Consider the following 106,360-nt stretch of genomic DNA (forward strand, 5'->3'; position numbering starts at 1 on the left):
GTATTTGTCCGGTGATGAAGTTGGCGCGCCCGGCCGTGCAGCTTGCCTCCGCGTAATAATCCGTGAAGCGCATACCCTCGGAGGCAATCCTGTCCAGGTTCGGCGTCTTGCCGGCCATGATGCCCTGGTGATAGGCGCCGACGTTGAACCACCCGACATCGTCACCCATGATGAACAGAATGTTCGGCTTTTGCCCCGCCGCTTGCTGTGCCTGAGCCGTTTGAATTGTTGCAGCGGCACGTAGTGCCGAAGCAGCCGCGACAGCGGTGCCGCCAAGCAGCAAGTTGCGGCGATCGAACAAATTTCCTGATCCGGAACGAATATCCTTGTCGTCGGCGCTGGACATTTGCGACTACCCTCCCTGCAGGAGACATCGTGAAAGCCACTCCGGACGACTACCGGGACAGAATGCCGCAAACGAAGCTTGATCTAGGTCAAGGTCCCATGCGCTTCTTGTTACTGCAAACTTGCTGCGGCGTGACAGCCGCTGTTCTTTCTTGTTGGACTCCGGCAGCCTATTGACCATTTGAGGAGGGTTTCATGAGAGCCCTCAGTCCGTTGGTGCTGTTAGCACTTCTCCTTACGCAATCCGCCTCGACAGAGGCTGCGGATTTGAACGGAGCTTGGACCGATGACACCTCTGCCTGCAGTCAGATCTTTACCAAAGAGAACGACAAGTTCGCGTTCAAGCAAGATGCTGATCTCCACGCCGGCGGTTTAATTGTCCACGGAAACCAAATAACCGGCACATTTCAAAAATGCACTGTCAAATCGTTGCACGTTGACGGGCCGAACGTGCAGGTGATTGCGCCGTGCTCAGACGGTGTCGCGGTTTCAAACGTAGCGTACGACGTGAAAATCTCCGGAGAGAATAGCATCACGCTCAGCTCCAAGAAGCCGGTGCCAGTGGAAATGTCGTATGTTCGCTGCCCGATGTGACGTCCGCGGGGAAGATTTGAAGAATACGTGGATGAATGATCCGGTTGTCGGAGCCTAGGAGCGTAGCGTCCACTGGCGTCATAGGTTTGACTTCCGCTTGGGGGCAATCGCACCGTTTAGCGGTCGGCCTGTCATTTCCGGTCTGCCCCCAGCTTCAGACGGATTGCTGCAGCAAGCCAAGCGACGTGAATGGCCAACAGGGACACGCCGGCCATCGCTCCTTTGCTGCCGCCGACGTCGATGCTCTCGGTCGTCTCGCCGCTCGCTATGAGCACTCAAGCAACCGCGGGCACGAGACAGGCCGCGGCCGCCCCACGACCGTTCGTTGCCAGACTTCGGTGGCGCCGCTGGCGATCACCAGCGATAGCCATTCCCGCGATAGTACCTAGGGCCGTAAGCGTATGCGGGGCGAATAACGCGCCGGTACACTGGACGAGCGTAGTACGACCGGTATCCGCCGTAGTATGCGGGGGCGTAGCCATAGTTGTAGTATGCCGGTGCATAGCCGCCGTAATACGCTGGGGCGTAACCCCCGTAATAGCCATAACCCGGTCCGCCGTAGTAGCCGTAACCTGGGCCATAGGCGTAGGCGCTGGAGGCTATGCCACCAATCACCGCCGCTCCGATTAATCCGGCCGCGAGTCCAGCGCCCCAGCCACCACCACGCCACGCTTGGGCTGGCGATGGGGCCACCAAGGCAGAGACACCGATGGTGGCAGCGGTCACTAACGCCAATGCTGCTTTCTTCATTTCCGAAGCCTCCGTTGTTCCCGGAACTTCAACCGACAATCCAGCAATAGTTTCCTTCGATCGCCGTTGGCGGAACGGTTTCCGCGAAATTTAATACTGATGAACGGCTTGGGAAAGCAAAACCACGGCGTGCCAATGCCGTGTCGGGTCAAACGGTGAAGCAATCAACGTGAGCACAATGCGTGCGCTTTTCGGTCCATAGCGCCAATCGCCGTCGGTCAGCGCCTCGTTGATCCTGACTGCCGAGCCGTGGTTCCAGCGCCTGACCGAAGGGGCCGAATCATCCACCACGAACTCTCCGACGACCAATGGAATGCCGTCGAGCCGATGCTGCCCAAGCGCGTTAGTGAGTCCACGTCCTGGTCGAATCAAAGCAGAATGAGATTGGGCCGCGGTCGGAAATAGTGCGCGTTCCCTCTCTCGCCCGCGACGCGTAGGGAAGGGGGCGTATGTGCAATTTCGGAATATTAGAATAATATCCCTGAGTTGCCCGACGTGTCAAGTCGCCTGGTCGAACGCCGGCAGCCGCCGGCTACTGTGCATGGGGTTGTTTTCGATATTTTGGCGACGCCGCCTGCGGGGGCCCCGTAACTCATCCCGCTTTAGTGCCGCACTACCAGCACCGAGCACTTGGCGTAGCGCACCACGTGCCCGGCGTTGGAGCCGAGGAAGTAGGTGCGCATCGCCGGGCGGTGCGAGGTCATCACGATCAGGTCGGCCTTCATGGACGCGGCCTCCTCGAGGATCTCGTGATAGATGCCGCCCTGGCGGACCACGCCCGAGATGCGTCCCGGCGCGATGCCGGATTCGCGCGCGACGATGGCGAGCGCTTCCTCCGATGTTTCACGCTGCTGGCTGTCGAAATCCGCCGGAACATACTCGGCGAGCATCACCGGCGTCATCGGCAATACGTTGAGCAGACGCACCGCCCCGTTCCAGGTTTGCGACAGCGTCGCAGCGGTTGCGATCGCAGGCTTCGCCAGATCGGTATCGGCGAGGTCGATCGGCACGAGAATGGACTTGTACATCTGCGCCTCCTGTCCGCGATTGGTCTGGAGCCGTTTGGTCCCTGTGCCGGGACGCGCGCCTTCTTTTTCTTCGGTAGCTTGTCGTGTCGCCGCGAACCGGTCCCCCTGTCGCGTCGACATCAATATAGCATGGCAGAGCGGCGCTGTCCGCTTGTGTCAGCCGCGTGAGGCCTGCTTCAACAGTTTAGGGCTAACGAACAGGACGAGCTTGCCGCGCCGGAAGGAGACGTCGTTCCAATCGTTGGTCGCGAAGTCGAAGACGGCGAGCCCGGAGGTCGGCAGGTTGTCGCCGAGCGCGCGCTTGGCGGCCTCGTCGCCGCTGCCGGTCAGCGTCAGCGCGAGCTCGTGCATGCCGGGATTATGGCCGATCAGCATCAGCCGCTTCGGGTCGGTGACGGAGGCCATCCGGATCGCGGCGAGCAATTGCGCCGGATCGGCGCCGTAGAGTTCGGGCACGAATTCGACTTTCGGCGCAGGTCCGGCACCCTTCAGCGCCTCGCGCACGATCTCCCAGGTCTGCGTGGTGCGGACCGCCGGTGACACCAGCGCCAGATCGGGCAGGGGCGGATGGCGGCCGATCCAGCCGCCGATCTCCGCCGCATCGCGGTGGCCGCGCTCGTCGAGACGACGGTCCTGGTCCTGCCCCGAAGGTGCGTCGGTTTTGGTCTTGGCGTGACGCAGCAGCAGCAAACGGCGCATGGACTTCCATCTCGATTCGGTCTGGTCGAATTAATTCTACAGGCGCATGCCCTGGACAAGGTGACAAGCGCCGCAGCGGTTCGTAAGAAACGACATGAGCGAGACTTCCACAAGTGCGGCAGACGGCCCCGACGAGGCGGCCTCGCCGTTCCGCGACCGCCTGGCATTCGACCTCGACGTCGACATTTGCGTGGTCGGGGCGGGACTGGCCGGCCTGACCGTGGCACGCGAGGCGGCGCGGCTTGGTGCCAGCGTCGCGGTACTCGAGGGCCGCCAGGTCGGCTGGAACGCCTCCGGCCATCATCTCGGCACCGTGATGCCAGGTTTCGGCCTGCCGATATCGGATGTGATCGAGCGCGTCGGCCTCGATGATGCCCGCGAATTGTGGGCGCTGTCGAAGGAGGGCGCCGATTATGTCCGCGCCACCGCCACCGAGGATCTGATTCCGGGCATCAGGGCGAGCGACGGCGCGCTGGAGGTCTCCAATGTCGATGTCGGCGAAGCGCTGATCAGCCGCCTGCAGACGCTGGGTGAGGAGTTCGCCACCGAAGTCGAAGGCTGGCAGGTCGATCGCGTGCGCAGCGTGCTGCGGACCGGGCGCTATTTCCACGGCATCTATTATCCGAAGGCGTTCCAGATCGATGGCCGCAAATATGTGCACGGTCTCGCCGCGCTGGCGATGCGGGCGGGTGTGCGGATCTTCGAGGAGACGCCGGTCGTCAGCATCGATTTTTCGGGGATCCGCAAGCGCATCGTGACGCCGACGGCGCGGTTGCGTGCCAACCATATTGTCCTCGCCGGCAACATCCATCTCGGTGCGCCGCTGAAGCGCCTGTCCGATACGCTGCTGCCGGTGTGGCGCTACGCGGCGTTGAGCGAACCGCTCGGGGAACGGCTGGCGGAGGCGATCGCCTTCTCCGGCTCGGTCGTCGACAGCGACGGCATCGACCATTTCCGCGTCGTCGACGGCGATCGCCTGTTGTGGGCCAGTCCCGAAACCACCTGGGACGCGCGGCCGAAGCGGCTCGGTGCGGCGGTGCAGCGCCGCATCGCCACGGTGTTTCCTCAGCTCGGCAAGGTTCCGATCGCCGACACGTTCGGTGGCGCGGTCGGCGTCACCGTGCATGGCATGCCGCAGATCGGGCAGTTGCGCAGGGGCCTGTGGGTGGCGAGCGGCTTCGGCCGGCAGGGGCTCAACACCTCGGCGCTCGCGGGGCAGCTGATCGCGCGCAGCATCCTGTGGGGCGACGACCGCTGGCGGCTGTTTTCGCCGTTCGAGCTGGTCTGGGCCGGCGGCACCACCGGCCGGGTCGCCGGTCATTTCATCGGCCTGTGGGCGAGGGGCGCCGCGTCCGCGGCGGGCGCGCTGGCGCGTTACCGCGAGGGTGCACGTGCGAAGGAGCGCCGCCGCGAGGCACGGCTGGCCGAGGCCAATCTCAAGGCGGGAACCCGTGGGCCGGCGCCCCGCCGCCCGCCGCCGTCCGCCGTGCGGCCGGTGCCGCCGCCCGCGCCGCGGCAGGCTGAGGACGGCGAGCAGCCATATGCCCATCCCTCGCAAGAAAGTGAGCGGATCTCCGACGGGCGGATGTAACGTCTGGCGGCGGGGTTCGTATTTGGTGACGAGCCAGTTTGCCAATCCTGTTCGCCAGCTTTGGCCGTCCGCATCGGAGATGATTGATGATCGATCGCCGCATCCTGCTTGCTTCCGTCGCCGGCCTGTTCGGCTTCGCTGCCTTCCGCTGGCTGCGCGCCTCGCCGGCGCAGGCCGCCGAGAAATTCGAGATCGAGAAGACCGACGCCGAATGGCGCGCGCAGCTGACGCCGCAGCAATACGAGATCTTGCGCCAGGAGGGCACCGAGCGGCCGGGATCGAGCCCGCTGCTCAAGGAGCACCGCAAGGGTACCTTCGCCTGCGCCGGCTGCGACCTGCCGCTGTTCTCGTCCGAGACCAAGTATGAGAGCGGCACCGGCTGGCCGAGCTTCTGGAAGCCGCTGGACAATGCGATCGGCACCACGTCGGACCGCACCTTCGGCATGCTGCGCACCGAGGTGCATTGCCGCCGCTGCGGCGGCCATCTCGGCCATGTCTTCGACGACGGCCCGAAACCGACCGGGCTGCGCTACTGCATGGACGGTTTTGCGCTGGTGTTTCACCCGGCCGCACCCTCGGCGACCTGACGCGCGTAAGCGCGTCAGAACAGAAGGGAAGGAGCACGGCCGGAACTGCGCCCGTCCCGGCAATTGTTGCCTGCCCGGCAATTGTGCCCCGGTTAAACGGCCGGGGCTTTTTTTTCAAGCGCATGATTTTGTTACGTTTCGTTTCGTGGCACGACCTTTGCGACATGCTCCGCCGATGCGGCCATTCCTGTGATTGCCAGCCGCCGGGAATCGAATTGGAGAACATGTCATGGGTATCTTCGGCGCTCTTACGACGGCGGTCGGTGGCTTGCGCGCAGGGTCGTACGCGCTCGAGAACATCTCCGGTAACATCGCCAACTCGCAGACCACCGCCTTCAAGCGCATCGATACCTCCTTTCTCGACCTCGTCCCGCAGACCGCGCTGACCGCCCAACTCGCCGGCGGCGTCACGGCGCAGTCGCGCTCGACCAACTCGGTGCAGGGCGACGTGCAGTCGGCCTCGGTCGCGACCTTCATGGCGATCAACGGCAACGGCTTCTTCGCGGTGCAAAAGCCGGGCAGCTTCACCGACGGCTCGCCGGTGTTCGACGGCGTCGACCGCTACACCCGCCGCGGCGATTTCCAGCTCAACAAGGACGGCTATCTGGTCAACGGCGCCGGCTATTATCTCGAGGGCGTGCCGATCGACCCGACCACCGGCAACCCGTCGGGCTCCTCGCCGCAGGTGCTGCGATTCAAGAACGACTTCCTGCCGGCGCAGCAGACCACCAAGATCGACTATCGCGCCAACCTCGCGTCCTATCCCTTGACCACCGCGCACGACACCTCGGTTCCGGGCTCGGAGCTGATCCGGCCGGGCGCGTTCAGCGCCGGACATAACCCGCTGGTGCTGGGCACGCCGGCTGCGCCGTACACCGATTCATCGGTCACCGGCACCGCGCAGAACAACAAGGCGACGCCGTCGGTCGCCAACACCGCCGCGACCCTACTTTCGGGCGCGGCCGGCAGCGATTCGATCAATGCCAGCTTCAGCGCCGGCTCCGCCGGCCCCCCGGCCGTGCCGGCCGATACGATCACGGTCAACGGCACCGTCATCACCTTCGTGGCTTCGGGCGCAACCGGCAACCAGCTGAACGTCACCGACAGCATCGGAACGCTGCTCGCCAAGATCGATTCGATCACCGGTACCGCGACGCCATCGACGATCAGCGGCGGCAAGATCACCCTGCATTCCGGCACGGCGGCCGATCTCAACGTGACGAGCTCGAACTCGACCGCGCTTGCGGCGCTCGGCTTCACCGGCTCGGCGGTTGCGACCCGCGGCGGCGGCGGCACGGTCGGCACCGGCCAGGTCGTCGGCAACGACAACTCGACCTTCCTGAACGAATCCGTCTCGGGCGGCGCCGTCACAGCCTACGACGTGTCGGGTGCGCCGGTGAACCTGCAATTCCGCTGGGCCAAGACCGACAGCTCCTCGCTCGGCTCCGGACATACCGATAGCTGGAACCTGTTCTATCAGGTCAATCCCAACGCAACCGGCACGCAGGTCTCCTGGCAGAACGCCAACATCAACTTCACCTTCGCGTCGAACGGCCAGATGTCGCCGGCGATCTCCTCGGTCGCGCTCAACAATGCCGTCGTCAACGGCGTGTCGCTCGGCAGCCCCGTGATCAATTTCGGCTCCGGTGGCGTGACCCAGTTCGCGGACGCCAACGGCAACGTCCAGGTCAACCAGATCCAGCAGGACGGCTTCCCGGCAGGCCAGCTGCAGTCGGTCAGCGTCTCGACCAACGGCCGCATCGTCGGCAACTACACCAACGGCCGCAACATCGACCTCGCGGAAATTTCGGTGGCGACCTTCAACGGCACCAACTTCCTGAAGCGCATCGACGGCGGTGCGTTCGAGGCGACCGACGAGTCCGGCGCGGCGTTGTTCGGCAAGTCCGGCACCATCGTCGGTTCGTCGCTCGAGAGCTCGAACACCGATATTGCCGACGAGTTCACCAAGCTGATCGTGACCCAGCAGGCCTATTCGGCCAACACCAAGGTGATCACGACAACCAACTCGATGGTGCAGGACCTCCTGAACGTCGTGCGCTGATCGCATCGATGATGCGCGTGTGAAGAAGTAAAGGCGAGTACACATCATGGGTTTGAGCCAAGCCCTTTCCACCGCGATGTCGGGCCTGCGCGCCACGCAGGCCTCGCTCTCGCTCGTGTCGTCGAACGTCGCCAACGCGGAGACGCCCGGCTACGTCAGGAAGACGCTCAACCAGGATACCGGCACCACCGGCCAGTTCGGGTCGAGCGTTCTCATCACCGGCGTCAACCGCCAGCTCGACGAATTCCTGCAGACCCAGCTTCGTACCGAGACGTCGGGCGCGTCGTACGCTGACGTGCGCTCGAGCTTCCTTGCCAATCTGCAGGGCGTCTACGGCAATCCCGATTCCACCGGCACGATCGAGGACGCCTACAACAAGTTCCTGACCGCAGTGCAGGGGCTGTCGACCAGCCCGGACTCGCAGTCGGCCCGCATCGGCGTCGTCAATGCCGCGCAATCCATGGCGCAGCAGCTCAACGCGACCTCGCAGGGAATCCAGACGCTGCGCGCCAACGCCGAAGCCGGCATCAGCGACTCCGTCAGCACCGCCAACAATGCGTTGCAGCAGATCGCGCGCCTCAATGTCCAGCTGCAGGCCAGTGGCGGCACCGCCGATGCGTCGACCGCGGCACTGCTCGATCAGCGCGATCGCTACGTCACCCAGCTTTCGCAGCTGATGGACATCCGTACCGTCACCAACAGCCAGAACCAGGTGACCGTGTTCACCAATTCCGGCGTGCAGCTGGTTGGCACGGAAGCTGCGACGCTCAGCTTCAATGCCCAGGGTACGATGACGCCCAACACGCAGTACAATACCGACCCAACCAAGAGCACCGTCGGCACCATCACCATCAATTTCCCGCATGGCGGCACCTATGACATGGTGTCGACCAACTCGATCCGGTCAGGCAAGATCGCCGCCTATCTCGAGCTGCGCGACAACACGCTGGCCCAGGCCCAGACGCAGATCGACCAGTTCGCCGCCGCGATGTCGAGCGCGCTATCGGACAAGACGACGGCAGGCACCGCGGCGACGGCGGGGGCGCAGTCCGGCTTCGACCTCGACCTCTCGGGGCTGCAGAGCGGCAACACCATCCACGTCTCCTACAAGGACAACACCACCGGCATCACGCACAATCTGTCGCTCGTCCGCGTCGACGATCCGAGCGTGCTGCCGCTCAGCAATACCGCAACCGTCGATCCGAACGACGAGGTACTGGGTGTCGATTTCTCCGGCGGCATGAGCTCGGTGCTGTCGCAGCTCAACGGCGCACTCGGCGGAACCGGCTTGCAATTCTCCAATCCCTCCGGGTCGACGCTGCGCGTGCTCGACGACGGCGCAGCCAACAAGGCCGATGTGACCGCGGCATCGGTCACGTCAACCGTTTCGTCGCTGACGTTGGGCGATCCGCAGCTCCCACTGTTTACCGACAATGGCGGGCTCTACACCGGCGCGATCACGGCGAACGGCTCGCAGTCGACCGGCCTTGCCGCCCGCATCAGCGTCAACACCGCCCTGGTCGGCGACCCCTCGCGCATGGTCGTGTACGCGACCAATCCGCAGACGCCGGCCGGCGACACCACCCGCGCGAACCTCATTCTGAACCAGCTGTCGAACGCATCGTACAGTTATTCGCCGAAGACCGGCCTCGGCACGTCTGGTGCGCCGTTCACCGGCACGCTGTTGAACTTCGCCAAGCAGTTCATCAGCCAGCAGGGCGAATCGGCGACGGCCGCCAAGCAATTGGCCGACGGCCAGGACGTCGTGCTGAATACGCTGCAGACCAAGATGGACTCGACCTCCGGCGTGAACATGGACGAGGAGATGGCGCATCTGCTGTCGCTGCAGAACGCCTACTCCGCCAATGCGCGCGTGATGTCGTCGATCAAGCAGATGTACGACGCGCTGCTGCAGCTCACGTGAGGGTAACATGTCGATCGACGGCGTAAGCGGCAGAACTTCCTACATCGGCACCACGATCCTCAATCTGCGCAGTCAGCTCAATGACCTGACGACGCAGCTCGCGACCGGCAAGGTATCGACGACCTATGCAGGGCAGGGGCTCGATCGCGGCTTTGCGCTCAGCCTTCGCGCCCAGATCAGCGGCATCAACGCGTTCTCGGACACGGCCACCAACCTCAACACGCGCCTCGGTGTCGCCAACCTCACTTTGCAGGGGCTGTCCGACGTCGGGAGCCAGGTGAAGAACGCTGCGACGACCGCGACGCTGACGCTCAACAACAGCGGGCAGACGTCGGGTCAGATCACGGCGCAGGCCGCGTTCTCCAATGCGGTCGCGATGCTGAACAGCCAGTCGGGCGACCGCTATCTGTTCTCCGGTCGTGCGATGGACACGCCGGCCACGGTGTCCGCCGACACCATGTTGAAGGGCACGGCAACCCAGGCCGGCCTCACCCAGCTCATCAATGAGCGTAAGCAGGCCGATCAGGGCACCAACCTGATGGGACGCCTGAGCGTCTCATCGCCGCCGGCGACCACGACGGTGACAAGCGTCGCCGAGGACGGCTCGCCCTTCGGCCTCAAGCTCCTGTCGGTGCAGTCGTCGTTGACCGGCGCTACCGTGACGCAGCCGGCCGGCACGCCGAAGTCCACTTCGGTCGATCTCGGCGCCGTCAATCCGAAGGACGGCGACAAGATCAAGTTCAACTTCACGCTGCCCGACGGCACCACCGATGCGATCGAGCTCACGGCGTCGACCACGAATCCGCCGCCGGCCGGCTCGTTCCTGATCGGTACCGACACCACCGCGACGACGGCCAACCTTCAATCGACGCTGACCTCGTCCATCAAGACGCTGAGCGACACGTCGCTGGTCGCGGCCTCGGCGGTCGCGGCGTCCAACAACTTCTTCAATCCGGTCGCGACCGTCTCGGGCGCCGCCGTCAACAACCAGAACACGCCGCCGGCGCCGATCAGCGGCGCCACCGCCCTCTCGGGTGCGGCGGGCACCAACTCGCTGTCGACGAGCTTCGCGGCCGGCGACACCATCACGGTCAACGGCACTCCGATCACCTTCGTTGCCTCGGGCGCCACCGGCAACCAGCTCAACATCACCGACAGCGTGCAGACGCTGATGGCGAAGATCGACCAGATCAGCGGCACCAAGAACCCGTCGACCATCAGCAATGGTGTGATCACGCTCCATGGCGCCGACGGCCAGAACCTTTCGATATCGAGCTCCAACACGGCCGCACTCGGCGCGCTCGGCATCGCCAACAACACGACCGCGACCCCGGCGCCGCTCAGGGTCGGGGGACCACCGTTCGACACGGCAACCAATCTGGTCGCGGGCACGCCCGACAACACCGTGTACTGGTACACCGGCGAGAACGGCCCGGGATCGGCGCGCGGCACCGCCGTCGCGCAGGTCGATCAGTCCATCACCGTGCAGTATGGCGCACGCGCCAACGAACAGGCGTTCCGCTATTTGCTGCAGAATGTCGCGGTGTACGCGGCGGTGACCACCAACGCCAGCAATCCGAATGCAAGCGCGCAGGTGACGGCGCTCGCGCAGCGCGTCAGCGCGAACCTCGCACCGCAGAACGGCCAGCAACAGATCCAGGACGTGCAGGCCGAGTTCGCCGGCGCGCAGACGGCGACCAAGGCGGCCACCGATCGTCAGACCCAGCTCAAGAGCATGGCGGAGACGATGCTCGACTCGGTCGAGGGCGTCAATCAGGACGAGGTCGCGACCAAGATCCTGGCGCTGCAGACCAGCCTGCAGGCGTCGTATCAGACCACGTCGATGCTGTATCAGACCACGCTGTTGAAATATCTGCCGGTCGGCTGATCGTTCGGCGCGCAGCTTCGGACAGCAAAAAGGCCTCCTCCCGGAGGCCTTTTTGTTCAGGGGGCTGGAGCGTTTTCAAGCGAGGTGGATGCCGGTTCGCGTGAAGAAAACGCGCCAGAACAAAAGCTCTACGCGCTCTTGCGGGTGTCGTCCTGATTGCCGTTTTGCCGGCCGCGTGCGGTTTCCAGCAGCTTCTCCTCATGCGCGATCAGCTTCTTGGTTTCCTTCAAGGCGTGATAGAGATCGCCGTTGAGGATGAGGTTGTTGACGCTTTCGATGAACGGCCAGGCGCTGGGCATCGCCGTGATGATGTCGCGCACCAGGCTGAAATAGGTCGGGTGGTGCGCCATCGGGTCCGGCGACAGATACATCAGCTGCACGGCGAGATAGATCAGCTTCGCCGGCGTGTCCGCGGTCTCCGGCGTCAGGATATCCTTCTCGCGCAGGATCGGGATGCGGTCGCCGTCGATCAAGAGGCGGGCGCGTTGATCGGTGTTGGTGATCACGCAATTGCCGACGATGATGCGCTCGTTCGGTTTGAGTTCGACCTTCAGGGCCATGACCGTTCTCCTTTGCCGGGCAGTCGCGCGATATCGGTGCAGCGGAACGAAGTTGAGTACGGCACTGCTTAGCAGCCGCCGTTGCGGCCCGGGGCCGATGCGACAGTGATCCTTTCCCATGATGGTTAACGCTTGGTGAACGGCGGGCCGCGCGAGTGGCGGCACTCCGCCGAAATCGGCAGTCGTCTCAGTAGTTTTCGCGGCGAACTTCGCCTAGTGGCGACAATTTTATTCTTCGGCATTTGTCTCAAATGCCGTGCTGGAGATTTCTTTTTCCTTCGAGGCTTGACCGGCAGGATCGGCTATCCGCCCGATCAGAAAGGATTGGCGCGGTTTTTTCCTCAGTTTCACACCAGAAAGGTATGAAAATGTCCGGTATCATTCTCTCCTCCTCCGTTCGTCAAAACCTCCTCTCCCTCCAGTCCACCGCCGATCTGCTCTCCACCACGCAGAACCGTCTTGCCACCGGCAAGAAGGTCAACACGGCGCTCGACAACCCCACCAACTTCTTCACCGCACAGTCGCTCGACAACCGCGCCAGCGACATCAACAACCTGCTCGACGGCATCGGCAACGGTGTGCAGGTGCTGCAGGCTGCCAACACCGGCATCACCTCGTTGCAGAAGCTGGTCGACACCGCCAAGTCGATTGCCAACCAGGTGCTGCAGAGCCCGACCGGCTACACCACGCGGTCAACGGTCAGCTCGGCGGCGGCGCTCGGCGGCACCGCGGCGAACCTCGTCGACGGCACCACCATCAAGAGCGGTGACACCCTGGCGATTGCGGCCTCTGCCGGCCAGCCCGCCTTCACCTTCACCTTCGGCGCCAACACGTCGCTGGCGCAGCTGAACACGTCGCTGGCGGCCAGCAACCTGACGGCGAGCCTCGACAGCTCTAACAAGCTTGTCGTCACCACGACCAATGACGCTGCGTCGACGACGATCGGTGCGGTGACCTACACCGGCACCGGCACCGCGACTTTCGGCGCCGCGACTGCTCCGGTTGCCGATCCGGCCTCGCAGTCGGCGCGCGCCGCCTTGGTGACGCAGTACAACAACACCATCGCGCAGATCACGACGACGGCGCAGGACGCCTCGTTCAACGGTATCAACCTGTTGAACGGCGACAACCTGAAGCTGACCTTCAACGAGACCGGCAAGTCCACGCTCGCCATCAGCGGCGTCACCTTCAATGCCACCGGCCTCGGCCTGAACACGCTGACCGCGGGCACCGACTTCCTCGACAACAACTCGGCGAACAAGGTGCTGACGGCGCTGGGCTCGGCGAGCTCCTCGTTGCGCAGCGAAGCCTCGACGCTGGGTTCGAACCTGTCGATCGTGCAGATCCGTCAGGACTTCTCGAAGAACCTGATCAACGTGCTGCAGACCGGCTCGTCCAACCTGACGCTGGCCGACACCAACGAGGAAGCGGCCAATAGCCAGGCGCTGTCGACCCGCCAGTCGATCGCGGTCTCCGCATTGGCGCTCGCCAACCAGAGCCAGCAGAGCGTGCTGCAGCTGCTCCGCTAAACGAGTCGACAAGCACTTCGAAAACGGCGGGGGAAACCCCGCCGTTTTTCTTTGTCTCCGGGATATTACGGTATCTTTCGATGCCCTCAGAACGGCGCATTTCGTAACGCCTGCTAACCATATTTAAAGGCGCCGGATGCATAAATATCGAGCGCTAGAATTGCGTCTCCGCGGCCCGAGAAATCCGCATCCCATCGAGGTCATTAATGTCGAATGCAGCCCAGGCCTACGCCCGTACGTCAACGACGACGGCCTCCCCACGTGAAATCGAAGCGCAGGCGCTGTTGAAGGCCGCGCGGCAGCTGCAGGAAGTCCAGGCGAACTGGAATGGCCTCGACAAGGCGCTCGATCACGCATTGCTGTTCAATCGCCGCTTGTGGTCGATCTTCCTCAGCGCGGCAGAGGGTGCCGACAATCCGCAGCCGCTCGAGGTGCGCCAGAACATCGCGAACATCAGCGTGTTCGTGATGAAGCAGACCATCGACATCCAGATGAATCCGGACCCGGCGAAGCTGAAGTCGCTGATCGACATCAACTGCAACATCGCCGCCGGCCTCTCGGGCCGCGGCTGATCGACCGGTTCACGACGGAGCCCTCGGCATGGCCGACGTGTTGAGCATCCTGTCCGCCAACTACAAGGCCGCCGGCCTGACGGTTCCGTCGAAGACGCCGTATGTGGCCGTCGATCCGAAGCTCTATGAGGGCAGCTGGAGCGGCAAGTACGCCAACAACAAGTCGTTCAACATCTCGGTGTCGAACGTCGATGGCTTCCGCGCCAAGGTCCACTATCAGAGTGACGGCACCAGCAAGTATCAGGACGTCCTGATCAAGGACGGCTCGTTCCGGGTCGGCGATACCAAGTTTTCGCTGGTGCAGCAGGGCACGGCATTGATCGCCAATGTCGTCACCGATCCGGCCACCGGATCGACCTATCTCGACAAGGCCTACGCCACACAGAAGTGAGGGGTCCGCTCGCTTGCGTTACGCGCGGCGGTCGGTTGCGCGCGCCCGCGTCGGCGCGTCCTTGCTGAGATCGAGCGCGTGGAAATAGGCGCGGCGGCGCAATACGGCTTCTTCCGGAAACTGCCTCACTACAAGGTTGGTGCGATTGTCGACCACCTGGTAGACCACGGCGCGCGCATCGCGGTCGATGATGACCTGGTCGGTGACCGACGGCGCCTGATTTGAAATCGATGCGTTGACAGCGTTGGGATCGATCGTGACGCGCACGCTCGGCTCCGGAGCGGTGACGCTCTGGCTCGCGGGCAATTCGGTCTTCACCGCCTTCTGCGCCGTATCGCTCACAGGCGTGATCATCGGCGCTGCGACCGGTGCCCCCACCGGCTTGATGTTGAAATCTGTACTCATGGCAGCCTCGTAGTGCATAGGCACTAGTTTGCTTGAGTCAAATCCCAACCCCTCACGATCCGCAACTCTACGGGGAACCTCTCAACAGGCTGTTAGGGAACACGCTGAATGGCGCGCTGCCGGGGCCGCGTCGAATTGAGCTAAATTGTCGGCGTGCGTGTCGTCAGAGCGTGCGGCTGACGGCGATCGGCGTCATGTTGCGCGGGCCCGGCGTGGCGCGTTGTCCGTTCGCGGTATAGGTGTTCGGGATGTTGCGGCGCTGCACCTCGGCATTGACACCGCGCACGATGCCTTCGGAGACCGCGTGTGCGGTCGCAAGCACCGTCAGGTTGACCTGCAGCATCGCGCGGAACGTCTCGTGATGACGCCGCAGCGTGGCGAGCAGTTCGGGTTCGGTCTGCGACAGCATCTTCTGCATCGATTTGAGATGCTCCACCGCGAGCATGTAGCGCCGCGACAGCTCCGACTTCTGCGCCTCGAGCCGCATGCCCTCGCGGATCTTGCCGGTGCGGACGAACTCGGTCTCCTGCTCGACGACGGTGAGCAGCGCGCTCATCACTTCGGTCAGCTCGTTGGCGAGACGTGCGACGTCGGGGGGCGTCGACGTCGCGGGCCGCGCCCCGGCGGCGGCTGGCCGATGCTGCTGTGGACGCTGATTCATCGCGCTGCTCCTTGAAAACCGAATTAGCTCTTGTTCGCCTGTTGCAGGATCAGCGAGCGGAATACTTCGTTGGAAATGCCGACGCCGCCGGCCTTGGCGAAGTCCTTCGAATATTCGTCGGTCAGCATCGAGCGCCATGCGCCGGTGCCGACCGTGTCGCCGTAGGGGCCTTCACCCTTCAGGCCGGTGGTCATCTGCGAGAACATCGTATTGAGGAACATCGATTCGAAGTCGGTCGCGGTCGCCTTCGCCTTGGTGATTTGCTGCGGCGAGACTTTCTTCATCGCATCCTGCAGCACCGGATCGGGGCGGCCATTGAACATCGGCATCAACGCCTTGTTCGGCATGCTGCCGGTGGTGCTGTTGATCAGGCTTCCCATCACATCACCTCGATGTCGGCTTCGATCGCGCCGGCGGCCTTGATCGCCTGCAGGATACTGATGAGATCGCGCGGCCCGATGCCGAGGCCGTTGAGGCCGTCGACGAGCTGCTGCAGCGAGACGCCGTCCTTGACCACGGCGAACTTCTTGCCGTCCTCGCTGACGCCGACGCTGGTGCGCGGTGTCACGACCGTTCGGCCGCGCGACAGCGGATTGGGCTGGCTGACCTGCGGGCTCTCGGAGATCGAGACGGTGAGATTGCCCTGCGCGACGGCGACGGTCGCGACACGCACGTCGCGTCCCATCACGATGACGCCGGAGCGTTCGTCGATCACGATCTTCGCCACCAGATCGGGATCGACCTGCAACTGCTCGATTTCGGTCAGGAAGGCCACGACGTTGCCCTTGAACTCCGGCGGGATCGCAAGCTGCACCGTGGAAGGATCGATCGGCTCGGCGGTCTTGACGCCGAGATAGTCGTTGACCGCGGCGGCGATGCGCTTGGCGGTGGTGAAGTCGGCGTTGCGCAGCGCGAGCCGCACGTTAGGCAGGCGATTGAGCGCGAACTCGATCTCGCGCTCGATGATGGCGCCGTTGGCGATCCGGCCGACGGTCGGCACGCCGCGCACGACGCTGGCGGCGGCGCCTTCGGCCGCGAAGCCGGCGACCGCGACCGAGCCCTGTGCCACCGCATAGACATTGCCGTCGGCGCCGAGCAGGGGGGTGACGAGCAGGGTGCCGCCCTGCAGGTTCTTGGCGTCGCCGAGCGCGGAGACGGTGACGTCCATGCGGGTGCCCTGGGTGCCGAAGGCCGGCAGATTGCCGGTGACCATCACGGCGGCGACGTTGCCGGTGCGGATGGTGGCGCCGCGGATGTTGACGCCCATGCGCTCGAGCATTGCCTGCAGCGACTGCTTGGTGAAGGGGATGTTGTTCAGCGTGTCGCCGGTGCCGTTGAGGCCGACGACGAGGCCGTAGCCGATCAACTGGTTCTGGCGCACGCCCTCGATGTTGGCGAGGTCCTTGATCCGCGACGTCGCGGCCGCCGGCATGACGGAGACCGCCAGCGCCAGCAGCGCGGCGCAGGCCAACCCGAATATGCTTACGATGCGGATGCCGGGCATCCAGTGCTCCCCTCGAACTTCAACGCGCGGACCGCGCGACACTCCCATGACGGCGATCCGCCATTAACCATGCGAGCCGCGTGCCACTTCGTTTCGTTGAGGCAATGTATTGATATATTTATCGAAATTTCCGGACCGCCATTCGGCTCCGGTTCGCCGGGGAGCGCGAAACTGCCGTGCGGCGGCAGAAATTGCCGGGTCGTTTACGCACCGTTAACCATAAAACGGCGATGCTCGCGGCATTCAGGCCTGCGGGATCATGACGATGCGCATCTACGGACCGAATGGCACCACGCTTGGCACGTCGACCAGCTCGACGCGGCGCACCTCGTCGGGCGGCTTCTCGCTGCCGGATGCGACGACTGCGCAGGAGGAGGTCCGCTCCACCGCCGCGCCGAAGGCCGCCACGAGTCTCGATGCGCTGCTCGCGCTGCAGGGCGTCGAAGACCCGACCGAACGCCGCAAGCGCTCGGTGGCGCGCGGCAAGGGCGCGCTCGACGTGCTCGACGCGCTCAAGCTCGGACTGCTGTCCGGCAATTTCGATTCCTCGACCGTGAACCGGCTGCGTGATGCCGCGGCGAGCCTGAAGGAATCCTCCGGTGACCCCGGCCTCGATGCCGTGCTGGGCGAGATCGAGCTGCGCGTCGAAGTCGAGCTCGCCAAGGCCGGGCAGTATTAGGCCCCTCCCGATCACCTGACCTGTTTCATGCCGCCACTGCCTCAGGCCGGCAGTGCCTCAGGCCGCCACTGCTCAGGCCGCCAGTGCCTTGCGCTGCGCGTCGTAGCGGCGTTGTGCGGCCAGCACTTCCTTCAGATTCTGCTCGGCCCAATCGCGCAGCGGATCGACCGCCTCGGCGAGCGTCGATCCGAGCGGCGTGATCGAATACTCCACGGTGACCGGAACGGTTGCGATCGCACGGCGGCGCAACAGCCCGTCGCGCTCCAGGCTCTTCAACACCTGGGACAGCATCTTCTGCGAGATGCCTTCGATGGCGCGGCGAAGCTGGTTGAAGCGCATCGGCTCGCTGCGAAGCAGCAGCAGGATCAGCACCGCCCATTTGTCGCCGACCCGGTCGAGGATCTGGCGCGTCGGGCAATTGGCGGCATAGGCGTCCGGTTTCAGGCTGGCGGCTTTCATCGGGTTACTCCGGCGTAATCAGGTGAGACAAGAGTGCCTTCTTCACACCTACATTCATTTCGCTATCTAGTCACCATTGGAAACTATCAATCGGAGACTTTGATGAAGATCGCCATCGCCGGCGCGTCCGGCCAGGCCGGCTCGCGCCTCACCGCGGAACTCGCCCGTCGCGGCCATGCCGTCACCGCCATCGCCCGCAACCCGGAGAAGATCGCAGCCCTGCCGAACGTTACTGCCGTGAAGGGGGATGTGAACGACCAGGCCGCCCTGACCGCGCTGTGGGCCGGCCACGATGCCGCGATCAGTTCCGTCCATTTCACCGTCAGCGACCCGGTCAAGCTGATCGGGGCCGCCAAGGCGTCCGGGGTCGGCCGTTATCTCGTGGTCGGCGGCGCCGGCAGCCTCGAGGTCGCCCCGGGCGTCCGCCTGGTGACCACGCCGAACTTCCCGGCCCAGTACAAGGCCGAGGCCTCCAAGGGGGCCGAATTCCTCGACCTGCTGCGCCAGGAAAAGGACCTGAACTGGACCTTTTTGTCGCCCTCGGCGCTGTTCGTGGCGGGCGAGCGGACCGGCAAGTTCCGGCTCGGGACCGACCAGCTTCTGACCGCCGAGGACGGGAAGAGCTCGATCTCGTTCGAGGACTTCGCAGTTGCACTCGCCGACGAAATCGAGCGCCAGGCCCATATCCGCCAGCGTTTCACGGTCGGCTACTGAGGGGTGAGGAGAGGGGCAAGGGCTGGCTCCAGGTAGGGCGGATAAGTTTGCCTGTGCAAGGCCTTGGGGGCAGCCCGCCTTTCGCGGTGGCAGATATTGTCTGTCACATGACGTGGCTATATAAGGCGCCGCGCGGAGGGGTTTTGTTCCCTCCGCCAGACAGGGACATGGCTGCCTTTGGAAAAGCTGAAGAACTACCGGCCGACTGAAAAAGAGCCTTTCATGAATGAGCGGCAGCGTGATTATTTCCGCGCCAAGCTGCTGGCCTGGAAGGATGAGATCCTCCGCGAATCGAAGGTCACGCTGCAGACGTTGCAGGAAGAGAACGTCAATCACCCCGACCTCGCGGACCGAGCTTCCTCGGAAACCGACCGCGCGATCGAACTTCGTGCCCGCGATCGTCAGCGCAAGCTGATCTCCAAGATCGACGCGGCGCTCCAGCGCATCGAAGACAACACCTACGGCTATTGCGAAGAGACCGGTGACCCGATCTCGCTGAAGCGGCTCGAAGCCCGCCCGATCGCGACGCTGTCGGTGGAGGCGCAGGAACGCCACGAGAAGCGCGAGAAGGTCTATCGCGACGAATAGTGGCGGCGGACCGCTACAGATTGCTTCCGGCGCGCACCGGTTGTAGGTTCGCGCCGCCATGTTGACACGTACTCTCAACGTCGCATCGGTCTTCTTCCTGGGCTGATGGCGCCACCGCGGAGCGCCGGGCTCGTGATCGCTTGAGCGACAATCGTCTCCCATCGAGACGATATTCAGGCCAGTCGGGCTCCGAGCGTCGTTCCGCTTGCCTCCGCGTGACGGCGAGGGCCGTGGAGCTTCGACCACGCCAGTAATTCGCGGAAGGCCGGCGCGAGGCCCCAGGCTGAATCCGTCAGCTCGTATTCGACCTGCAACGGCTTCTCGGCGAGCACCTTGCGCGACACCAGCCCGTCGTGCTCGAGCTCGCGCAATTGCGCGGTCAGCATGTGCTGGGTGATCGGCACCAGCGCGCGGCGCAGCGCGCCGAACCGCACGCCGCCGTTCATCAGCGTGAACAGGATCTCGAGCTTCCATTTGCCGCCGAGCGCGTGGATCGCGTGCTTGAACTCGATCAGCAGATTAGGGTCGGTCGGGCAGCTCTCGCATTCACCGCCGTCACACAGTTCGCTGGTATTGTTTTCCATACCGGTCTCGAATTTCATTCTACTTGTCCAACGTCAGATAGTGACCAGATGCGGCCTGCGCAGGGTGGGCGGTGCGATGTGTGCCCGATCTGACGAACCATGAAGAGGCTAGGGACATGAGCACGGTTTTGGTCACGGGCGGATCCGGTTTCATCGGCGTGCATACAATTCTGCAGCTGCTTGCCGACGGGCATACGGTGCGAACCACGCTGCGCAATCGGGATCGCAGCAAGGACGTGATCGCGATGCTGCGCGAGGGTGGCGCGCTTGCGGCCGACCAGGTCGGCTTCGTCACCGCCGACCTGCTGCGCGATGCCGGCTGGCGCGAGGCGGCCGCGGGCTGTGACTACGTGCTGCATGTCGCATCACCGCTCGGCGCGCATGTGCCGGAGGACGAGAACGAGCTGATCGTTCCGGCGCGCGAAGGCACGCTGCGGGTGTTGCGCGCGGCGCGCGACGCCGGGGTCAAGCGCGTCGTCGTGACCTCGTCGTTTGCGGCGATCGGCTATGGCCATCCGCCGCAAGCCAACCCGTTCGATGAGACCACCTGGTCCAATCTCGACGGCCTCGATGTGCAGGCCTATCCGAAATCCAAGACCTTGGCCGAACGCGCTGCCTGGGATTTCGTCGCGCGCGAAGGCAATGGCCTCGAGCTTGCCGTGGTCAATCCGACCGCGGTGTTCGGTCCGGCGCTCGGGCCTGATTTCTCGGAGTCGATCGGCATCATCAAGGCGTTGCTCGACGGCGCCATGCCGGCGGTGCCTCGGATCCATTTCGGCCTCGTCGACGTGCGCGACGTCGCCGACCTGCATCTGCGCGCCATGACCTCGCCCAAGGCCAAGGGGGAGCGGTTCCTCGCGGTCGCCGGCGAGACCATGTCGGTCCTGCAGATGGCCCAGCTGCTGCGCAGGAAACTCGGCAGCAAGGCGCGGCGTGTGCCCCGGTTCCAGGCGCCGGACTGGATGATCCGGCTCGCCGCGCGGCGCAACCCATTGGCCCGCGCCACCCTGCCGCTGCTCGGCAAGGTGCGCCGCTCGACCAGCGCCAAGGCGCAGAACCTGCTCGGCTGGCGCCCGCGCGGCAATGAGGAGATGATCGTCGCGACCGCCGAGAGCCTGATCAGGCTCGGCCTGGTCAAAGCCTGACGGCCTCTCCCGTCCGGCGTGCTTGCCAGACGCGTCGGCGAGTGCTGAATTGCCGTGAGCAGACGGCGGCGCCACCGCGCCGCCGAGAACATCAGGGAGGCTGCGCAGATGGATCGGGTCCTCGCGGCCGCAAAGGCGATCGCCAGCGCGCGCCGCAGCCGCGCGCCGCTCAAGGCGCTCGCCAAAGACGTCGTGCCGCTTGACGAGGCCGAAGGCTATCGCGTGCAGTATGCGCTGCACGATTTGCTGCAGCCACAGGTCGGCAGCCTTGTCGGCTACAAGATCGGCTGCACCAGCGCGGTGATGCAGGAGTACATCAACATCCCGCACCCCTGCGGCGGAGGCGTGTTCGAGAAGGTCGTGCATGACAGCGGCGTGCAGCTGCCGGCGGCCGACTTCGTCCATGTCGGCGTCGAATGCGAGATCGCGGTGCGGCTGGCACGCAGTCTTGCTCCCAGCGAAGCGCCGTTCACCGCCGAATGGGTCGCGGAGGCGATCGAGGCCTACCATCCGGCGATCGAGATCGTCGACGACCGCTACGTCAAATGGGAGACGCTCGGCGCTCCGACGCTGATCGCCGACGACTTCTTCGCCGCCGGCTGCGTGCTCGGCGAGGCCGTGCCGCGCATCACCGTGCCCGATCTGCGCAAGGTCACCGGACGCGCGCTCGTCAACGGCAAGGAGGAGGGGTGCGGCACCGGCGCCGACGTGCTCGGCCATCCTCACAACGCGCTCGCCTGGCTTGCCAATCATCTCGCCGCCGAAGGCCGCGGCCTGCATGCCGGCCAGATCGTGCTGACCGGCAGCCTGGTCAAGACGATATGGCTGAAGGCGGGCGACACGGTCGTGATGGAGCTCGATGGGCTCGGCAAGGTGGAAGCGACCTTCACCTGACTTTCACATCGCCGGCCGTTTGCCATCCGCGACAAGTTCGACCTTGCCGTCGGTCAGCCGATAGACCGCGCCGACGATCCTGAGCTTGCCCTGATCGACCGCGGCGCTGAGGATCGGCGTCGCCGTCTTGAGCTTCGCGACGTTGTCGATGACGTTTTGCCTGATAGCGTTGGCGAGCCGGTCGCCCGGCTTGCCCTCGGTCGCCTTCACCGCTGGCGCGATCGCGGTGACCAGCGAGGGCAGATGGCCGGGCAGGGTGGTGTTGTCCTTCAGCGACTTGATCGCAGCGTCGACCGCCCCGCACCTGTCGTGGCCGAGCACCATGAACAGCGGCACGCCGAGCACCGACGAGGCATATTCGAGGCTTGCGATCATCTCGTCGCTGGCGAAATTGCCGGCGACGCGGCAGACGAACAGATCGCCGCGCGCGGTATCGAAGGCGTATTCCGGTCCGATGCGGGAGTCCGCACAGCTCAGGATGCCGGCGAACGGGTTCTGTCCGCCGGCCAGCGCCTCGCGCTCGTGCTTGAAATCATGCCGCCGCGAGACGCCTTCGACGTAGCGGAGATTGCCCTTCACCAGCCGGTCGAGCGCCGCGTCCGGCGGCAGCACGTTCTGCGGCTTCGGCGGCTTTTTTTTCTCCTTGGCCGTCACAGCCGGCGCAAGCGCAAGGCTGGCCGCGGTGCACGCCGCGCCAGCGAGGAAGACGCGCCGGGAGGTTCGGCTGGGAGCCGCGATTTCGCAGAGCTGGCACATCAAGGTTCTCCGTGAACAAGGACCGCATCCGCGCGATATGTGTAGGTCATGCGCAATGCCTTCGCAATTATTGCACTCGTGCGCTCGCGTCGGCTGTATCCAAGACTGTCGTCCCGGCGAAGGCCGGGACCCATACGCCGCAGCAATTGTAGTGAACGGGACTCGTCGTTCCAGCGACGCTCAACAATATCCTCTTGTGGTTATGGATCCCGGCCTTCGCCGGGACGACCGTGAGTGTGTGGGACGGTCTGTGAGTCGAACATCCGCGTTCTCGCGACACTTATTGCGCGAGTCTTGCATCTCGTTTCTCCGCTCTGAAAACAGAGGGCGCAGGGAAAGCCGGGTGCCGGTCGCACCCATGAGGCCCGTGGCAAAGCAGAGACTTGAATATAACCAGATAGCTATGAGTAAGTCGGCGGGTTGATTTGCGTCAACCCAGCCCAAATGAGGCAGTCCGGCTGTCGATAGGCCTTCCTCAGCTTCCCGCTTGACCAATCCATAGCCCATCAGTTATACGTTAATCAATCCATAGCCAACGGGTTATTGATCGCAAAATGCCGGACGCTCACGACGTGCTGTTTCGAACCCTCGCAGACCCGACCCGCCGGGCGATCTTCGAGCGCCTGTGCCGCGAGGGTGAGCAGACCGTCGGTGCGCTGACGGCGCGGGCAAAGATCTCGCAGCCGGCGGTGTCGAAACATCTCGGCGTGCTGAAGCAGGCCGGGCTGGTGCGCGATCGCCATGAAGGAAGGCAGACGCATTACAGCGCGCAACTCGGCGCGCTGGCGCCGCTGATCGACTGGACCAGCCAGATGGCGGGCTTCTGGCAGAACCGGTTCGACCACCTCGAAGATCTTCTCAAAAGGATGGACCAATGAACAAGACCACCCGTGAGACGCGCTCCGCAATCGTAGAGCGCGAATTTCCCCATCCGCCGGAAAAGCTCTGGCGCGCGCTGACGCAACCGCATCTGATGGAGGAGTGGCTGATGAAGAACGACTTCAAGCCCGAGGTCGGGCACAGCTTCAATCTGCGCGGCGAGTGGGGCGGCGTGCTGGACTGCAAGGTGCTCACCGTGGAGCCGCACAAGACGCTGTCCTACACCTGGAATTTCGCGCATGCGGATGCCGCCTACAATCTCGAGAGCGTGGTGGTCTTCACGCTGACGCCGACGGCGAAGGGCACCCATCTGCGCGTCGAGCAGTCCGGCTTCCAGCCGCATCAGAAGCAGGCTTATGGCGGCGCCCATGCCGGGTGGAAGCAGTTCCTTGAGAATCTCGATCAGCTGCTGGTGCGCGAGGACTGATCGTCTCTCCTTCTCTCTCGCGTCATTGCGAGCGAAGCGAAGCAATCCATCGTGCCGCATTGGATAGATGGATTGCTTCGTCGCTTTCAGCGCAAAATTGCTTCCAATTTTGTCGCGAGCTCCTCGCAATGACGATCTATTCAACACCTATCCAACAGGAGGTCACATGAACTGGAATAACTGGATCAGGCAATTTCACCGCTGGCTCTCGATCGCTTTTACGGTTGCCGTCATCATCAACATCGTCGCGATGGTTCTGCAGCAGCAAGCCGTCTGGATCGGCCTGCTGGCGCTGTTCCCGCTGATCTTCATGCTGCTGAGCGGCCTGTATCTGTTCGCGTTACCCTATCTGGCGCCGCGGCGGATACAGGGGGGATCGACCTCCGCCTCACAAGTGTGATTGCATGAGACAGGCAGGGACCACGAGGCAGCAATGACGGCATCGGAACGTATCGACCAGATGATCGAGGATCTCACCGACTGGCGCGGCAAGACGCTGGCCAGCCTGCGCAAGAGCATCCTCGCCGCCGACTCCGGGATCATCGAGGAATGGAAGTGGATGGGCAGCCCGGTGTGGTCGCGCGACGGCATCATCGCGGTCGGCAACGCCCACAAGGGCAAGGTGAAGCTGACCTTCATGTATGGCGCGCAACTTCCGGACCCCGACAAGCTGTTCAACACCGGCTTCGAAGGCAATGTGCGACGCGCGATCGATCTGTTCGAGGGCGACAAGATCAACGACCGCGCGCTGAAGGCCCTGATTCGTGCTGCGATCGAGCTCAACCAGGCCAAATCCAGCAAAACTGCGAAGAAGCCGGCGAAGAAGGCGGCCGCGGGCGCTCGCGCAACCGCGAAGAAGAAGGCATGAGCTGCGCCGGCATCCGGCCTGCTGACCCGATCGAACCGCGATGATCGAGACCAGGCTCGCCACATCGTCGGATGCGGAAGCGATCTCCGCGCTGCTGACGGCCAACGCCGGCGACCGCGGCGGCATGCTGCTGGGGCAATGGCCGCGCGAGGCGATTGAGACGCGCATTGCACGTGGGCAATCGATCGTCATCGCGACCGGCGATGAGGGCAGGCTGCTCGGCGCGCTCCTGACGTCGGAGAAAGGGTTTGGCGAGGCCCCGCCGGTGCAGGCCATGCTGAAGGCCTGGCCGGGCGGCCCCGATGCGTATGTGTATGGCCCCGTGTGCGTCGCCCCGAACGCGCGCGGCCTCGGCGTCCTCGACGCGCTCTACGCCATGCTTCAAGCAACGTTTCCCGGCCGCGAAGCGATCCTGTTCATCAGGGAAGACAATCCGCGCTCACTCAACGCGCATCTGCGGCTCGGTATGCGCGAGGTCGCGCGATACGACTTCGATGGCAAGGTTTTCGTGGTCCTGAGTAACAGGCCCGACCCCAAATAGCCCGGACCACGACGGGAACCGGAGTTCTGCGCACGGGAACTCCAGTCGCCAGAAATATCAGGAAACCAATCATTCACCATTGGATACAAATGACCGGCGACCTGCCGCAGGTTGTATCGGCGTACCAACGCAATTGATCGTGTGGCTGCTAAACCTGTGGCTGTGGAATGAGCGGGTCTCGTGTCGAGGCGCCCGCTGGAATGGCAGTCGCAATGCTCAGTCAGTTGGTCGGTCCGTCACGGATCGCGTCGTCGGCCGACACCGATGTCGCACAGCAGGCCCCCCCGAGATCGGTAGCTACGACAGATCAGCTTCGAGGCCTGCAGCCTCGCAGCGCCATGGATCAGTCTGGCTGGCCGGCAAGACGACAGCCGGCCAAGGTTCGATCGAACGGAACCGATGCCGCGCAGATTGCGGCCACTCTGCAGCTGTTGCGGCTGAACTGGATCTTCATCGCGATCATCCTTGCGGCCTTCATAAGCGCAGTTCTTCTGACGGACTTTCGGGTGCGGATCAGCAGCTATCTCATCCTGCTCGGGATCGCCGGTCTCTACGGGTCGTTCGGGTATCTCAACATCAGGTCAGCGTCCAGGAACCCTCGGATCTTCTCGATCCTGTTCGTCCTTCCGCAGATCATCCTGACAGTCGCTCTCATCACTTCGCTCGGGTACATCGCGGCATCCGCAAGGTTTCCGATGCAGGATGCGACGCTACTCGCCTTCGACCGGTCCCTGGGCCTGGATTTTCGTGCCTGTCTGGATCTTGTTAATAGTCGGCCATGGCTGATCATGGTGCTCGTAAATTGCTACGGCTCCATCTGGGCTCAACTCTGTGCGCTGCTGATTTTGCTGAGCCTGGCCGGTCAGTCGCGACGTGCTGCCGAGCTGGTGCTCGCCGTCGGCATGAGTCTGGCCGCGACAGCCGTCATTTCTACGCTCGTTCCGGCTATCGGTGTGTACGGCGCCATTGGGCTGGCGCCCGAGGATTATTCGAACATCGAACCGACGGTCTACTATCATACATTGAAGCAGCTTCCGCTGGTCCGCGACGGCACGACGAGACTGCTCGATGCGTTCGAACTGGGACCGGTCATGACGTTTCCAAGCTTTCATGCGATCAGTGCGGGGTTGTATGCGTGGGCGTTCTGGCCCTTCCGTTGGCTCAGAGGTATCGGCTTGATTTGGAACGCTCTGATGCTGGCGGCGACGCCGATCTGGGGCGGTCACTACTTCGCCGATGTCATCGCCGGGCTGGTGGTGGCGGTGGCATCGATATATGCGGTGAACCGCATTGGTACCTATCTCACACGATCCGAATATCCGCGTCAGGGAGCGCGCCACAGCAGCTTTCGCCCGCCGCAACATGAATGGTGTGCCGTCCGGCGCGCCAGCGATTTCAAAGAGATCGCGATGATGCGGCCCGCGCCAGACGGGCCGCAGGAAAGTTCTGCCGGGTGAACCTTGCCGGGGAAGCGGCCGTCACGCCTTGGTGTGTACGATCACTGGGCACGCCACCCGGTTGCGGCCCTATGCCTTCGTATGCACGATCACTGGACCCGCCACCGCGGTGGCCGGTCCGATCAGCAATGGGCCGAGATTGTCATCGATCCAGGCTAATGCGCGGCGGTTGGCTTCCTCGGCGCCGGCATGGTTGTTGAAGACGCTGATCGCGGTGACCGTGTCGTCGCCAGCATAGACCACGTAATAGGCCATGAAGCCTTCGACGTCGCTGATGATCGGAATTGCGCCTTCCTTGATCCGGCGCGCGAGTTCTTCGGCGCTACCAGTCTTCGCCTTGGCGTGACGGATGGCGGCATACATGCGTTCCTCCTTCCGGCTGCATCGATCGGGCTGCGCTTCGCGCATGCGCGATGGTACGCCTGAAGGGGCGGAGATGCCATCGGGATTGCGGACCGATCAGCTGAAACGCCTGGTCACGACCGTCGTGCGGCGGTCGGGGAGCTTCGGCAGCCGCGTCACATCCGCGTGCGTTGCCGTGGTCTTTGGGCCGGGGGCGGGCGCCTGCTCCGGTTGCTGCAGAAACAGCGTGGCCTCGAACAGCACGCCGGGGGCCTGCTTGGCGGTTCCCATGCACACCGCGCGATTGCCGCTGAACGTCCCGGTCAGCTGCGCCTCGACCTCGTCGCATCCGAACACCGTGGTGAACGGGCCGTCGGCATATCTGCGCGTCGTCAGGACCGCGGTGAAGCGGTCCTCATCAAGCTGATAGGAGCCGCCATAGGTGAACATGGCGTCGCCGCCTGTGATCCTGCCGTTTGCGAGCTGGACTATTCCGGTGCCTTCGCCGCGCGGCGTGCGAAACCACGCCGCATATCGACCGTCTCTTTGCATGACCGTCACGAACTGCAAACCCTGCGTTGTCGTCTAGCTACGTTGCAAGCGGCGGGACGGCTACTTAACCTTCTCCCGACGGTTAACGAACCGAGAAGGCGAGCGCGCGACTTGCACGAAGTGGTATCGGACTGATGCGCGACGATCGCGCGAGAGCCCTTTTCCGTTCCGATGGAATCGGAACGGGCTCTCGATTCCTGTCTTGAGGCGTTTTCTTCACGCGAACCGGTGTCCACTTCGCTCGAAAACGCTCCAGTGTCCCGAATCCGAAGTTCGTATCATTCGCCGCACCTTCGGAGCGAACTTCGGACTCGATAAGGACACTCGCAAACTTATGATTCTAGTGTGCTTTATGAATGCGAAGTTCGTGAAAGCGGCTGCCGCGAAATCGCACGAACTTCGCATTCAGCACACGAGTGCATTCGACCGGTCACAAGAATGCCACGGCCCCCGCCAGGGGAGCTAGCGAGGGCCGTGTTGGTACACCGCGCCGCGCCTAGGTTCGCGACGAGATGTGGGAGCTCGTAAAAGACTTACTCAGACATGTCGCTAGAAGGGCAAGAGCACGTCGAGAACCTGCTGGCCGTAGCGCGGCTGTTGAACGTCGGTGATCTGGCCGCGGCCGCCATAGGCGATGCGGGCCTGGGCGATCTTCGAGGAGTCGATGGTGTTGTCGCTCTGGATATCCTCCGGACGCACGATGCCGGCCACGATCAGCTCGCGGATCTCGTAGTTGACGCGGATCTCCTGCTTGCCTTCGACGACAAGGTTTCCGTTCGGGAGAATCTGGGTGACGACGGCGGCGACGCTGGTCTGCAGCGCTTCCTGGCGATTGACCGAGCCCTTGCCGTCGCTCGATGCCGTCGAGTCGGCGGTCAGGATCTTGCCGGGCAGGATCTTGTTCGCCTGCGTGATGGTCTGCGATCCCAGGAAGTTGGTCACCCCGGAATCTTCGGAATTGGTGCGGCTGCGCTGGGTTTCGTTGGCGATCGCGGCCTTGTCGGTGAAGTTCACCGTGACCGTCAGGATGTCGCCGACGCGCGCGGCGCGCTGGTCCTTGAAGAAAGCGCGCGAGCCGCTGCGCCACAGCGAGTTGGGGCTGTAGGAGGCGACCTCGGGCTTCGGCATCGGCATCTGCACCGGCTTGTAGCCGGGCTGCGTCGTCGGGTTCTCGATCTCCGTCAGCTTCGGCTTTTCACCGATCTGGGAGAGACGGTCGATCGACGAGCAACCGCTGGCGATCGTTCCGAGTGCGAGCAGCGCACCGGTCAGGATGAGGCGGTTGATGCGGTACTGGGACATGAACTTTACTCGGCGTTTGGTGCGACTGAACTCAGCTTGACGGGAGCGGAATTTGAAGAGGCGGCGTCGGCGGCCGGCGCTGCGTGCGGGGACGCGACGGAGATCGAAACCTCACCGCGGCCGGTGACGACGCCGGTGACGGCGCGCTTGGACTGCAAATTCATGACGTTGACGACGTCGCCCTCGGCGCCGCCGTCCATCGCCTTGCCGCGGATCGTGAGGTAGAGACCGGAGGTGCGGTAGACCAGCGTGACGTTCTGGTCGCGGGTGACGAGATCGGGTTTTGCCATGTCGGCTGTGCGCAGCGCCTGGCCGGCGCGGATCTGACGGCGCATCTGCATGCCGACGGCGCCGTCGCGCACCGCCGCGTCGTTGCCGATTTCGGCTTTCGGACGGCGCTCGACCACCACGTCGGAGGCTTTCAGCACGTCGCCGCGTTCGACATTGCGCGTCAGCACGGCGGCATCGATGGTCTCGATCGCGGTCCCGGTGAGGCGCAGCTTGTACGGAGCCGTACCGGCTTCGTTGCTGACCTCGAAGGTGACGTCGAAACGCGTCGAGCGCGGGTCGTAACGCACCGCGACGGGCTGCATCGCGCCGGTGTTGGTCGCCTCGAGGCGGAGGTCGCCGGGATCGCGGTCGAAGGTCAGCGCGATGTTGCCGGCCCTGCCGAGCCCGTGGCGGCCCTCCAGCGCGCGCGACAGCTGCTGCTCGATCTCCCTGCTGTCGATGGTGCGCGCGAGCCGCGTGACGGTGATCTCCTTCAATTCGCGGGTGTCGACGCCGATCACCTGGTGGCTGCGCAGCACGTTCAGCACCTGCGCGACCGGCAGCGTGCCCGTGGTGCCGAGATCGGGCGCGCGGTAGATCGCAATGCTGCCGGCGCTGCCGGCGTTGTCGACGAGGTCGCCGACCCGCACGATGTCGTCCGCGACCGTGACGCTGGCGCGCAGCGTCGGCACCGCGATGGTCTCGCCGCGGACTTGCGCGGCGGCTGGTAGCGCGGTCACCGCGAGGAGTGCGGCTGCGATCAGGAATGAGCGGGCGATCATCGACATCATCCTCAGCGGAACAGGTTGGAGGTCGATTGCATCATCTGGTCGGCCGCGGAGACCACCTTCGAGTTCATCTCATAGGCGCGCTGCGCGGCGATCAGGTCGGAGATTTCCGAAACCACCTCGACGTTGGCCTGTTCGAGGTTGCTCTGCTGCATGTCGCCATAGCCGTCGGTGTTGGCGATGCCGTCCTGCGGCTGGCCGGAGGCCGGCGTTTCCTGGAACAGATTGTCGCCGATCGGCATCAGGCCGGCCTTGTTGATGAAGCGGGTCAGGCCGATCTGGCCGATCGTGGTCGACGCGGTCTGGCCCGGCAGCGTCACCGAGACCTGGCCCTGCGCATTGATGGTGAGGCCGGAGGCGTTCTGCGGGATCGTGATCGTCGGCTGCACCAAATTGCCCTGCGCGTTGACGATGCGGCCCTGATTGTCCATCTGGAACGAGCCGTCGCGGGTGTAGGTGAAGGTGCCGTCCGGCATCAGGATCTTGAAGAAGCCTTCGCCGCGGATCGCGATGTCGAGATCGTTGCCGGTCGGCGACAGCGTGCCCTGGGTCATCATCCGCGGCGTGCCGACGGTCTTGACGCCGCCGCCGAGGTCGATGCCCATCGGCATGATGGTGTTCTGGTCGGAGGCCTGCGCACCGACCCTGCGCACATGGTCGTAGATCAGGTCCTGGAACGCGGCGCGCTGCTTCTTGTAGCCGGTGGTACGCAGGTTCGCGATGTTGTTGGAGATCACCTGAACGCTGAGTTCCTGTGCCGCCATTCCGGTCGCCGCGGTATAAAGTGCGCGCATTGGTCAATCCCCCGGATCAGTTCGGCACGTCGGCGAGCTTCTCGATCGCCGATTTGTGCAGGTCGCTCTGCTGCTGCAGCAGCGAGGCGATTTGGGTGTAGGTCCGCGTGATCTCGATCATGCGGCTCATCTCGACGACGGAATTGACGTTCGACTTCTCGATGAAGCCCTGGCGGATCTGCGCCTTGGTGTCCGGCAACGGCGTCGCGCCTTCGCCCGGCACATAGAGGTTGGAGCCATCCTTCAGCAGGCGCTGGGCCTGCGCGAACGAGACCAGCCGCAGCTTGCCGCGGATCGAGTCGAGCCGGGACGTGCCCTCGAGCACGCTGACGTTGCCGTCGGGGGCGATGTTGACGTCGTGATCGGTCTGCTGGAACGTGATCGGGCCGGCGGTGCCGAGCACCTGGTAGCCCGAAGCGGTGACGAGCTGGCCGCGATTGTTGATCGCCAGGTTGCCGTCGCGGGTGTAGCGCTCGCCGCCCGGGGTCTGCACCACCAGGAACGCGTTGCCGTCGATCGCGACATCGAGCGGGTTCTTGGTCTCTTCGGTCGGGCCCTGCGAGAAGTCGTGGAAGGTCGCGCGGTCCTGCACGAAGGAGACGCGGCGGTCGGAGGACGCGAAATTGTCCTCATGCGCGTTCGAGGACAGATATTCCTGGAACAGCGACCGGTCGGCCTTGTAGCCGTTGGTGTTCATGTTCGCGATGTTGTTGGAAACGACATCCAACTGCCGTTCCAGCACCATCTGCTTCGATAGTCCGACCAGAAGCGTATTCTGCATCGGTGGTTCTCCCCTGTGAGGTGATCCGATGCGAAAGGTTCTCCCAAACCTTCACGCCGGACCGTCGGTAACCATTGGGTTCTCCCAAACCCGCCAGTTACGTCGTCCTCTCAGCGAAACCTGTGCCAACTTGAAATAATCAGATATTTGAATGGTTTAGGTGTTTTGCAGGGCGCCGTGCCGGGCGGCAGAAAGGTCTTGTTGACCATGTTTGCCCGGCAGTTTTTTCCTAGTGGATGGTAAATCCTAATCTTCCGTTAACCATTATGACCCCAGTGTTGCCGGCATTGGGGCGCGTGTGCGCCGGCGGCCTTTGTATCGCGTCTTCAAGCCAAAGCTGGGGCAAATCGCGTTCGCATCCTTCAGGTTGAAGCGAGCGGACGATGGCGGACGAGGAAAAGACGGAAGGCGGCGAGGGCGCGGCCGCTCCGAAGAAGGGCAAGCTCAAGCTGATCATTGCCGTCGTCGGCTTCCTCGTCGTGCTCGGCGCGGGCGCGGGCGGATGGTTCTTCTTCATGCGCGGTCATGGTGAGGAGCAGCACGCCGAAGCGCCGCCGCCGAAGCCGCCGAGCTTCGTCGACGTGCCCGATATGCTGGTCAACCTGGTCGGCGCGCCCGGCGAGCGCGTGCAATATCTCAAGCTGAAGCTCGTGCTCGAGATCAAGGAAGAGAAGCAGGTCGAGGCGATCAAGCCGGCGCTGCCGCGCGTCACCGACCTGTTCCAGACCTACATGCGCGAGCTGCGCCCGAGCGATCTCAACGGCTCGGCCGGCCTGTTCCGTCTCAAGGAAGAGCTGACCAAGCGCGTCAACCTCGCGCTGGCGCCCAACCAGGTGAACGCGGTGCTCTTCAAGGAAGTCGTGATCCAGTGACGGGGCGGATGTAAAGCCATGGCCGGCAACGACCAGATGGACCAGGACGCCATTGCGGCCCAATGGGAAGCCTCGCTCGATTCCGAGGATCCCGCGGCGGCCGCGGCGGAAGCTGCCAAGAACGAGCTCACCGAGAACATGGCGCTGCAATGGGCCGCCATGGTCGAGGACGGCAGCCGCGACTTCGGCGGCAAGAACACCAATGGCGAGCGCGTGCTGTCGCAGGAGGAGATCGACAATCTCCTGGGCTTCACGGTCGGCGACGTCAGCCTCGACGATCATTCCGGCATTCGCGCCATCATCGATTCCGCGATGGTGTCCTACGAGCGTCTGCCGATGCTCGAAATCGTGTTCGACCGCCTGGTGCGGTTGATGACGACCAGCTTGCGCAATTTCACCTCCGACAACGTCGAAGTCTCGCTCGACCGCATCACCTCGGTGCGCTTCGGCGACTACATGAACTCGATCCCGCTGCCGGCGGTGCTCTCGGTGTTCAAGGCGGAGGAGTGGGAGAATTTCGGCCTCGCCATGGTCGACTCCAACCTGATCTATTCGATGATCGACGTGCTGCTCGGCGGTCGCCGCGGCCAGACCCAGCTCAAGATCGAGGGCCGGCCCTACACCACGATCGAGACCAACCTCGTGAAGCGGCTGGTCGAGGTGGTGCTGTCGGATGCCGAGCAGGCGTTCCGGCCGCTGTCGCCGGTAACCTTCACGATCGACCGGCTCGAGACCAATCCGCGCTTTGCCGCGATCAGCCGGCCGGCCAACGCCGCGATCCTGGTGCGCCTGCGCATCGACATGGAAGACCGCGGCGGCAATGTCGAATTGCTGCTGCCCTACGCCACCATCGAACCGATCCGCAACGTGCTGTTGCAGATGTTCATGGGCGAAAAGTTCGGCCGCGATCCGATCTGGGAGGGCCATTTCGCCACCGAGGTGGCGCAGGCCGAGATTGCGGTCGATGCGGTGCTGTACGAGGCCGATATCCCGCTCAAGGAGCTGATGAAGCTCAAGGTCGGCGACACGCTGCCGCTGGATATCCGCTCCGACGCGCTGGTCTCGGTCCGTTGCGGCAACGTCACCCTGACGGAGGGCCGCATGGGCCGGGTCGGCGACCGCGTTGCGATCCGCGTCACCAAGAATTTGCGCAAACCCCAAACCACCTTCGCGATGTTCGAGAAGGCGGACGAGCGGACCAAAATGATGGAGGCACCATGAGTCATGTGCTTGGACTAGCAATCGAGAGTCTGGTGGCCGTGCTGCTGATGCTGACGATCGGCTATTGCTGGCTGCTCAACAAGCGGCTGCAGCGGCTGAAGGCGGATGAGCATTCGCTGAAGGCGACGATCGCCGAATTGATCACCGCGACCGAGATCGCCGAGCGGGCGATCGGCGGGTTGAAGCACGCGGTGCGCGACGTCAACGAGAACCTCGGCAACCAGCTCGACGCGGCGACGCTGATGTCGGCGCAGCTGAAGAACCAGCTGGCGGAAGGCGATGGCGTGGTGCGCCGCCTGTCCAAGATCGCGCTGGCCGCGCGGCCGCCGGAGCCCGCGCATGCGCCGGTGCCAGCAGCTGCGCCCGCCGCGCCAGTGGCGCAGGCGCCCAGGGTTTCGGCCGCGCGTGCGGTTGCCGCGGCGGCTGAAGCCTTCACCGAGCGCAGGAGGGCCGGCGGCCTCGCTGCATGAAGTTGCTTCGTGACATCAGAGTGATGCCCGTGGTGCTGGTCGCGATCTTCGGCCTGATGGTCCTGAAGGTCGCGGGCCTCGTGCTCGATGGCGGTTACGTGTTTGCCGAGGACGCGCCGCCGGCCGGCCCGGCCGGTCCATCTTGGGCGCAGCAGAATTTCAACTTCCCCGGCGCTCCCAAGACGGTGGCCGACAGCAAGATCAAGGCCGATCCCGGCGACATCACGGGATCGGTCGAGGGCAAGGACGCGAAAAAGGACGAGGCACCGAAACCGGCCGCACCGGCCGCGGAGGCGCCCAAGCCCGACGGCGTGGTGGTCAATCTGGATGCGCCGCCGCCGGTGTCGGCCTCCGAACGCGCGATCCTGGAACGGCTGCAGTCGCGCCGCCAGGAACTCGAGACGCGCGCCCGCGAGGTCGAGATCCGCGAAAGCCTCCTGAAGGCCGCCGAGAAGCGCATCGAGGCCAAGGTCGAGGAGGCCAAGGCCAATGACGCCAAGGCGAATGCCGATACGGCGGCAAAGGCAGAAGCCGACGCCGCCCGCTTCAAGGGCATCGTCACCATGTACGAGAACATGAAGCCGAAGGACGCCGCAAAAGTGTTCGATCGTCTGGAAATGACCGTGCTCTACCAGATCGCCTCGCAGATCCAGCCGCGCAAGATGTCGGACATCCTCGGCCTGATGCAGCCCGAGGCCGCCGAACGGCTCACGGTCGAACTCGCCCGCCGCGCCGGCGGCGACAAGTCGGCCTCGACCGACGAGCTTCCCAAAATCGAAGGCAAGATGCTCGCCCCGAAGGCGAATTGAGGGATAGCGCCGGCCTATGCTGCCAAAGCCTTCTTGGCGGCTTGAGCGAGAAAGCCGGAGCGGGTGAAGCCTTCCTGTTCGGCGCGTCGATCAATCTCGCTGAGAATGTCGGATGGAAGAGTGATGTTCACCCGAACGCTTCTCACGTCTTCCGCCGGCGCTGGAATGAGAACGGCAACGCCGCTCCGGTTTTCCGGATTGGCCATGATCTCCTCAAGAGAGGAGGGCTCAGGTACGGCTTCGCCGTCTGCAGCCATACCTTCCAAATGGAGGGCCAAGGCTTCAGCGGCCATCGTCCGGGCATCGTCGAGATCGGTACCCGCGGTGATCACACCGGGAAGATCAGGAAACGAAACTCCGTAATCGCTGTCGGGATCCTTGTGGATCAACGCGATGTAGTGCCGCATTCGTGTCTCCGATTTGCGAACCCCCTTTGGGCTTCGTCTTGGTCATTTCAGCTTCAGGCCGGACTGCTTCTCAATGCTCTTGAAGGTCCCGACAGGGACGTCTCTTTTGGGATGTGGGACGGTGACGCGACCTGGCTTTATGGGTGCGTGAATTGAACGTGGCTGCCTTTCTGGGCAACCTGCACCCATCCATCGGCCCTCAAGGCTTTGATGATGTCCGCCGATCTCACCGTGTATTTATACACACAACTGTGTAGTTTGTCAACACACAAATACACACTACGTCGACCCAGCGTTCGCAATCCATTGACGTTAACAGCTCCTTAACGCCGCCCGATCCAAGATCGGGACGCGTGGGCGAGGGCGCTTCGCGCTGGTATGGCTGGGTCCCGAGAAGACGTTTCGAGATGGCGCGAACGGCTGCCGCTGAAACATGGTCGCTAGGCCGCGCCTGGGCGCGGACTGCCCGTCTGTGCCTGCTTGCCACCGGCCTTGCCCTTACAGCCCTCACATATCCGGCCACGGTGCCGGCCCAAGACCTGTCGCCGGTGCCGGGCGAGGCGACATTCTCGGCCGCGAACGGCTATGCCCGGCTGGTGCTGAAGCTGAAGGAGGATGTCGAGTCGGAGGTCACGACCGCCGGCTCGATCATCGTGATCCGCTTCAAGCGTCCGGTCGATATCCCCGTCGAGAAGCTCTCCGATGCGGTGCCCGATTATGTCGGCGCCGCGCGTCGCGATCCCGACGGTTCGGCGATCCGCCTGTCGCTGGCGCGCCGTGTCACCATCAACACCATGACCGCCGGCGAGCGCATCTTCGTCGACTTCCTGCCCGACGGCTGGACCGGCCCGCCGCCGTCGCTGCCACAGGAAGTGATCCGCGAACTGGCGGAGCGCGCCCGTGCCGCCGAGCGTCTGTTGCGCATCCAGCGCGCCGCCGATGCCGCCAAGAAGAAGCCGCCGATCCGCGTGCGTGCGCTGGTGCAGCCCACCTTCGTCCGTTTCGTGTTCGAGGTTCCCGACGGGGTCAGCGTCTCCTCGGTGCTGAACGAGCAGAAGCTGACGCTGTCCTTCAACTCGGTCCTGAGCTTCGACCTTGCCGATGCCAAGGTTGCCGCTCCCCCGAACGTTGCGTCGATCAGTTCGCGCGCCGACACGGATACCTCAGCGGTCGACGTGACGCTGATTGGCGATGTCGACGTGCATTCGTTCCGCGACGAGAAGAACTACATCGTCGATGTCGCCTTCCAGCAGGCCGACCAGCAGCCTTCGGCGAAGCCCTCGCTGAGCGCGTTGTTGCCGACGCCGCGCGGCAAATCGAAAGGTGCAGCTGCGATCGCGCCGGCGACATCGGAGAGCATCGCGCAGCAGGCCAAGATCGAGATCAAGTCCGAGCAACCCAAATCTGAGCAACCCAAGTCCGAGCAATCCAAGGCTGAGCCGGCCAAATCCGAACCGGTAAAGTCGGAACAGGTAAAGTCCGAGCCGATCAAACCCGAACACGCCACGACCGAGCAACCGGCGCCCGCGACCGCCAAATCGGAACAGCCGAGATCCGAGCTGCCCAGTTCGGAGCTGCCGAAGATCGCCGCGGCGCTGCCGGCCGAGGTCGAGAAGGCTGCTGCGCCGGCCGCGCCGCGCGAGGGCAGCGCTGCGATCGAACAGAGCGACGCGCCAAAGCCTGCGCCTGCTGCCGCGGCCGCGCCGTCCATGGAGGCGCCGAAGCCAGCGACGGCGCCATCGCCGCGTGCCGAAGCCCGCGCCAGCGCCCCGTCCGCGGTCGAAGCCCAGCGCGACAGCGACGGGTTGCGGGTGACGTTCTCATTCCCCGGCGCGACGCCGGCGGCACTGTTCCGTCGCGCCGACACGGTATGGATGGTGTTCGACACGCCTGAGGCGATCGACGTCGATCCGATCCGCGCCAAGGCCGGCTCGCTGATATCTGATGTCAGCCGGATCGCGCTGGAGAAGGGGCAGGCGGTGCGCTTCCGCCTCAACCGGCCGCAGATGCCGTCACTCGAGAGCGACGAGCGCTCGCGCGGCGTGAGGTGGACGCTGACTTTCGCCGACCGGGTGCAGAAGCCGCCGCTGCCGCTCAGCGTGGTGCGCAACATCAGCGAGCCCTCGCTCGCCAATGTCAGCGTGCCGCTCGCCAATCCCGGCCGGCTCCACAGACTGATCGATCCCGATGCGGGCGATACGCTCTGGGTCGTGACCGCACCGCCGCCGACCCGCGGCATCATCAAGCGGCAGGATTTCGTCGAGCTCTCATTGCTGGAATCGATCCACGGTGTCGTGGTTCATCCGAACGCCGACGATATCAAGGCGGAGGTCGGCGCCGACAAGGTGGTACTGGGCCGGCCCGGCGGCCTGACACTGTCGTCGGCCGACGTCGCCGCCGAGCGCGCGACCGCGGCGGTAAAGCCGCTGTTCGATCCGGACGAGTGGCGCAAGAACCAGTCGGAGAATTTCCTCAAGCAGCTCGACGGTCTGATTGCGGCGGCTTCGACGGCGAATGCCGAGCAGCTGCCGCAGGCGCGGCTCGATCTCGCCGATTTCTACATGGCGCGCGGCATGTACCAGGAAGCCCATGGTGTCACCAATCTGATCCTGTCCGAAAGCAAGCGCGGCAGCGAGACGGCGTCCGTGGTGATGGTGCACGCGGTTGCCAGCATCCTGATCGGGCACCCGGCGCAGGGGCTCAAGGATCTTGCCAATCCCGTGATCGGCAATGGCTACGATTCCCAATTGTGGAAGGGGCTGGCGTTTGCCCGCGAGGGCAAATGGCCCGAGGCGCGCGAAAAGTTCAAGAACGCCGAATTCGCGGTCGCGACGCTGCCGCCCGATCTGCAGCGCATCGTCACCATGGATTCGATGAAGGCCTCGCTCGAGGTCAAGGACTATGCCGGCGCCGCGCGGCGCAAGAGCGATCTCGACGTGGTCGGCATTCCCGACGCACTCAAGCCCGCGGTTGCGGTGCTGCGCGGTCGGCTCGCCGAAGCGCTCGGCCAGGAGAAGGATGCGCTCGACGCCTACCGCTTCGCCGCCAATTCGCCCGACCGGCAGTCCGCCGCCGAAGGCAGACTGCTGGAGACGCTGCTGCGGCAGAAGCGCGGCGAAATCGGCCGCGACGATGCGCTGAAGGAATTCGAGCTGCTGTCGATGCTGTGGCGCGGCGACAACATCGAGCTGAAGACGCTGTACGTGCTGTCGAAGATCTATGCCGAGACTGCGCGCTATGCCGACGCCTTCGCGGTGACCCGTGCCGCGACCCGGCTGCAGCCGAACGCGCCGGAATCGCGCCTGGCGCAGGATGCCGCCTCGGCGTTGTTCGTGCAGCTCTATCTCGGCCCGAAGGGCGACGAGATGGCGCCGATCGATGCGCTCGGCACCTTCTACGACTATCGCGAACTGACGCCGATCGGCCGCCGCGGCGACGAAATGATCCGCCGTCTCGCCGACCGCCTCGTCGGCGTCGATCTGCTCGACCAGGCCGCCGACCTCCTGCAATACCAGGTCGACAAGCGGCTCGAAGGCGCGGCGCGCGCCCAGGTCGCCGCGCGGCTTGCGATGGTCTATCTGATGAACCGCAAGCCTGACCGCGCCATTGGCGCGCTGCGCTCGACCCGGATCGCGGACCTCTCCGGCGAACTGCGCCAGCAGCGGCTGCTGCTCGAGGCGCGCGCGCAGAGCGACGTCGGCCGGCACGACCTCGCGCTCGACATCATCTCGAACATCACCGGCCGCGAGGCGATCCGGCTGCGTTCGGACATCTATTGGGCGTCAAGGCACTGGCGCGAGGCGTCCGAGCAGATCGAGCTCTATTACGGCGACCGCTGGCGCGATTTCACCCCGCTCAACCCGAGCGAGAAGGCCGACATCATCCGCGCCGTGGTCGGCTACGCACTCGCCGAGGACGCCATCGGGCTGTCCCGGTTCCGCGAAAAATACGCGCCGCTGATGTCCGGTGATGCCGACAAGCTGGCGTTCGACGCGGCCAGCAAGCCGGTCGCCACCTCGAGCGCCGAGTTCGCCCAGATCGCGCGGATGGCCGCGAGCGTCGACACGCTCGACGGCTTCATCCGCGAGATGAAGACCCGCTTCCCCGACGCCACCGCCCGCGCGCCGCTGCCCGATCCGGTCACGACCGGATCGCTGCCGGAGAAGCCGATGGCCGCGCCGGTCAGCACGCTGCCAGTCATCAAGGGCGAGCGCCGCGCCGGCGTGACGCCGTAGGGACGCGAGCCGTTACGGCCCGGGCGACACCCACGCCGTCGAAATGATCCCCTTGTCGTCAAGCGCGATGCGCCAGTGCGACGCCCCGTTCTCATGCCTCATGCTGTAGACGTCCTCGCCCTGAGCGCCGACGCCGAGGAAGCGGGTGGACTCGACCGCGCCGAGGTCGGCGAGGAAAGGCTGCAGATGTGGCAATTGCTCGCGGGTCGCGGCGGCGAGCGCAGGGGTCATGTCTGCATAGTTGGCTTGTCCCGATGCGAGTCCATCGAACAGACGGCGGAGTGCGGCTTCGGTTCCGGGAGCCGGTGACTGGTTCTTCACGCGCTCCGCGGTGCGATCCGCAATCTGCTTCGCGGTTGCGGCGTCGATGCGCGGCATCGGCTTGTCGCCGTTTTGATGCAGGATCAGTGATGTCGCTTGACCGTCAGCGGCGATCACAAAGCTGATCTGCGCGTTGACTTCCCTTGCGAAAAACTCGGTTTGGCTCTCCGCAAAAAACGGCACGGCACGCTGCCCGGTGAGCTGGATCACCAGGTGATGATGATCGCGCGTCACACTGAGGACGGCCTGGTCGCTGAGCTGGTAATATCCCGCATAACCATCGAGCATCGCGGTCGCGACTGCGATCTCTTGCCGCACGGCGTCCGGCGGGGCGAGAGGTGGCACGTCGGCAGGTCCGCCAGCGGCCTGTATCCGCGCCGCGAGCGTGTTCCAGTCGCGTTGACCGAACAATTTCGCGATCAGCTCCAGGCTGTCGCTGTGGGTGAGGGGGATCGATTTGGCGGCGAGCGCTTCGCGCAGCGTCTGCGCCATGGCCTTGGCATCACGAAAGTCGCGCATGGGATCAACCTTTGCATCGACGAACGGAAAGCGTCAGGGGCTTGCGTTGCTGACCCGTTCGCGCGGGCAAAGGAAGCCTGAAACCTGGCTTGATACGTTCACCGTCCCCGGGCGGGGTGCAAGCGGCGGGTGGTATCGACCCGGACCGATGTTCGCCGGGGACCTGCAATTTGTCAATTGCAACAGCCCGTGATCGGGTGCGTCCTCTCGACATTCCGCTGCCAAATCGGCAACCATGGCTGATATCGCCAACCGGGAGGACGTCGTCACATGAGCAAGCCGATCAAGACCGAAGCCGAACTCATCGCGATGGCGCGGGCCGAGTTGAAAGTCCATGTCGACTGCCCCGACGGCATCGACATCTCGGTGCTGCGCGACGGCGACAGCTGGGAATTCCGCGCCAGCGCCGACGAAGCCACGGTGGCGAGGCCCGGCTACCCCGAATGCGTCGCGATGCTGGTGCAGATCGGCGATCACCTCAGCAAGCAGTATGACGTGAAGGCTGACTAGCGCATGAATGCCCGTGGCCGCTTGCCCCAGGGGCGGCACGCAGGCGGACAGACATGCCAATGTTAACGCGATGGGCCACAGGCGACTTTCCCGACCTCGATTGTTCAACTGAATTCGTGCTATCGCTTAGAGCTCTATTGAATCTAAGCATTCCCGACCCATGCTTGCAGTCTTACGCAGCCGGAAAGCAATGCTCCTCCTCGCTTTGGCGGGTTCGCTGGCGATCTCGCTCGGACAAGCCTTTGGCGATGACGAACAGGTCTGGGCGGCATTGAAGCGAGGCGGCATGGTTGTCCTGCTGCGCCATACCCACGTCGATATGCGAGAAGGAATAGGGCACCTCGCGCCCGGAAACTGCGCCGAGGAAGTAAACCTTTCTTCCCGCGGCGTTGAGCAGGCCAAGCGGATTGGCGAGGCGTTCCGTGCGCACGGCATTGCCGTCGGAGAGGTCCGGACCAGCCCGTATTGCCGTTGCATCGACACCGGCAAGCTTGCGTTCGGTCGCGCGATGCCTGTCCAATATCTCATGCCGCCAGGCGTCTTATCCGAGAGCCAGGCGACGTCGAATGAGGAGCGGGTCTTGCAAGACATCCATGCGTACCGGTCTTCCGCGAACTTGGTGATGATCACCCACGATCTCAACATCTCAAACATCGTTCTTGAACCATCGATCGCCATGGGGGATTTTTTTGTTCTTCAGCCCAATGGGACGAATTTCGATGTCGTCGGCAGCATTCAAATGGGCGGCAAGTAAGAGGTCGATCTCAGAGTTGATCAGGTTGCCTGCAGCGAAAGAGTCGTAATGGACCGCATCGACGCCATGAAGGTCTTCGTCGCGGCGGTCGACGAGGGCAGCCTTGCCGGAGCGGGGCGAAAACTGCGGCGATCGCCGGCGGCGGTCAGCCGGGCGATCGCGTTCCTCGAGCATCATGTCGGCGCCGAGCTGCTTCATCGCACCACGCGGTCGCTGAAGCTGAGCGATGCCGGCCAGCGTTACGCGGCGGCGTGCCGGCGGATCCTCAGCGAGCTCGAGGAGGCCGACATCTCGGCAGGCGGCGAGCGGTCGGCGCCGCGCGGCACGCTGACCATCACCGCGCCCGTCGTCGTCGGCGAGGACGTGCTGCGGCCGGTGCTCGATGCCTTCATGATGGAGTATCCGGCGGTGTCGGTGCGGCTCGTGATGCTCGATCGTACCGTCAACCTGATCGACGAGGGTATCGACGTTGCGCTGCGCATCGCCCAGCTCGCCGATTCCAATTTCATCGCGATCAAGCTCGGCGAGGTGCGCCGCGTGGTCGCTGCATCGCCCGGTTATCTTGCGCAGCATCCCCTGATCGGGGAGCCGGCCGATCTCGCAAGGCACCAGATCATCGCGATGACGCATTTCGGGCTCGACTCCTGGAGCTTCCCGCCGGCCGCGAAGTCGAAGGTGGCGCGCGCGGTCCAGTTCGCGCCGCGGCTGGTCGTCAACACGGTGCGGGCGGCGGTCGCCTCGGCCAGCGAAGGGCACGGCGTCACCCGGCTGTTCTCGTATCATATCGCCGAGGAAATCCGCGACGGACGGTTGCAGATCCTGCTCGCCAAAGACGAGCATCCGGCCTTGCCGGTGCATCTGTTGGCGCCGCAGGGTCGCTTCGACGTGCCGAAGGTGCGCGCCTTCGTCGATTTCGCGGCGCCGCGGCTGAAACGCTATTTCGAGCGGCTGTCGCGCGAGGCCAGCCGGGCCAGTCGTTCGCGGCGCGGAAGAGTGTCTGCCGAATAGCGGGCATTCGCGCGGAAAGCGGATGTATCTAGCTTGCTCTCCATCGAGGCGGCGCTGTCGCAGCCTCAGCAACAGATGGAGAGAGATCATGGGTGCAGAGCAGAAGGTTGCCATCATCACCGGTGCGTCGCAGGGGATCGGCGAGGCGCTGGTCCGGGGCTATCGCGATCGCAACTATCGCGTCGTCGCCAACTCCCGCAGCATCAAGCCGTCGACCGACGCCGATGTGCTGGCGGTCCCGGGCGACATCGGTGATCCCGAGGTAGCCGATCGCATCGTCAAGCAGGCGCTCACGCGCTTCGGCCGCGTCGACACGCTGGTCAACAATGCCGGCATCTTCGTCGCCAAGCCGTTCACCGACCACACCGACCAGGACTACGCGTCGGTGCTCGCAACCAACCTCAACGGCTTCTTCTACATCACCCGCCGCGTGGCGAAAGAGATGGTGAAGCAGGGGTCGGGGCATATCGTGCAGATCACGACCAGCCTCGTCGACCACGCCAACAGCAACGTGCCTTCGGTGCTGGCGTCCCTGACCAAGGGCGGCCTGAGCGCGGCGACCAAATCGCTGGCGATCGAATATGCCGCCAAGGGCATCCGCGTGAACGCGGTAGCGCCCGGCGTGATCAAGACGCCGATGCATGGCCCCGAGACCCACGACTTCCTCGCCAAGCTGCATCCGGTCGGCCGCATGGGCGAGATGAAGGACATCGTCGACGCCGTGCTGTTCCTGGAGGGAGCGGGTTTCGTCACCGGCGAGATCCTGCACGTCGACGGCGGCCAGAGTGCCGGCCACTGACGAGCATGAGCAGGAGAGTGTGATGCCTATTGTCACCATCCAGGTCACGCGTGAGGGGACGGCGCCGGGTGCGTCGTCCACCACGCCGGAGCAGAAGGTGGCGCTGATCAAGGGTGCCAGCGAATTGCTGCGCGACGTGCTCGGCAAGCCCATGGAATCGACCTTCGTCCTCATCGAGGAAGTCGACACCCACAATTGGGGCTGGGGTGGGCTACCCGCGCTGGACTATCGCAAGAAGCTTGCGTCGGAACGAAGCCGCTGAGGTCCAAGGAGAGAGTTCACCCCTCACCCGGATCGCATCTGGCGATGCGACATAGCCGAAGCTTTTGCTTCGGCGTCGCTACGCACGGCCGCCGCAGGCGGCCTATGCCTCTCCCACAGGGGGAGAGGTAAAGAGACGGCGTGATCGCTGCGAGCGATTGCTGCGATCGCAACTAATCATTTTTCACGAACGGCCGGAGGGCCTACTGCCATGTCCATGTCAGCCAATGTCGATCATCATCGGGGCCGTCACGCCGGACCGCATCGCGATGCTGGCGGTCCGCTGTGGCTATCGGCAGCCGCGGGGCTGTGCGCTTCGCTGGTTGGGCTCGGGCTGGCGCGCTTTGCCTACACGCCGCTGATCCCGGCGCTGATCGCGGCCAAATGGTTCACGCCGGCGGAAGCCGTCTATCTCGGCGCCGCCAACCTTGCCGGCTATCTCGCCGGCGCGCTGATCGCCCGCGATCTCGGCGCGCGCATCGGCTCGGTGTGGGCGTTGCGTGGCATGATGGTGCTGGCTGCCGTCACCTGCTTTGCCTGCGCGGTGCCGATCTCCTTCATCTGGTTCTTCGGTTTCCGCTTCCTTGCCGGCATCACGGGCGGGGTGATCATGGTGCTGGCGGCGACTGTGATCCTGCCGCACACGGCGCCCAGCAAGCGCGGCCTGATCGGCGGCGTGATCTTCGCCGGTGTCGGACTGGGTGTCGCAGCGTCGGGAACGCTGGTGCCGTTGTTGCTGCAGCAGGGCGTCAAGCAGGCCTGGTACGGCCTTGGCGTGCTGTCGGCGGTGCTGACATTGATCAGCTGGAAGGCGTGGCCGGCGGAAGTGCTAGCCGCGCACGCTGCTGCCGAGCCGCACTTTGCTGCGCATGGTGTGCGCTCGCCGCTGGTGATCGCGCTGTGCGTGGAATATGGCCTCAATGCGCTGGCGTTGGTGCCGCACATGGTGTTCCTGGTCGACTTCGTTGCCCGCGGCCTCGGGCAGGGGATCGCGGCAGGATCGTACTACTGGGTGCTGTACGGCATCGGCGCCGTGATCGGACCGCTGCTGACAGGACATCTCGCCGACCGTGCCGGCTTCGCTGCGGCGCTGCGTGCGGCGTTCCTGATCGAGACGGTCGCGGTCGCGCTGCCCGCCGTGACGAATTCGCCAGCCGCGCTGATCGTGTCGAGCCTCATTGTCGGTGGTTTTACGCCGGGCATCGTGCCACTGGTGATCGGCCGCATCCACGAGTTGATCCCGCATTCGGCCGCGAGCCAGCGCTCCGCATGGGCACAGGCGACCACGACCTTCGCGCTGTTCCAGGCGGCAGGCGCTTATGGCCTGTCCTGGCTGTTCGCGCACAGCAGCGGTGATTATGCGCTGCTGTTCGTGATCGGCGCGGCCGGAGTCGCTGTCGCGCTGGCGATCGAACTGGTCAGCGTCGTCGCGCTGGGGCGCAAGCGGAGTTAGCCGCGCAGCGCTTTGGTCAAGCCTGCGACGAGGCGATCCACATCGGCCTCGTCGTTGAACACGTGCGGCGAGATCCGCATCCGGCCGAGCCGCAGCGCGACGTGGATGTTCTCGGCGGCGAGCCGCGCGATCAATTCCTTCGGGATGCCGCCGGCCATGCCGAGGCTGAGGATATGCGGCGCGCGCACGCTGCGCGCCAACAAATTGAGCTCGAGATCGCGCACGCCGTCGGCGATCCGCTCGTTAAGCATCGCGAGCCGCGCGCTGACGGCGACAGCACCCCATTCCGCCATCATCTCCATGCCGATCGAGGCCATCTCCAGCGTGATGAAATGATCGCGCTCGCCCATGTCATAGCGCCGGGCATTGTCGACATAGGCGAGATCGCCAAAATAGACCGGCTTCTCGGAATTGACGTCGCGGCGGCCGGCGGAGGTCTGCTCCAGCGGCACGCCGTTCTGGTGACGTTTTGCAACGTAGAGAAAAGCGCGGCCGTAGGGACCGATCAGCCATTTGTAGGTCGGGAAGATCACGGCGTCAGGGTCGAGTTTTGTCACATCCATCGCGACGACACCCGCGCTCTGCGTCGCGTCGATCACGAACAGCGCGCCATGCCGCCGCAGCGTTGCTTGCACCCGGTCGACGTCGATGATGCCGCCGTCCGCCCAATGCACCGACGAGATCGAGGCGAGGCCGACCGGTGGCGCGCCCGGCCGCTCGATCGTTGCGAGCACCGCCGACGTCCAATCGCCGTCGGCGGGCTGGCGCACGGTGTCGACGACAAAACCCTGTGCCTCGGCGCGGGCATGCCATTCCAGCACCGGCGAGGAGTGATCGTTCTCCAGCACGATGACGCGGGTGCCGCGTGGAATGCTCAGTGCCTTCGCCACGGTAGCTATGCCGTAGCTGATCGCAGGGATCAGCGCGATGTCATCAGGATCGGCATTGATCAGGCGCGCCGCCGCGCTGCGGGCGCGCTCATGCTGGCGGCCGGCGAAACCGGCGTCGATCGTCCAGGGCTGGCCCTTCCGTCCCACTGCGGCGCGGGCGGCGTCGAGCGTCTTGAGCGGCAGTGGGCTGTAGGACGCGGAGTTCAGGTAGCAGACGTCGCGCGGGATTTCGAATAGATGGCGTTGGGAGGGAAGCATGTCGTCTCGTCGCTGGGAATGCTGAGGATGTCGCGATGCGGACGAGCGTGTGCGCTCAACCGTCATACTGGTCCGGCCCCATCGCCCATGGCGCCTGGTCGTAGCCGTTGGCGAAGGTGCGGTTGGTCTGCGCCGGATTGCGGTTGACCAGCGGCCGCAGATACATCGGATGGGTGGCGCTGCGCACCTCATGCTCGACGGTGAACAGGTGCCGGCCATTGGCGGGATCGACGATGTCGCAGAAGCGGTACTGGTATTGATTGTCCTCGCGGGACACCAGGTTGCGCTCGCGCAGCCGCTTGTAGGGGCCCGAGAAGTCCGTGATGTAGATCTGGACGTGATGGCCGTCGAACTCGCCCTGCGCCTGGTCGGTCTCGCGGAATTGCAGATACTGGTCCTTGCCGACCTTGGCGCGCGCGACGACACTGTCGCCGTTCACGACGCTGGCGGGGATGCCCATGATTTCGGGATAGAACCGGCTGATCGCTTCAGCCGTGCCGCGCGGCACCTCGAACTCGACATAGGGCATGCCGAGCGCGATGCGCCCGAACCGCGCGGCGTCCGGTTCAAAGCAGCGCAGCCGGTTGCCCCACGGGCAGGTGGCCTCGACGTGATCGTTGTGCTCGCGATAGCTGAACGCGGTGCCTTCGAGCTTGGGCGCGACCGCGGCGAGCCGCTGCAGCAGGGCCTGCCGCCCGGCGATCACGATTGCCGTGTGGCCGCGCAGCACCTGCGGCCGTCCGCTCGGCAAATGAAACTGGCTGCGGCCGGCATTCACCCACATGTTGCTGTCGGAGACCATCAGATAGGGATCGCGGGTCAGCCCGATGCCGGCGACATAGAACAGCGTGGCGAGGCGCTGGTCGGGCACCTGCACGTTGACATGCTCGAGATGGATGGCGTTGCCGAGGTCTTCTGCGGCGCGATCGAATGGCTGCTGCACGGCGCGGCTCCCTGGATGCGGTGCCGCGCATGATAATGCAACGGCACGGCCGATCCAGCGATGAGGCCATGAATGTTTCGCGGGGCTACCCCCCGTAACTCTGCACCAGGCTGCCGGCAACGGTCGCGCAGAACCTAGATTCTCGCTAAATGGCGGGGCTGGTAGTTATGTAGTCCGGGGCCGCCATTTTTCGAAGGACACCCACCAACCAAAGCAAGTCCTCGCTCTTGATCTCGGTACCAAGATCGCCATGAACGAGCTGATTGCGCAGTTCGGACAAAGTTCGCATGCGGTCAGCCTCAGTGGGGGTCAGCAACCCTTCCTGACTTAATATTTGGACCAAACGTCCTGGCGTTTGTGGCCGGTCGAATGTTCCTGCAACCGCAGCTCTCCCTTCCGCCTCGAATGTTGCCCACGCAAGCAAAAATGCCGAGCGCAGAGCATTCAGTTGTTCTAGTTGTTCGATCTCCTCAATCGCACCGTCGATCGCCTGGCGCGACTGGACCGGGACCGTCTTAGCCGAGGATGTAGGGGATACGAGCAGAATCTTGAGTTCCCATTCCCGTTGCTTGGCAAAGAGCGCAGCCACGTCCTTCAGCTTTTCACTTCCCAGCGACCTCGCTACCTCCAGGACAATCTTTTTGCCGTGACCGGTCGCTACCGCATCCGGTACGTAGTCGCCAAGAAATTCAGGGACGAGAGGAGCGCGAGGTTGGACGAATACGTCGTACCCTTCCGCTTCAAGTCGGGTGACTTCGCGCTGCAGCACCTGCTCTTCGGTCGCGGTGTTACTCATCGCAAGTCCTCGAATGGGTCGTTGGACACTCGCACGTAGAGCACGGGTTTCGGTCCAGTAATCGCGTCGACGACAACTGCCGATGGATTTGAAAAGCTGAAAACGTTACCCGGTTCGAATTTCTGAACTACCACGCGTTCGACCTGTACATCGTCTAAGTAAATATGGGCGTTGAGGGCGTCCAGTACAAGCTTCACGATGTTATCGACATCTCCTGCCATCGCTTCATTGGGCAGGTAGTAAAGTGTCACAGCAATGCGCTGGTCAGAGGCGAAATGAGGCTGAGGGATGACTTGTTCGCTGGCCGCTTTAACGCGATCCTTCCAAGCTTCCCGCGAATCTACATTTTTGGCTTGGAAAGAAACCGGCGTACCGTAGACGAGAAACTCTATCGGAAATGCAATTTCCATTCACCCTGCCCAAACTCTCAGAGCATGCTAGCGAGCCTCCTTTCATTGTCAATTCGAGCTAAATATCCAGTTCGGCTACCTGCTGCTACCCCCCGTAACTCTGCACCAGGCTGCCGGCGACCAGCGCCCAGCCGTCGACCAGCACGAAGAAGATGAGCTTGAACGGCAGCGAGACCACCACCGGCGGCAGCATCATCATGCCCATCGACATCAGGACCGAGGCGACCACGAGGTCGATGATCAGGAACGGCAGGAACAAGAGGAAGCCGATCTCGAAGGCGCGCTTCAGCTCGGAGATCATGAAGGCCGGCACCAGGATGCGCAGCGACATCTCCTCCGGCGTCGCCGGCGGCGGCTCGCCGGAGAGGTCCATGAACAGCTTCAGGTCCTTCTCGCGGACGTTCTTCTGCATGAAGCCGCGGAGGGGGACCGAAGCGCGTTGCAGCGCTTCCTCGACGCCGATCTGGTTGGCGACCAGTGGCTTGATGCCGTCGTCGTAGGATTTTTGCAGCACCGGCCCCATCACGAAGGCGGTGAGGAACATCGCGAGCGCGATCATCACCGAGTTCGGTGGCGCGGTCGCGGTGCCGAGCGCGGTGCGCAGCAGCGACAGCACGACCACGATGCGCGTGAACGACGTCATCATGACGAGGATCGACGGCGCGATCGACAGCACCGTGAGCAGCGCGATCAGCTGGATCGCGCGCTCGGTCACCCCGCCATTGCCGCCGCCGAGATTGATGCTGATATCCTGCGCCATCGCCGGATCGGCGAAGGATCCGGCGGCGATCAGGACAGCGATGAAAAAAACTCTACGCGGGACTGTCCCTGGTCTCACGAAGGATTCTTCGGTCGGCCGAGCAGCGATGCCATCTCGTCCTCGAGATTCTCGAAGCCGCTCTTCTGTCCGCCGGCGGGCGGGGCAGGCGGCTCGCTACGCGGCGCGCGGACCGGCGGCGCCTCGGGCGCAACCGGCGGTGCGACGGTCTCGCCTGCGCCGGTCGGGCGGCGCAGTGCCGCCTCGAGCCGCTGCGCCATCTCGGCCAAATTTGCATCGGCGTTCGAAGCCGGCGGCACTGGCGGGGGCGCCTGGGTTGCGACCGGCGGTGGAGCAGGGGGAGGCGGCGGCGCGACAGCGCGGTCGGGCGCCCGCGGCGGGGCCTTCGGCGGCTCGGCAGCGCGCGGCGGCCGCGGGATGACGGGTTCGGAGCGCGACGGCAGGCGCGGCGGCATCGGATCGGGCCGCGGTTCGCTGCGCTCAGCCGTGAAGCTCGTCAGCGGATCGTTGCGACGCTCGGCGATCGGCGGCGGGGGCCGGCGCAGCTCGTCGGCGAAGGAGGGGCGTGCCTGACGCGGCGGCAGCTCCGGCTCGGGAAGGTCGAAATTGTCGGATCGGGCGGCTTCGCTCTCGTTCCAGGCGGCATCCGGCAGCGGCGCCACGCGCGGCGGCGCGGCATCGGCGGCGACGGCAGGGCGGGTAGACATCTGATCGCGCCCCGGCATCGCCCGGACGATATTCGGCTCGACGACGATGTCGGTCGGGCCGCCGATCATCAGCAGATGCTCGATGTTGTCGCGGCGGACCAGCACCAGCCGGCGGCGGCCGTCGACAGCAGCGGCGTCGATCACGGCCAGTCGCGGCATCCGTCCGCGGTTGGCGTTGGCCCCGAGGCGGTTTCCGGCGAAGCGGCGGACGAGCCATGCGGTCACGCCGATCAGCGCCAGCACGACAACGAATGCCAAAACGAATGTAATGACCTGCATATTGGAGTCCCCGGCCATCGTGGCCTTCCTCAGCTTCCGCCATCAACGAGCGCGGATTGATAGGTGCGGTTTGCGCAGCGAATCGCGCCCGAGATTCGCCTTATTTCTTAATTCCCAGCGGCTTGTAGCCGACTGTTCTATTAATAAACCAAGAATCGCTTGTCCCAAAACGACTTCTCAGCGCCCCACGCTGTCTTGGTTTGTGCTGGTTAACGCAGCATTCGTGGCGAAAATGCGCTCGCCGGCCGCAGTTGCGGCGTTCTCCACGGCTCCATCCGGCATTTTAACCACCCGTTAACCATACACCGGGCAAATTCTGCCTACCTCGGAAGGCCCAAGGGGGCGTCCAAGAGGTTAACGGAGCCGCGGCGATGTCCATGAACGATCTGCCGATCCTGTCGGCTTTGCGCAGCAAGATGCAGTGGCACCAGGAGCGCCAGCGGGTGCTCGCCGAGAACATTTCCAATTCCGACACGCCGAACTTCCGGCCGCGCGACCTGGTCGAGCCGAAGTTCGACAGGGCCGGCACTACGGTCGGCGGCGGCATGGGGACGCTGCCGATGATGCAGACCAGCGCCACCCACATGGCGGCGTCCGGCGCGCCGGACACATTCGACAATGATCGCGGCAAGAGCGGGTTCCAGACCCGCCCGGCCGGCAATGCGGTCAATCTCGAGGACCAGATGCTGAAAGTGTCGGCCAACCAGATGGACTTTGCGGCCGTCACCTCGCTCTACAGCAAGAGCCTGCGTCTGCTGAAGACCGCGATCGGCAAGGGCTAGGGCATGATCCGGAAAAGTGTGAAGCGGTTTTCCCTCGCGACAAACGCGGAACGCGTTTGCGCGGAGATCATGCCCAAACCAGCAAAAGCCTGACGGCGGCAGGAGGATCCCATGGCAGATGGAATAAGCGATTTCACCCGCTCGATGAGCATCGCGACCTCGGGCCTGCGCGCGCAGGCGGGGCGGATGCGGGTGATCTCGGAAAATATCGCCAACGCCGATTCGACGGCGCAGACCGCGGGCGGCGATCCCTACCGCCGCAAGGTGCCGACCTTCTCCTCCGCGCTCGATCGCTCGCTCGACGCCCAGGTCGTGACGCTCGGCCGGATTCGCCCCGACCAGTCGTCATTCCGCATCAAGCACGAGCCGGGCAACCCGGCGGCGGACGCCTCCGGCAACGTCAAATATCCGAACGTCAATTCGATGGTCGAAATGACCGACATGCGCGACGCCCAGCGTTCCTATGAGGCGAACCTCAACATCATCAGCGCGACGCGGCGGATGATCCAGCGCACGCTCGACATCCTCAAGTCCTGACGCAACAAGAACAGGAACGTAAATCATGGCTACACCGACAGTCGCCGCCAACGCCTATGCCAACCTCGCGAAATTGATGGAGCGCGGCGGGGCCGAGAAGGCCGGGCAGGCCGTCGCCGGCCCGTCCTTCAGCGCGCTGCTGAAGGACTCCGTCGGCAGCGTGCTGGAAGCGGGCAAGAAGTCCGACGCGCAGACCATGGCGATGGCCTCCGGCAAGGCGAATGTGATGGATGTGGTGACGGCGGTCGCCGACACCGACGTTGCGGTGTCGACGCTGGTCTCGGTGCGTGACCGCGTGATCCAGGCCTATGAAGACATCATGAAGATGCCGATCTGACGTCCGTCGGGACGTCATCCCGGGGCGATGCGAAGCAAGATTGCAAGAAGCGAGAACAACAATGACCGGCCCTGAAACTCTCGACGTGGCACGCGATGCGATCTGGACCATCGTGCTGGTGTCGTCGCCGCTGATGGTGGTCGGCCTCGTGGTCGGCGTCGTGGTGTCGCTGTTCCAGGCGCTGACCCAGATCCAGGAACAGACGCTGGTCTTCGTGCCGAAGATTCTCGCGATCTTCGTCACATTGCTGCTGGCGCTGCCCTTCATGGCAGACGCGCTCAGTAGTCACATGATGCGGATTTCGTCGCGAATCATCGGCGGTTGATGCACTAATGCCGCGGTCATGCGCATCGATGTCTCCCTGCTTCCGGCGCTGGCCGCAATCTTCGTGCTGGTGTTCGCGCGCGTGGGCGCGATGGTGATGCTGCTACCCGGTTTCGGCGAGAGCAACATCCCGGCACGGGTCAAGCTGTCGATCGCGCTGCTGCTGACGCTGATCATTCTCCCCCTGCATCGCAACGCCTATCACGTCGACCTGACGTCGATCTCCTCGCTCGGCGTCCTGATGGTGCATGAGCTGATCATCGGCATCGTGCTCGGCGCGACCGCGCGGGTGACGCTGTCGGCGCTCAACGTCGCGGGCTCGGTGATCGCGCAGCAACTCGGGCTCGGCTTCGTCACCGCCGTCGACCCGACCCAGGGGCAGCAGGGCCAGATCATCGGCAACTTTCTCACCATCCTCGGCCTGACGCTGCTGTTCGCCACCGACAGCCACTATCTCGTCATCGCGGCGCTGAGCGAGAGCTACCGCATCTTCTCGCCGGGCGAGATCATGCCGACCGGCGACGTCGCCGCGCTTGCGACCTCCGCGTTCTCCGCGGCCTTCAAGATCGGCCTGCAGCTGTCGGCGCCGTTCCTGGTGTTCGGCCTCGTCTTCAACATCGGGCTCGGCGTGCTGGCCCGGCTGATGCCGCAGATGCAGGTCTACTTCGTCGGCGTGCCGCTCTCGATCATGGTCGGCTTCCTGATCTTCGCCGTCGTGCTCGCGGCGATGATGAATACCTATTTCGACTACTTCAACGGCGTCATGCGCCAACTCGCTCCAATGAATTAATCAGGAGAAGAGATGGCCGACGATACCGAAGACAAAACAGAAGACCCTACGCAAAAACGTCTCGACGACGCCCTTGAGAAAGGCGACGTCGTCAAGAGCCAGGAAGTCAACACCTGGTTCGTCATCGCCGGCGCCACGCTGGTGCTGTCGACCTTCTCGGGCTCGATCGGCGGCGGCATCTTGATGCCGCTGCGCAACCTGATCGCCAATTCATGGATGATCCGCACCGACGGTGCCGGCCTGCTGCAACTGACCCAGACGCTTGGCTACGCCGTGGTCGCCGCGATCGGCGTGCCGTTCCTGATGCTGGCGCTGGCTGCGATCGCGGGCAACATGATCCAGCATCAGCTGGTGTGGTCGGGCGAGCAGCTCAAGCCGAAATTCTCCAAGATCTCGCCGGCGGCCGGCTTCAAGCGGCTGTTCGGCAAGCAGGCGGTGGCGAACTTCCTGAAGGGTCTGTTCAAGCTGATCGCGCTCGGCGTCGTGATGGTCATGGTGCTGTGGCCCGATCGGATGCGGATGGAATCGTTCCTGCGGGTCGATCCGGCCGAGCTGCTGCCCGCCATCACCGGCATGACGGTGCACCTGCTGGCGGCGGTGGTCGCCATCCTGGCTGCGGTCGCGATCGCCGACTACTTCTTCCAGTACCGGACCTGGTACGAGCGTCACAAGATGTCGCTGCAGGAGATGAAGGAGGAGTTCAAGCAGTCGGAAGGCGACCCGCACGTCAAGGGCAGGATCAAGCAGTTGCGGGTGCAGCGCGCCAAGAAGCGCATGATGGCCCAGGTTCCGAAGGCCTCGGTGATCATTACCAACCCGACCCACTATTCGGTGGCGCTGGCCTACGACCGCAGCATGTCGGCGCCGATCTGCGTCGCCAAGGGCGTCGACAACCTCGCCTTCAAGATCAGGGAGATCGCCAAGGAGCACGACATTCCGATCGTGGAGAACGTGCCGCTGGCCCGGGCGCTCTATGCGACCGTCGAAATCGACAAGGAAATCCCGGTCGAGCACTACCATGCGGTTGCCGAAATCATCGGCTACGTGATGCGGCTGAGGCGCGGCCTGTCCGGCCTGCGCCAGTAAGGGGCGGAAAACCGCTTGAAATGCGCGTAACTTGCGAAATTGCCGCCTGATGGACTTGCGTTTTCGGGTCCGATTCAGGCACTCAGGGGTGAGGTGGCCGGCCGGTCGCCTTCGTGATGCAGACGAGCCATGTCTCTCCAGATGACCGCCGATAGCAACGATCCTCCCGCGACTGAGCCGTTCGTGGCCCACGGGCCGGCGCGGCGGAGCGGCAGCATCCTGCTGGTGCTCCTGATCGCCACCGGCATCGTCGCGGTGGCCGTCTGGCTCATGACCATCGGCCGTACCCAGGCGCAGCCCTATATCCTCTTCGTGCTGGCGCTGCTCGCCACCGTCGGGCTGTTCAACCTGTTCGCCCTTGCCGCCGGCATCATCCGCTTCTCCGACCGCACGAGCGACGACCCGGTGATGGGGCGGATCGCCGACCATGCCCACGAGGGGCTCGTCGTCACCGATTCCCGCGGCCACGTGGTCTATTCCAACGCCGCCTATCTCACGCTGACCGGCGCGGCCGGTCCGCAGGACGTCCGCCCCGTCGAACGTGTCTTCATCGGCAATCCTGATGTCTCGGAGGCGGTGTTCCGCCTCCTGAAGGCGGCGCGCGAGGGCAAGCGGCAGCAGGAGGAGGTCCGCGTCGCCGGACACGAGGCCGGGCACGGTGGCGGGCAAGGCCGCTGGCTGCGGCTCAGGGTTCGCCCGCTCGGCGAGGGCAAGCGCGACGCGAAATATGCGGTGTGGTCGATCGCCGACGTCACCCGCGACCGCGAGCGCCAGGAAGACGTGTTCCAGGAGCTGCGGCACGCGATCGAATATCTCGATCATGCGCCGTGCGGCTTCTTCTCGGTCAATCCGGCCGGCGAGATCGCCTATATCAACGCCACGCTGGCCAACTGGCTGGACTACGATCTGGCCGAGATCGGTTCGGGCGGCCTGAAGCTGACCGACATCGTCTCGGGCGACGGCGCGGCGCTGTTGACCTCGATCGCGGCGGTGCCCGGCGAGGTCAAGACCGAGGTGTTCGACATCGACCTGCGCATGCGCGGCGGCAAGACCGTGCCGGTGCGGCTCTATCACAAGCTCGCCTTCGGCGCCGACGGCGCGGCGGGCGCCTCTCGCACGCTGGTGATCAGCCGCGCCCGCGACGAGCATTCCGATCCGGAGCGCGCCGCCGAGGTGCGCTTCATGCGCTTCTTCGACCATACGCCGATGGCGATCGCGACCGTCGATCGCGGCGGCAACGTGGTCGGCGCCAATGCGCGCTATGCCAAGCTGGCGCAGGGGCTGAACGGCGACGGCGGCGCGGCCAAGTCGATCTTCCGCGCGGTCAATCCGCGCGACCGGGGCCTGTTGATCGCCGCGATCAACCAGGCTGCCGAGGGGCAGGGCGATATCGCGCCGGTCGAGGCGATGCTCGACGGACCCAAGGAGCGCTCTGCCCAGTTCTTCGTCACCACGGTGGAGAAGGACGAGCGCGACGCCGAGACCGCGATCGTCTACATGCTCGAGACCACCGAGCGGCGCGCGCTGGAAAACCAGATCAACCAGTCGCAGAAGATGGAGATGGTCGGCCAGCTCGCCGGCGGCATCGCGCACGACTTCAACAACGTGCTGTCGGCCATCATGATGGCGAACGACTTCCTGCTGAACGCGCACAAGCCGACCGACCCGTCGTTCCAGGACATCATGCAGATCAAGCAGAACGCCACCCGCGCCGCGACGCTGGTGCGGCAGCTGCTTGCGTTTTCGCGCCGCCAGACGCTGCGTCCGCAGGTGCTCGATCTCGGCGACGCATTGAGCGACCTCACCATGCTGCTGCGCCGGCTGATCGGCGAGAAGGTCAAGCTCGACCTCGTGCATGGCCGCGATCTGTGGCCGGTGAAGGTCGACGTCTCGCAATTCGAGCAGGTCGTGGTCAATCTCGCAGTGAATGCGCGCGACGCGATGCCCGACGGCGGCAAGCTGATCATCCGCACCGCCAATGTGCCGACCGAGGAAGCCGCCCAGCTCGCCAACAAGGGCATGCCGGCGGCGGACTACGTGAAGATCGAGATTTCGGACACCGGCACCGGCATTCCGCACGAGATCATCGACAAGATCTTCGAGCCGTTCTTCTCGACCAAGGAAGTCGGCAAGGGCACCGGCCTCGGCCTGTCGACGGTCTACGGCATCGTCAAACAGACCGGCGGCTTCGTCTATGTCGATTCCGTGCCGGGCGGCGGCACCACGTTCCGGATCTATTTGCCGCGGCATCGCCAGGAGCAGGAGGTCGCACCGGAGGCGCATGCGGGCAACGGCGCGGCAAAGGAGACCGCCACCGCAGAAGCCGCCAAGCCGAAGCCGGACCTCACCGGGCAGGGCACCATCCTGCTGGTCGAGGACGAGGACGGCCTGCGCTCGCTCAATGCGCGCGGCCTGCGTTCGCGCGGCTACAGCGTGATCGAGGCGGCCAACGGCGTCGAGGCGCTGGAGGCGTTCGAGGAGAACAACGGCAAGGTCGATCTCGTGGTATCCGACGTCGTCATGCCGGAAATGGACGGGCCGACGCTGCTGAAGGAAATGCGCAGCCGCAATGCGGAGCTGAAGATCATCTTCGTCTCGGGCTATGCCGAGGACGCCTTCGAGAAGAGCCTGCCGGAGAACCAGCAGTTCGCGTTCCTGCCGAAGCCGTTCACGCTGACGCAGCTGGTCGCCGCGGTAAAGGAAACCATGACGGCGAATTAGGCCCGGGGACGAGCTACGATACCCCTTCACTGCCCGCAGGCAGGGCAATGTTGCAATGCGGTCGCGGTTGAACCTGAGCCCCATCTCGCGCTAGGACGCGCTGTCGCATTCACAAGGACCATAGTGTCACATCGCCGCGACCGAGGGCCGCAGCCGCGGTTCCCGTTTCCCGCTTCACTTTTATCGGGCCCTGCCCATGTTAGGGGCGTTTCCCCATGCCGGGGAATCCTTTGAGGAAACCAACATGAATTTCTCGCAACGCACGCGTGGAATTGTCCGGGCGATCGCCGTCGCGATGGCGCTGGCGCTGCCCGTGATGATGACCGTTTCGGCGGCCGACGCCCGCGTCGGCGGCGGCGGCTCGCGCGGCTCGCGGACATTCTCCGCGCCGCCCTCGACCAGCACAGCGCCGGGCTCGGTTGCTCCGATGAACCGTACCTTCAGCCAGCCTGGTAGCCCTGGCATGGGCTCGCCGGCGGCGGCGAATTCCGGCGGCCTGTTCGGCCGCGGCGGAATGGGTCGCGGCCTGCTCGGCGGCCTGGCCGCGGGCTTCCTTGGCGCCGGCCTGTTCGGCATGCTGTTCGGCGGCGGCCTGTTCTCCGGCCTCGGCGGGTTGTCGTCGATGTTCGGTCTGCTGCTGCAGATCGGTCTGATCGTGCTGGTGGTCCGGCTCGCGATGTCGTGGTGGCAGCGGCGCAATACGCCGGCCGCCGCCTACGCGGGTGGCCCCGACGTCGGCCCCGGTCCGCAGGCGAACGCCCGCTCGGGCTTCGGCTTTGGCCTCGGCGGCGGCTCGAACGCGCCGGTCGAGATCACGCCCGGTGACTACGAAACGTTCGAGCGGTTGCTCGGCGACATCCAGGCCGCGTGGTCGAACGAGGACATCGCGAAGTTGCACACGCTCGCGACGCCGGAAATGGTGTCGTACTTCTCGAAGGATCTCGAGGAGAACAAGGCGCGCAACGTCACCAACAAGACGTCCAATGTGAAGCTGCTGCAGGGCGATCTGGCGGAAGCCTGGCGCGAAGGCGACAGCGAATATGCGACGGTCGCGATGCGCTACTCGCTGGTCGACACGATGCTGGAGCGCGGCACCGGCCGTCAGGTCAGCGGCAGCGGGCAGCCGGAGGAGGTCACCGAGGTCTGGACTTTCGTGCGCCAGCGCGGCGGCAACTGGGAGCTCTCGGCGATCCAGCAGACCAACTGATCGTTTGCCAGAGATGGCAAATGCAAGGCGCCGCGGCATCGTCCGCGGCGCTTTCGTTTTGTGCGCGTCATTCGCGTGTCGTGACGCCGGAATATCCGGACAGGCCGCGGGTTGATGTCAGCGGACCATAACAACCGTCGGGAGGATGAGATGAAGTTCACTGCGCATATCGCGGTTCCTGCCTGTCTTGCGTTCGTCGTCATGGCCGCGCCGCCGGCCGTGGCGCAGACCGCCGACACCAGCTTCTTCGTGACCAGCAACGGTATCGGCAATGGCGGCAATCTCGGCGGGCTCGCCGGCGCCGACAATCATTGCCAGACCCTGGCGCAGGCCGCGGGTTTCGGTGCGCCGAAGACATGGCGCGCCTATCTCTCGACCCAGGCGGCCGACGGCAAGCCCGCGGTGAATGCGCGCGATCGCATCGGCAAGGGCCCGTGGACGAATGTGAGGGGCGTCGTGGTCGCCAAGGACGTTGCCGATCTGCACAGCGCCGGCAACAATCTCACCAAGCAGACCGCGCTGTCCGAGAAGGGCGACGTCATCAACGGTGCCGGCGACACGCCGAACCGCCACGACGTGCTGACGGGATCGCAGGCCGATGGTACGGCGTTTGCGGCCGGTGAGGACCGCACCTGCAAGAACTGGACAAGCAGCACGCAGGGTGCCGCCATGGTCGGGCATTTCGACCGCAAGGGCCTGCGCGACGACGAGCCGTCAAAATCCTGGAATACGTCGCATCCTTCGCGCGGTCCTGACGGCGGCTGCTCGCAGGCCGATCTGAAGAGCACCGGCGGCGACGGCCTGCTGTACTGCTTCGCGGCGAACTGAGGCGCCAAAGAACGAAGCTTGAGCGGCGGTCGCCTGGCGCCGCCGCTCATCGTCGTGCGACCGCGTTCAGCTCTTCCTGCGCTTAGTGGTTTTCTTGACGGCCTTCTTGGCTGTCTTCTTTTTCTTCGCGGTTTTCTTCTTCTTCGTCGCGAAATAGGCCTCGACCTTCTTCGAGGAATGTCCGACCTCGGCCACCGCAGCCTTGAGGCGGGCAGGTGTCACCTTGAACTTCTTCGACCAGTAGCGGACCTCGTAGGGCTCGCTGATCGCGATCCGCGCGCGGTCGGCGGCCATGTGCCGCTGCTCCTTGAAATGGGCTTCCACCTTCCTGGCGGAATGCCCGACCTTCTTGACGGCGGCCTTGAGCTTTGCCGGCGTGACCTTGAACTTCTTGGACCAGTACGCAACTTCGTAGGACTCGCTCAATGCGATCAGGGCGCGATCTTGTGTGCCCCGCTTCTTCTTGTTGTCCGCCATAAGTTGATCCTTCACCGAAGACTCGATGTTGTAACCTTAGCAGTCTCCGCGCAGTTCGGACAGGCGGGCCATACGCGGTGGACGATCTGACTGTGGCACGGCTACGATCATCATGAATCGAAGCGATGCGGTGAAGTTTGTGGAGGTAAGTGCATGCACTATCAGCTTTACTACTGGCCGATGATCCAGGGCCGCGGCGAATATGTCCGCCTCGCGCTCGAGGATGCGGGCGCTGAATATACCGATGTCGCGCGCGGCAAGGGCGGCACCGGCGCCATGATGAAGATGATGGACGCGCACAAGGGTACGCCGCCCTTTGCGCCGCCGTTCCTCAAGGCCGGCCAACTCGTGATCGGGCAGACCGCCAACATCCTGCTCTATCTCGGCGCGCGCCATGGCCTCGCGCCGAAGGCGGAGGCGGGAAAGCTCTGGGTGCACGAGTTGCAGCTGACGATTGCGGACTTCGTGCTGGAGATCCACGATACCCATCATCCGCTCGGCCCGTCGCTGTATTACGAGGACCAGAAAGCGCCGGCGAAGAAGCGCACGGAAGAGTTCTGGAAATCGCGGGTGCCGAAATATCTCGGCTATTTCGAGGATCTTGTGCAGGCCAATGGCGGCGCCTTCGTCACCGGACGCCGGCTGACCTACGCCGACCTGTCGTTGTTCCAGATCGTGGAAGGCCTGCGCTATGCGTTTCCGAAGCGGATGGCCGCGTTCGAGAAGAAGGTCCCGCGCCTGATTGCGCTGCGCGACCGCGTCGCGGAGCGGCCGAACATCAAGGCGTATCTGGCGAGCGCGCGGCGGATTCCGTTCAACGAGGAGGGGATTTTCCGGCGCTACAAGGCGCTGGATTTGTAATTGCTTGCGGGCAACCTTCTGCTCTCGCCATGGCCGGGCAGAAGCGCGAAGCGCGTCTTCGCGCTAGAGCATGATGAGATCAGGTTGAATAGGAGCGGCATCGGAGGTTTACCTCTCCCTTGGGAGAGGTCGGCGCGCAGCGCCGGGTGAGGGGTTACGGTCCCTCGTTGGAGCTGCGGCCCCTCACCCGATTTGCTACGCAAATCGACCTCTCCCCGCTGGGGAGAGGTGAACCGAACCCGAGGCCGAACGGATTCAAGCTAACTTCATCTCGCTCTAGATGACACGGCCATCCATGTCTTTGTCTCCAGATGATGGATGCCCGGGTCAAGCCCGGGCATGACAGGGGTTAGCGGTGAGTTCTATCGGTTCCGCCCATCCACCGGCGTCATCGCGATCTTCGACAGATCGACGCCGTCGATGCAGCTGACATTGAGCGCGACGATGTCGGTACCATCGGGCTTCTTGCCGTGCGCGAACACGTCGACGCCGCAATCGACGCAGAGCTGGTGGCGGATCGCATGGCGGTTGAACAGATATTCCTTGAGGTTCTCGGCGCCGGCGCGAAGCTGGAAGCTCGATGGCGGCATGAACACGAAGTGCAGGCCCTTCTTGGTGCAGATCGAGCAGTTGCAGGCAGTGACCATGGCCATGTCGGTGGTGCATTCGAAGCGCACCTGGCCGCAATGGCAGCCGCCGGTGTAGGTCTTGCTCTCTGCCATGATGGTCCCTCACCACAGTCCGGGCACGAGGCGATAGCGCACCCGTGCTGCGTAATCGGCATAGCCTGACAATCCCGCCGTCAGCGTGCGTTCCTCGATCCCCGTGCGGAACGCGAACATCGCGAAGAACACCGGCACGAAGGCAAGGCCCCACCAGGAGCCGAGCGTCAGCGGCACGCCGATGAAGAACAGCATCACGCTCGCATACATCGGATGGCGGACCAGCGCGTAGGGCCCGGTCGAGATCACGTGATGGTGCCGCTCGGTCTGCACCTTCACGACCGGCGCGGCGAACGAATTGGTGCGGAACACCCACAGGATCAGCGCGGTCGAGGCCAGATACAGCACCAGGCCGAGCACGATCAGCACCACACCGGCATTGGCGCCGCCAAACCGGCGATCGAGGCCCATCGCGACGAACCACAGCACGGCAATGACCAGGAACACCAGCATGAAGCGCTTGTCCTCGGCAGGCTGGCCCTCACGCGCGGTGAGGCGCATGCGCTCGGCCAAGAGGCCGGGATCGACCTTGGCAAGCCACAGCCCGCAAGCCGGGCCGATCAGCGCAGAGGCGATCAGATAGGCCCACGCGCCGGGCCAGTGCAGCGTGCCGGCGAAGGCAAACAGCAGCGCGGCCATGGCGATGACGAAGAAAGTGTTCTGCAGGAGGAGCTTTGCGATCATGGGCGGGCTCCGTGATTCCGGCAGCGATTATCGCACTCTTTTTCCGGCAAACATGCGACCGCAGTCATCAACTTTCGGAGCAGGCGAGCTGTTCCTGCGCCGTCCCCGCCTCGTCGCTGCATTGACAATCGTATAAGCAATTGCTTATATATTGGCATGACCGCCGCCATGCAGTTGACCAATGTGCTCAAGACCCTCGCGGACCCGACGCGGCGCGCGGTGTTCGAGCGGATCATCCGGGAAGGGGAGATCGCCGCGACCGGGCTGGTGCAGGGCTCCAAGGTGTCGCAGCCGGCAGTGTCGCAGCATCTGCGCGCGCTGCGCGATGCCGGGCTCGTCGCCGAGCGGCGCGAGGGCCGGCATATCCACTATCGGGTCGCGCCGAAGGGGCTCAGCCCGCTGATCGACTGGCTCGGCCATTACGAGACGTTCTGGGCCGAGCGCTTCGCAAATCTGGAACGGCTGTTGAAGGAGAGTGAGTGATGGGTGAGACGCACGCGATCACGGTCGAGAAGGTGCTGCCTTATGCTGCCGACAGGATCTGGCGGACGCTGACCACGAGCGACTTGCTGATGAAATGGCTGATGCCGAACGATTTCCAGCCGAGCGTCGGACACAAGTTCAACTTCCGCACCAAGCCGATCGGCGACTGGGACGGCGTCGTGCATTGCGAGGTGCTGGATTGCGATCCGCCGCGGCTGCTGCGCTATTCCTGGAAGGGCGGCGCCGACACCAATCCGCAATACGGCTCGAAACTCGACTCGGTCGTCACCTGGACGCTGACGCCGGTCGAGGGCGGCACGCAGGTCCGCATGGTGCATGACGGCTTCGTTTTCCCCGGCAACCGCTTCGCGTTCGACATGATGAGCCCGGGCTGGGGCAAGATCGTCGATGCGATCGGTCGGGTCGCCGCGGAAGCCTGACGGGTCACTCGTTCTTGCCGCGCCGGACCGTGATCGAGGCGTCGGTCCGGTTGCGCGTGCATTCGAGGTTGAGGCGGCGATAGCGCATCGTAATGGTGTTGCCGCGCAGGATGCCCATGCGCTTCAGGCAGCGCGAGGTGCCGGTGGTGGCGTCGTCCTTCGGCACGGTGAAGACCAGTGCGGTGGCGGAGCCGACCAGGTTGAAGAACTCGGGCTTCATCTTGCGATCGGTCTTGGCAAAGAGCTCGATCGAATAGTCCTTGCCGCGGCAGCCGAGCGACAATTCCTTTGCCGCCGGATGTGTGAGGTATGTGATGTTGGCGGCGCTGAAATTGACCTTCAGCCCGTCGATCTGGCCGGCGAGCTGCTTGGCGATATCCTCGCAGGGATCGGCATGCGCAGGCGCGGCAGCGAAGGCTGTCGCCAGCGCGATCAGCGCGGCCGGCATGATAGAGCGGATGCTCAAGGGAAAGCGTCGGCGCAACGGTGCTGTCACGAAATACCCCCGCGGTATGAAAATACGCGAAGCTACATGCAGGCTCCCGCGGAGCGCGTCAATATGGCCGGTCCGTCAGGATGCGCACTTGCCGTCCTGCGCCTTGGAAGCGCCGGCGGCGCGGCGTTCGCAATCATTGCCATAGGTCTTGCCGTCGCAGCCGCACACCGGCTTGAAGATCTTGTTGCAGATCGTCGGCCGGAACGCGCAGGTGCCGGTCTGGTCGGCACGGCCGCATTGTCCCGGCTTGAACTGGCAGAACTGACCGCTACGGCTGCATTGAACGCCGGCAAGGCCGCCGCACGACTTGCCGAGGCGAGCCGCATCGGCGCCGGTCGGGACCGCGATCACCAAGGCCAGCGCCGCGAACCAGATCAAAAGCGCTGTCTTCATGATGGTCTCCTGATGGCTTCCTTGGTGGTTTCGCGGATTGCTGAAGCGTTGTGGCAACCAGAGATTACGGAGGGATGAAAAATAGCACATGGATTGCCGGTCCCGCGCATGGCTGGAAGGCGGCCGGCTTCCCTTTCCTTTGTCCGAAAAAGGCTTAGAACGGCTCTACATTCCGGCGGCCCCGCGGCCGGACCGGCCTTACGAACCCGACCTGCAAGCCCAAAGAGCAGCTCATGAACGCCCCCTCAGCCTTCCCCGACCAGCAGAAGCCCGTTCCGCCCTACAAGCACACCCCGCTGTTCCCGCTGGGTGCCGACACCACACCCTACAAGAAGGTGACGAGCGAGGGCGTCCGGGTCGAGAAGGTGCTGGGCAAGGACATGCTGGTGGTGTCGCGGGAGGCGCTGCGGGCGCTGTCCGAGGCCGCCTTCGGCGACATCAACCACTATCTGCGGCCGGGCCATCTGAAGCAGCTGCGCTCGATCCTCGAGGACAAGGAAGCCAGCGACAACGACAAGTTCGTCGCCTTCGACTTCCTGAAGAATGCCAACATCGCCGCCGGCGGCGTGCTGCCGATGTGCCAGGACACCGGCACCGCGATCATCATGGGCAAGAAGGGCTGCAACGTCATCACCGATGGCGACGACGAGGCCGCGCTCTCCGAAGGTGCGCGCGATGCCTATCTGCGCCGCAATCTGCGCTACTCGCAGGTCGCGCCGCTGTCGATGTATGAGGAGAAGAACACCGCCAACAACATGCCGGCGCAGTGCGAGATCTACGCCGAGGGCGATGACGCCTACAAGTTCATGTTCATGGCCAAGGGCGGCGGCTCGGCCAACAAGAGTTTTCTGTTCCAGGCGACGCCGTCGGTCTTGACCAAAGATCGGCTGCTGGCCTTCCTGAAGGAGAAGGTGCTGACGCTCGGCACCGCGGCATGTCCGCCCTATCACCTGGCGATCGTGATCGGCGGCACCTCGGCCGAGCTCTGCATGAAGACCGTGAAGCTTGCTTCCGCGCGCTATCTCGACGCGCTGCCGACCCACGGCTCGGCCGATGGCAACGCGTTCCGCGATCTCGAGATGGAGCAGGAAATCCTCAAGATGACGCAAAGCCTGGGGGTAGGCGCGCAGTTCGGCGGCAAGTATTTCTGTCACGACGTGCGCGTGATCCGCATGCCGCGGCACGGCGCCTCGCTGCCGATCGGCCTCGGGGTCTCATGCTCGGCGGATCGCCAGGTGCTCGGCAAGATCACCAAGGACGGCGTCTATCTCGAGGAGCTCGAGCACAACCCGGCGCAATATCTGCCCGCGGTCGAGCAGTCGCTTGGTGGCGAGGTCGTCAAGATCGACCTCAACAGGCCGATGAAGGAGATTTTGGCGACGCTGTCGCAATATCCGATCAAGACCCGCGTCTCGATGACCGGCACCATGATCGTCGCGCGCGACTCCGCCCACGCCAAGCTGCGCGAGCGGCTGGAGAAGGGCGAGCCGCTGCCGGATTATTTCAAGAACCATCCGGTGTATTACGCGGGTCCCGCCAAGACGCCCGACGGTTACGCCTCCGGGGCGTTCGGCCCGACCACGGCCGGCCGCATGGATTCCTTCGTCGACCAGTTCCAGGCCGCGGGCGGATCGATGGTGATGGTCGCCAAGGGCAACCGCGCGGTCGCGGTGCGCGAGGCCTGCAAGAAGCACGGCGGCTTCTATCTCGGCTCGATCGGCGGTGCGGCAGCGAACCTCGCCGAGCACTGCATCAAGAAGGTCGAGGTGGTCGAGTATCCCGAGCTCGGCATGGAAGCGATCTGGCGCATCGAAGTGGTCGATTTCCCGGCCTTCATCATCATCGATGACAAGGGCAACGACTTCTTCAAGGAATTGAATCTGGGTTGAGGGCAGTCGGCCTCGACGGATTCTCCAAGGGCTGGGTCGCCGTCACCATCGACGGCGACCGACGCACGCTTTCCCTTCACGGCGACATTTCGGACGCGCTGGCGGGTCCGTTCGATCGTGCCGGGATCGATATCCCGATCGGCATGACCGATGACGGCGAGCGCGATTGCGACCGTCTCGCCCGCGAGCGGTTGCGCCCGCACACCTCGCGCGTCTTCACCGGGGCACGGCGCTGGCTCTGGCAGGAGTTTGTCGATCCCGATGCGGCGAACCGTGAAGTGCTGCGCCGCGGCCAGACCCGCGTCTCGCGCCAGCTCTGGCACCTCGGCAACAAGATCATGGAGGTCGATGCGTTCGTCCGTGCCAATGCCGCGCGCGACATCCGCGAGGTGCATCCCGAACTGGTGTTCCTGCGGCTGAACGGCGGCGAGCCCTTGCCGCACAAGAAGTCGGAGGAGGGCGATGCGCTCCGCCGCAGGCTGCTGAAGCGATCAGGCTTTCGCGAGATCGATCGCTGGCTTACGGAGGCGCGGATCGGCACCGGTGCGAAGCGTGACGATGTGCTGGATGCCTGCGCGGTGGCCCTTGCAGCTCATGAACCAGGCGGCTGCGTTCCCGAGGGACCGCAGCCGCTGGATATGCATGATCTGCCGATGCGGATCTGGTTCTAAAGCGTTTACAAGCGAAGTGGACACCGGTTCGCGTGAAGAAAACGCGTCAAAACAAAAAGCTGGAGCGCTTACGCCCGCGTGCCGGTGAAAGGAAAGCTGCCCATCGGGCCGATGCCCATCTCACCGGAGATGCCGTCGCCGGAGACCGTGCCGGAGAATTCGAGCGTCAGCGGCATCGGGTTGGTGATGGAGACCTTCCAGGCGACGCTGTCGCCGTTCACGGAGCCGTCGAAGATTTCGGTGGAGTTGCCCTCGGCACCCTGCGTGCCGGTGAGCGTGCCGCCCGAGCTCGCCAGCGACAGCGTCGCCTTGCGCTCGCCCATCGGTGTCGTCATCGTGAGATTCCAGTTTCCGTCCACCGCCATTGATGTCTCCCCTCCGGTTAAAAGCGTGCGCGGGTATAGCCTATCTTGCCGCGCGCGCCTAGTTCGCGGCTGCGGCGATCAGGCGCGGGCGGCGGTGCGCAGCCGGTTGCCGACCAGGAAGCGGAAAGCGACATACTGGATTGCGAACGCGGCGATCTTGGCGCCGACCAGCACCACGGACACGTAGAACGCCCACAGCTTCATGTCGCCGGTTGCTGCGATCGCGATGGTGCCGGCGGCGAGGATGAACATCAGCCCGGCCCAGGCGTAGCCGGCGAGGGTGGCGTATTCCGGAATGGTTTCGGTCACGATCGGCGGCAGATAGCGCAGCATCCAGCCGCGCCTCAGCATGATCGCGCCGATCGCGATGTGGCCGATCGCAGGCTTCGCCAGCACGAAGCGCGGATCGTTGGTGAGCAGTGTCGCACCGCCCAGCACGATCACCAGCCCAAGGCTTGCCCAGGTCATGTAGCCGAGCGCCTGTCCCTTCACGCGCGCATAGACCACCTGCGCAATCGCACCCACGATCGCAACGGCCGTGGCGATCAGCACATTGTCGGTGGCGAGATAGACCACCAGGAACACGATGGTGGAGAGGAAGTCGCTCGCGAGCCTGGCAAATACGCTCTTCATCGTCGTGCTTTCCGTTTCCTCAGGCAGGATGATCGTTGTGATGTTGGTGTGTGGCGTTCAGCGTGACGGCAGCGCGCCCGTAGGCGGCGTCCCGTACTTGGCCGCGCGATAATGCGGATACCAGCGCGTGAAGCACACCGCGGCGTTGCGCGCGGCGAAGGCGATCAAGAGGCCAGTCCACAGCGGCAGGGCCGGCACATAGAGCACCGCGATGTTGCCGATCAACATCAACAGCGTCGCGGCGGTCCAGGCTCCGGTGATCAGGTAGTTGGCTGTGAGGAAGCCCGGCTGCTTCGCGATCCCGGCATCGACCTGCTCCAGCGCATATTGCCGCGTGAAGGGATGGCCGATCAGGATCGAGCCGAACGACACCAGCAGGATGCCGGCGTCGACGGCGATCTTCACCGCGATGCTGCTTGGCGTCGGATCGACGAAGCTGAGGTAGCTACCGACTGCGGTGAACACGATCACCGAACCGACGCCGAGGATCTTGATGCTGCGGCCGCGCGCGATATCGAACGCGATGACGGCAAGGCAGATCAGCGCGGCAGCGAGCAAACTCACCGTGGCCGAGGTCACCAGCATCAGCGTGGCGAAGGCGCCGTAAGGGGCGAGGATCAGGAAGATCGTCATTGGGAGCCTCGAAGGCCGATCTTTACATCGTAAAGATAACCTAGAGGTAGGCAGAAGGAGCGTCAAGCAAAATCTTTACAGTGTCAAAATCGTGATGTGATCTCGAGAAAATGAGTGAATTCAGATTGATATCTAAGCGATCGTGGGTCGTTTCTCGTGCCGCCAGCCGTGATGGCCGGGGTTGTCCCGTCCACGTCTTTCCTTCAAGAACCAACAAAGACGTGGATGCCCGGGACAAGCCCGGGCATGACGAGTGGAGGGATTGGCTATTCTCACGCCTGGAGTGACGCGTAGCTACTCGGCCCCGACCCAATTGCCGTGGAATCCATCGGGCACGCGGTGGCCGAGATGAACCAGCGCGGTCGGGCCGGCTTCGACGTCGGTGGCGTTGAAGACGGCGAGGTCGCTGCGGTTTTCGCGGGCGCGCCAGACCGCGGCGAGCAGCCAGCCGTCGCCCTCGGCGGCGCCCGGGCCGCGCTCGACGAAGACGGGCTCGGAGATCGTGTCGCCGGCGGGCAAGAGGTATTTGCCGAGCCGCTTGCCCGCGCCGTCGACATGCACGATGCCGGACAGCGCGCCGGCCAGCGGCACGTCAGGGTCGGTGCTTGCGTGCCAGCCGTGGCTATTCCTGAGACCGGCGCGGCGGTCGTCGATGCGCGGGAATTCGCCGGTCAGATCGTTGAGATAGGTTTGGGTGAAGCTGTCGGTATTTCCGGCCAGATCAAAGCTCCAGCGGCACAGCCGGGCGCTCGATTTCTTCTCATCCGTCGGCGAGCCGTCGGGGTGGGTGAACAGCGGCGGCTCCTCGTACTGCATCACGTCGGCGACGATGCGGTTGCCGTCTTCCCATGCGTTCATGACGTGGAAGACGTAGCAGTTCTCGGCGCGGAACCAGACCAGATCGTTGGCTGAGCCGTTGCGCTTCATGACGCCGACATAGGCGCCTTTTCCCGGCTCCCAGGCGTAGGGCGGCTTGCCGCGCATTGCGCGTTCCATGCTGCCGGTGATGGGCAGGATCGGAAACAGCACATGATTCTCGGTGACGATGAAGTCGTGCACCATGCTGGCATAGGGCGCCTCGAAGCGTTCGAGCCGCGTCACCACGCCGGATGAATTGACCGCGCCATACGACAACGCCGGCGTCAGGGGACCGGCGGCGTTGTAGCCGAAGAACACCATCTCGCCGGTGACCGGATCGATCTTGGGATGCGCGGTGAAGGGGCCCGATATCGCGCCCTTGTAGTCGCAATAACCTCGGCGATCGAGCGTGCCGGGATCGATCTCGGTCGGCAGATGGCCTTCCTCAAGCGCGAGCAGGCGGCCGGCGTGGAAGATGATGTTGGTGTTGGCGACGCCGCTGTCGGTGATGGTCGTTTCGGGCGCATCAGGCAGCTTGCGGCCGAAGCCGCCGAACAGCGCGCGTCCGGCGTCGTGCTCGGCCTGCCATTTCGGGGTGCGGACCCAGCGATTGCGGTAGCTGGCGCGGCCGTTCTCGAGATGGAAGGCGTGCAGCATGCCGTCACCGACGAACCAGTGCGCGCCCGGCACATTGAACTGCGGATTGGGGCCGTTGCGGTACAGCGTGCCGTTCAGCTCGCGCGGCAATTCGCCTGTGATCTTCAGGAACGGCGCATCGGCTTCAAACGGGATCGGCGCCAAATTGCTCCGCGCCGTGTTGGACGTGACCTGGTCGAGCATTCCGGATCTCCCTGCATTATGATCTTTACATCGTAAAGATATCAGTAGGGATGACGCCATCGATCGTCAAGCAAAATCTTTACAGTGTAAAAATTGCGACCTATAACGGCGGCATGGCAAGATTATCCAAAGAAAACAAGGCGGCTCGCCCGGCACGGGCTGCGCCGCGCCGGGTTGCGCGTGCTGCGGCGGATCGTCCGCCACCGCGGCGCCGGGCCAATGACACGCCGTATCACCATGGCGATCTGCACGAGGCGCTGCTGAAAGCCGCCGAGCGCGTGCTCGAGCGTGACGGGCTGGCGGGGCTGACGCTGCGTGCGGTGGCGCGCGAGGCCGGCGTGTCGCACGCCGCGCCCACGCATCATTTCGGCGATCTCACCGGCCTGGTCAGCGAGCTTGCAGCGATCGGCTTTCGCCAGTTCAACGCGGCGATGGTCGCGGCTGGCGCCAGTGGCGCCACAGCGATCGAGAAGGGGTTGGCGCGCGCCAAGGCCTATGTCGCCTATGCGCAGGCGCATCCCGGCATGTACGGGCTGATGTTCCGCACCGAGCGGCTCGACATGTCGAGGCCCTCGCTGCATGAGGCGGCGAACACGTCGTTTGCCGGGCTCGCCGGTTCGATCGGCGAAAGCCGTCACGAGCAGATCCAGGAGAGAGCGCTGTCGCTCGATCAGGCCGCCGCGATCGTGCGCGCCTGGTCGCTGGTCCATGGCTTCACGATGCTGCTGCTGGATGGACGCCTGACCGACGTGCTCAACCGGATGCCACAGGGCAGCACGCTCGACATGCTGTTCGAGGCGATGCTGAAAGGCAATACGAAGCCGTGCTGATATGCTAGCGCGTCACCAGCGACGTCGAGCGGCCGCTCTGTCCGATCGTCTTCACCTGGTCCGCGCCGCATTTGAAGTCGCGGGCGAAATCGTCGGCGGCCTGCCGCGCCAGCTCGTTGGCATTGGGATTGGCGGCGACGTCGACATAGGCGACATGACAGACCTCGCCCGGCGGCAGCCGCGTCACGGCGAGCATCGCCCGTGAGACCGGGCCGCCGCGTTTGTCCTGCTCGCTGTTGTCGGCGATCTGCCAGCGCTGGATGATCGCGAAGGGCTTGCTGCCGGCGGCACGCCATTCGATCGTATCGCCGGTCGAACTGAACGGGCCGAACCAGGCCTGCGCCGCCGGTTCCCTGGCTGCTGCCGCGCGGTTTCGGCCGACCGAGACCACTTCGCGCAGATCGCCCTCGTTGATCAGCACCACAAGGCCGGATTTCCCCGGGCAGACCCGCGTGCTGCTGCCGTCCTCCTCGTTAGGCTTGCCGATCATCCGGCAGGCCTTCGGCGCGGTCGACGTATAGAAGCTGCTGATCGTTTGGGCGCCAGCCTGACCAGGATTTGCGCCGGCGAGCGCCATCACAACTGTTGCAAAAGCAAGGTATTTCATCAGGGGAAACCTGCGATCCGGACGTTACTTTGTGTCTGACATATGCAATCTGGGGAAGGTTCAACAGACACGCGGGAAACACCTGACAGGCGCGCGGAATCGTCCTAGAAGGGCGGCTTCGCAACTTCTGTCGCGTGCACCTTGCGTGCCTTAGCCTCGATCGTCATGCCCGCATCATTATCGCAAAAGCCCTATCGCGTCGGCCGTTCCCGTACTGGCCTTGGCCTTTTCGCCACCAAGCCGATCAAGAAGGGGACCAAGATCATCCGCTATTTCGGGCCGTTGCTCGACTCGAAGAAGAAGGATGAGGACGCGATCGAGAACAAATATCTGTTCGAGCTCACCAACCGATGGACCATCGACGGCTCGATCCGCGAGAACGTCGCCCGCTACATCAACCACGCCTGCCGGCCGAACGCGGAATCCGACGTCAAGCCGCGCAAGCGCAAGGTGTTCATCCGCGCCATCAAGGACATCGAGCCGGGCGACGAGATCAACTACGATTACGGAACCGACTATTTCAAAGCCTATCTGAAGCCGATCGGCTGCAAGTGCGACGCCTGCGAGAAGAAGCGCAAGAAGAAGCGCGCGGAGGCGAGGGCGGAGCGGCTGCGGCTGAAGGAAAAGGCCGAGCGGAAAGCCAAGCGCGAGGCCGAGAAGCTCGCTGAAATGCGGGCCAAGGCCAGGGCAAAGAAGACGAATGGCGCCAAGGCAAACGGCAAGCTGAACGGCACGCAACTGAACGGCCATTCTCTCCTCAAGGCTGCCGGCAGGAAGGCTGCCGCCCCGAAGCGAGGCGCCGCGCGGGTGCTCCAAGCCTGACGCCGCGCTCCGGAATCGGGGCGTGTACTCATAACGTCTTGCGCGGCGAGATCGACTACTTCGCCTCGCACCGAGGCATTGACCCGTGAGGGATCCGGTCCAGCGATTGGCTGCGATACCTGCCAACGGTGGACGGCCAAATTGGGCCCCATCGACCTCCGATAGGGGCAAAGCCAGCGACGCTGTGACCAGGACATCTACCCATAAAGGCGCAGACGTCAGTTTCTGGCGGCCAAGCGGAATCTTACTATGGGCCAGAGCATTACCGCTCGTGCCCCTGACCTGACATCACTCTTTTGCTCCCTTTTGCGCCACGGCGTCGTCGACTAGGCTCTCGCGAACTGCCGTGAAGCCAGACGTGCCGAGATGCTCGCTTGGGGATTGGGCAGTGATCATCGTGCAAGCAATAGCACTCTGAAAAATGGAGCAATCATCGTACGGAGGACCTCATGAAAAAGCTTCTGACTTTGGCAGCCTTGATCGCACTGACGGGTTCGGCGCTGGCGCAAGATGCCGGGACCATCGTCAAACCAGATGCTCTGACGTGGAAGGAAAATCCGAACGTTCCGAAGGGTGGCCAGGTCGCGCTCCTGGCAGGCGATCCAACGAAAGCTGGCAGCGTGGTGGTTCAGCGCGTCAAGATTCCTCCCCACTATAAACTTCCGCCGCACACTCATCCCTATGCCGAGACCGTCACGGTGATCAGCGGTAGCGTCGGCTGGGGCATGGGCGAAAAGTTTGACCCTGCCAAAGGCGAGATGGTCAAGGCGGGTGCCTTGGAGATAATGCCGGCGAAGCACGCTCATTATGTTTGGACGGAAAACGAGGAGGCGATCCTCCAGATTCAATTCACCGGCCCAGGAGGCATCGACTACATCGATCCGGCCGATGATCCGCGCAAGAAGACGCATTGAAGCATTGAGGTCCGCTCCGCCATCAGGGGCACAGCGGACCTCAGACGCGTCCTGACTGTGGCGCGGGTTATGATGGATACACGCCCTGGGACAGGATTCCGGATCCCTGCGCCCTGAATAAGTGCACGCCCTAGCCGCCGGGCTTGCGCGCCGATGCGGGCAGCGGGGCGTCGCCGAAATCGAGCGTCGAGCGTTGGACGATCGTGCCGCGCTCATCGATGACAAGGCGGAAACGGCGGTGTTCCGAGAAGAAGGTCAACCGATGTCGACCTGCATCGTTGTCGACACCGCGCTCCGACAGCGTCGTGATCTTGCCGGATCGCAGTTGGTCCTGCAGCAGCGGCGCAGTGATGCCGAGACCTTCGGCGACGATATCGGCATCGACCTCGAACGTGCTGTCGGTGAATGCGATCGTCGTCATGATGCCCTTGCAGGATGACGGGCGGGACGCGGCAGGTAGGCGCAATCGGCGAGCCTGGTTCCGTCAAGCTCGCGCATGAAGGCTTCGCGAGCCGCCGCGAGCCTTGCTTTCAGGCGGCAACGCGGCAGCAGCACGCAATCGCCGCCATCATCCCTGAAACATTCGACCAGTGGGCTGCCGCCTTCGAGCGCGCGCACCACTTGCCCGAGAGTGATGGTCTCTGCCGGCCGCGCCAGCGAAAAACCGCCGCCTGCGCCGCGCTGGGTCGCGATGAAGCCGGCGTCAGCGAGGTCGCGCACCACCTTGGCGAGATGGTTGCGCGAAATGCCGAATTCGGCCGCAATCTCGCTCGTGGCGAACGACCGATCCGGCTCGCCGGCCAGCCGCATCAGGGCGCGCAGCGCAAAATCCGTGAACGATGTGAGGCGCATGGAAGCCCTTCGAAATCAGCACTTGGCGGATCAGCTATAGCAGTCTAAATAGGCATTTGAAATACCTATTTATGGAGACCCGCAATGGCGGAAGCAGAGCGCCGCGAGCAGATCACCGCCGAGATTGTCGCGCGGACCGGGATCACTGAGGCCATGATCGAGCAGCTGGTGCACGCCTTCTACGCCAAGGTCCGCAAGGACCCGATGATCGGACCGGTGTTCGAGGTCAGGATCAGCAATTGGGAGCCGCACCTGGCCCAGATGTGCGCGTTCTGGTCGTCGGTCGCGCTGATGACCGGGCGCTATCACGGTACGCCGATGGTCAAGCACATGCCGCTCCCGGTCGATGCTGCGCATTTCGACCGCTGGCTCGAACTGTTCGAGGCGACGGCGCATGAACTGTGCCCGCCAGCCGCCGCGCTTCATTTCATCGAGCGCGCGCGGCGTATCGCCTCGAGCCTCGAGATGGGCGTCGCCAGCGGGCAGGGCGTCATGCTTGGGGTCGGGGAACGTTACAGACGAAGCGAAGCAGGAGCAGTGCAATGAGGAACAGGGCGAAGGCAATCGCGCGCGCAATCGACGGCGCGTGGTTTCAACATGATCAGGCCGATCCGCTTTCCGGCAGCAGCCTCGTGCCGATGCTGATCATCGGCCTGGCGCTGACCTTCGCGGGCATGATTGTCGCGGTGGTTCTGAGCTGACAGAAGAGAACGCCCGCCGCGCTTATCGCGACGGCCGTTCATGGCGTGCTGTATTCGGCTTACGCCGCGACCGTCTCGCCGCTCCGGCGCAGGCCGACATATTGCAGCTCGGCGAACACGCCGGTGGCGATCGCCTGGGCGAGGATCACGATGGTCCCGAAGAGGTTCGGCGACACCGCACCCGAGAGCAGCAGCGCGATGCTGGCAAGCGTCCAGGCCGCGTTGCCGGCGACCACGAGGATCACGGGTCCTTTCGGCAGCGAGGTTCGCGCGGCGAGCCAGCCGACCAGCGCGGTGTAGGCGATCAGGAACAGCCCGGTCTCGCGCAGCAGCGCTTCCGGCAGGCCGAGCAGCGAGGCCAGCGCGCCGGTATCGAGCACCATCGCGACGGCGGATACGCCGCTGAAGACCGCGTCGGCAAGCAGGGCGCGGCGCAAGAGCTGGGACGAATGGATCATGGCAGTGTCTCCTCGGGTTGGGATGGGTTTTCAGCGCATCAGGGACTGCAGCTGACGCCACAGCCGGAGCGGACACAGCGCCTTGCCGACCCTCATCTCCACCGCATAGACCTGCGCGAACACGAACGCGCCGGTGTCGTGCACGAGCGGCTGGGGCATGTTGAGCGAGCGCGCGACCAGCCAGGTGGCCAGATGGACCAGCCACGGGATCAGGACGGCGAAGGCGCGGATAAGGGACAGCATCAGCATGGTCATCTCCTGTGCCGTGGAAGATGAGCCGGCTTGCGCACCAATTCGATTACCTCAGGCGTAATGGAACGGGCGAATTTCGCGTGGTAGGTTTTGCTCCATGAACGCACATGCATCCATGGCGCGGGCCGAGCCCGCAAAACCCGTCCTGATCGGCGAGCACCTGCGCGAATGGCGGCAGCGCCGTCATCTCAGCCAGCTCGACCTCGCCGTCGATGCCGAGATCTCGGCGCGGCATTTGAGCTTTGTCGAGACCGGCCGCTCGTCGCCGTCGCGCGACATGGTCCTCAAACTGGCGGAGCGCCTCGACGTGCCCCTACGCGAACGCAACGTGCTGCTCGTCGCCGCGGGGTTCGCACCCGCATTCCCGCAACGCTCGCTGGAGGATCCCGCGCTGAAATCGGCGCGCGAGGCGATCAACCTGGTGCTGAAGGCGCATGAGCCCAATCCGGCGCTGGCCTATGACCGGCACTGGAATCTGGTCTCCGCCAACCGCATGGTGGCGCCGCTGCTCGAGGGCGTGCCGCAGCGGCTGCTCGGCCAGCCCTTCAACATCCTGCGGCTGGCCTTCCACCCGGAGGGCCTCGCGCCGCGCACCGTCAACCTGGCGGAATGGGCCGCGCATCTCTTGGAGCGGCTGCATCGGCAGTGCGAGGCAACGGCTGATCCTGAGCTGCTCAAGCTCTATCAGGATCTGAAGTCCTATCCGATCCCGGCGCGGACCGCCCCGATCACCCCCGACAACAACGTCGCGCTCCCTTTCAAGCTCCGCCTCAATGGCGAGATCCTGAGCTTCATCTCGACCACCATGGTGTTCGGCACCCCGGTCGACATCACGCTGCAGGAACTGGCGCTGGAGACCTTCTTCCCGGCCGACGAGCTGACCGCCGAGCGGATGCGGCAGATGGCCAGCGCTCTGGGCTGAGCGAACCGATACGCGAGCTTTGCAGCCGGAGCCGCCTGGCGGCATAATCCGCTCATGAACAGCCATTCGACCCCGGCCCGCGGCGCACGACCTCATCCCGTCGGCGACCTCCTGCGTGATTGGCGCGGGCGACGCGCCATGAGCCAGGCCGACCTCGCCTTCGACGCCGGCATCTCGATCAAGCATCTGAGCTTCGTCGAAACCGGCAAGGCCGTCGCGAGCAGGGACATCCTGCTGCAGCTTGCCGCAGCGCTCGGCCTCTCGCTGCGCGATCGCAATGCATTGCTGGAGGCCGGCGGCTTCGCACGGCAATATGGCGAGCATGATCTGGCGGCGCCGGAGATCGCCGACGCCAGGCGCGCGATCGACCTGCTGTTGCGCCGGCACGAGCCGTTTCCGGCCATCGTGACCGACCGGCAGTGGAACGTGATCGTGGCCAATCGCGCGGCAGCGCGGCTGATGACGATGCTGCTTGGTCCGGTGCGCATGCAGCGCCCGCTCAATCACATGGCGATGTTTTTGTCGCCAGACGAGCTGCGTCCCTACGTCGAGAACTGGTCGAATCTCGCTGCGGCGCTGCTGGCGCGGGCGCGTCATGAGGCAATGGCGGCACCGCTCGACCTCGCGTTGCAGTCGACCTGGCGCGAACTCCTGAAACTCCCCGATATCCCCATGCCGCACCTCAACGAAACCGCGGCGCCGGGGCCGCTGTGCGAGGTACGGTTGCGCAAGGGCGAAGTGATGCTTGGGCTGGTCGGCACGGTGCTGACGCTCGGCACGCCCCAGGACGTGACGTTGCAAGAGATGCGCGTCGAGATGTTCATGCCGGCCGACGAAGCCTCCGAGGCTGTGCTGACGGCGCTTGCGGCTCAGGGCACTTGAGCCGATCTGGCGCGGCGTTCGAAGCTCATCGCCTGCATCACCTCGGCGAACGGGCCGCCGCGATCGCTGAGGGTCGCGGTCGTAAGCCCGGCTCCGCCTGTACCGACGCGGGTGCGTGAGCGGATCAGTATCCACTCGCCCTCAGGCGGGCGGAAGTAGTAGAGGCTGATCTCGGGATTGACGAAGGTCCATTCGCGCATGTCAACGATCTGCGCGACGCCGCTGGAAAAGTCCGCGGCCTGCACCGACTGCAAGAGCGGCGTGTTGAGCTCACCGGCGACGAGCGGTACGTCGAGGCGCATCCAGGCGGCGGCAGGGCCGTGCTTCTCCAGCGCGCCCTCGATCAAGCGCACCGAGACGTTCTGGAAATAGCGGCTCCAATTCTGCGCAAAGGCCGGGGGTGGGGTTCCGGCCTCGGGGGCGATGTCCGGGCTTGCCGGTTGCGAGAACGGATCGCGCGGCGATTCTTCGCCTTGCGCCGTCAGCAGCGCCGTACAGCGGCCGATCTCGGTGTCGCCGTCCAGGAGGCGCACCTGGATCGTCTTGGCCTTGCGGCCGTCGCGCAGCATTGCGGTTTCGACCGCGAAGGCGCGCAGGCCGGCCGGCCGCCAAAGATCGAAGGTCAGGCGGCGGATCGCGAAACCTGTGCGGACCGCCAGCCGTTCGACCTCGCGCGCCATCAGCGCGGCGGTGGCGCTGCCTTGCAACATGTCCGGCGACCACGGCCCTCCGGCGTGCTCGGTGGCACGAAACAGATTGCCTTCTGGCTGGAAAATGGCGGTCATCGGCGGGTCTCTGCGGGCTGTTGGGACAGGCCGATGTCTAGAAAGCGGGCGCTCTTCCCACAATAACCGCCGAGGTTATGTGATGCGAGACATGCGGCCGACGCCCTTGTGTTGCGGAGCGAGGGCCTTACCTTTGGGACTTCAATCCGGAGGACGCCATGAGCCCCCTGAAGCCGCTTCGCCTCGACATCGTCTCCGACGTCGTTTGCCCCTGGTGCTACATCGGCAAGCATCGCATCGAGGATGCGCTCAAGCTGGTGCCCGACGTGCCGGTCGAGGTGCACTGGCGGCCGTTCTTCCTCAACAATTGGGTGCCGCGCGAAGGCATCAGCCGCGACGAATATCTCACGGCCAAGTTCGGCTCGGTCGACGCCTACAAGGGCATTGCCGGCCGCGTGGTCGAGGCTGCCAATGAGGAGGGGCTGATCTACCATCCCGAACTCGTCAAGCGCCAGCCGAACACGATCGACTGTCATCGCCTGATCCACTGGGCCGAGGCCAGGGGCAAGGCGGCCGAGATGAAGCAGCGGCTGATGGAGCTGTATTTCCGCGACGGCGGCGATCTCACCGACACCAACGTGCTGGTGCAGGCGGCGGCCGACGTCGGGCTCGACGCCGACGACGTGCGCAAGCGTCTTGCCACCGACGAGGATGTGGCGCAGGTCTCCGCGCAAGCGCAGGAAGCCTCCGAGAAGGGCATCTCCGGCGTGCCGACCTTTGTGTTCGCGCAGAAATATGCGGTGTCCGGCGCCCAGCCGGCAGAGCAGCTCGCCCGCGCCATCCGCCAGGTCTCGGCCGAGATCAACGCGCAGGCGGCCGAGTAGTCCGCAGTCGTTTACGAAAGCCCGGCTCACGCCGGGCTTTTTCATTTGTCCACGCCATCAATCGAAACAACCAGGGAGACAACCATGATCTATGAGCTGCGCACCTACACGGTACGTCCGGGAGCCGTCGGCGAGATGGTGAAAGCGGCGAGCACGATCTCGCGCGACATCCGCGCCGACAATTTCGGCAAGCTGGAAGGCTACTGGATCACCGAGATCGGGCCGCTCAATCAGGTCATGCACATGTGGAGCTACGCCGATCTCAACGAGCGGACCCGGCTGCGCGCCGAGCTTGCGAAGAATCCGCGCTGGACCGGCGAGTACATTCCGGCGATCCGTCCGCTCCTAGTGCGCCAGGAGGTCCGGCTGCTGAATGCGATCATTCCGCCGGTGGCGCCGGCCACCAAGGGCAACATCTACGAATTCCGCAACTATCGCGCCAAGCCGCTCGGCGGCGCCAAGCAATGGCTCGATCTGATCACCGGCGTGATGCCGGAACGCGAGAAATACTCCAAGATCGTCGGCCTCTGGGCCACCGACGCCGGCCAGCCCAACGAGGTCTGCCACATCTGGGCCTATCCCGATCTCAACGCCCGCGCTGCTGCGCGCGGCGGTGCGATGAAGGATCCGGCCTGGCTGGAATTCCTCAGCAAGGGGACGCAGCTGCTCGAGGAGATGCACTCGACCATCATGCTGCCGGCCCCGCATTCGCCGTTGCAGTGACGCAGAGGATGGTCGGGCCGGGCGTACAGCGGCAGAAAGCCTCACCCGATGTTTCCATCAGATGAAGCTTTCCAGGCAAGGGCATGCGCTGCCTGAGAAACAGCGCGCCGCAACGCTAGAAGGGCCAGCTGACACCAACCTGACGGCGGGAACTTATTGTTTCCTGATGTGTCTGCATGGCTACGAAAAGGTAAACCATGGGTCGCTGTGCAGGAGGCGAGCTTGATGCGCCGTTCTGCCGGGCCACGCGGCGGATTACGAAAGCCAGGGCGGCATCAAGTTGCTTGATGCCGCTTCGTCCAGCACGGCGAACTGGTCCGAGCCATCCTCGAACGCCGTGACCAAGTCCGCGAGCCGGTCGAGCTCGGCAAGGGCGTCGACCTTCAACACCTTGCCGGCCGGCGCAGCGTCGCGCCAGCTATCCCAGGCCGACATTTGCCGGTTCGTGAGCGACAGCAGGTCGCGGTAGACGTTGACGTGAAGAAACCACAGACCCCTGGCCGCGCCGTGTCCGAAGGCTCCGGCCGCCACTGCGTTGCTTCTCGCCATCCGCCAGGCCTGCGATGCCGTCAGAAACGCATCGCGCGGCAGGTTCGCGTGGTCGAACGTGATCCGCAGTTGGTCGATCTGAAGTGCATCGAGCTGCGCGTCGGCCTGCAGCCAGCGCTGGTCGGATGGTGACCAATATTCGCAGATCCAATGGTCATGATGGATGTCGTCGGCAATGTAGGTCGCAAAGCCGCAGCGGACCCGCGCCGGGATCGATCGGCTTCGGAGCATGCTGCACAGCAGGAGCGCGTAGTCGCGGCAGGTGCCGAACGTACGGCTGCGCGGCGGGCGTGCCGCGTTGAGCGGACCGGCGAACGACGCCCGGATCAGCTTCAACCGATCTGCGCCCGGTTGGGTTTGCCGGACCATCGGGACATCAGGCGGAATACCGTACCGCTCCGCCCAGGCGACGTGAATGATCAGCTCCGAGACGACCTCGCACAGGCCGGAGACCGTCTCGGGCAAATCGTCATACGCTCCCGCCAGCTCGCCGGGGTCGGTCAACGCGTCCTGCCGGACGTAGCATTGCTGGATCGTCACGTTCCCGCCCGATCACGAGGTCATCGGCGCGAGGCCGTCATGCGCAGCCTATCGATCCGCGCGGGCTCGTGTAAGGGGCTGCGCTATCCGGGCTTGCCGCGCCGGCTGCGGATGAAGTGGACGGCGCCGCGCGCGGCCTCGTAGGCGAGATTGTTCAGGGTCAGCGCGGCATGAACCGCGGCGACCAGCGGATCGCGGCGCCGCAGCGGCAGCAGCACATCGCCGATCGCAAACCGGCCGCGCCAGATCGGGTCGATCATGGGGTGGCCGGGCGCCGCGGTGGAATCGGCCGAATTGATCGCGGGATCTGCGCAGAGATGGCGCGTCAGCTCCAGCGTCAATTGTGCGCCCGGCGAATGCTTCGCAAAGCGCTCGTCGATGCCGATCTTGAAGAAGAAGGCGCGGTCCTGTTGGCGCACCACGATGCCGCCGGCGACCGCCGTGCCGCCCGCATGCAGCGTGACGATCTCGCAGCGGCCGGTCTCGGCCAGCGCCGACGTCGCGCGGCGGATGAAGGCCGTGTCGCCGGCATGCTGGCTGAGTGCGGTGCCGCGCTGGCCCTTCCAGCCGCCGGCTTCGAGCGCAAGGAATGTCTCGAGCGCCGCCGCGACGTCGCGCGGCGTGCGCGCGACGTCGAAGCGCACCGCGCCGTGGTCGGACAGGCGATGACGCTGCCGACGCAGCTCCTTCAGCTTCTTGGGCCCGAGCGCGTCGCGCAACAGTTCATCCGCATCGCGCGTCGCATCGAGCTGGGCGCGCTGATACGCGCTCAGCAGGCGCGGCTGCAAACCGTCGCGCGCGAGCACCGCGCGGATTGCCGCCATTGCCGGGCCCTCGAGCGACATCGTGCGCAGGATCAGCGCATGCGCGCCCGCATTGCGTGCCTGCTGCAGCATCTTGCCGGCGGCCTGCTCGGCGGCGTCGCGATCGAGCAGCGGTGTGCACAGCGTGCCGTAGGGTTCGGCGCCGACCAGCGCGGGCAGGGGGATCCGATAGATTCGCCGCAAGGGCATGACCGGCAGCAGCCCGATCAATTGGCCGGCATCGCCGGTGGCGCTGAGCAGCGATGCGCCGGTGCGGCCGCGCGCGGAGGCATCGACCGCCAATTCCCAGTCGGGCTGGTAGTAGCCATTGGCCTCGATCGCGCGCTCGGCCAGCGCGCGCCATGCGCCGACCGGCGCGGCTGATAGCGGCGGCAACGCGCGATCGTCCGTGGCATCCTTGCGCGATGCACGGCGGATCATTGCCTGGTCAGCAATATCGGCCACGTCCCATGTTTCCCCGGTCGGCAAAGCCGATCGGCCTTGCGTTCATCGCGGACAACGCTAGCGGAAAGAAATGCAAAATGCCGTTGAGGCCATCCGGCAATTTGAGCGGTCATGTTAACGCGGCGTTCAGCATAACGCGGCCGCGCGCTTGGTGTTTCGACAACGTGGCGCCGGAGATCGCGAGAGCTCACAACGATGCACTGACAGCGGTGCGCATCAGGACGCTAAGGCTTGGAGCTTCGTTGCGCTTCCAGCTGAACGGAGCCTTCGACCGGCTCGTAAGTCTCGGTCACGCAGTTGTCGTCAGCCTCCACCTGCCGGCGATCGAAGATTGCGCCGTCATGGATGTCGACGCGATAGGTCTGCGTCCCGAGCGGCTTGCCGATTACCGAAGTCAGTTCGGCGCGTACGCAGGCGGTCCAGCCGGTGCCGCGCGGGTCGTGCAGCGGAGCGGAGACCCGCACATGGGTCGGCTGCGAGCCGGCGGTGAACACCGAATCCAGCTTGCCGGCCACCAGCCGCTTGACGTCCGGAGGCGTTTCGAGCGGCGCCGGCTCGGTGGCCTTGACCTTCAACATGTCGGGCCATACTGCGTGGCTGTCCGCCAGCCCGCAGCCGCTCAACATCAAGGCGGCGCCGGCCAGCAGCGCCGCCACTTGTACTTGTCCCTGTCCCATTGAGCTAATTTAATGTGCCGCCGCCCATATTGCGCCCCCCTGGTGGCGCTGAATCCGCATCGCGCGGCGCTTTGTCGATCAACAAATGTCGAGCGACAAGCTATTTTCGGGGTAGAGGTGTTGCCGGATGTTTCTACGGCTGCGGGGGAGAGAGACTGACATGAAAAGCTTCACGGTTGCTGCCGTCATTCTGGCGCTGATCGCGACACCGACCCTGGCCCAGGGCCGGCGAGGCGGCGGAGGCGACGACAGGAAGACGGAGAAGAAGCCCCAGATCGACGAGAAGGCCTACAAGGCCGCGCTCGATCGTATCCCCGAGCCCAAGGAGAAATACGATCCCTGGGGCGTCACCAAGCCGGCCGCCGATCCGGCCAAGAAGCCGAAATAGCCTGGCTCATCTGATCCCTGCGATTCCGGCGTGAGAACGGGTGCCGGCGGCAGCAGATTGCCGCACGGCATGAACCTTCACCTGACGGCTATCGACCCATCTCCGATGTCATTGTCGGAGGCCGCCATGCTTCGCCGTTCGCTCCTCGGCCTGATTGTTCCGGCTGCAATCCTGTTCGGTGCCGTGCCGGCACTGGCGGAAAGCCGCCTGGCGCTGGTGATCGGGCAGTCCGCCTACAAGTCGGTGCCCGCGCTGCCCAATCCGGCCAACGACGCCAGGGCGATGTCGCAGATGCTGACCGATGCCGGATTTGCCGTGACGACGGCGTCGGATCTGACGCAGGACGAGATGCGCACACGGATCAGCGACTTCGCCGGCGAGGTGGCGGCGAAGGGGGCCGACACCGTGGCGCTGGTGTTCTATGCCGGGCACGGCCTGCAGATCGATGGCGAGAACTACCTGGTGCCGGTCGATGTCGATCCGAAGCGCGAGGCCGACATCCCGATCCAGGCGATTCGCCTCAACGACATCCTGAACACGCTGACCTCGGTGCCGAGCCGGATGCGCATCGTGCTGCTCGATGCCTGCCGCAACAATCCCTTCCCGGAGCTCAGCAAGACGGCCGGGCATGGGCTTGCCATTGTTGATGCCAGGATCGGCGCGCCCGGCACCTTTGTCTCGTTCTCGACGTCACCGGGCGCTGAGGCCGAGGACGGCAGCGGCGTCAACAGTCCCTACACGACCGCGTTGTTGGCTTCGGCGAAGGAGCCGGGGATCCCGATCGAGGACACCTTCAAGCGCGTTCGTCTTGCGGTGAACAAGGCGACCGACGGCCGCCAGACGCCCTGGGACTCCTCGTCGCTCACCGACGACTTCCGCTTCGTGGCAGGTACGTCGGCGTCGCCCGCGGCTACGCCGGCGCCGGCTGCGGCCAAGCGCACCGTCGACGAATGGAAGCGCGAATTGCAGGGCAAGCCGATCGAGGCTGCAAACGAACTGATGGTGGTCGACGGCACCGATGAAGCCTATGAAGCCTTCGCCGCGGTCTTCGCCGGCACACCGCGCGGCCTGCAGGCGCGCGACTGGCTCGACCGGCATCGCCGCATGGTGGCCTGGAACGACGCCATTCTTGCCAACACGGCGGCGGCCTATCGCAGCTTCCTCGTGCTGTACCCCGACAGCGATCTGACGGCGACCGCGCGCAAGATGATCGAACGGTTGCGCTACCGTCCCGATCTGACACCGGCCGCCGCGCTCAGCGTGCCCGCGACCAATGTCGCGCTGGCGGCGCCGACCTGTCCCTGCAACACCGCGCCGCCGCCGGAGCAGCAGAAGGCCGCAGCGCCCGTGAAGAAGCGTGCCGATCCCGGTCCGCCGCGCCGCGCCGGCAAGCGCCCGCCGCGCGTCGTGGTCGAGGACGACGTCGTGGTGGTGCGCCGTCCGCCTCCGGCCGTGGTTTACGAACCGGTCGGGCCGCCGATCGGAATCGGGATTGGCATCGGCGGCGGTGGTTATCGCGGCCATTATGGCGGCGGTTATCACAGGGGTGGATACTGACGCGCCAATCGCGTAAAGGCTTTTCCCGCATGAGATGCATCTGATGATCGCATCTCGCGGGAGGACGCAATGCGGTCGCTGTTTCGCCTGCTTGCCGCGCTGGTGCTTTATGTGCAGCCGGCGCTCGCCTGGGAGTATTGGGGCGGCGACCGTGGGGGCACACGCTTCTCGCCCCTGACGCAAATCACGACAGACAATGTCGGCACGCTGGTGCGCGGCTGGGAATTCCGCACCGGCGATCTCGATGCGCGTCCGCCTGAGGTCATGAAGCGCACCAAGTTCGAGGTGACGCCGCTGTTCGTCGAGGACAGCCTGATCTTCTGCACGCCGTTCAACGAGGTGATCGCGGTCGATCCCGGCACCGGTGCGCAGAAATGGCGTTTCGATCCCAAGATCAGCATGGCGCAGCGGCCAGCTAACCGGTTTGTCTGCCGTGGCGTCGCGCACTGGACGGACGAGCGTGCCGCTGAAGGCACGGCCTGCAAGTCACGCATCTTCACCGGCACCAATGACACGCGCTTGATCGCGCTCGATGCCAGGACCGGCAAGCCCTGCACCGACTTCGGCAACAATGGCGAGATCAAGATCGACGCCGGCATGAAGCTGGAATGGCCCGGCGAGTTTCAGATCACGTCGGCGCCGGTGACCGGACGGGGCGTGGTCGTGGTCGGATCCGCGATCGGCGACAACCGGCGGGTCGATGCGCCGGTCGGCGTGGTGCGCGCCTTTGATGCGCGGACCGGCCAGCCGCGCTGGACCTTCGATCCGCTGGTGCATGCCGGCGTCGAGGCCGGCCACAGCAACGTCTGGGCACCGATGTCGGTGGACGAGGAGCGCGGCCTGGTGTTCCTGCCGACGACATCGCCCAGTCCCGATTTCTGGGGCGGCAAGCGTCCCGGCAATGACGAGCATGCCAATTCCGTCGTCGCGCTGCGCATCGAGAGCGGTGAGCTCGCTTGGGCGTTCCAGACCGTGCATCACGACGTCTGGGACTATGATCTGCCGGCCCAGCCGACGCTGGCGCGGATCGACACCGGCGGCGGCATACGCGACGTGGTGATCCAACCGACCAAGCAGGGCTTTGTGTTCGTGCTCGATCGCGACACCGGCAAACCGGTGTGGCCGGTCGAGGAACGCGCGGTGCCGCAGAACGGCGCCGACGGCGAGCAACTGTCGCCGACTCAGCCATTCCCGACCCATGTGCCGCCGCTGTTGACGCAACGGATGACGGCCGATGATGTCGCGGGCCTGCTGCCGGGCGTCGGCAGCGCGGCTTGCGAGAAGCTGATCGCGCAATCCCGCAATGAGGGGCTCTACACGCCGCCGTCGACGCAGGGCACGATTGTCTATCCGATGACCGGCGGCGGCGTGAACTGGGGCAGCGCGGCGTTCGATCCGGTCAACCAGATCCTGTTCGCCAATGTCAGTCACGCGGCGCACATCATCACGCTGATTCCACGCGACCAGGCCAAGGGCTTCAATCCGCCGCCCGGCCATGATTTCGGCCAGCAGCAGGGCGCGCCGTTTGCGATGTCGCGGGCGCTGGCGAGTACCGAGGTTGGCTCGCCCTGCAACAAGCCGCCGTGGGGCGAGACGGTGGCGGTCGATCTCAAGGCCGGCAAGATCCTCTGGCATGCGACGGTCGGCACCAGCGAGGATCTTGCACCGCTCGGCATCGCGCTCAATACCGGCACGCCGCTGCTCAGCGGCGTTGCGATCACCGCGGGCGGAGTGCTGTTCACCGGCGCGATGGACGCCTATCTGCGCGCGTTCGATGTCAAGTCGGGCCGGCAATTGTGGCTCGGCCGGCTCCCGGTGCCGGGCGTCGCCAATCCGATGACTTATCTCTGGAAGGGCGAGCAGTATGTCGTGATCGGCGCCGGCGGCCATTCCGAGGGCGGCACCTCGATCGGCGACAGCGTGGTGGCATTTCGCCTGCCGCGCCAGGGCGAGGGCGTTTCACTTCTCACGCGCCTGATCGATCGTCCCGGCGGACGGTTTGCTGCCAAGGCTGTGGCCGCAGGTCTCGTGCTCGTCGCCCTCGTTGCGCTGTTGTGGCGCTGGCGGCACAGCCGTCGCTCGCGATCAGCTTAGGTACTCCCTGCCGCAGGTGCGTGCCTGCAAAATATCGAAAACAACCCCATGCAAAGTAGCCGGCGGCTGCCGGCGTTCGAAAGGCAGCTGTCCGTAGCGGGTGAAGATGTCGTGTTTTTGTAGCTCGTGATCTGTCGCCTTCGTTTCTGATTTGCAGGGGAGCCGGAAGGCGGGGACGGCTTTCCCTGATTGATCATGCCATGGCTGTTGCGGCGGTTTTAGCCCTGCGGGTGTGTTTCTTTGTTCGACTTGAAGCCCGTTTCTCCGCCCCGACCCGCACGATCTTGAGGGCGGCGCGCGCAGGAGCGGTCAAGGACGCGCGCTTGCGCGCCCGCAAGGGCTTGTCCTTGACGGCTCCGAGCACGCTGCCAGGCTGAGGCGCGTCGGGGCTGATCTGGTGTCCGTTGGCGCTGAACATCGCCAACCGATGCGGTCCGAGGAACACGCTGACGGTGCCATCGGGATACTCATGTAGGCGCACCACAGCCTTGACGAAGTGGGGCCTGAGCCGGCTCTGCGGCAACTGCAGCCGCCGACCGTTCCATGCAACGGTATTATCGTTGCCGACGGTTCGCTCCTCGATCACGCACAGCGCCTCGCGCCAGGCTTCGTGCCGGTCGGCCACGAATGCCGTGCCTTCCTGTTCGGGCTTGATCGCAAACGCGGCGTTGTGCCCGGCGATGTAATGCGTCTTCAGCCACGTGTTGGCGGCTTCGAGCGTCGTGATCCCGGCAAGCCGCAGCTCCTTCGGCAGCCGATCCTGCAACGTGCCGAACACCCGCTCGGAGCGCCCGCGCGCCTGCGGCGAATAGGCTGCGATATGCTCGATCCCAAGATGCGACAAAGCCCGTCCCACCTGGGTTTGTTGCGTCTTCGAGACCTTCTCGCCGGCTTTTGGGGTCAGGAAATAATGGCTGCCACGGTCGGTGTAGAGCGCGCAGAACAGGCCGTGCTCGCCAATCACTTCGCGCAAGGCCTGGAAGGTCGAGGCCGTTCCTTCTTCCTCGACCAGCACCATCGAGTAGATCTCGCTGGTCGCATCGTCCATCGTGACGATCAGGTCCTTCGCGGGCAGACCTTCGATCCAGACGTGGCGCGATCCGTCCTGGTGCAGCAGCATGCCCCGAAGCGGCCGGCGTGGGCGCTTCTTGCGGTGCGCCGAACGCTTCGGCGCCTTCCGCACCAACCCCGCCGCGTGCAAGGCCAGCTTGGTCACCGTATAGCCCAGCATATAGTCATGCCGCTTTTGCAGCTGCTCGTGGAAATGCTTCACCGTGAAGTCCGCGTACTTGTCCCGGAACAGCCCCAGCATCCGCTCCAGTTCTTCCTCCGGCGCCCGCCTCGGCGAGCGCTGACCCATCCGCCGGTCGACAAGCCCGTCATCGCCCTCCGCCTCAAAGCGTTCTGCCCAACGTTGAAAGGTCCGCACGCTGATCCCCAGAACCTCTGACGCCGCCTCCTGCGTCAGCTCCTTGGCCTCCGTCCGCTCCAACAAACTTGAAAACCGCATCCGTCGTACACCCTCGTGAATGGATGCCGTGCCCATCGTGCCCCCTTTGTTCCGGGGCACCGAAAACACGACACTTCACGAGCTACAAACAGGCGACAGATCACGAGCTACTGACAGGCGTTCGAAAGGCAGCTTGACACGTCGGGCAACTCAGGGGTATATTTCTACTATTCAGAAGTTTCGCATGTATCGCCTCGCTCCGCTAAAGCGCGATGAATTCAGGTTCTTCGCCGCCTCTGACTGGTCCGGTACTGGGTGCAGTCCAGACTTCTCATCAACGATCCTCGACCGCCGCATTTGACCCCAACGCGGATGTTCCGTGTCATCCCCCGGCGAATTTCTTAGGGATTGACAAATAACCCTGACGGACGAGCGTGAGCCGGTATCAGGAGATCGAGGAATGCAAAACGCGACAGTGGCTGCGATCGTGTACGAGCTTCTGTTCGAGGTTTACCGGAAGATTGATCTCGACCGAAAGCAAGGTTGGCTCCAATCGCTTCCTGATGAAAATGGCGCGCTGCATGAGGCGTTCTATGTCGAAGGTTCGGGGCGCTGGGAATGGCCCGCAGGGGTCCTGAACCAAGTTGGTGCTCTGAAGCCGCTTTACGAGCCGAACCCGCCTCGTTGGACAACTCGTCTTCCCGGCCAATCGAAAATCTTTTTTAAGCCCGTTGTGACCTTAGACGAATGCGAGGCCGCTAACTTTCTGAAATTCGAGACTTTCGACAACTACTGTGTTGCGATGTTCGCCTTTGAGTACCTGCACAGCCATTTCGCGTACCGTGGAGGGTTAGTAAATCTCGACATTCGCTCGCATCGCTTTCTGAAAGCCGTCGCGTCCCAAGATGATATTTTTCTGGTCGAGGATGACGGCGAAGTCAGGTTTGATCAGGCGCGCTTCAACACGAAAGTCATGACGCGGTGGGAGGAACTGGAGGTTCGCCGCATCCATCCCAAAAGCGGTGCTTAGTTCTGAAGCGAAGACGTTCTGGAAAAGCAGCAGACCGAAGAAATGTCAGCTCCTGGCCCTGGGCGGACATTCCCCGAAGCATCGCCGATGTCGGCTTTTGAGAGCGACACGGACCTCGCGATCCCCGCTCGCATACACTGGATTTTTGAGTACACACCTGTTCTCATCACGTTTTAGCGCGGCGCCGTCACAAATCAGAAACACGGATTCTCAATCCGTGCACCGAAACGACGTGCGGGCATGCGCGCACGATGTCATGCTTGCGTTCGCCGCGACGCTTCGCTTACGAGGTCGCGAGCGGACGCGCCGGGCTTCCGGCGCCTGTTCATTTTCGGATCATTGCCCAAGGAGATTGCGATGAAGATCACTGCCTCGATCATGCTTGCCGCCGCGCTCGCGCTGTCATCCGCGCCGGCGAACGCCACCGTCCTCGATCTCTCGACCATGACCTGCAAGCAGTTCGTCGAAGGCGGCGACGACACCATCAAGATGGTGCTGGTCTGGATGGACGGCTGGTACAAGGGCGATTCCGACGAGGCGATCATCGACACCGACGTGTTTACCGAGAACGCCAAGAAGTTCGGCACCTATTGCGGAAAGAATCCGACCATCAGCATCGTCAACGCCGCCGAGGCGGTGCTCGGCAAGTAGTTATCCCGGCAGCATCGCGAACGCGCTCGACACCATCGCCACCGGCTTGTTGTCGGTGGCGGAGAGCAGCGTGACGCGGCCGAAGCTCATGGTGCGACCGAGCCGGACCACGCGCGCATCGGCCAGCACGTCGGAGGCGGTCGCCGCGCGCATGAAATGCGTGGTCTGGTCGACCGTCGTCATCGGACGATAGCCCTTGTTGGCCGCGAGATTGGCCAGCACCATCGCAGTGTCGGCGAACGCCATCAGCGCCTGGCCGCAGACGATACCGCCCTGGCGGCACAGGCGCTCGGAAAACGGCATGCGCAGGACGGCGCCGGGCTGCCAGTCGGCATCGCCGCCCGCCGGCGGCGCGATGTCGAACTGCTCGATCGACAGATTGAGGTCCTGCACCCACGGCGCAAAGACGTCGCCGAGCACGCGTTTCGCGTCGTCGATCCCGAATTCACCGGCCTGCTGCATGACGTTCCGTTCCCTCCGCTGATGTCTTGTTTGCTGTTTATTGCCTAGTTGCGCGTGACATGCACGCCAGGCCGCTTGCCGTCATTCCACTTGCCGTCGATCGCCCGTTCGATCTGGGCGGCGAGCTGCAGCAGCAGGCCGTCATCGGCCTGCTTGCCGATCGCCTGAATGCCGAGCGGCAGGCCGTGCTCGTTGGTCGCGAGCGGCAACGAGATCGCCGGGATGCCGCAGAGATTGGCGAGCGGTGTGAAGGCGAAGTTGCGCCAGAGATTGCCGAACCAGTCCAGCACCGACGGGTTGTCGCTGATGGTGAGATATTCCGTGGTGCCGATCTTCGGCGTCGGCAGCGCCGTGATCGGCGTCAGGATGATGTCCCAATCCGCGAAGAAGGCGCCGAAGCCGCGCGCCGTCGTGTTGAAGACGGCCTGCATGCGGGCGCGGTCGGCGAAGCTAAAGTCGCGGCCATGCTCCCAGATGCGGATGTTGATCGGCTCGATCAGGTCCGAAGGCGGCCGCTCAAGTCCGCGCGCGGCGAGCATGTTGCCGATCACGACGGCGAAATTGCTGATGTAGCAGGTGGTCTGCGCCGCGAAGGCTTCCCTATAGTCGATCGAGGGCAGGGCGTAGTCGACGTGATGGCCGAGGCCCTCGAGGAAGCGGCCGACCCGCTCGAGCTCGGCTGCGATGTGCGGTGTCGCGCGATAGTCGCCCCATGTGTGCGACAGCGCGATTCTGAGCCGGCCGGGGTCGCGCGCGATCATCGCGGTATAAGGCTCCGGCGGTGTCCAGAACGGCATGAACTCGCCGGGCGCCGGGCCACGGCAGCTATCGACGAAGGCTGCGGTGTCGCGCACCGAGCGCGACTGGCAGCCCTGGATCGAGACGAGGCCCGTGAGATCGGACAGATGCGGCGCGAGCGAGAACACGCCGCGCGACACTTTCAGCCCGATATTGCCGTTGACGCCGGCGGGAATCCGGATCGAGCCGCCGCCGTCGGTCGCATGCGCGATCGGGACGGCGCCGGCGGCGACCATCGCCGCGCTGCCGGCCGACGAGCCGCAGGTGGTGTAGTCGGTGTCCCAGGGATTGCGCGTGACATAGACCGCGGGGTTTTCGGCCGAGCTGCAGACCCCGAACTCCGGCGTGGTGGTGCGGCCGATCAAGTTGAGACCGGCCTTGCGCAGCTTCGCGGTCAGGAAGGTGTCGGCCGCGGCGCGGTTGCCGCGCATCATCAGCGAACCCATTTCCTGCAGCCGGCCCTTCAGCGTGGGGCCGAGATCCTTCATCAGGAAGGGCAGGCCGGCGAACGGGCCGTTGAGATCGGCGCCGTCGCGCGCGGGATCGGCAATCACGTCGTCGAACAGCTCGACCACGCCGGAGAGCGCGGGATCGACCTTGGCTGTGGCGGCGGCAGCCTGTGCCGCCAGCTCCCGCGGCGTCAGCTCGCCGTTCCTGACGCGCTCGGCGAGCGCCGTCCCGTCATGCCGCGTCCATTCGTCCCAGCTCATCGCCAAAGTCATGTCGATTCCTTTTCTGCTTTGTTGCGTACTGTAGTTTCGGGGGCTGCCCGGTCAAACCCATCGCGTGGGCGTTGCGCTCCGACGCGCGCTCTGCCTTCCGACGCGCTTGCGCTGCTGTCCGACGCGCTTGCGCGGCGTTGCAAGCGCCGTGCCCGGCTTGAAAATGCCCCAGTTTTGGCGCCCAATCGCCCCTCGTCAGTGGTGGGGCGTACATGTTCCGCAGGTTGGTATTGCTGGGCGGCGTGATCGCGATCGGGCTTGCACTCGGCAGTTGCACGCGATGCGGTCCGATCTGGGACGACTGGATGCAGTCGCCGAAATCCTGCAAGTCAGACCACCTCTAGGGCGGGGACGGGCGCGCTTGGCGGCGGCTTTCTTGGGGTGATATACCGCTGACGAAAATGCAAGGAGCGTTCTTATGAGAGTTTTGAGCGCAGTTGCGGTTGCGGTGCTGCTGTCGGCGCCGGCCTATGCGCAAATGCCGAACGTCAATCTGATGCCTGAGGTCAAGACCAAGACCCAGGACGAGAAGGATCGCGACGCGGTCAACGACCGGGCCTACAAGGATTCGCTGAGCAAGATTCCGGATGCCAAGGGATCGTCCGATCCCTGGGGCGCGGTGCGCAGCGATGCGCCGCCGAAGGCGGCAGCCCATCCTCCCGCCAAGCCGAAAACCAAGACCGGAAGCTCCGCGCAGCCCGGAAGCTCCACGCAGCGCAGCCAGTAGCCCGGTCGGGCCGGCTTCGCCGGTTTCCCGCAGACTCGGATTCTTGTGGCGCCGCCCCTATATTGGGGGCGTCGTCAGTTGGAGCGTTTTCGAGCGAAGTGGATACCGGTTCGCGTGAAGAAAACGCGTCACAAATAGAATCTAGAGCCCGGTTCCGATTCAATCGGAACGGGGCTCTATTCCGGAGTTGCGGCAATGGTGTTTCGTCCGCGCGATCTCGCCAGCCGGATGGCCGCTCGGCGCAAGCCGGATGACGGCTATCTGCGCGAGACCTTCAGCCTGCCGCGCGATGAGGCCCGCCTGCGGGCGCGCGACTTTCTCAAGCGCTACCCGAAGGCCGCCTATATGAGCGCCGTCGAGAGCTGGCGGGAGCTGCCTGGCGGCGACATCGAGTTCACGATGCGGCGGCTGGCAAGCGCGGACTGAAGCTTGCCGGACAGGCTGCGCCTCAGTCCTGATCGCGGTGCCCGCGGGTCCGTCCGAGCCCGAGATTGTTCAGCTCGCGGTCGATCCGCAACTGCACGCGGCGGATCGCCAACAGGTCGAGTTTTGCTTCGGTCTTGCCCGTGAAGACCCGATCGCCGATCTGGAAACGCCACTTCCAGACGCCGGCCATGAGCTGCGTGATGCTGAATTCGACGCCCTTGTGAATCATCTGGAACGGTTCCGCGGATCAATGGCGGTCGTCGACACTTAAATCAAAGGTTGTGCTAATGATTAACGCCCGTCAAACGATGGAGTGAATCTTCGCGCCCGTTTGGGCGTCGTTGCGAATCCCGAGGTGGATCCGTTCGCCGGCGGCGTCGCCTTGCCTCGCAATGCGCAATCAGTGCGATGGTCCGGACAAGCCAATGTTACGAACACTGCCGGAACCCGAGTCTTCCCATGAACGCTACGTAGTTTTTTTGGGCGTCAGGAGGGGTACCAAGGTAGTATGCAGATTGTGCCAATCGCGATCCGGCGCCGGCAAATCCTTCGGCAACTCGTTGATTATCTGATGAAGTCGAGACGAAGGCGGAGCAGCCTGCTCGCGGAACTTTGTTCTGCCCCGGAGAACTACGGATCGCGCCGCTCGGCGGCCCAAACGCTTCGACAATGGCTTCCGTCGGCGTCCGGCTGATGCCTGACAGCACAACGCCGCCCGCTTGAAATGCTTGCGGACGGCGCTGGCCCTAGCCCCAGGAAGGTGTGCAAAATCCTGATAGTGGAAGCCTATATAATTTGTGCGGCAGGACATGTCCCAAATTGGCTATTGCGGTGATCAATCCGGGCTGCGTTGCTGCGGCGCCTCACCGCGCTGGCGCTGGCGTCACCGATGGTGCTGACGTCACAGGGAAGCGGGCCCGGAAGGCTTGAACGAGAGACCGCCGATTGAGGCGCCTCCGGGAGCGGTTAGCGAAGTTCTCAAATCAATCACGGCGGTCGTCGCCCTCCCGATCGGGCGGTCGAGGGCGCCGTTCGGAGGTGGAGGGCGAGGAAAAAGGCGAGGCAGCGTGATGCGTCTCGCCTTTTCTTTTTGACCGGCAACTGGGCCGCCCCAACCAGAACTGACGGACGCTGCCCATGGTGGCCGGGAGCGCGGGAACAGATGGCGTCCCATGAAAATTTATAAGCCCAAAACAGTGAATAGGCCCTCTCGGTAGTCCTACTGAGAACATCGGCCAAGCCTTGGTTTCTGTTCGCTTAATCGGATTGGGACACTCCGGAATTCAAACTAGGAGACAGGGGCTTAAATGCCGCCGGCACCCGACACGCCAGAAAGAACATATTGCGAACATAGAACAAACGTGGTACGAGATTCCTGCCAACAACGCATTCCGCCTGATCGCATCGCCCGTTTTTCCCGCTAGCGAATCCCCGCCATAAGGAGCACATCCCAAATGTCCGCCACTGCACTGCGTATCGTCGAAGGATCCTCCATGGACAAGTCCAAGGCCCTCTCAGCCGCGCTCTCCCAGATCGAGCGCCAGTTCGGCAAGGGCTCGGTGATGAAGCTCGGCAAGAACGACCGTTCGATGGATGTCGAGACGGTGTCGTCGGGGTCGCTGGGGCTCGACATTGCGCTCGGCGTCGGCGGCCTGCCGAAGGGACGTGTCGTCGAGATCTACGGGCCGGAATCGTCGGGCAAGACCACGCTGGCGCTGCACACCGTGGCGGAAGGCCAGAAGAAGGGCGGCATCTGCGCCTTCATCGACGCCGAACACGCGCTCGATCCGGTTTATGCGCGCAAGCTCGGCGTCAACATCGACGAACTCCTGATCTCGCAGCCCGACACCGGCGAGCAGGCGCTGGAGATTTGCGACACGCTGGTGCGCTCCGGCGCGGTCGACGTGCTGGTGGTCGATTCGGTTGCGGCGCTGGTGCCGAAGGCCGAGCTCGAAGGCGAAATGGGCGATGCGCTGCCGGGCCTGCAGGCGCGCCTGATGAGCCAGGCGCTGCGCAAGCTCACCGCCTCGATCAACAAGTCCCATACCATGGTGATCTTCATCAACCAGATCCGCATGAAGATCGGTGTGATGTACGGCTCGCCGGAGACCACGACCGGCGGCAACGCGCTGAAGTTCTATGCCTCGGTCCGTCTCGACATCCGCCGCATCGGCGCGATCAAGGAGCGCGACGAGGTCGTCGGCAACACCACCCGCGTCAAGGTGGTGAAGAACAAGCTGGCGCCGCCCTTCAAGCAGGTCGAGTTCGACATCATGTACGGCGAGGGCGTCTCCAAGATGGGCGAGATCCTCGACCTCGGCGTCAAGGCCGGCATCGTCGAGAAGTCGGGCGCCTGGTTCTCCTATGACAGCCAGCGGCTCGGCCAGGGCCGCGAGAATTCGAAGGCGTTCCTGAAGGCTAATCCCGATATCACCGCCAAGATCGAAGCCGCGATCCGGCAGAACTCCGGCCTGATCTCCGAGCAGATCCTCGCCGGCACGCCCGAGCGCGACGCCGAGGGCGAAGAGCCCGCCGACGAGTAAGCCTCAAGCATGATCCGGAAAAGTGCGAAGCGGTTTTCCGAAAAGATCATGCTCGAACGATCAAATCATTTCGCTGCAAGCGGGCGCTGAGGACGTTGAGTTGCCGACGTCTTCGGCGTCCGTTTGGTTTTGTGCGGCGTTCAGTGAGTTGAAGCGGTGAAGCGTCTGATCTTGAGTAATCCATCCGGGCTCGACCTGAAGCGCGCAGGTCTGGGCGACGCGGTGCTTCCGCTTTCATTTCGCTTCGCCTGGGGCGTGCTGCCTTCGCCACAAGAGCTGGCGGCCTATTTCGGCGTGCGAGCGGGCCAGAAGCCGGGGAAACATTGGTCGGATTGGATTTCCCCGTCCGCGAAGCGCGCGACTTGGAAGGACCTCGCGTTCAACGATTATTGCCAGTCGTTCGACATCATCGAATTGTGGTTTGACCCTGATCCAAGCGATCAGCTCCAGTTGATCTGGATGCTCGACCAGTTTCATGCTCGGCCGGACATGTTAGCGAAGCTGAAATTGCGTCTCGTGGGCTTCAGCCTGCTAACGATGAACCCGGCATGGCGCGGTTGGAACGAGGTCCCGCAGGCTAACATCCGACCTGCGGATATCGAGACGGCTAGCATGTGCTGGCAAGCGTACCGGGCAACAACTCCGGAGGCGTGCTTCGATGCGGTGTACCGCGATCTGAGTGCGTTTCCGTTGCTGAGGCCGGCTCTGCTTGATCTGCTCTGCGAACTGCCGTGGCGCGGATCGGGACTTGGTGTGACCGAGATACGGCTGCTTGAGCTGATCGCTGCGGGTTTCATGGGCACGAACGCGCTGCTCTATCTTCGCGGCTTTCGCCAGCGTGGCGTCTTCAACGACATGGAAATTGGCGGGCTGCTCGAAGGGCTTGCGCATGGACCGCAGCCGGTGATCGCTGGGCTCGACGATGACTTGCGTGTCATCGAACCCGGGAATGCACGGGTGCGTCTTGAGGCCTACCAGCGAAGCCGCTTGTCGATCACCGAGTTTGGCAAGGCAGTCCTCGCCCACGAGGCAGACTTCACCGATCACAATCCGATCAATCGCTGGTGGGGCGGCACGCATCTCACCAACGACAACCTCTGGCGCTGGAATCCGGCATTGACTGGCCATCGCACGTAGCGGGAGCAGCGCGCACCGTGACGAGTCTGATCCTAGCGACAAACGACCTTGCGAGCTACCGCCTGAGACAGGCGGGAAGGGCGGACATCGTCGTCGGCTTGAGACCGCGCTTCGTTTGGGGGAAAATGCCCTCGTCAGATGACCTCGCGACCCTCCTGGAGGCGCGCTCCGCAAAGCATGTCGATTTCGACACGCACTGGCTCGACTTCGTCAGTTCAAGATGGACTGGCTCTGTAGGCAAGGACGTCGGTCTCGTCGCGCTCTGCGAGCGTTGCGACAGTGTCGAGCTTTGGGCTGATCCTCGGCCGAATGACCAACTGGTGCTGGTCTGGCTGCTCGACGTGCTCCGTCCGCACCGACACATCGTCGCGAAGCTCCGTCTGGTCCAGACCGATGTCGAGATCGGCAGCTACCGAGGCGAAAGCTCGGCGAAATGGCGATTGCCGGCACTTGCGGCGACCGATGATCGGTCGGAATTGGCCAGTCGCGCCTGGAGCGCCTTTTGCGCTCCGACTCCCGAGCCCTGTTTCGAGCTTCTCATGCAGGATCTGTCGGCGATACCGCAGCTCCGGGCGGCTCTCATCGCGCTGCTTGAGGAGCTTCCCGGGCGTGACACCGGCCTCGGCGCGTCCGAACTGCGGTTGCTGGATCTCGTCGCCGACGGCGAGGCGAAGCCACAGGTCCTTTCAAGCGAGTTGAACAGGCAACGCGGCGTGTTCGATTTTCAGGAGGCGGAGCTGATCCTGGACCGGCTCGCTTATTGTCCATCGCCGGTCCTGACCGGCTTCCCTGCCGAGATCGAGGGGCCAGACGATTTGGAGGCCCGGCGAGAACGGCTGCTGTACAGCCGGCTGTCGCTCACCGATTTCGGCCAGGAAGTGTCGGATCGCGCGCGCGACTTCAGTCAGCACAACCCGATCCATCGCTGGTGGGGCGGCACTGAATTGACCAATGACCGGCTGTGGCGCTGGGACTCCGAAGGCCGCGCCCTGGTTGCCCCGTAGGTCTGACAGCGGGTGTGCGCAGATCAGCCTACGCCAGCGCTTTTTCGCGGCTCGCGATCAGCGCGCGCAGGTCCTCGGTCACGGCGACCGATTGATGGGTCTTCTGATCGGTCGCGACCCAGATGATCTCGCCGGTCGCACGCAGGTCGTCGGAGCCCTTGGCGAAGATCGCGAGAGTAAGCACGATCGAGGAACGGCCGATCCGCGCGACCCGCACGCAGACCTCGATGTCCTCGTCGAAGCGGATCGGCGCCTTGTACTCGACCACCGATTTCACGGTGTGAAAATCGATCCCGGTCCGCGCGACCTCGCCGAGATAATCGTAGCCGAGTGCACGGAAATATTCGGTTATCGCGGTGTCGAAGTAGGTGAGGTAGTGCGCGTTGAACACCACGGCCTGCGCGTCGACTTCGGAATAGCGGACGCGAAACGGGAAATGAAACCAGAATTCCTCGCGCATGTTTCCTCCTGCGGCGGTATTGCTCGCCGTCGTTTGCCCGCAGTCTCGTCGGGCCTTATGATTACCGGACCGTAGGATGGGTTTCGCTGCGCTCTACCCATCCTACAACATGGCCCGTTACTCCGCCGCCTGCGCGTAATCCTCGATCGGCGGGCACGAGCACACCAGATTGCGATCGCCGTAGACATTGTCGACGCGGCCGACCGGGCTCCAGTATTTGTCGGACCGCGACACGCCGGCCGGGAAACAGCCCTCGGTGCGGGTGTAGGCCCGGTTCCAGGCATCGTCGGCGATGTCGTGGACGGTGTGCGGTGCGTGGCGCAGCGGCGAGGCCTCGACCTTCCAGCGGCCCTTCTCGATCTCCGCGATCTCGCCCCGGATCGCGATCATGGCATCGCAGAAGCGGTCGATCTCGAACTTCGATTCCGATTCCGTCGGTTCGATCATCAGTGTGCCCGCCACCGGGAAGCTCATGGTCGGCGCGTGGAAGCCGTAGTCGATCAGCCGCTTGGCGATGTCGTCCACGGTGACGCCGCTGGTCGTCTTCAGCGCCCGTGGGTCGACGATGCACTCATGCGCGACGCGGCCGCGCTCGTTGCGATACAGCACCGGGAAGTGCGGCTGCAGCCGCGCGGCGATGTAGTTGGCATTGAGGATCGCAACCTCGGTGGCGCGCGTGAGGCCTTCGCCGCCCATCATCAGGATGTAGATGTAGGAGATGGTCAGGATCGACGCCGAGCCGAACGGCGCGGCCGATACCGGGCCGATGGCGTGCGCAACCGTGCCGTCGGTTGCGGGATGGCCCGGCAGATAGGGCGCAAGATGCGCCTTCACGCCGATCGGGCCCATGCCGGGGCCGCCGCCGCCATGCGGAATGCAGAAAGTCTTGTGCAGATTGAGATGGCTGACGTCGGCGCCGTAATCGCCGGGCCGCGACAGCCCGACCTGCGCGTTCATGTTGGCGCCGTCGAGATAGACCTGGCCACCATGCGCATGCACGATGTCGCAGATCTCGCTGATATGCTCCTCGAACACCCCGTGGGTCGACGGATAGGTGATCATCACGGCGGCGAGATTGGCCGAATGCTTCTCCGCCTTGGCGCGGAGATCATTGACGTCGACGTCGCCGCGCGCGTCGCAAGCCACCACCACCACATCCATGCCGACCATCGCGGCCGAGGCCGGATTGGTGCCGTGCGCGGAGGAGGGGATCAGGCACACCTTGCGGTGCGGCTCGCCGCGCGCGAGGTGATAGCCACGGATGGCCAGCAGCCCGGCATATTCGCCCTGCGCGCCGGAGTTCGGCTGCAGCGAGACCGCGTCATAGCCGGTGATGTCGCACAGCCACTGCTCGAGCCGCTTGAACAGCGCGTGATAGCCCTTGGCCTGATCCGCGGGGGCGAACGGATGCAGATTGCCGAACGCCGGCCAGGTCAACGGGATCATCTCGGTGGTGGCGTTGAGCTTCATCGTGCAGGAGCCGAGCGGGATCATCGCGCGGTCGAGCGCGAGATCGCGATCGCTGAGCTTGCGCATGTAGCGCAGCAGCTCGGTCTCCGAGCGGTGGGTGTTGAACACCGGGTGGGTGAGGAACGCGCTGGTGCGCCGCAGCTCCTTCGGTAGCGCCTCGCGCGCGGCCGCCTCGATCTCGGCATAGCTGAGCTTGCCGCCGAACACGCGCCACACCGCCTCGACGGTCTCCGGCGTCGTGGTCTCGTCGAGCGCGATGCCGAGCGTGGTCGCACCGATGCGCAGATTGATCCGCTCCGCCTGCGCGCGGGAGACAATCTCGATCTGCTTCGCTCCTGCCTCGACGGTCACGGTGTCGAAGAACGCCTCGCTGGTCGGCGCAAAGCCGAGCTTGCGCAGGCCGGCGGCGAGCACGGTGGCGCGACGATGCACGCCGCGTGCGATGTGGGTCAGGCCTTCGGGGCCGTGATAAACCGCATACATCGAGGCGATCACGGCGAGCAGCACCTGCGCGGTGCAGATGTTGGAGGTCGCCTTCTCGCGGCGGATATGCTGCTCGCGGGTCTGCAGCGCGAGGCGATAGGCCGGTGCACCGCGCGAATCCACCGAAAGGCCGACGATGCGGCCGGGCAGCGAGCGCTTCAGCGTGTCGCGCACCGCCATGTAGGCGGCGTGCGGTCCGCCATAACCCATCGGCACGCCGAAGCGCTGCGCCGAGCCGATTGCGATGTCGGCACCGAGCTCGCCGGGCGAGGTCAGCACGGCCAGCGACAGCAGGTCCGCGGCGACGATCGCAAGCGCACCCTTGGCGCGCAGCGATGCGATCGCCGGCCGGAGGTCGCGCACCGTGCCCGATGTTCCCGGATATTGCAGCAGTGCGCCGAGCACATCGGCCTTGTCGAGCTCGGTCAGGGGATCGCCGACCACCAGCGCCCAGCCCAGCGGCGCGGCGCGTGTGCGCATCACTGCCAGTGTCTGCGGATGCACCTCCTTGTCGACGAAGAACACCTTCGCCTTGACCTGCGAGTGGCGCTCGGCGAGCGCCATCGCTTCGGCCGCCGCGGTCGCCTCGTCGAGCAGCGAGGCGTTGGCGACGTCGAGCCCGGTGAGATCGCAGATCATGGTCTGGAAATTGAACAGGGCCTCGAGCCGGCCCTGGCTGATCTCCGGCTGATACGGCGTATAGGCGGTGTACCAGGCCGGGTTCTCCAGGATGTTGCGCTGGATCACCGCGGGCAGGATGGTGCCGGAATAGCCCTGACCGATCAGCGAGGTGAAGGTCTGGTTCTGCGCGGCGAGCTCGCTCATATGCGCGAGCGCTTCGGTTTCGCTCAGCGCCCGGCCGAGATCGAGCGGCGCCTTCTGAAGGATCGATGCCGGCAGCGTCTCATTCATCAGCGCCTGCAGGCTCGCGGCGCCGACCGTTTCCAGCATCGCGTTGATGTCGCGCGGCGACGGTCCGATGTGGCGGCGGACGAAATCGGTGGCGGCTTCGTTGATCGGCTTGAAGGGCGCGTTCATGGGGAGATCCTTGGGGTGATCCTCAGGCGGTGTGTGCGGCGTAGGCGGCTTCGTCCATCAGGCCGCCGAGCTCGCCCTTGTCTGATATCTTCAACTTGAAGAACCAGGCCTTGCCGCCGGCATCCGAATTGACCAGCGCGGGCTCGGCGGCGAGCGCCTCGTTGACCTCGATCACTTCGCCGGTGATCGGCGCGTAGACGTCCGAGGCGGCCTTGACGGATTCGACGACCGCGGCGGCCTCGGCCTTCTTCAGGCTGCGGCCGACCTTCGGCAGTTCGACGAACACGACGTCGCCGAGCTGCGACTGTGCGTAATCGGTGATCCCGATCGTGGCGACGTCGCCCTCGATGCGGAGCCATTCGTGGTCGGACGTGTACAGCGTCGTCATGGGGATCGATCCTTTGGCGTTTAGCGTTTGTAGGTATTCGGAACGAAGGGCGTGGCGGCGACCTTGAGCGGTAGCCGTTGGCCGCGCACTTCGGCGAAAACGGTGGTGTCGAGTGCGGAAAGGGATGTCGGCAGATAGCCCATCGCAACCGGCGCATTGAGGCTCGGGCCGAAGCCGCCCGAGGTCACCTTGCCGATCGGTTCGGTCGAGGTCGGATCGGCGAACAGGGCAGCGCCTTCGCGCACCGGCGCGCGGCCATCGGGCTTCAGGCCGACACGGCGGCGAGCGGCGCCGTCGGCGAATTGTGCGAGAATCTTGTCGGCGCCCGGAAAGCCGCCGGCGCGGGCGCCGCCGCTGCGGCGAACCTTCTGCACCGACCATTCCAGCGCGCCTTCGACCGGCGTCGTCGTGGTGTCGATGTCATGACCATAGAGGCAAAGCCCGGCCTCGAGCCGCAGGCTGTCGCGCGCGCCCAGCCCGATCGGCAGCACATCGGGATTGTCCAGCAGCGCTGTGACCAGGGCTTCCGCCTTGTCTGCGGGCACGGAAATCTCAAAGCCGTCCTCGCCGGTGTAGCCGGAGCGCGAGACGAAGCAGTCGATGTCGCTGAGGCGGCGCGGGCCGGCGTCCATGAATTTCATCGAACTGACATCTGCACAAAGTTTCGCCAGCGCCGATTCGGCCTTCGGCCCCTGCAGCGCGATCAGCGCGCGGTCGGCCAGCGACACGATCTCGCAGGTGTCGGAGAGATGCGCGCGCAGATGCGCCTCGTCCTCGGCCTTGCAGGCGGCGTTGACCACCAGGAACAGGTGATCGCCGAAATTCGCCACCATCAGGTCGTCAAGCAGGCCGCCGTCGTCGTTGGTGAATTGCGCGTAGCGCTGCCGTCCCGGCGCGATGCCGACAATGTCCTGCGGCACCAGTTTTTCCAGCGCGAGCGCCGCGTCGGCGACCTTGCCGGATTTGGCCTTCAGCACGAGCTGTCCCATGTGGGACACGTCGAACAGGCCGGCTTCCTTGCGGGTGTGCAGGTGCTCCTTCAGCACGCCGGCCGTGTATTGCACCGGCATGTCGTAGCCGGCGAACGGCACCATCTTGGCCCCGCGCGCCAGATGCAGCGCGTGCAGCGGGGTCTGTTTCAGTGGGGAGGTTTCGCGCGCAAGCATCACAGGGCCCTCGCGGTTCCCGCCGGGGACCTATTTCCCCTTGAGAAACCTGCAGAAAGCCCCATCTGTCGCTGTGCCTGAGAGTATTATCCCGTCGGCGGACGCATCGGGGAGAACCCCAGCGCCTCTTTCCAGATGTCAGACGTCACGCGGTCCTTTTGCCTGAGAGTTTCCGGGGCGGTTGCTCCTTCGGCGCCGGCGGTAAGGCCGGTCTCTCCCGACGTGACAAATAACAGGTAGGTAGAAAACACGGCGCCACCAAGACTGTCAACGCAGCTCTCGCTGCTATCCAATGGGCTTTGTGCGGCCGCGGCAAGCCCATGATCCGCCTGCACAGTTTCTGGACACCGCAGCTGGCAATGTCTAAAAGCGTTCGGCCGGAAAATGACGCCTTTTTGCGGCTGGCCGGCCCCTTTTTCCGATTGGATGAACATGAGCAGCGTCAACGACATCAGGTCGACATTTCTGAACTTCTTCAAGGAGAACGGCCACGAGATCGTGGCGTCGTCGCCGCTGGTCCCGCGCAACGACCCGACCCTGATGTTCACCAATGCCGGCATGGTGCAGTTCAAGAACGTCTTCACCGGCGTCGAAAAGCGCGGCTATCAGCGCGCCACGACCTCGCAGAAGTGCGTGCGCGCCGGCGGCAAGCATAACGATCTCGACAATGTCGGCTACACCGCGCGCCATCTCACCTTCTTCGAGATGCTCGGCAACTTCTCGTTCGGCGACTACTTCAAGGAGCGTGCGATCGAGCTCGCCTGGAATCTGATCACCAAGGATTTCGGGCTGAAGAAGGACAAGCTGCTCGTCACGGTCTACCACACCGACGACGAGGCGGCCGGCTACTGGAAGAAGATCGCAGGCTTCTCGGACGACCGCATCATCCGCATCGCGACCTCGGACAATTTCTGGGCGATGGGCGATACCGGCCCGTGCGGTCCGTGCTCCGAGATCTTCATCGATCGCGGCGAGCACATCTGGGGCGGACCTCCGGGCAGCCCGGAAGAGGACGGCGATCGCTTCCTCGAATTCTGGAATCTGGTGTTCATGCAGTACGAGCAGGTGACGAAGGAGGAGCGCGTGGCGCTGCCGCGTCCCTCGATCGACACCGGCATGGGGCTGGAGCGCATGGCGGCCATCCTGCAGGGCGTCGAGAGCGTGTTTGAGACCGATCTGTTCCGCCATCTGATCGATGCGGCCGCATCGGCCCTCGGCCATGGGCCGAACGCGCAGAACGTGGCGTCGTACCGGGTGATCGCCGACCATCTGCGCTCCTCGGCGTTCCTGATCGCCGACGGCGTGCTGCCTTCGAACGAGGGCCGCGGCTATGTGCTGCGCCGGATCATGCGCCGCGCGATGCGCCACGCGCAGCTTCTGGGCGCCAGCGAGCCGCTGATGCATCGCCTGGTCTGGGCGCTGGTCCGCGAGATGGGCCAGGCCTATCCGGACCTGGTGCGCGCGGAGAAGCTGATCGAGGAGACGCTTCAGCTGGAAGAGACCCGCTTCCGCAAGACGCTGGTACGCGGCCTGTCGATCCTCGACGAGAAGAGCGCCGGCCTCAAGAAGGGCGACATGTTCGACGGCGACACCGCGTTCACGCTGTACGACACCTATGGCTTCCCGCTCGACCTGACGCAGGACGCGCTGAAGTCGCGCGGCATCAGCGTCGACCAGGCCTCGTTCACCGACGCGATGAACCGCCAGCGCGAGAAGGCGCGTGCCTCCTGGGCAGGCTCCGGCGAGGCGGCCACCGAGACCATCTGGTTTCCGCTGCGCGAGAAGCTCGGCGCAACCGAATTCCTCGGCTACGAGACCGAGAGCGCGGAAGGCGTCGTGACCGCATTGGTCAAGGACGGCGCCGAGGTCGGCGGCCTCAAGGCCGGCGAGAGCGGCGCGATCGTGCTGAACCAGACGCCGTTCTATGCCGAGTCCGGTGGTCAGGTCGGCGACGTCGGCGTCCTCACCGGCGAGGGCGTCAAGTTCCGCGTCACCGATATGCAGAAGAAGGCCGGCGACCTGTTCGTGCATGTCGGCACGGTGGAGCAGGGCACGCTGAACGTCGGCACCGCGCTGCAACTCGAGGTCGACCACGCCAGGCGTTCGTCGATCCGCGCCAACCACTCGGCGACGCATCTGTTGCACGAGGCGCTGCGCCAGGTGCTCGGCGATCACATCGCGCAGCGCGGCTCGCTGGTCGCGCCCGATCGCCTGCGCTTCGATTTCGTGCATCCGAAGCCGATCACCCCGGAGGAGCTCGCCCGGGTCGAGGACATCGCCAACGATGTCGTGCTGGAGAATGACGAGGTGACGACCCGTATCATGGGTGTCGACGACGCCCGCGAGGCCGGTGCGCGCGCATTGTTTGGCGAGAAGTACGGAGACGAGGTTCGCGTCGTCTCGATGGGCAAGAGCGCCCGCGAGCACGGCCAGAACGCGCTCGGCTGGTCGGTCGAGCTCTGCGGCGGCACCCATGTTCGCCGCACCGGCGACATCGGCCTGATTTCGGTGACCGGCGAGAGCGCGGTCGCCTCCGGCGTGCGCCGCATCGAGGCGCTGACCGGGCATCATGCGCGCAAGCACGCCAATGACACCATGACACTGGCGAAGACCGCGGCACAGGAGCTGCGCACCACGATCGAGGACGTGCCGGCGCGGATTGCAGCCCTGATGGAGGAGCGCAAGAAGCTCGAGCGCGACCTGTCGGATGCCCGCAAGAAGCTCGCGATGGGCGGCGGAGCGTCGTCGAACGGTGCCGCCTCCGGCGTGCGCGAGGTCGGCAACGTCAAGCTGCTCGCGCGTGCGGTCGAGGGCGTCGAGACCAAGGACCTGAAGAGCCTGGTCGACGATGGCAAGAAGCAGATCGGCTCGGGCGTGGTCGCGATCGTCGGCGTCACCGAGGACGGCAAGGCCGGCATCGTGGTCGGCGTCACCGCCGATCTGACTTCGCGCTTCAACGCGGTCGAGCTGGTGCGCAAGGGGTCCGAGGTGCTCGGCGGCAAGGGCGGTGGCGGCCGGCCCGACATGGCGCAGGCCGGCGGGCCGGACGGCGCCAAGGCCGACGCCGCGCTGTCGGCGATCGAACAAGCGATGGCCGGCGCCTGACGGAGAGGCTGACCGTGGCGACGGCTCCGCTCAAGCCCACGATCAGCGATCCCGGGCTGCGCGAGCGTCTCTACGAGCTGCTCGAGCAGGATCACCTGCCATATTCGGTCGGCGCGCGATTTGTCCGGCTTGTCGTCGCGATCATCACCGTCGATGTGCTGGCGGCGATCCTGGCGTCGGTGCCGGAGATCGATGCCCAGTTCTGGTGGCTGTTCACGACAATCGAAATCGCCGCGGTGACTGCCTTCGCGCTGGAATATGCCGCGCGCCTCTGGAGCGTGGTTGGCCGCTCGCTGCGCGACATGACGCCGTCGCAGGCGCGGCTGGAATACGCCTTCTCGGCGCTCGGCGTGATCGACCTGCTCGCCTTCCTGCCGTCGGCCATCGCGCTTGCGATCGGCGACAAGACCGCGCTGGTGCTGTTCGGCATGCTGCCGTTCCTGAAGCTGGTGCGGTATTCGACCGCGATGCGCTCGCTGCTGGCTGCATTGCATGCCGAGCGGCGCACGCTGTTCGGCTGCGTGGTGATCCTGACCGGCGCGGTGCTGCTGTTCGCCTCGCTGCTCTATGCCATCGAGCACAAGGTGCAGCCGGACAAGTTCGGCACCATGCCGCAGGCGATGTGGTGGGCGATCGTGACGCTCGGCACCGTCGGCTACGGCGACGTCGTCCCGGTGACGCTGCTCGGGCGCATCGTCACTGTGGTTGCGATCGTGGTCGGCTTTGCGATGATCGCGCTGCCGGTCGCGATCATCTCGACCGCGTTCGCCGACGAGGTGCGGCGCCGCGACTTCGTCGTGACCTGGGGCATGCTGGCACGGGTGCCGCTGTTCTCGCATCTCAACGCTGCTGATATCGCCGACATCATGCGGCTGTTGCGGTCGCAGACCATCGAGGCCGGCGAGGTGCTGGTGCGGCGCGGCGATGCGGCGTCGTCGATGTATTTCATCACCGCCGGCGAGGTCGAGATCGACCTGCCGAGCCAGCG

At 64.5% G+C, this 106,360-nt stretch carries 119 protein-coding genes, 1 pseudogene and 1 riboswitch (2 of these 121 only partly in view); of the genes and pseudogenes, 67 read left to right on the plus strand and 53 right to left on the minus strand.

Annotated features, from left to right (window positions below):
- On the minus strand, positions 1-346 hold the 5' portion of the coding sequence (locus ACE10Z_RS17285; protein WP_375788994.1) for an arylsulfatase. 1,397 nt of this gene lie to the left of the window's left edge; only the first 346 of its 1,743 coding nucleotides appear in the window; its start codon is at positions 344-346; its stop codon lies beyond the left edge, outside the window.
- A gap of 194 nt (positions 347-540) precedes the next feature.
- Between ACE10Z_RS17285 and ACE10Z_RS17290 the strand changes: the two genes are divergently transcribed.
- Positions 541-939, plus strand: a complete 399-nt coding sequence (locus ACE10Z_RS17290; protein ID WP_375788995.1) for a hypothetical protein — start codon at positions 541-543, stop codon at positions 937-939.
- A gap of 840 nt (positions 940-1,779) precedes the next feature.
- On the opposite strand, the gene ACE10Z_RS17295 is transcribed toward ACE10Z_RS17290, so the two are convergent.
- The 3 genes from ACE10Z_RS17295 to ACE10Z_RS17305 all read right to left on the minus strand — a co-directional run bounded on the left by ACE10Z_RS17295 (position 1,780) and on the right by ACE10Z_RS17305 (position 3,416).
- Complete coding sequence (locus ACE10Z_RS17295; protein WP_375788996.1) at positions 1,780-1,977, minus strand: hypothetical protein; 198 nt, start codon at positions 1,975-1,977, stop codon at positions 1,780-1,782.
- A gap of 314 nt (positions 1,978-2,291) precedes the next feature.
- On the minus strand, positions 2,292-2,717 hold the full coding sequence (locus ACE10Z_RS17300) for a universal stress protein (RefSeq protein ID WP_375788997.1): 426 nt from the start codon (positions 2,715-2,717) through the stop codon (positions 2,292-2,294).
- 156 nt (positions 2,718-2,873) lie between these two features.
- Positions 2,874-3,416 (minus strand): histidine phosphatase family protein, encoded by a 543-nt coding sequence (locus ACE10Z_RS17305; protein WP_375788998.1) that lies wholly within the window; start codon positions 3,414-3,416, stop codon positions 2,874-2,876.
- A gap of 94 nt (positions 3,417-3,510) precedes the next feature.
- Here ACE10Z_RS17305 and ACE10Z_RS17310 point away from each other — a divergent pair, with 94 nt between their 5' ends.
- The 5 genes from ACE10Z_RS17310 to ACE10Z_RS17330 all read left to right on the plus strand — a co-directional run bounded on the left by ACE10Z_RS17310 (position 3,511) and on the right by ACE10Z_RS17330 (position 11,468).
- Positions 3,511-5,007, plus strand: a complete 1,497-nt coding sequence (locus ACE10Z_RS17310) for an NAD(P)/FAD-dependent oxidoreductase (RefSeq protein WP_375788999.1) — start codon at positions 3,511-3,513, stop codon at positions 5,005-5,007.
- Positions 5,008-5,093: 86 nt separating this feature from the next.
- Positions 5,094-5,594 carry a peptide-methionine (R)-S-oxide reductase MsrB gene (gene msrB / locus ACE10Z_RS17315; RefSeq protein ID WP_375789000.1) on the plus strand — a complete coding sequence of 167 codons (501 nt, stop codon included), beginning with the start codon at positions 5,094-5,096 and terminating at the stop codon, positions 5,592-5,594.
- A 229-nt stretch (positions 5,595-5,823) separates the two neighbouring features.
- Positions 5,824-7,656 (plus strand): flagellar hook-basal body complex protein, encoded by a 1,833-nt coding sequence (locus ACE10Z_RS17320; protein ID WP_375789001.1) that lies wholly within the window; start codon positions 5,824-5,826, stop codon positions 7,654-7,656.
- A 46-nt stretch (positions 7,657-7,702) separates the two neighbouring features.
- Complete coding sequence (flgK, locus tag ACE10Z_RS17325; RefSeq protein WP_375789002.1) at positions 7,703-9,580, plus strand: flagellar hook-associated protein FlgK; 1,878 nt, start codon at positions 7,703-7,705, stop codon at positions 9,578-9,580.
- Between the two features lie 7 nt (positions 9,581-9,587).
- The gene (locus ACE10Z_RS17330; protein WP_375789003.1) at positions 9,588-11,468 is read left to right on the plus strand and encodes a flagellar protein; all 1,881 of its coding nucleotides are present in this window, start codon (positions 9,588-9,590) and stop codon (positions 11,466-11,468) included.
- A 128-nt stretch (positions 11,469-11,596) separates the two neighbouring features.
- On the opposite strand, the gene flbT is transcribed toward ACE10Z_RS17330, so the two are convergent.
- On the minus strand, positions 11,597-12,028 hold the full coding sequence (flbT, locus tag ACE10Z_RS17335; protein ID WP_375789004.1) for a flagellar biosynthesis repressor FlbT: 432 nt from the start codon (positions 12,026-12,028) through the stop codon (positions 11,597-11,599).
- Positions 12,029-12,396: 368 nt separating this feature from the next.
- Here flbT and ACE10Z_RS17340 point away from each other — a divergent pair, with 368 nt between their 5' ends.
- From ACE10Z_RS17340 to ACE10Z_RS17350, 3 genes are all read left to right on the plus strand, one after another.
- Complete coding sequence (locus ACE10Z_RS17340; RefSeq protein ID WP_375789005.1) at positions 12,397-13,557, plus strand: flagellin; 1,161 nt, start codon at positions 12,397-12,399, stop codon at positions 13,555-13,557.
- Positions 13,558-13,763: 206 nt separating this feature from the next.
- Entirely contained in the window at positions 13,764-14,129 is a 366-nt protein-coding gene (gene flaF / locus ACE10Z_RS17345) for a flagellar biosynthesis regulator FlaF (RefSeq protein ID WP_050403500.1), read from the plus strand.
- 28 nt (positions 14,130-14,157) lie between these two features.
- On the plus strand, positions 14,158-14,520 hold the full coding sequence (locus tag ACE10Z_RS17350) for a hypothetical protein (protein ID WP_050403499.1): 363 nt from the start codon (positions 14,158-14,160) through the stop codon (positions 14,518-14,520).
- 18 nt (positions 14,521-14,538) lie between these two features.
- Here ACE10Z_RS17350 and ACE10Z_RS17355 read toward each other — a convergent pair whose 3' ends face one another.
- The 4 genes from ACE10Z_RS17355 to ACE10Z_RS17370 all read right to left on the minus strand — a co-directional run bounded on the left by ACE10Z_RS17355 (position 14,539) and on the right by ACE10Z_RS17370 (position 17,090).
- Positions 14,539-14,925, minus strand: a complete 387-nt coding sequence (locus tag ACE10Z_RS17355) for a hypothetical protein (RefSeq protein ID WP_074131709.1) — start codon at positions 14,923-14,925, stop codon at positions 14,539-14,541.
- A gap of 163 nt (positions 14,926-15,088) precedes the next feature.
- Positions 15,089-15,586: a hypothetical protein gene (locus tag ACE10Z_RS17360; protein WP_375789006.1), complete on the minus strand. Its 498-nt coding sequence runs from the start codon at positions 15,584-15,586 to the stop codon at positions 15,089-15,091.
- A 23-nt stretch (positions 15,587-15,609) separates the two neighbouring features.
- Entirely contained in the window at positions 15,610-15,966 is a 357-nt protein-coding gene (gene flgJ, locus ACE10Z_RS17365) for a flagellar assembly peptidoglycan hydrolase FlgJ (protein ID WP_375789007.1), read from the minus strand.
- Positions 15,966-17,090, minus strand: coding sequence for a flagellar basal body P-ring protein FlgI (locus tag ACE10Z_RS17370; protein WP_375789008.1), 1,125 nt, complete (start codon positions 17,088-17,090; stop codon positions 15,966-15,968). The genes flgJ and ACE10Z_RS17370 overlap by 1 nt, the downstream gene beginning before the upstream one ends.
- Positions 17,091-17,355: 265 nt before the next feature.
- Here ACE10Z_RS17370 and ACE10Z_RS17375 point away from each other — a divergent pair, with 265 nt between their 5' ends.
- Positions 17,356-17,769 (plus strand): flagellar assembly protein FliX, encoded by a 414-nt coding sequence (locus tag ACE10Z_RS17375; protein WP_375789009.1) that lies wholly within the window; start codon positions 17,356-17,358, stop codon positions 17,767-17,769.
- Positions 17,770-17,841: 72 nt separating this feature from the next.
- On the opposite strand, the gene ACE10Z_RS17380 is transcribed toward ACE10Z_RS17375, so the two are convergent.
- Entirely contained in the window at positions 17,842-18,228 is a 387-nt protein-coding gene (locus ACE10Z_RS17380) for a helix-turn-helix domain-containing protein (protein WP_074131694.1), read from the minus strand.
- Between the two features lie 102 nt (positions 18,229-18,330).
- Between ACE10Z_RS17380 and ACE10Z_RS17385 the strand changes: the two genes are divergently transcribed.
- Together ACE10Z_RS17385 and dksA are read left to right on the plus strand one after the other, a co-directional pair.
- Positions 18,331-18,942: an NAD(P)-dependent oxidoreductase gene (locus tag ACE10Z_RS17385; protein ID WP_375789010.1), complete on the plus strand. Its 612-nt coding sequence runs from the start codon at positions 18,331-18,333 to the stop codon at positions 18,940-18,942.
- 222 nt (positions 18,943-19,164) lie between these two features.
- Positions 19,165-19,530, plus strand: a complete 366-nt coding sequence (gene dksA, locus ACE10Z_RS17390) for an RNA polymerase-binding protein DksA (protein ID WP_021077973.1) — start codon at positions 19,165-19,167, stop codon at positions 19,528-19,530.
- Between the two features lie 173 nt (positions 19,531-19,703).
- Here dksA and ACE10Z_RS17395 read toward each other — a convergent pair whose 3' ends face one another.
- Positions 19,704-20,132, minus strand: coding sequence for a winged helix-turn-helix transcriptional regulator (locus ACE10Z_RS17395; protein ID WP_375789011.1), 429 nt, complete (start codon positions 20,130-20,132; stop codon positions 19,704-19,706).
- Positions 20,133-20,230: 98 nt separating this feature from the next.
- Between ACE10Z_RS17395 and ACE10Z_RS17400 the strand changes: the two genes are divergently transcribed.
- Positions 20,231-21,259, plus strand: coding sequence for an SDR family oxidoreductase (locus ACE10Z_RS17400; RefSeq protein ID WP_375789012.1), 1,029 nt, complete (start codon positions 20,231-20,233; stop codon positions 21,257-21,259).
- 108 nt (positions 21,260-21,367) lie between these two features.
- Positions 21,368-22,153: a 2-keto-4-pentenoate hydratase gene (locus ACE10Z_RS17405; RefSeq protein ID WP_375789013.1), complete on the plus strand. Its 786-nt coding sequence runs from the start codon at positions 21,368-21,370 to the stop codon at positions 22,151-22,153.
- Between the two features lie 3 nt (positions 22,154-22,156).
- On the opposite strand, the gene ACE10Z_RS17410 is transcribed toward ACE10Z_RS17405, so the two are convergent.
- Entirely contained in the window at positions 22,157-22,909 is a 753-nt protein-coding gene (locus ACE10Z_RS17410; protein WP_375789014.1) for a carbonic anhydrase, read from the minus strand.
- Between the two features lie 554 nt (positions 22,910-23,463).
- Here ACE10Z_RS17410 and ACE10Z_RS17415 point away from each other — a divergent pair.
- From ACE10Z_RS17415 to ACE10Z_RS17440, 6 genes are all read left to right on the plus strand, one after another.
- Positions 23,464-23,787 carry a helix-turn-helix transcriptional regulator gene (locus tag ACE10Z_RS17415; RefSeq protein ID WP_050403489.1) on the plus strand — a complete coding sequence of 108 codons (324 nt, stop codon included), beginning with the start codon at positions 23,464-23,466 and terminating at the stop codon, positions 23,785-23,787.
- Complete coding sequence (locus ACE10Z_RS17420) at positions 23,784-24,215, plus strand: SRPBCC domain-containing protein (RefSeq protein ID WP_375789015.1); 432 nt, start codon at positions 23,784-23,786, stop codon at positions 24,213-24,215. The genes ACE10Z_RS17415 and ACE10Z_RS17420 overlap by 4 nt, the downstream gene beginning before the upstream one ends.
- A 166-nt stretch (positions 24,216-24,381) precedes the next feature.
- Complete coding sequence (locus tag ACE10Z_RS17425) at positions 24,382-24,615, plus strand: hypothetical protein (RefSeq protein WP_375789016.1); 234 nt, start codon at positions 24,382-24,384, stop codon at positions 24,613-24,615.
- Between the two features lie 33 nt (positions 24,616-24,648).
- Complete coding sequence (locus ACE10Z_RS17430) at positions 24,649-25,083, plus strand: DUF1801 domain-containing protein (protein WP_375789017.1); 435 nt, start codon at positions 24,649-24,651, stop codon at positions 25,081-25,083.
- Positions 25,084-25,123: 40 nt separating this feature from the next.
- A complete protein-coding gene (locus tag ACE10Z_RS17435) occupies positions 25,124-25,624 on the plus strand; it encodes a GNAT family N-acetyltransferase (RefSeq protein ID WP_375789018.1) in 501 nt (166 codons plus the stop codon).
- Positions 25,625-25,824: 200 nt separating this feature from the next.
- A complete protein-coding gene (locus tag ACE10Z_RS17440) occupies positions 25,825-27,081 on the plus strand; it encodes a phosphatase PAP2 family protein (RefSeq protein ID WP_375789019.1) in 1,257 nt (418 codons plus the stop codon).
- A gap of 69 nt (positions 27,082-27,150) precedes the next feature.
- Here the strand turns inward: ACE10Z_RS17440 and ACE10Z_RS17445 are convergent, their stop codons facing one another.
- The 6 genes from ACE10Z_RS17445 to flgF all read right to left on the minus strand — a co-directional run bounded on the left by ACE10Z_RS17445 (position 27,151) and on the right by flgF (position 31,910).
- On the minus strand, positions 27,151-27,444 hold the full coding sequence (locus tag ACE10Z_RS17445; RefSeq protein ID WP_375789020.1) for an antibiotic biosynthesis monooxygenase: 294 nt from the start codon (positions 27,442-27,444) through the stop codon (positions 27,151-27,153).
- Positions 27,445-27,540: 96 nt separating this feature from the next.
- The gene (locus tag ACE10Z_RS17450) at positions 27,541-27,975 is read right to left on the minus strand and encodes a hypothetical protein (RefSeq protein ID WP_375789021.1); all 435 of its coding nucleotides are present in this window, start codon (positions 27,973-27,975) and stop codon (positions 27,541-27,543) included.
- A gap of 549 nt (positions 27,976-28,524) precedes the next feature.
- On the minus strand, positions 28,525-29,277 hold the full coding sequence (gene flgH / locus ACE10Z_RS17455; protein ID WP_375789022.1) for a flagellar basal body L-ring protein FlgH: 753 nt from the start codon (positions 29,275-29,277) through the stop codon (positions 28,525-28,527).
- Between the two features lie 5 nt (positions 29,278-29,282).
- Complete coding sequence (gene flgA / locus ACE10Z_RS17460) at positions 29,283-30,338, minus strand: flagellar basal body P-ring formation chaperone FlgA (RefSeq protein WP_375789023.1); 1,056 nt, start codon at positions 30,336-30,338, stop codon at positions 29,283-29,285.
- Positions 30,339-30,340: 2 nt separating this feature from the next.
- Positions 30,341-31,129, minus strand: coding sequence for a flagellar basal-body rod protein FlgG (gene flgG, locus ACE10Z_RS17465; protein WP_173637555.1), 789 nt, complete (start codon positions 31,127-31,129; stop codon positions 30,341-30,343).
- A gap of 16 nt (positions 31,130-31,145) precedes the next feature.
- Complete coding sequence (gene flgF, locus ACE10Z_RS17470; protein ID WP_375789024.1) at positions 31,146-31,910, minus strand: flagellar basal-body rod protein FlgF; 765 nt, start codon at positions 31,908-31,910, stop codon at positions 31,146-31,148.
- Positions 31,911-32,293: 383 nt separating this feature from the next.
- On the opposite strand from flgF, the gene fliL reads away from it, so the two are divergent.
- From fliL to ACE10Z_RS17490, 4 genes are read left to right on the plus strand one after another with little or no spacing between them, the layout of a single operon-like run.
- Positions 32,294-32,782, plus strand: coding sequence for a flagellar basal body-associated protein FliL (gene fliL / locus ACE10Z_RS17475; protein WP_223970240.1), 489 nt, complete (start codon positions 32,294-32,296; stop codon positions 32,780-32,782).
- An 18-nt stretch (positions 32,783-32,800) separates the two neighbouring features.
- Positions 32,801-34,003, plus strand: a complete 1,203-nt coding sequence (gene fliM, locus ACE10Z_RS17480) for a flagellar motor switch protein FliM (protein WP_092115408.1) — start codon at positions 32,801-32,803, stop codon at positions 34,001-34,003.
- The gene (locus ACE10Z_RS17485; RefSeq protein ID WP_375789025.1) at positions 34,000-34,473 is read left to right on the plus strand and encodes a DUF6468 domain-containing protein; all 474 of its coding nucleotides are present in this window, start codon (positions 34,000-34,002) and stop codon (positions 34,471-34,473) included. Before fliM ends, ACE10Z_RS17485 begins: the two co-directional genes overlap by 4 nt.
- Positions 34,470-35,282: a MotE family protein gene (locus tag ACE10Z_RS17490; protein WP_375789026.1), complete on the plus strand. Its 813-nt coding sequence runs from the start codon at positions 34,470-34,472 to the stop codon at positions 35,280-35,282. Before ACE10Z_RS17485 ends, ACE10Z_RS17490 begins: the two co-directional genes overlap by 4 nt.
- A 14-nt stretch (positions 35,283-35,296) precedes the next feature.
- On the opposite strand, the gene ACE10Z_RS17495 is transcribed toward ACE10Z_RS17490, so the two are convergent.
- Together ACE10Z_RS17495 and ACE10Z_RS17500 are read right to left on the minus strand one after the other, a co-directional pair.
- Complete coding sequence (locus tag ACE10Z_RS17495) at positions 35,297-35,689, minus strand: type II toxin-antitoxin system HicB family antitoxin (RefSeq protein WP_375789027.1); 393 nt, start codon at positions 35,687-35,689, stop codon at positions 35,297-35,299.
- Positions 35,690-35,731: 42 nt separating this feature from the next.
- Positions 35,732-35,919, minus strand: a pseudogene (locus ACE10Z_RS17500) (type II toxin-antitoxin system HicA family toxin).
- A 177-nt stretch (positions 35,920-36,096) separates the two neighbouring features.
- Here ACE10Z_RS17500 and ACE10Z_RS17505 point away from each other — a divergent pair.
- The gene (locus ACE10Z_RS17505) at positions 36,097-39,924 is read left to right on the plus strand and encodes a tetratricopeptide repeat protein (protein ID WP_375789028.1); all 3,828 of its coding nucleotides are present in this window, start codon (positions 36,097-36,099) and stop codon (positions 39,922-39,924) included.
- A 12-nt stretch (positions 39,925-39,936) separates the two neighbouring features.
- On the opposite strand, the gene ACE10Z_RS17510 is transcribed toward ACE10Z_RS17505, so the two are convergent.
- A complete protein-coding gene (locus tag ACE10Z_RS17510) occupies positions 39,937-40,764 on the minus strand; it encodes a glyoxalase superfamily protein (protein ID WP_375789029.1) in 828 nt (275 codons plus the stop codon).
- A gap of 270 nt (positions 40,765-41,034) precedes the next feature.
- Here ACE10Z_RS17510 and ACE10Z_RS17515 point away from each other — a divergent pair, with 270 nt between their 5' ends.
- The 6 genes from ACE10Z_RS17515 (at position 41,035) to ACE10Z_RS17540 (ending at position 45,549) form a co-directional block, all read left to right on the plus strand.
- On the plus strand, positions 41,035-41,274 hold the full coding sequence (locus ACE10Z_RS17515) for a hypothetical protein (RefSeq protein WP_375789030.1): 240 nt from the start codon (positions 41,035-41,037) through the stop codon (positions 41,272-41,274).
- Between the two features lie 190 nt (positions 41,275-41,464).
- Positions 41,465-42,028 (plus strand): histidine phosphatase family protein, encoded by a 564-nt coding sequence (locus tag ACE10Z_RS17520; RefSeq protein ID WP_375789031.1) that lies wholly within the window; start codon positions 41,465-41,467, stop codon positions 42,026-42,028.
- 48 nt (positions 42,029-42,076) lie between these two features.
- On the plus strand, positions 42,077-43,036 hold the full coding sequence (locus ACE10Z_RS17525) for a LysR family transcriptional regulator (RefSeq protein WP_375789032.1): 960 nt from the start codon (positions 42,077-42,079) through the stop codon (positions 43,034-43,036).
- 88 nt (positions 43,037-43,124) lie between these two features.
- Complete coding sequence (locus tag ACE10Z_RS17530; protein WP_375789033.1) at positions 43,125-43,835, plus strand: SDR family NAD(P)-dependent oxidoreductase; 711 nt, start codon at positions 43,125-43,127, stop codon at positions 43,833-43,835.
- 22 nt (positions 43,836-43,857) lie between these two features.
- A complete protein-coding gene (locus ACE10Z_RS17535) occupies positions 43,858-44,097 on the plus strand; it encodes a 4-oxalocrotonate tautomerase family protein (protein ID WP_375789034.1) in 240 nt (79 codons plus the stop codon).
- Positions 44,098-44,307: 210 nt separating this feature from the next.
- Positions 44,308-45,549, plus strand: a complete 1,242-nt coding sequence (locus tag ACE10Z_RS17540) for a YbfB/YjiJ family MFS transporter (protein WP_375789035.1) — start codon at positions 44,308-44,310, stop codon at positions 45,547-45,549.
- Here the strand turns inward: ACE10Z_RS17540 and ACE10Z_RS17545 are convergent.
- The 6 genes from ACE10Z_RS17545 to ACE10Z_RS17570 form a co-directional block, all read right to left on the minus strand.
- Entirely contained in the window at positions 45,546-46,697 is a 1,152-nt protein-coding gene (locus tag ACE10Z_RS17545) for an aminotransferase class V-fold PLP-dependent enzyme (protein ID WP_375789036.1), read from the minus strand. The two genes, ACE10Z_RS17540 and ACE10Z_RS17545, sit on opposite strands and share 4 nt — an antisense overlap.
- Positions 46,698-46,752: 55 nt before the next feature.
- Positions 46,753-47,640, minus strand: a complete 888-nt coding sequence (locus tag ACE10Z_RS17550) for a hypothetical protein (RefSeq protein ID WP_375789037.1) — start codon at positions 47,638-47,640, stop codon at positions 46,753-46,755.
- 145 nt (positions 47,641-47,785) lie between these two features.
- Positions 47,786-48,436 carry a hypothetical protein gene (locus ACE10Z_RS17555; protein ID WP_375789038.1) on the minus strand — a complete coding sequence of 217 codons (651 nt, stop codon included), beginning with the start codon at positions 48,434-48,436 and terminating at the stop codon, positions 47,786-47,788.
- Complete coding sequence (locus ACE10Z_RS17560) at positions 48,433-48,846, minus strand: RusA family crossover junction endodeoxyribonuclease (RefSeq protein ID WP_375789039.1); 414 nt, start codon at positions 48,844-48,846, stop codon at positions 48,433-48,435. Before ACE10Z_RS17560 ends, ACE10Z_RS17555 begins: the two co-directional genes overlap by 4 nt.
- Positions 48,847-48,931: 85 nt before the next feature.
- Positions 48,932-49,684 (minus strand): flagellar type III secretion system pore protein FliP, encoded by a 753-nt coding sequence (gene fliP, locus ACE10Z_RS17565; RefSeq protein ID WP_375789040.1) that lies wholly within the window; start codon positions 49,682-49,684, stop codon positions 48,932-48,934.
- Complete coding sequence (locus tag ACE10Z_RS17570) at positions 49,681-50,610, minus strand: flagellar biosynthetic protein FliO (RefSeq protein WP_375789041.1); 930 nt, start codon at positions 50,608-50,610, stop codon at positions 49,681-49,683. Before ACE10Z_RS17570 ends, fliP begins: the two co-directional genes overlap by 4 nt.
- A 371-nt stretch (positions 50,611-50,981) precedes the next feature.
- Here ACE10Z_RS17570 and flgB point away from each other — a divergent pair, with 371 nt between their 5' ends.
- The 9 genes from flgB (at position 50,982) to ACE10Z_RS17615 (ending at position 59,222) form a co-directional block, all read left to right on the plus strand.
- The gene (gene flgB / locus ACE10Z_RS17575) at positions 50,982-51,392 is read left to right on the plus strand and encodes a flagellar basal body rod protein FlgB (protein WP_375789042.1); all 411 of its coding nucleotides are present in this window, start codon (positions 50,982-50,984) and stop codon (positions 51,390-51,392) included.
- Between the two features lie 111 nt (positions 51,393-51,503).
- Positions 51,504-51,929, plus strand: coding sequence for a flagellar basal body rod protein FlgC (gene flgC, locus ACE10Z_RS17580; protein WP_375789043.1), 426 nt, complete (start codon positions 51,504-51,506; stop codon positions 51,927-51,929).
- A 25-nt stretch (positions 51,930-51,954) separates the two neighbouring features.
- Entirely contained in the window at positions 51,955-52,266 is a 312-nt protein-coding gene (fliE, locus tag ACE10Z_RS17585) for a flagellar hook-basal body complex protein FliE (RefSeq protein ID WP_375789044.1), read from the plus strand.
- 61 nt (positions 52,267-52,327) lie between these two features.
- On the plus strand, positions 52,328-52,591 hold the full coding sequence (gene fliQ, locus ACE10Z_RS17590) for a flagellar biosynthesis protein FliQ (RefSeq protein ID WP_050401183.1): 264 nt from the start codon (positions 52,328-52,330) through the stop codon (positions 52,589-52,591).
- Positions 52,592-52,609: 18 nt separating this feature from the next.
- Positions 52,610-53,380 carry a flagellar biosynthetic protein FliR gene (fliR, locus tag ACE10Z_RS17595; protein WP_223970262.1) on the plus strand — a complete coding sequence of 257 codons (771 nt, stop codon included), beginning with the start codon at positions 52,610-52,612 and terminating at the stop codon, positions 53,378-53,380.
- A 12-nt stretch (positions 53,381-53,392) separates the two neighbouring features.
- A complete protein-coding gene (gene flhB / locus ACE10Z_RS17600; protein ID WP_097676001.1) occupies positions 53,393-54,466 on the plus strand; it encodes a flagellar biosynthesis protein FlhB in 1,074 nt (357 codons plus the stop codon).
- 141 nt (positions 54,467-54,607) lie between these two features.
- Positions 54,608-57,187, plus strand: coding sequence for a cell cycle histidine kinase CckA (cckA, locus tag ACE10Z_RS17605; protein ID WP_375789858.1), 2,580 nt, complete (start codon positions 54,608-54,610; stop codon positions 57,185-57,187).
- A gap of 244 nt (positions 57,188-57,431) precedes the next feature.
- The gene (locus ACE10Z_RS17610; RefSeq protein ID WP_375789045.1) at positions 57,432-58,394 is read left to right on the plus strand and encodes a Tim44-like domain-containing protein; all 963 of its coding nucleotides are present in this window, start codon (positions 57,432-57,434) and stop codon (positions 58,392-58,394) included.
- Between the two features lie 201 nt (positions 58,395-58,595).
- Entirely contained in the window at positions 58,596-59,222 is a 627-nt protein-coding gene (locus ACE10Z_RS17615; protein ID WP_375789859.1) for a lectin, read from the plus strand.
- A 66-nt stretch (positions 59,223-59,288) separates the two neighbouring features.
- Here ACE10Z_RS17615 and ACE10Z_RS17620 read toward each other — a convergent pair whose 3' ends face one another.
- Complete coding sequence (locus tag ACE10Z_RS17620) at positions 59,289-59,699, minus strand: DUF3606 domain-containing protein (RefSeq protein ID WP_375789046.1); 411 nt, start codon at positions 59,697-59,699, stop codon at positions 59,289-59,291.
- A gap of 153 nt (positions 59,700-59,852) precedes the next feature.
- Between ACE10Z_RS17620 and ACE10Z_RS17625 the strand changes: the two genes are divergently transcribed.
- Positions 59,853-60,560, plus strand: a complete 708-nt coding sequence (locus tag ACE10Z_RS17625) for a glutathione S-transferase (protein WP_375789047.1) — start codon at positions 59,853-59,855, stop codon at positions 60,558-60,560.
- 362 nt (positions 60,561-60,922) lie between these two features.
- Here the strand turns inward: ACE10Z_RS17625 and ACE10Z_RS17630 are convergent, their stop codons facing one another.
- Together ACE10Z_RS17630 and ACE10Z_RS17635 are read right to left on the minus strand one after the other, a co-directional pair.
- Positions 60,923-61,282, minus strand: coding sequence for a GFA family protein (locus ACE10Z_RS17630; RefSeq protein WP_375789048.1), 360 nt, complete (start codon positions 61,280-61,282; stop codon positions 60,923-60,925).
- 9 nt (positions 61,283-61,291) lie between these two features.
- On the minus strand, positions 61,292-61,966 hold the full coding sequence (locus ACE10Z_RS17635) for a methyltransferase family protein (protein WP_375789049.1): 675 nt from the start codon (positions 61,964-61,966) through the stop codon (positions 61,292-61,294).
- A 156-nt stretch (positions 61,967-62,122) separates the two neighbouring features.
- Here ACE10Z_RS17635 and ACE10Z_RS17640 point away from each other — a divergent pair, with 156 nt between their 5' ends.
- Together ACE10Z_RS17640 and ACE10Z_RS17645 are read left to right on the plus strand one after the other, a co-directional pair.
- Entirely contained in the window at positions 62,123-62,449 is a 327-nt protein-coding gene (locus ACE10Z_RS17640) for a helix-turn-helix transcriptional regulator (RefSeq protein ID WP_050421144.1), read from the plus strand.
- Entirely contained in the window at positions 62,449-62,889 is a 441-nt protein-coding gene (locus ACE10Z_RS17645; protein WP_375789050.1) for an SRPBCC domain-containing protein, read from the plus strand. The genes ACE10Z_RS17640 and ACE10Z_RS17645 overlap by 1 nt, the downstream gene beginning before the upstream one ends.
- Before the next feature lie 4 nt (positions 62,890-62,893).
- On the opposite strand, the gene ACE10Z_RS17650 is transcribed toward ACE10Z_RS17645, so the two are convergent.
- Together ACE10Z_RS17650 and ACE10Z_RS17655 are read right to left on the minus strand one after the other, a co-directional pair.
- Entirely contained in the window at positions 62,894-63,337 is a 444-nt protein-coding gene (locus ACE10Z_RS17650) for a hypothetical protein (protein WP_375789860.1), read from the minus strand.
- A 123-nt stretch (positions 63,338-63,460) separates the two neighbouring features.
- Complete coding sequence (locus tag ACE10Z_RS17655; protein WP_375789051.1) at positions 63,461-63,778, minus strand: Kazal-type serine protease inhibitor family protein; 318 nt, start codon at positions 63,776-63,778, stop codon at positions 63,461-63,463.
- A gap of 233 nt (positions 63,779-64,011) precedes the next feature.
- Here ACE10Z_RS17655 and ACE10Z_RS17660 point away from each other — a divergent pair, with 233 nt between their 5' ends.
- Entirely contained in the window at positions 64,012-65,667 is a 1,656-nt protein-coding gene (locus ACE10Z_RS17660) for a fumarate hydratase (RefSeq protein ID WP_375789052.1), read from the plus strand.
- Positions 65,664-66,338, plus strand: a complete 675-nt coding sequence (locus ACE10Z_RS17665; RefSeq protein ID WP_375789053.1) for a DUF429 domain-containing protein — start codon at positions 65,664-65,666, stop codon at positions 66,336-66,338. The genes ACE10Z_RS17660 and ACE10Z_RS17665 overlap by 4 nt, the downstream gene beginning before the upstream one ends.
- A 68-nt stretch (positions 66,339-66,406) precedes the next feature.
- On the opposite strand, the gene ACE10Z_RS17670 is transcribed toward ACE10Z_RS17665, so the two are convergent.
- The 4 genes from ACE10Z_RS17670 to ACE10Z_RS17685 form a co-directional block, all read right to left on the minus strand.
- Positions 66,407-66,703 carry a hypothetical protein gene (locus tag ACE10Z_RS17670; protein ID WP_375789054.1) on the minus strand — a complete coding sequence of 99 codons (297 nt, stop codon included), beginning with the start codon at positions 66,701-66,703 and terminating at the stop codon, positions 66,407-66,409.
- A gap of 78 nt (positions 66,704-66,781) precedes the next feature.
- Complete coding sequence (locus tag ACE10Z_RS17675; RefSeq protein WP_375789055.1) at positions 66,782-67,336, minus strand: inner membrane-spanning protein YciB; 555 nt, start codon at positions 67,334-67,336, stop codon at positions 66,782-66,784.
- Between the two features lie 57 nt (positions 67,337-67,393).
- The gene (locus ACE10Z_RS17680) at positions 67,394-67,969 is read right to left on the minus strand and encodes a hypothetical protein (protein WP_375789056.1); all 576 of its coding nucleotides are present in this window, start codon (positions 67,967-67,969) and stop codon (positions 67,394-67,396) included.
- A 294-nt stretch (positions 67,970-68,263) separates the two neighbouring features.
- Positions 68,264-69,667, minus strand: a complete 1,404-nt coding sequence (locus ACE10Z_RS17685; protein WP_375789057.1) for a carotenoid oxygenase family protein — start codon at positions 69,665-69,667, stop codon at positions 68,264-68,266.
- A 113-nt stretch (positions 69,668-69,780) separates the two neighbouring features.
- Here ACE10Z_RS17685 and ACE10Z_RS17690 point away from each other — a divergent pair, with 113 nt between their 5' ends.
- Positions 69,781-70,497 (plus strand): TetR/AcrR family transcriptional regulator, encoded by a 717-nt coding sequence (locus tag ACE10Z_RS17690; protein ID WP_375789861.1) that lies wholly within the window; start codon positions 69,781-69,783, stop codon positions 70,495-70,497.
- A 4-nt stretch (positions 70,498-70,501) separates the two neighbouring features.
- Here ACE10Z_RS17690 and ACE10Z_RS17695 read toward each other — a convergent pair whose 3' ends face one another.
- Positions 70,502-71,104, minus strand: a complete 603-nt coding sequence (locus ACE10Z_RS17695; RefSeq protein ID WP_375789058.1) for a hypothetical protein — start codon at positions 71,102-71,104, stop codon at positions 70,502-70,504.
- A 165-nt stretch (positions 71,105-71,269) separates the two neighbouring features.
- Between ACE10Z_RS17695 and ACE10Z_RS17700 the strand changes: the two genes are divergently transcribed.
- Both ACE10Z_RS17700 and ACE10Z_RS17705 read left to right on the plus strand, forming a co-directional pair.
- On the plus strand, positions 71,270-71,926 hold the full coding sequence (locus ACE10Z_RS17700; RefSeq protein WP_375789059.1) for an SET domain-containing protein: 657 nt from the start codon (positions 71,270-71,272) through the stop codon (positions 71,924-71,926).
- 449 nt (positions 71,927-72,375) lie between these two features.
- Complete coding sequence (locus ACE10Z_RS17705; protein WP_375789060.1) at positions 72,376-72,840, plus strand: cupin domain-containing protein; 465 nt, start codon at positions 72,376-72,378, stop codon at positions 72,838-72,840.
- Between the two features lie 130 nt (positions 72,841-72,970).
- On the opposite strand, the gene ACE10Z_RS17710 is transcribed toward ACE10Z_RS17705, so the two are convergent.
- Both ACE10Z_RS17710 and ACE10Z_RS17715 read right to left on the minus strand, forming a co-directional pair.
- The gene (locus ACE10Z_RS17710; RefSeq protein WP_353700973.1) at positions 72,971-73,261 is read right to left on the minus strand and encodes a DUF6522 family protein; all 291 of its coding nucleotides are present in this window, start codon (positions 73,259-73,261) and stop codon (positions 72,971-72,973) included.
- Positions 73,258-73,692 (minus strand): RrF2 family transcriptional regulator, encoded by a 435-nt coding sequence (locus ACE10Z_RS17715; RefSeq protein WP_375789061.1) that lies wholly within the window; start codon positions 73,690-73,692, stop codon positions 73,258-73,260. The genes ACE10Z_RS17710 and ACE10Z_RS17715 overlap by 4 nt, the downstream gene beginning before the upstream one ends.
- 84 nt (positions 73,693-73,776) lie before the next feature.
- Here ACE10Z_RS17715 and ACE10Z_RS17720 point away from each other — a divergent pair, with 84 nt between their 5' ends.
- Together ACE10Z_RS17720 and ACE10Z_RS17725 are read left to right on the plus strand one after the other, a co-directional pair.
- Complete coding sequence (locus ACE10Z_RS17720; protein ID WP_375789062.1) at positions 73,777-74,238, plus strand: group III truncated hemoglobin; 462 nt, start codon at positions 73,777-73,779, stop codon at positions 74,236-74,238.
- Entirely contained in the window at positions 74,235-74,393 is a 159-nt protein-coding gene (locus ACE10Z_RS17725; RefSeq protein ID WP_375789063.1) for a hypothetical protein, read from the plus strand. The genes ACE10Z_RS17720 and ACE10Z_RS17725 overlap by 4 nt, the downstream gene beginning before the upstream one ends.
- Positions 74,394-74,452: 59 nt before the next feature.
- Here ACE10Z_RS17725 and ACE10Z_RS17730 read toward each other — a convergent pair whose 3' ends face one another.
- Positions 74,453-74,851 carry a hypothetical protein gene (locus ACE10Z_RS17730; RefSeq protein WP_375789064.1) on the minus strand — a complete coding sequence of 133 codons (399 nt, stop codon included), beginning with the start codon at positions 74,849-74,851 and terminating at the stop codon, positions 74,453-74,455.
- Between the two features lie 30 nt (positions 74,852-74,881).
- On the minus strand, positions 74,882-75,106 hold the full coding sequence (locus ACE10Z_RS17735; RefSeq protein WP_375789065.1) for a hypothetical protein: 225 nt from the start codon (positions 75,104-75,106) through the stop codon (positions 74,882-74,884).
- Positions 75,107-75,200: 94 nt separating this feature from the next.
- Between ACE10Z_RS17735 and ACE10Z_RS17740 the strand changes: the two genes are divergently transcribed.
- Together ACE10Z_RS17740 and ACE10Z_RS17745 are read left to right on the plus strand one after the other, a co-directional pair.
- The gene (locus ACE10Z_RS17740) at positions 75,201-76,025 is read left to right on the plus strand and encodes a helix-turn-helix domain-containing protein (protein ID WP_375789066.1); all 825 of its coding nucleotides are present in this window, start codon (positions 75,201-75,203) and stop codon (positions 76,023-76,025) included.
- A 138-nt stretch (positions 76,026-76,163) separates the two neighbouring features.
- Positions 76,164-76,907 (plus strand): helix-turn-helix domain-containing protein, encoded by a 744-nt coding sequence (locus tag ACE10Z_RS17745; RefSeq protein ID WP_375789067.1) that lies wholly within the window; start codon positions 76,164-76,166, stop codon positions 76,905-76,907.
- Here the strand turns inward: ACE10Z_RS17745 and ACE10Z_RS17750 are convergent.
- Complete coding sequence (locus ACE10Z_RS17750; RefSeq protein WP_375789068.1) at positions 76,895-77,692, minus strand: thioesterase family protein; 798 nt, start codon at positions 77,690-77,692, stop codon at positions 76,895-76,897. The genes ACE10Z_RS17745 and ACE10Z_RS17750 overlap by 13 nt on opposite strands.
- Before the next feature lie 158 nt (positions 77,693-77,850).
- On the opposite strand from ACE10Z_RS17750, the gene ACE10Z_RS17755 reads away from it, so the two are divergent.
- Positions 77,851-78,516 carry a DsbA family oxidoreductase gene (locus ACE10Z_RS17755; RefSeq protein ID WP_375789069.1) on the plus strand — a complete coding sequence of 222 codons (666 nt, stop codon included), beginning with the start codon at positions 77,851-77,853 and terminating at the stop codon, positions 78,514-78,516.
- Positions 78,517-78,600: 84 nt separating this feature from the next.
- On the plus strand, positions 78,601-79,239 hold the full coding sequence (locus ACE10Z_RS17760) for an NIPSNAP family protein (protein ID WP_375789070.1): 639 nt from the start codon (positions 78,601-78,603) through the stop codon (positions 79,237-79,239).
- 255 nt (positions 79,240-79,494) lie between these two features.
- On the opposite strand, the gene ACE10Z_RS17765 is transcribed toward ACE10Z_RS17760, so the two are convergent.
- The 3 genes from ACE10Z_RS17765 to ACE10Z_RS17775 form a co-directional block, all read right to left on the minus strand.
- Positions 79,495-80,328 carry a transglutaminase domain-containing protein gene (locus tag ACE10Z_RS17765; RefSeq protein WP_375789071.1) on the minus strand — a complete coding sequence of 278 codons (834 nt, stop codon included), beginning with the start codon at positions 80,326-80,328 and terminating at the stop codon, positions 79,495-79,497.
- A gap of 83 nt (positions 80,329-80,411) precedes the next feature.
- Positions 80,412-81,596 (minus strand): GNAT family N-acetyltransferase, encoded by a 1,185-nt coding sequence (locus ACE10Z_RS17770; RefSeq protein WP_375789072.1) that lies wholly within the window; start codon positions 81,594-81,596, stop codon positions 80,412-80,414.
- 224 nt (positions 81,597-81,820) lie between these two features.
- Complete coding sequence (locus ACE10Z_RS17775) at positions 81,821-82,252, minus strand: hypothetical protein (RefSeq protein ID WP_375789073.1); 432 nt, start codon at positions 82,250-82,252, stop codon at positions 81,821-81,823.
- Between the two features lie 181 nt (positions 82,253-82,433).
- On the opposite strand from ACE10Z_RS17775, the gene ACE10Z_RS17780 reads away from it, so the two are divergent.
- The 3 genes from ACE10Z_RS17780 (at position 82,434) to ACE10Z_RS17790 (ending at position 86,312) form a co-directional block, all read left to right on the plus strand.
- Positions 82,434-82,661: a hypothetical protein gene (locus tag ACE10Z_RS17780; RefSeq protein ID WP_097676049.1), complete on the plus strand. Its 228-nt coding sequence runs from the start codon at positions 82,434-82,436 to the stop codon at positions 82,659-82,661.
- Positions 82,662-82,787: 126 nt separating this feature from the next.
- The gene (locus tag ACE10Z_RS17785; protein WP_375789074.1) at positions 82,788-84,218 is read left to right on the plus strand and encodes a caspase domain-containing protein; all 1,431 of its coding nucleotides are present in this window, start codon (positions 82,788-82,790) and stop codon (positions 84,216-84,218) included.
- Between the two features lie 69 nt (positions 84,219-84,287).
- Positions 84,288-86,312 carry a pyrroloquinoline quinone-dependent dehydrogenase gene (locus ACE10Z_RS17790; protein WP_375789075.1) on the plus strand — a complete coding sequence of 675 codons (2,025 nt, stop codon included), beginning with the start codon at positions 84,288-84,290 and terminating at the stop codon, positions 86,310-86,312.
- A gap of 193 nt (positions 86,313-86,505) precedes the next feature.
- Here the strand turns inward: ACE10Z_RS17790 and ACE10Z_RS17795 are convergent, their stop codons facing one another.
- Positions 86,506-87,822: an ISNCY family transposase gene (locus ACE10Z_RS17795; protein ID WP_375789076.1), complete on the minus strand. Its 1,317-nt coding sequence runs from the start codon at positions 87,820-87,822 to the stop codon at positions 86,506-86,508.
- Between the two features lie 400 nt (positions 87,823-88,222).
- Between ACE10Z_RS17795 and ACE10Z_RS17800 the strand changes: the two genes are divergently transcribed.
- Together ACE10Z_RS17800 and ACE10Z_RS17805 are read left to right on the plus strand one after the other, a co-directional pair.
- Positions 88,223-88,792: a hypothetical protein gene (locus tag ACE10Z_RS17800; protein ID WP_375789077.1), complete on the plus strand. Its 570-nt coding sequence runs from the start codon at positions 88,223-88,225 to the stop codon at positions 88,790-88,792.
- 357 nt (positions 88,793-89,149) lie between these two features.
- Positions 89,150-89,443: an HdeA/HdeB family chaperone gene (locus ACE10Z_RS17805; RefSeq protein WP_028339845.1), complete on the plus strand. Its 294-nt coding sequence runs from the start codon at positions 89,150-89,152 to the stop codon at positions 89,441-89,443.
- On the opposite strand, the gene ACE10Z_RS17810 is transcribed toward ACE10Z_RS17805, so the two are convergent.
- Together ACE10Z_RS17810 and ACE10Z_RS17815 are read right to left on the minus strand one after the other, a co-directional pair.
- Entirely contained in the window at positions 89,444-89,905 is a 462-nt protein-coding gene (locus ACE10Z_RS17810) for a PaaI family thioesterase (RefSeq protein WP_375789078.1), read from the minus strand.
- Positions 89,906-89,949: 44 nt separating this feature from the next.
- Positions 89,950-91,425 carry an amidase gene (locus ACE10Z_RS17815; RefSeq protein ID WP_375789079.1) on the minus strand — a complete coding sequence of 492 codons (1,476 nt, stop codon included), beginning with the start codon at positions 91,423-91,425 and terminating at the stop codon, positions 89,950-89,952.
- Positions 91,426-91,637: 212 nt separating this feature from the next.
- Here ACE10Z_RS17815 and ACE10Z_RS17820 point away from each other — a divergent pair, with 212 nt between their 5' ends.
- The 3 genes from ACE10Z_RS17820 to ACE10Z_RS17830 all read left to right on the plus strand — a co-directional run bounded on the left by ACE10Z_RS17820 (position 91,638) and on the right by ACE10Z_RS17830 (position 92,578).
- On the plus strand, positions 91,638-91,769 hold the full coding sequence (locus ACE10Z_RS17820; RefSeq protein WP_298377343.1) for a peptidylprolyl isomerase: 132 nt from the start codon (positions 91,638-91,640) through the stop codon (positions 91,767-91,769).
- Between the two features lie 74 nt (positions 91,770-91,843).
- Positions 91,844-92,152, plus strand: a complete 309-nt coding sequence (locus ACE10Z_RS17825; RefSeq protein ID WP_375789080.1) for a hypothetical protein — start codon at positions 91,844-91,846, stop codon at positions 92,150-92,152.
- Between the two features lie 195 nt (positions 92,153-92,347).
- Positions 92,348-92,578 (plus strand): hypothetical protein, encoded by a 231-nt coding sequence (locus ACE10Z_RS17830; RefSeq protein ID WP_375789081.1) that lies wholly within the window; start codon positions 92,348-92,350, stop codon positions 92,576-92,578.
- A 22-nt stretch (positions 92,579-92,600) separates the two neighbouring features.
- Here ACE10Z_RS17830 and ACE10Z_RS17835 read toward each other — a convergent pair whose 3' ends face one another.
- Positions 92,601-92,807, minus strand: a complete 207-nt coding sequence (locus ACE10Z_RS17835) for a hypothetical protein (RefSeq protein ID WP_375789082.1) — start codon at positions 92,805-92,807, stop codon at positions 92,601-92,603.
- A 1,225-nt stretch (positions 92,808-94,032) separates the two neighbouring features.
- Between ACE10Z_RS17835 and recA the strand changes: the two genes are divergently transcribed.
- The 3 genes from recA (at position 94,033) to ACE10Z_RS17850 (ending at position 97,262) form a co-directional block, all read left to right on the plus strand.
- Positions 94,033-95,121 carry a recombinase RecA gene (gene recA / locus ACE10Z_RS17840; protein ID WP_050402041.1) on the plus strand — a complete coding sequence of 363 codons (1,089 nt, stop codon included), beginning with the start codon at positions 94,033-94,035 and terminating at the stop codon, positions 95,119-95,121.
- A gap of 156 nt (positions 95,122-95,277) precedes the next feature.
- The gene (locus ACE10Z_RS17845; protein ID WP_375789083.1) at positions 95,278-96,258 is read left to right on the plus strand and encodes a hypothetical protein; all 981 of its coding nucleotides are present in this window, start codon (positions 95,278-95,280) and stop codon (positions 96,256-96,258) included.
- 17 nt (positions 96,259-96,275) lie between these two features.
- On the plus strand, positions 96,276-97,262 hold the full coding sequence (locus tag ACE10Z_RS17850; RefSeq protein WP_375789084.1) for a hypothetical protein: 987 nt from the start codon (positions 96,276-96,278) through the stop codon (positions 97,260-97,262).
- Positions 97,263-97,290: 28 nt separating this feature from the next.
- Here ACE10Z_RS17850 and ACE10Z_RS17855 read toward each other — a convergent pair whose 3' ends face one another.
- The 4 genes from ACE10Z_RS17855 to gcvT all read right to left on the minus strand — a co-directional run bounded on the left by ACE10Z_RS17855 (position 97,291) and on the right by gcvT (position 102,267).
- A complete protein-coding gene (locus tag ACE10Z_RS17855) occupies positions 97,291-97,722 on the minus strand; it encodes an acyl-CoA thioesterase (protein ID WP_375789085.1) in 432 nt (143 codons plus the stop codon).
- Between the two features lie 117 nt (positions 97,723-97,839).
- Positions 97,840-100,713: an aminomethyl-transferring glycine dehydrogenase gene (gene gcvP, locus ACE10Z_RS17860; RefSeq protein WP_375789086.1), complete on the minus strand. Its 2,874-nt coding sequence runs from the start codon at positions 100,711-100,713 to the stop codon at positions 97,840-97,842.
- 22 nt (positions 100,714-100,735) lie between these two features.
- A complete protein-coding gene (gcvH, locus tag ACE10Z_RS17865; protein WP_074124812.1) occupies positions 100,736-101,101 on the minus strand; it encodes a glycine cleavage system protein GcvH in 366 nt (121 codons plus the stop codon).
- 20 nt (positions 101,102-101,121) lie between these two features.
- Positions 101,122-102,267: a glycine cleavage system aminomethyltransferase GcvT gene (gene gcvT / locus ACE10Z_RS17870; RefSeq protein WP_375789087.1), complete on the minus strand. Its 1,146-nt coding sequence runs from the start codon at positions 102,265-102,267 to the stop codon at positions 101,122-101,124.
- 140 nt (positions 102,268-102,407) lie between these two features.
- Positions 102,408-102,498, minus strand: a riboswitch (glycine riboswitch).
- Between the two features lie 201 nt (positions 102,499-102,699).
- On the opposite strand from gcvT, the gene alaS reads away from it, so the two are divergent.
- A complete protein-coding gene (alaS, locus tag ACE10Z_RS17875) occupies positions 102,700-105,372 on the plus strand; it encodes an alanine--tRNA ligase (protein ID WP_375789088.1) in 2,673 nt (890 codons plus the stop codon).
- Between the two features lie 14 nt (positions 105,373-105,386).
- On the plus strand, positions 105,387-106,360 hold the 5' portion of the coding sequence (locus tag ACE10Z_RS17880; protein ID WP_375789089.1) for a cyclic nucleotide-gated ion channel. Its footprint extends 274 nt past the window's final position; 974 of the gene's 1,248 nt are visible here — the first part of the coding sequence; the start codon lies at positions 105,387-105,389; its stop codon lies beyond the right edge, outside the window.

Source organism: Bradyrhizobium sp. Pha-3, from assembly GCF_042258615.1.
Taxonomy (GTDB): domain Bacteria; phylum Pseudomonadota; class Alphaproteobacteria; order Rhizobiales; family Xanthobacteraceae; genus Bradyrhizobium.

What these genes read in the sequence shown, in the direction of transcription:
- ACE10Z_RS17505 (WP_375789028.1), top strand. Translation starts at nt 36,097, where the DNA reads ATGGCGCGAACGGCTGCCGCTGAAACATGGTCGCTAGGCCGCGCCTGG.
- ACE10Z_RS17675 (WP_375789055.1), bottom strand. Translation starts at nt 67,336, where the DNA reads ATGAAGAGCGTATTTGCCAGGCTCGCGAGCGACTTCCTCTCCACCATC.
- flgA (WP_375789023.1), bottom strand. Translation starts at nt 30,338, where the DNA reads ATGATGTCGATGATCGCCCGCTCATTCCTGATCGCAGCCGCACTCCTC.
- ACE10Z_RS17780 (WP_097676049.1), top strand. Translation starts at nt 82,434, where the DNA reads ATGAAAAGCTTCACGGTTGCTGCCGTCATTCTGGCGCTGATCGCGACA.
- ACE10Z_RS17750 (WP_375789068.1), bottom strand. Translation starts at nt 77,692, where the DNA reads ATGACCGCCATTTTCCAGCCAGAAGGCAATCTGTTTCGTGCCACCGAG.
- ACE10Z_RS17710 (WP_353700973.1), bottom strand. Translation starts at nt 73,261, where the DNA reads ATGACGACGATCGCATTCACCGACAGCACGTTCGAGGTCGATGCCGAT.
- ACE10Z_RS17510 (WP_375789029.1), bottom strand. Translation starts at nt 40,764, where the DNA reads ATGCGCGACTTTCGTGATGCCAAGGCCATGGCGCAGACGCTGCGCGAA.
- ACE10Z_RS17755 (WP_375789069.1), top strand. Translation starts at nt 77,851, where the DNA reads ATGAGCCCCCTGAAGCCGCTTCGCCTCGACATCGTCTCCGACGTCGTT.
- ACE10Z_RS17310 (WP_375788999.1), top strand. Translation starts at nt 3,511, where the DNA reads ATGAGCGAGACTTCCACAAGTGCGGCAGACGGCCCCGACGAGGCGGCC.
- flgJ (WP_375789007.1), bottom strand. Translation starts at nt 15,966, where the DNA reads ATGGGAAGCCTGATCAACAGCACCACCGGCAGCATGCCGAACAAGGCG.
- ACE10Z_RS17785 (WP_375789074.1), top strand. Translation starts at nt 82,788, where the DNA reads ATGCTTCGCCGTTCGCTCCTCGGCCTGATTGTTCCGGCTGCAATCCTG.
- ACE10Z_RS17790 (WP_375789075.1), top strand. Translation starts at nt 84,288, where the DNA reads ATGCGGTCGCTGTTTCGCCTGCTTGCCGCGCTGGTGCTTTATGTGCAG.
- ACE10Z_RS17640 (WP_050421144.1), top strand. Translation starts at nt 62,123, where the DNA reads ATGACCGCCGCCATGCAGTTGACCAATGTGCTCAAGACCCTCGCGGAC.
- ACE10Z_RS17405 (WP_375789013.1), top strand. Translation starts at nt 21,368, where the DNA reads ATGGATCGGGTCCTCGCGGCCGCAAAGGCGATCGCCAGCGCGCGCCGC.
- ACE10Z_RS17435 (WP_375789018.1), top strand. Translation starts at nt 25,124, where the DNA reads ATGATCGAGACCAGGCTCGCCACATCGTCGGATGCGGAAGCGATCTCC.
- ACE10Z_RS17705 (WP_375789060.1), top strand. Translation starts at nt 72,376, where the DNA reads ATGAAAAAGCTTCTGACTTTGGCAGCCTTGATCGCACTGACGGGTTCG.
- ACE10Z_RS17360 (WP_375789006.1), bottom strand. Translation starts at nt 15,586, where the DNA reads ATGAATCAGCGTCCACAGCAGCATCGGCCAGCCGCCGCCGGGGCGCGG.
- flgF (WP_375789024.1), bottom strand. Translation starts at nt 31,910, where the DNA reads ATGCAGAATACGCTTCTGGTCGGACTATCGAAGCAGATGGTGCTGGAA.
- ACE10Z_RS17410 (WP_375789014.1), bottom strand. Translation starts at nt 22,909, where the DNA reads ATGTGCCAGCTCTGCGAAATCGCGGCTCCCAGCCGAACCTCCCGGCGC.
- ACE10Z_RS17350 (WP_050403499.1), top strand. Translation starts at nt 14,158, where the DNA reads ATGGCCGACGTGTTGAGCATCCTGTCCGCCAACTACAAGGCCGCCGGC.
- ACE10Z_RS17680 (WP_375789056.1), bottom strand. Translation starts at nt 67,969, where the DNA reads ATGACGATCTTCCTGATCCTCGCCCCTTACGGCGCCTTCGCCACGCTG.
- ACE10Z_RS17305 (WP_375788998.1), bottom strand. Translation starts at nt 3,416, where the DNA reads ATGCGCCGTTTGCTGCTGCTGCGTCACGCCAAGACCAAAACCGACGCA.
- ACE10Z_RS17795 (WP_375789076.1), bottom strand. Translation starts at nt 87,822, where the DNA reads ATGCGGTTTTCAAGTTTGTTGGAGCGGACGGAGGCCAAGGAGCTGACG.
- ACE10Z_RS17340 (WP_375789005.1), top strand. Translation starts at nt 12,397, where the DNA reads ATGTCCGGTATCATTCTCTCCTCCTCCGTTCGTCAAAACCTCCTCTCC.
- ACE10Z_RS17520 (WP_375789031.1), top strand. Translation starts at nt 41,465, where the DNA reads ATGCTCCTCCTCGCTTTGGCGGGTTCGCTGGCGATCTCGCTCGGACAA.
- ACE10Z_RS17715 (WP_375789061.1), bottom strand. Translation starts at nt 73,692, where the DNA reads ATGCGCCTCACATCGTTCACGGATTTTGCGCTGCGCGCCCTGATGCGG.
- ACE10Z_RS17300 (WP_375788997.1), bottom strand. Translation starts at nt 2,717, where the DNA reads ATGTACAAGTCCATTCTCGTGCCGATCGACCTCGCCGATACCGATCTG.
- ACE10Z_RS17355 (WP_074131709.1), bottom strand. Translation starts at nt 14,925, where the DNA reads ATGAGTACAGATTTCAACATCAAGCCGGTGGGGGCACCGGTCGCAGCG.
- fliL (WP_223970240.1), top strand. Translation starts at nt 32,294, where the DNA reads ATGGCGGACGAGGAAAAGACGGAAGGCGGCGAGGGCGCGGCCGCTCCG.
- ACE10Z_RS17820 (WP_298377343.1), top strand. Translation starts at nt 91,638, where the DNA reads ATGTTCCGCAGGTTGGTATTGCTGGGCGGCGTGATCGCGATCGGGCTT.
- ACE10Z_RS17745 (WP_375789067.1), top strand. Translation starts at nt 76,164, where the DNA reads ATGAGCCAGGCCGACCTCGCCTTCGACGCCGGCATCTCGATCAAGCAT.
- ACE10Z_RS17570 (WP_375789041.1), bottom strand. Translation starts at nt 50,610, where the DNA reads ATGCAGGTCATTACATTCGTTTTGGCATTCGTTGTCGTGCTGGCGCTG.
- ACE10Z_RS17825 (WP_375789080.1), top strand. Translation starts at nt 91,844, where the DNA reads ATGAGAGTTTTGAGCGCAGTTGCGGTTGCGGTGCTGCTGTCGGCGCCG.
- ACE10Z_RS17540 (WP_375789035.1), top strand. Translation starts at nt 44,308, where the DNA reads ATGTCCATGTCAGCCAATGTCGATCATCATCGGGGCCGTCACGCCGGA.
- flgK (WP_375789002.1), top strand. Translation starts at nt 7,703, where the DNA reads ATGGGTTTGAGCCAAGCCCTTTCCACCGCGATGTCGGGCCTGCGCGCC.
- ACE10Z_RS17375 (WP_375789009.1), top strand. Translation starts at nt 17,356, where the DNA reads ATGCGCATCTACGGACCGAATGGCACCACGCTTGGCACGTCGACCAGC.
- ACE10Z_RS17700 (WP_375789059.1), top strand. Translation starts at nt 71,270, where the DNA reads ATGCCCGCATCATTATCGCAAAAGCCCTATCGCGTCGGCCGTTCCCGT.
- ACE10Z_RS17555 (WP_375789038.1), bottom strand. Translation starts at nt 48,436, where the DNA reads ATGAGTAACACCGCGACCGAAGAGCAGGTGCTGCAGCGCGAAGTCACC.
- fliE (WP_375789044.1), top strand. Translation starts at nt 51,955, where the DNA reads ATGGCTACACCGACAGTCGCCGCCAACGCCTATGCCAACCTCGCGAAA.
- ACE10Z_RS17830 (WP_375789081.1), top strand. Translation starts at nt 92,348, where the DNA reads ATGGTGTTTCGTCCGCGCGATCTCGCCAGCCGGATGGCCGCTCGGCGC.
- ACE10Z_RS17320 (WP_375789001.1), top strand. Translation starts at nt 5,824, where the DNA reads ATGGGTATCTTCGGCGCTCTTACGACGGCGGTCGGTGGCTTGCGCGCA.
- ACE10Z_RS17415 (WP_050403489.1), top strand. Translation starts at nt 23,464, where the DNA reads ATGCCGGACGCTCACGACGTGCTGTTTCGAACCCTCGCAGACCCGACC.
- ACE10Z_RS17385 (WP_375789010.1), top strand. Translation starts at nt 18,331, where the DNA reads ATGAAGATCGCCATCGCCGGCGCGTCCGGCCAGGCCGGCTCGCGCCTC.
- recA (WP_050402041.1), top strand. Translation starts at nt 94,033, where the DNA reads ATGTCCGCCACTGCACTGCGTATCGTCGAAGGATCCTCCATGGACAAG.
- fliQ (WP_050401183.1), top strand. Translation starts at nt 52,328, where the DNA reads ATGACCGGCCCTGAAACTCTCGACGTGGCACGCGATGCGATCTGGACC.
- ACE10Z_RS17735 (WP_375789065.1), bottom strand. Translation starts at nt 75,106, where the DNA reads ATGACCATGCTGATGCTGTCCCTTATCCGCGCCTTCGCCGTCCTGATC.
- ACE10Z_RS17855 (WP_375789085.1), bottom strand. Translation starts at nt 97,722, where the DNA reads ATGCGCGAGGAATTCTGGTTTCATTTCCCGTTTCGCGTCCGCTATTCC.
- ACE10Z_RS17800 (WP_375789077.1), top strand. Translation starts at nt 88,223, where the DNA reads ATGCAAAACGCGACAGTGGCTGCGATCGTGTACGAGCTTCTGTTCGAG.
- ACE10Z_RS17610 (WP_375789045.1), top strand. Translation starts at nt 57,432, where the DNA reads ATGAATTTCTCGCAACGCACGCGTGGAATTGTCCGGGCGATCGCCGTC.
- gcvP (WP_375789086.1), bottom strand. Translation starts at nt 100,713, where the DNA reads ATGAACGCGCCCTTCAAGCCGATCAACGAAGCCGCCACCGATTTCGTC.
- flaF (WP_050403500.1), top strand. Translation starts at nt 13,764, where the DNA reads ATGTCGAATGCAGCCCAGGCCTACGCCCGTACGTCAACGACGACGGCC.
- ACE10Z_RS17670 (WP_375789054.1), bottom strand. Translation starts at nt 66,703, where the DNA reads ATGGCGGTGGACGGAAACTGGAATCTCACGATGACGACACCGATGGGC.
- ACE10Z_RS17655 (WP_375789051.1), bottom strand. Translation starts at nt 63,778, where the DNA reads ATGAAGACAGCGCTTTTGATCTGGTTCGCGGCGCTGGCCTTGGTGATC.
- ACE10Z_RS17290 (WP_375788995.1), top strand. Translation starts at nt 541, where the DNA reads ATGAGAGCCCTCAGTCCGTTGGTGCTGTTAGCACTTCTCCTTACGCAA.
- ACE10Z_RS17835 (WP_375789082.1), bottom strand. Translation starts at nt 92,807, where the DNA reads ATGATTCACAAGGGCGTCGAATTCAGCATCACGCAGCTCATGGCCGGC.
- ACE10Z_RS17760 (WP_375789070.1), top strand. Translation starts at nt 78,601, where the DNA reads ATGATCTATGAGCTGCGCACCTACACGGTACGTCCGGGAGCCGTCGGC.
- ACE10Z_RS17560 (WP_375789039.1), bottom strand. Translation starts at nt 48,846, where the DNA reads ATGGAAATTGCATTTCCGATAGAGTTTCTCGTCTACGGTACGCCGGTT.
- ACE10Z_RS17395 (WP_375789011.1), bottom strand. Translation starts at nt 20,132, where the DNA reads ATGAAATTCGAGACCGGTATGGAAAACAATACCAGCGAACTGTGTGAC.
- ACE10Z_RS17810 (WP_375789078.1), bottom strand. Translation starts at nt 89,905, where the DNA reads ATGCAGCAGGCCGGTGAATTCGGGATCGACGACGCGAAACGCGTGCTC.
- ACE10Z_RS17740 (WP_375789066.1), top strand. Translation starts at nt 75,201, where the DNA reads ATGAACGCACATGCATCCATGGCGCGGGCCGAGCCCGCAAAACCCGTC.
- ACE10Z_RS17690 (WP_375789861.1), top strand. Translation starts at nt 69,781, where the DNA reads ATGGCAAGATTATCCAAAGAAAACAAGGCGGCTCGCCCGGCACGGGCT.
- ACE10Z_RS17530 (WP_375789033.1), top strand. Translation starts at nt 43,125, where the DNA reads ATGGGTGCAGAGCAGAAGGTTGCCATCATCACCGGTGCGTCGCAGGGG.
- ACE10Z_RS17495 (WP_375789027.1), bottom strand. Translation starts at nt 35,689, where the DNA reads ATGCGGCACTACATCGCGTTGATCCACAAGGATCCCGACAGCGATTAC.
- ACE10Z_RS17620 (WP_375789046.1), bottom strand. Translation starts at nt 59,699, where the DNA reads ATGGCGGACAACAAGAAGAAGCGGGGCACACAAGATCGCGCCCTGATC.
- ACE10Z_RS17440 (WP_375789019.1), top strand. Translation starts at nt 25,825, where the DNA reads ATGGCAGTCGCAATGCTCAGTCAGTTGGTCGGTCCGTCACGGATCGCG.
- ACE10Z_RS17330 (WP_375789003.1), top strand. Translation starts at nt 9,588, where the DNA reads ATGTCGATCGACGGCGTAAGCGGCAGAACTTCCTACATCGGCACCACG.
- ACE10Z_RS17695 (WP_375789058.1), bottom strand. Translation starts at nt 71,104, where the DNA reads ATGAAATACCTTGCTTTTGCAACAGTTGTGATGGCGCTCGCCGGCGCA.
- ACE10Z_RS17720 (WP_375789062.1), top strand. Translation starts at nt 73,777, where the DNA reads ATGGCGGAAGCAGAGCGCCGCGAGCAGATCACCGCCGAGATTGTCGCG.
- ACE10Z_RS17660 (WP_375789052.1), top strand. Translation starts at nt 64,012, where the DNA reads ATGAACGCCCCCTCAGCCTTCCCCGACCAGCAGAAGCCCGTTCCGCCC.
- ACE10Z_RS17430 (WP_375789017.1), top strand. Translation starts at nt 24,649, where the DNA reads ATGACGGCATCGGAACGTATCGACCAGATGATCGAGGATCTCACCGAC.
- fliM (WP_092115408.1), top strand. Translation starts at nt 32,801, where the DNA reads ATGGCCGGCAACGACCAGATGGACCAGGACGCCATTGCGGCCCAATGG.
- ACE10Z_RS17685 (WP_375789057.1), bottom strand. Translation starts at nt 69,667, where the DNA reads ATGCTCGACCAGGTCACGTCCAACACGGCGCGGAGCAATTTGGCGCCG.
- ACE10Z_RS17725 (WP_375789063.1), top strand. Translation starts at nt 74,235, where the DNA reads ATGAGGAACAGGGCGAAGGCAATCGCGCGCGCAATCGACGGCGCGTGG.
- ACE10Z_RS17420 (WP_375789015.1), top strand. Translation starts at nt 23,784, where the DNA reads ATGAACAAGACCACCCGTGAGACGCGCTCCGCAATCGTAGAGCGCGAA.
- flgB (WP_375789042.1), top strand. Translation starts at nt 50,982, where the DNA reads ATGTCCATGAACGATCTGCCGATCCTGTCGGCTTTGCGCAGCAAGATG.
- ACE10Z_RS17630 (WP_375789048.1), bottom strand. Translation starts at nt 61,282, where the DNA reads ATGGCAGAGAGCAAGACCTACACCGGCGGCTGCCATTGCGGCCAGGTG.
- ACE10Z_RS17535 (WP_375789034.1), top strand. Translation starts at nt 43,858, where the DNA reads ATGCCTATTGTCACCATCCAGGTCACGCGTGAGGGGACGGCGCCGGGT.
- ACE10Z_RS17635 (WP_375789049.1), bottom strand. Translation starts at nt 61,966, where the DNA reads ATGATCGCAAAGCTCCTCCTGCAGAACACTTTCTTCGTCATCGCCATG.
- ACE10Z_RS17380 (WP_074131694.1), bottom strand. Translation starts at nt 18,228, where the DNA reads ATGAAAGCCGCCAGCCTGAAACCGGACGCCTATGCCGCCAATTGCCCG.
- ACE10Z_RS17650 (WP_375789860.1), bottom strand. Translation starts at nt 63,337, where the DNA reads ATGCCGGCCGCGCTGATCGCGCTGGCGACAGCCTTCGCTGCCGCGCCT.
- ACE10Z_RS17525 (WP_375789032.1), top strand. Translation starts at nt 42,077, where the DNA reads ATGGACCGCATCGACGCCATGAAGGTCTTCGTCGCGGCGGTCGACGAG.
- ACE10Z_RS17515 (WP_375789030.1), top strand. Translation starts at nt 41,035, where the DNA reads ATGAGCAAGCCGATCAAGACCGAAGCCGAACTCATCGCGATGGCGCGG.
- gcvH (WP_074124812.1), bottom strand. Translation starts at nt 101,101, where the DNA reads ATGACGACGCTGTACACGTCCGACCACGAATGGCTCCGCATCGAGGGC.
- flhB (WP_097676001.1), top strand. Translation starts at nt 53,393, where the DNA reads ATGGCCGACGATACCGAAGACAAAACAGAAGACCCTACGCAAAAACGT.
- ACE10Z_RS17815 (WP_375789079.1), bottom strand. Translation starts at nt 91,425, where the DNA reads ATGACTTTGGCGATGAGCTGGGACGAATGGACGCGGCATGACGGGACG.
- fliR (WP_223970262.1), top strand. Translation starts at nt 52,610, where the DNA reads ATGCGCATCGATGTCTCCCTGCTTCCGGCGCTGGCCGCAATCTTCGTG.
- ACE10Z_RS17400 (WP_375789012.1), top strand. Translation starts at nt 20,231, where the DNA reads ATGAGCACGGTTTTGGTCACGGGCGGATCCGGTTTCATCGGCGTGCAT.
- flbT (WP_375789004.1), bottom strand. Translation starts at nt 12,028, where the DNA reads ATGGCCCTGAAGGTCGAACTCAAACCGAACGAGCGCATCATCGTCGGC.
- ACE10Z_RS17485 (WP_375789025.1), top strand. Translation starts at nt 34,000, where the DNA reads ATGAGTCATGTGCTTGGACTAGCAATCGAGAGTCTGGTGGCCGTGCTG.
- flgH (WP_375789022.1), bottom strand. Translation starts at nt 29,277, where the DNA reads ATGTCCCAGTACCGCATCAACCGCCTCATCCTGACCGGTGCGCTGCTC.
- ACE10Z_RS17445 (WP_375789020.1), bottom strand. Translation starts at nt 27,444, where the DNA reads ATGTATGCCGCCATCCGTCACGCCAAGGCGAAGACTGGTAGCGCCGAA.
- ACE10Z_RS17645 (WP_375789050.1), top strand. Translation starts at nt 62,449, where the DNA reads ATGGGTGAGACGCACGCGATCACGGTCGAGAAGGTGCTGCCTTATGCT.
- ACE10Z_RS17545 (WP_375789036.1), bottom strand. Translation starts at nt 46,697, where the DNA reads ATGCTTCCCTCCCAACGCCATCTATTCGAAATCCCGCGCGACGTCTGC.
- dksA (WP_021077973.1), top strand. Translation starts at nt 19,165, where the DNA reads ATGAATGAGCGGCAGCGTGATTATTTCCGCGCCAAGCTGCTGGCCTGG.
- ACE10Z_RS17450 (WP_375789021.1), bottom strand. Translation starts at nt 27,975, where the DNA reads ATGCAAAGAGACGGTCGATATGCGGCGTGGTTTCGCACGCCGCGCGGC.
- cckA (WP_375789858.1), top strand. Translation starts at nt 54,608, where the DNA reads ATGACCGCCGATAGCAACGATCCTCCCGCGACTGAGCCGTTCGTGGCC.
- ACE10Z_RS17730 (WP_375789064.1), bottom strand. Translation starts at nt 74,851, where the DNA reads ATGATCCATTCGTCCCAGCTCTTGCGCCGCGCCCTGCTTGCCGACGCG.
- alaS (WP_375789088.1), top strand. Translation starts at nt 102,700, where the DNA reads ATGAGCAGCGTCAACGACATCAGGTCGACATTTCTGAACTTCTTCAAG.
- msrB (WP_375789000.1), top strand. Translation starts at nt 5,094, where the DNA reads ATGATCGATCGCCGCATCCTGCTTGCTTCCGTCGCCGGCCTGTTCGGC.
- ACE10Z_RS17425 (WP_375789016.1), top strand. Translation starts at nt 24,382, where the DNA reads ATGAACTGGAATAACTGGATCAGGCAATTTCACCGCTGGCTCTCGATC.
- gcvT (WP_375789087.1), bottom strand. Translation starts at nt 102,267, where the DNA reads ATGCTTGCGCGCGAAACCTCCCCACTGAAACAGACCCCGCTGCACGCG.
- ACE10Z_RS17370 (WP_375789008.1), bottom strand. Translation starts at nt 17,090, where the DNA reads ATGCCCGGCATCCGCATCGTAAGCATATTCGGGTTGGCCTGCGCCGCG.
- flgG (WP_173637555.1), bottom strand. Translation starts at nt 31,129, where the DNA reads ATGCGCGCACTTTATACCGCGGCGACCGGAATGGCGGCACAGGAACTC.
- ACE10Z_RS17615 (WP_375789859.1), top strand. Translation starts at nt 58,596, where the DNA reads ATGGCCGCGCCGCCGGCCGTGGCGCAGACCGCCGACACCAGCTTCTTC.
- ACE10Z_RS17490 (WP_375789026.1), top strand. Translation starts at nt 34,470, where the DNA reads ATGAAGTTGCTTCGTGACATCAGAGTGATGCCCGTGGTGCTGGTCGCG.
- flgC (WP_375789043.1), top strand. Translation starts at nt 51,504, where the DNA reads ATGGCAGATGGAATAAGCGATTTCACCCGCTCGATGAGCATCGCGACC.
- ACE10Z_RS17625 (WP_375789047.1), top strand. Translation starts at nt 59,853, where the DNA reads ATGCACTATCAGCTTTACTACTGGCCGATGATCCAGGGCCGCGGCGAA.
- ACE10Z_RS17805 (WP_028339845.1), top strand. Translation starts at nt 89,150, where the DNA reads ATGAAGATCACTGCCTCGATCATGCTTGCCGCCGCGCTCGCGCTGTCA.